94 protein-coding genes, 1 tRNA gene, 1 other RNA gene and 1 pseudogene are annotated in these 102,221 nt (G+C 39.6%); 37 read left to right on the top strand and 60 right to left on the bottom strand.

The features are described from left to right. Positions 1 to 68 precede the first annotated feature (68 nt). The 3 genes from PR800_RS10425 to panE form a co-directional block, all read right to left on the bottom strand. Positions 69 to 212, bottom strand: coding sequence for a Hok/Gef family protein (locus PR800_RS10425; RefSeq protein ID WP_004914564.1), 144 nt, complete (start codon positions 210 to 212; stop codon positions 69 to 71). Positions 213 to 465: 253 nt separating this feature from the next. After that, positions 466 to 1,059 (bottom strand): protein deglycase YajL, encoded by a 594-nt coding sequence (gene yajL / locus PR800_RS10420; RefSeq protein ID WP_272530759.1) that lies wholly within the window; start codon positions 1,057 to 1,059, stop codon positions 466 to 468. Beyond that, entirely contained in the window at positions 1,022 to 1,933 is a 912-nt protein-coding gene (panE, locus tag PR800_RS10415; protein WP_102139035.1) for a 2-dehydropantoate 2-reductase, read from the bottom strand. Before panE ends, yajL begins: the two co-directional genes overlap by 38 nt. A 187-nt stretch (positions 1,934 to 2,120) precedes the next feature. Between panE and PR800_RS10410 the strand changes: the two genes are divergently transcribed. Further along, positions 2,121 to 2,612 (top strand): YajQ family cyclic di-GMP-binding protein, encoded by a 492-nt coding sequence (locus PR800_RS10410; RefSeq protein WP_004914551.1) that lies wholly within the window; start codon positions 2,121 to 2,123, stop codon positions 2,610 to 2,612. 37 nt (positions 2,613 to 2,649) lie between these two features. On the opposite strand, the gene PR800_RS10405 is transcribed toward PR800_RS10410, so the two are convergent. The 9 genes from PR800_RS10405 to PR800_RS10365 all read right to left on the bottom strand — a co-directional run bounded on the left by PR800_RS10405 (position 2,650) and on the right by PR800_RS10365 (position 12,802). Further along, positions 2,650 to 4,011, bottom strand: a complete 1,362-nt coding sequence (locus PR800_RS10405; RefSeq protein ID WP_272530758.1) for an MFS transporter — start codon at positions 4,009 to 4,011, stop codon at positions 2,650 to 2,652. Positions 4,012 to 4,313: 302 nt separating this feature from the next. Then, the gene (gene cyoE, locus PR800_RS10400; RefSeq protein ID WP_004905461.1) at positions 4,314 to 5,201 is read right to left on the bottom strand and encodes a heme o synthase; all 888 of its coding nucleotides are present in this window, start codon (positions 5,199 to 5,201) and stop codon (positions 4,314 to 4,316) included. A gap of 12 nt (positions 5,202 to 5,213) precedes the next feature. After that, on the bottom strand, positions 5,214 to 5,546 hold the full coding sequence (locus tag PR800_RS10395) for a cytochrome o ubiquinol oxidase subunit IV (protein WP_102139037.1): 333 nt from the start codon (positions 5,544 to 5,546) through the stop codon (positions 5,214 to 5,216). Continuing rightward, entirely contained in the window at positions 5,547 to 6,161 is a 615-nt protein-coding gene (locus PR800_RS10390) for a cytochrome o ubiquinol oxidase subunit III (RefSeq protein WP_004905456.1), read from the bottom strand. Further along, a complete protein-coding gene (cyoB, locus tag PR800_RS10385; protein WP_036958554.1) occupies positions 6,151 to 8,142 on the bottom strand; it encodes a cytochrome o ubiquinol oxidase subunit I in 1,992 nt (663 codons plus the stop codon). Before cyoB ends, PR800_RS10390 begins: the two co-directional genes overlap by 11 nt. Positions 8,143 to 8,146: 4 nt before the next feature. Further along, positions 8,147 to 9,118, bottom strand: a complete 972-nt coding sequence (cyoA, locus tag PR800_RS10380; protein WP_272530757.1) for a cytochrome o ubiquinol oxidase subunit II — start codon at positions 9,116 to 9,118, stop codon at positions 8,147 to 8,149. A 427-nt stretch (positions 9,119 to 9,545) separates the two neighbouring features. After that, positions 9,546 to 10,316: a nucleoside-specific channel-forming Tsx family protein gene (locus tag PR800_RS10375; RefSeq protein ID WP_102139038.1), complete on the bottom strand. Its 771-nt coding sequence runs from the start codon at positions 10,314 to 10,316 to the stop codon at positions 9,546 to 9,548. A 272-nt stretch (positions 10,317 to 10,588) separates the two neighbouring features. Next, entirely contained in the window at positions 10,589 to 12,091 is a 1,503-nt protein-coding gene (gene ampG / locus PR800_RS10370; protein WP_102139039.1) for a muropeptide MFS transporter AmpG, read from the bottom strand. Between the two features lie 129 nt (positions 12,092 to 12,220). Further along, entirely contained in the window at positions 12,221 to 12,802 is a 582-nt protein-coding gene (locus PR800_RS10365) for a YajG family lipoprotein (protein WP_036958553.1), read from the bottom strand. A gap of 247 nt (positions 12,803 to 13,049) precedes the next feature. Here PR800_RS10365 and bolA point away from each other — a divergent pair, with 247 nt between their 5' ends. The 9 genes from bolA to PR800_RS10320 all read left to right on the top strand — a co-directional run bounded on the left by bolA (position 13,050) and on the right by PR800_RS10320 (position 23,956). Beyond that, positions 13,050 to 13,388, top strand: coding sequence for a transcriptional regulator BolA (gene bolA / locus PR800_RS10360; protein WP_102139040.1), 339 nt, complete (start codon positions 13,050 to 13,052; stop codon positions 13,386 to 13,388). A gap of 352 nt (positions 13,389 to 13,740) precedes the next feature. Beyond that, complete coding sequence (gene tig, locus PR800_RS10355; protein WP_102139041.1) at positions 13,741 to 15,045, top strand: trigger factor; 1,305 nt, start codon at positions 13,741 to 13,743, stop codon at positions 15,043 to 15,045. Between the two features lie 559 nt (positions 15,046 to 15,604). Then, on the top strand, positions 15,605 to 16,225 hold the full coding sequence (gene clpP, locus PR800_RS10350) for an ATP-dependent Clp endopeptidase proteolytic subunit ClpP (protein ID WP_004905443.1): 621 nt from the start codon (positions 15,605 to 15,607) through the stop codon (positions 16,223 to 16,225). A gap of 113 nt (positions 16,226 to 16,338) precedes the next feature. After that, positions 16,339 to 17,616: an ATP-dependent protease ATP-binding subunit ClpX gene (clpX, locus tag PR800_RS10345; RefSeq protein WP_094962144.1), complete on the top strand. Its 1,278-nt coding sequence runs from the start codon at positions 16,339 to 16,341 to the stop codon at positions 17,614 to 17,616. 206 nt (positions 17,617 to 17,822) lie between these two features. Then, positions 17,823 to 20,261 (top strand): endopeptidase La, encoded by a 2,439-nt coding sequence (lon, locus tag PR800_RS10340; protein WP_166266719.1) that lies wholly within the window; start codon positions 17,823 to 17,825, stop codon positions 20,259 to 20,261. A 235-nt stretch (positions 20,262 to 20,496) separates the two neighbouring features. Continuing rightward, positions 20,497 to 20,772 (top strand): nucleoid-associated protein HU-beta, encoded by a 276-nt coding sequence (gene hupB / locus PR800_RS10335; RefSeq protein ID WP_004914513.1) that lies wholly within the window; start codon positions 20,497 to 20,499, stop codon positions 20,770 to 20,772. A gap of 175 nt (positions 20,773 to 20,947) precedes the next feature. After that, entirely contained in the window at positions 20,948 to 22,819 is a 1,872-nt protein-coding gene (gene ppiD, locus PR800_RS10330; RefSeq protein WP_102139043.1) for a peptidylprolyl isomerase, read from the top strand. A 144-nt stretch (positions 22,820 to 22,963) separates the two neighbouring features. Continuing rightward, a complete protein-coding gene (locus tag PR800_RS10325; RefSeq protein ID WP_102139044.1) occupies positions 22,964 to 23,335 on the top strand; it encodes a ComEA family DNA-binding protein in 372 nt (123 codons plus the stop codon). Positions 23,336 to 23,527: 192 nt separating this feature from the next. Next, positions 23,528 to 23,956, top strand: coding sequence for an acyl-CoA thioesterase (locus PR800_RS10320; protein ID WP_102139045.1), 429 nt, complete (start codon positions 23,528 to 23,530; stop codon positions 23,954 to 23,956). Positions 23,957 to 24,024: 68 nt separating this feature from the next. Here PR800_RS10320 and queC read toward each other — a convergent pair whose 3' ends face one another. After that, entirely contained in the window at positions 24,025 to 24,705 is a 681-nt protein-coding gene (gene queC / locus PR800_RS10315) for a 7-cyano-7-deazaguanine synthase QueC (RefSeq protein WP_102139046.1), read from the bottom strand. Between the two features lie 276 nt (positions 24,706 to 24,981). On the opposite strand from queC, the gene PR800_RS10310 reads away from it, so the two are divergent. The 5 genes from PR800_RS10310 to amtB all read left to right on the top strand — a co-directional run bounded on the left by PR800_RS10310 (position 24,982) and on the right by amtB (position 30,853). After that, positions 24,982 to 25,443: an Lrp/AsnC family transcriptional regulator gene (locus PR800_RS10310; RefSeq protein ID WP_004905429.1), complete on the top strand. Its 462-nt coding sequence runs from the start codon at positions 24,982 to 24,984 to the stop codon at positions 25,441 to 25,443. Between the two features lie 75 nt (positions 25,444 to 25,518). Beyond that, a complete protein-coding gene (locus PR800_RS10305) occupies positions 25,519 to 27,264 on the top strand; it encodes a SmdA family multidrug ABC transporter permease/ATP-binding protein (protein WP_272530755.1) in 1,746 nt (581 codons plus the stop codon). Then, positions 27,261 to 29,045: a SmdB family multidrug efflux ABC transporter permease/ATP-binding protein gene (locus PR800_RS10300; RefSeq protein WP_195698222.1), complete on the top strand. Its 1,785-nt coding sequence runs from the start codon at positions 27,261 to 27,263 to the stop codon at positions 29,043 to 29,045. Before PR800_RS10305 ends, PR800_RS10300 begins: the two co-directional genes overlap by 4 nt. Positions 29,046 to 29,217: 172 nt before the next feature. Then, positions 29,218 to 29,556, top strand: a complete 339-nt coding sequence (gene glnK, locus PR800_RS10295; protein ID WP_004905421.1) for a P-II family nitrogen regulator — start codon at positions 29,218 to 29,220, stop codon at positions 29,554 to 29,556. Between the two features lie 49 nt (positions 29,557 to 29,605). Then, the gene (gene amtB, locus PR800_RS10290; RefSeq protein ID WP_210848912.1) at positions 29,606 to 30,853 is read left to right on the top strand and encodes an ammonium transporter AmtB; all 1,248 of its coding nucleotides are present in this window, start codon (positions 29,606 to 29,608) and stop codon (positions 30,851 to 30,853) included. Between the two features lie 139 nt (positions 30,854 to 30,992). Here amtB and tesB read toward each other — a convergent pair. Next, positions 30,993 to 31,858 (bottom strand): annotated as a pseudogene (tesB, locus tag PR800_RS10285) (acyl-CoA thioesterase II). A gap of 239 nt (positions 31,859 to 32,097) precedes the next feature. Between tesB and PR800_RS10280 the strand changes: the two are divergent. Continuing rightward, positions 32,098 to 32,556 (top strand): YbaY family lipoprotein, encoded by a 459-nt coding sequence (locus tag PR800_RS10280; protein ID WP_210848899.1) that lies wholly within the window; start codon positions 32,098 to 32,100, stop codon positions 32,554 to 32,556. 142 nt (positions 32,557 to 32,698) lie between these two features. Next, positions 32,699 to 32,795, top strand: an RNA gene (ffs, locus tag PR800_RS10275) — signal recognition particle sRNA small type. Between the two features lie 320 nt (positions 32,796 to 33,115). On the opposite strand, the gene PR800_RS10270 is transcribed toward ffs, so the two are convergent. The 4 genes from PR800_RS10270 to gloB all read right to left on the bottom strand — a co-directional run bounded on the left by PR800_RS10270 (position 33,116) and on the right by gloB (position 36,498). Beyond that, on the bottom strand, positions 33,116 to 33,319 hold the full coding sequence (locus tag PR800_RS10270) for an HHA domain-containing protein (protein WP_102139052.1): 204 nt from the start codon (positions 33,317 to 33,319) through the stop codon (positions 33,116 to 33,118). A gap of 74 nt (positions 33,320 to 33,393) precedes the next feature. Continuing rightward, on the bottom strand, positions 33,394 to 33,762 hold the full coding sequence (tomB, locus tag PR800_RS10265) for an Hha toxicity modulator TomB (protein WP_102139053.1): 369 nt from the start codon (positions 33,760 to 33,762) through the stop codon (positions 33,394 to 33,396). A 528-nt stretch (positions 33,763 to 34,290) separates the two neighbouring features. Then, positions 34,291 to 35,661: a murein transglycosylase D gene (mltD, locus tag PR800_RS10260; protein WP_102139054.1), complete on the bottom strand. Its 1,371-nt coding sequence runs from the start codon at positions 35,659 to 35,661 to the stop codon at positions 34,291 to 34,293. A gap of 81 nt (positions 35,662 to 35,742) precedes the next feature. After that, positions 35,743 to 36,498, bottom strand: a complete 756-nt coding sequence (gene gloB / locus PR800_RS10255; RefSeq protein ID WP_210848898.1) for a hydroxyacylglutathione hydrolase — start codon at positions 36,496 to 36,498, stop codon at positions 35,743 to 35,745. A 40-nt stretch (positions 36,499 to 36,538) separates the two neighbouring features. Between gloB and PR800_RS10250 the strand changes: the two genes are divergently transcribed. After that, positions 36,539 to 37,273 (top strand): class I SAM-dependent methyltransferase, encoded by a 735-nt coding sequence (locus PR800_RS10250; RefSeq protein ID WP_102139056.1) that lies wholly within the window; start codon positions 36,539 to 36,541, stop codon positions 37,271 to 37,273. Here the strand turns inward: PR800_RS10250 and rnhA are convergent. Continuing rightward, positions 37,270 to 37,740 (bottom strand): ribonuclease HI, encoded by a 471-nt coding sequence (rnhA, locus tag PR800_RS10245; RefSeq protein WP_102139057.1) that lies wholly within the window; start codon positions 37,738 to 37,740, stop codon positions 37,270 to 37,272. The genes PR800_RS10250 and rnhA overlap by 4 nt on opposite strands. Positions 37,741 to 37,794: 54 nt before the next feature. On the opposite strand from rnhA, the gene dnaQ reads away from it, so the two are divergent. Together dnaQ and PR800_RS10235 are read left to right on the top strand one after the other, a co-directional pair. Further along, positions 37,795 to 38,556: a DNA polymerase III subunit epsilon gene (gene dnaQ / locus PR800_RS10240; protein ID WP_102139069.1), complete on the top strand. Its 762-nt coding sequence runs from the start codon at positions 37,795 to 37,797 to the stop codon at positions 38,554 to 38,556. A 154-nt stretch (positions 38,557 to 38,710) separates the two neighbouring features. Beyond that, positions 38,711 to 38,787 (top strand) — tRNA-Asp (locus PR800_RS10235). Positions 38,788 to 39,068: 281 nt separating this feature from the next. Here the strand turns inward: PR800_RS10235 and PR800_RS10230 are convergent. The 9 genes from PR800_RS10230 to PR800_RS10190 all read right to left on the bottom strand — a co-directional run bounded on the left by PR800_RS10230 (position 39,069) and on the right by PR800_RS10190 (position 48,218). Beyond that, complete coding sequence (locus tag PR800_RS10230) at positions 39,069 to 39,350, bottom strand: helix-turn-helix domain-containing protein (protein WP_181490049.1); 282 nt, start codon at positions 39,348 to 39,350, stop codon at positions 39,069 to 39,071. A gap of 554 nt (positions 39,351 to 39,904) precedes the next feature. Beyond that, positions 39,905 to 40,399 carry a FidL-like protein gene (locus tag PR800_RS10225; protein WP_210844147.1) on the bottom strand — a complete coding sequence of 165 codons (495 nt, stop codon included), beginning with the start codon at positions 40,397 to 40,399 and terminating at the stop codon, positions 39,905 to 39,907. Continuing rightward, positions 40,392 to 41,177: a winged helix-turn-helix domain-containing protein gene (locus tag PR800_RS10220; protein ID WP_272530750.1), complete on the bottom strand. Its 786-nt coding sequence runs from the start codon at positions 41,175 to 41,177 to the stop codon at positions 40,392 to 40,394. Before PR800_RS10220 ends, PR800_RS10225 begins: the two co-directional genes overlap by 8 nt. Before the next feature lie 322 nt (positions 41,178 to 41,499). Beyond that, a complete protein-coding gene (locus tag PR800_RS10215) occupies positions 41,500 to 42,177 on the bottom strand; it encodes a fimbrial protein (RefSeq protein ID WP_272530748.1) in 678 nt (225 codons plus the stop codon). Positions 42,178 to 42,272: 95 nt separating this feature from the next. Continuing rightward, the gene (locus tag PR800_RS10210) at positions 42,273 to 43,889 is read right to left on the bottom strand and encodes a fimbrial protein (RefSeq protein WP_102139061.1); all 1,617 of its coding nucleotides are present in this window, start codon (positions 43,887 to 43,889) and stop codon (positions 42,273 to 42,275) included. Between the two features lie 24 nt (positions 43,890 to 43,913). Beyond that, on the bottom strand, positions 43,914 to 46,409 hold the full coding sequence (locus PR800_RS10205; protein WP_210848926.1) for a CS1-pili formation C-terminal domain-containing protein: 2,496 nt from the start codon (positions 46,407 to 46,409) through the stop codon (positions 43,914 to 43,916). Between the two features lie 19 nt (positions 46,410 to 46,428). Further along, entirely contained in the window at positions 46,429 to 47,112 is a 684-nt protein-coding gene (locus PR800_RS10200) for a hypothetical protein (RefSeq protein WP_166266739.1), read from the bottom strand. Positions 47,113 to 47,206: 94 nt separating this feature from the next. After that, positions 47,207 to 47,815, bottom strand: a complete 609-nt coding sequence (gene ecpA / locus PR800_RS10195) for a common pilus major fimbrillin subunit EcpA (RefSeq protein WP_004905392.1) — start codon at positions 47,813 to 47,815, stop codon at positions 47,207 to 47,209. 97 nt (positions 47,816 to 47,912) lie between these two features. Then, a complete protein-coding gene (locus tag PR800_RS10190) occupies positions 47,913 to 48,218 on the bottom strand; it encodes a helix-turn-helix domain-containing protein (RefSeq protein WP_102139064.1) in 306 nt (101 codons plus the stop codon). 1,534 nt (positions 48,219 to 49,752) lie between these two features. Between PR800_RS10190 and tkt the strand changes: the two genes are divergently transcribed. From tkt to fbaA, 4 genes are all read left to right on the top strand, one after another. Beyond that, positions 49,753 to 51,747, top strand: coding sequence for a transketolase (gene tkt, locus PR800_RS10185; RefSeq protein ID WP_102139065.1), 1,995 nt, complete (start codon positions 49,753 to 49,755; stop codon positions 51,745 to 51,747). Between the two features lie 315 nt (positions 51,748 to 52,062). After that, positions 52,063 to 53,082, top strand: a complete 1,020-nt coding sequence (gene epd / locus PR800_RS10180; protein WP_102139531.1) for an erythrose-4-phosphate dehydrogenase — start codon at positions 52,063 to 52,065, stop codon at positions 53,080 to 53,082. 92 nt (positions 53,083 to 53,174) lie between these two features. Continuing rightward, positions 53,175 to 54,338, top strand: coding sequence for a phosphoglycerate kinase (pgk, locus tag PR800_RS10175; RefSeq protein ID WP_102139530.1), 1,164 nt, complete (start codon positions 53,175 to 53,177; stop codon positions 54,336 to 54,338). Between the two features lie 59 nt (positions 54,339 to 54,397). Continuing rightward, positions 54,398 to 55,474 carry a class II fructose-bisphosphate aldolase gene (gene fbaA / locus PR800_RS10170; RefSeq protein ID WP_102139529.1) on the top strand — a complete coding sequence of 359 codons (1,077 nt, stop codon included), beginning with the start codon at positions 54,398 to 54,400 and terminating at the stop codon, positions 55,472 to 55,474. A gap of 66 nt (positions 55,475 to 55,540) precedes the next feature. Here fbaA and PR800_RS10165 read toward each other — a convergent pair whose 3' ends face one another. Further along, positions 55,541 to 56,422: a LysR family transcriptional regulator gene (locus PR800_RS10165; RefSeq protein WP_102139528.1), complete on the bottom strand. Its 882-nt coding sequence runs from the start codon at positions 56,420 to 56,422 to the stop codon at positions 55,541 to 55,543. A gap of 281 nt (positions 56,423 to 56,703) precedes the next feature. On the opposite strand from PR800_RS10165, the gene PR800_RS10160 reads away from it, so the two are divergent. Next, a complete protein-coding gene (locus PR800_RS10160; protein ID WP_166266749.1) occupies positions 56,704 to 57,924 on the top strand; it encodes a sodium/glutamate symporter in 1,221 nt (406 codons plus the stop codon). 50 nt (positions 57,925 to 57,974) lie between these two features. After that, complete coding sequence (locus PR800_RS10155) at positions 57,975 to 58,940, top strand: agmatinase (RefSeq protein ID WP_102139526.1); 966 nt, start codon at positions 57,975 to 57,977, stop codon at positions 58,938 to 58,940. A 57-nt stretch (positions 58,941 to 58,997) separates the two neighbouring features. On the opposite strand, the gene PR800_RS10150 is transcribed toward PR800_RS10155, so the two are convergent. Next, positions 58,998 to 59,348 carry a nuclear transport factor 2 family protein gene (locus PR800_RS10150; RefSeq protein WP_272530760.1) on the bottom strand — a complete coding sequence of 117 codons (351 nt, stop codon included), beginning with the start codon at positions 59,346 to 59,348 and terminating at the stop codon, positions 58,998 to 59,000. After that, positions 59,348 to 60,205, bottom strand: coding sequence for a LysR substrate-binding domain-containing protein (locus PR800_RS10145; protein ID WP_231068226.1), 858 nt, complete (start codon positions 60,203 to 60,205; stop codon positions 59,348 to 59,350). Before PR800_RS10145 ends, PR800_RS10150 begins: the two co-directional genes overlap by 1 nt. An 84-nt stretch (positions 60,206 to 60,289) precedes the next feature. Between PR800_RS10145 and PR800_RS10140 the strand changes: the two genes are divergently transcribed. The 8 genes from PR800_RS10140 to PR800_RS10105 all read left to right on the top strand — a co-directional run bounded on the left by PR800_RS10140 (position 60,290) and on the right by PR800_RS10105 (position 68,724). After that, positions 60,290 to 60,976 (top strand): ankyrin repeat domain-containing protein, encoded by a 687-nt coding sequence (locus PR800_RS10140; RefSeq protein WP_166266753.1) that lies wholly within the window; start codon positions 60,290 to 60,292, stop codon positions 60,974 to 60,976. Further along, complete coding sequence (locus PR800_RS10135) at positions 60,976 to 61,443, top strand: nucleoside deaminase (protein WP_166266755.1); 468 nt, start codon at positions 60,976 to 60,978, stop codon at positions 61,441 to 61,443. Before PR800_RS10140 ends, PR800_RS10135 begins: the two co-directional genes overlap by 1 nt. Further along, entirely contained in the window at positions 61,440 to 62,621 is a 1,182-nt protein-coding gene (locus tag PR800_RS10130; protein ID WP_272530747.1) for a cyanate transporter, read from the top strand. The genes PR800_RS10135 and PR800_RS10130 overlap by 4 nt, the downstream gene beginning before the upstream one ends. A gap of 98 nt (positions 62,622 to 62,719) precedes the next feature. Beyond that, entirely contained in the window at positions 62,720 to 63,589 is an 870-nt protein-coding gene (locus PR800_RS10125) for a helix-turn-helix transcriptional regulator (RefSeq protein WP_102139521.1), read from the top strand. A gap of 108 nt (positions 63,590 to 63,697) precedes the next feature. Next, entirely contained in the window at positions 63,698 to 65,836 is a 2,139-nt protein-coding gene (locus PR800_RS10120; RefSeq protein ID WP_210848930.1) for a TonB-dependent siderophore receptor, read from the top strand. Beyond that, complete coding sequence (locus PR800_RS10115; protein ID WP_102139519.1) at positions 65,836 to 66,087, top strand: hypothetical protein; 252 nt, start codon at positions 65,836 to 65,838, stop codon at positions 66,085 to 66,087. The genes PR800_RS10120 and PR800_RS10115 overlap by 1 nt, the downstream gene beginning before the upstream one ends. After that, positions 66,084 to 67,523, top strand: coding sequence for a PepSY-associated TM helix domain-containing protein (locus PR800_RS10110; RefSeq protein WP_272530746.1), 1,440 nt, complete (start codon positions 66,084 to 66,086; stop codon positions 67,521 to 67,523). Before PR800_RS10115 ends, PR800_RS10110 begins: the two co-directional genes overlap by 4 nt. Further along, complete coding sequence (locus PR800_RS10105; RefSeq protein WP_272530745.1) at positions 67,501 to 68,724, top strand: RhtX/FptX family siderophore transporter; 1,224 nt, start codon at positions 67,501 to 67,503, stop codon at positions 68,722 to 68,724. Before PR800_RS10110 ends, PR800_RS10105 begins: the two co-directional genes overlap by 23 nt. A gap of 17 nt (positions 68,725 to 68,741) precedes the next feature. On the opposite strand, the gene PR800_RS10100 is transcribed toward PR800_RS10105, so the two are convergent. From PR800_RS10100 to PR800_RS09960, 29 genes are all read right to left on the bottom strand, one after another. Next, positions 68,742 to 69,134, bottom strand: coding sequence for a hypothetical protein (locus PR800_RS10100; protein ID WP_195698233.1), 393 nt, complete (start codon positions 69,132 to 69,134; stop codon positions 68,742 to 68,744). Beyond that, a complete protein-coding gene (locus PR800_RS10095) occupies positions 69,128 to 69,673 on the bottom strand; it encodes a LemA family protein (protein WP_168222823.1) in 546 nt (181 codons plus the stop codon). The genes PR800_RS10100 and PR800_RS10095 overlap by 7 nt, the downstream gene beginning before the upstream one ends. Before the next feature lies 1 nt (position 69,674). Continuing rightward, positions 69,675 to 70,715 carry a hypothetical protein gene (locus PR800_RS10090; RefSeq protein ID WP_239979272.1) on the bottom strand — a complete coding sequence of 347 codons (1,041 nt, stop codon included), beginning with the start codon at positions 70,713 to 70,715 and terminating at the stop codon, positions 69,675 to 69,677. Positions 70,716 to 70,744: 29 nt separating this feature from the next. Beyond that, positions 70,745 to 71,356, bottom strand: coding sequence for a LemA family protein (locus PR800_RS10085; RefSeq protein ID WP_272530743.1), 612 nt, complete (start codon positions 71,354 to 71,356; stop codon positions 70,745 to 70,747). Positions 71,357 to 71,454: 98 nt separating this feature from the next. Beyond that, on the bottom strand, positions 71,455 to 71,718 hold the full coding sequence (locus tag PR800_RS10080) for a helix-turn-helix domain-containing protein (protein WP_195698235.1): 264 nt from the start codon (positions 71,716 to 71,718) through the stop codon (positions 71,455 to 71,457). 59 nt (positions 71,719 to 71,777) lie between these two features. Then, complete coding sequence (locus PR800_RS10075) at positions 71,778 to 73,271, bottom strand: O-antigen ligase domain-containing protein (protein WP_272530741.1); 1,494 nt, start codon at positions 73,269 to 73,271, stop codon at positions 71,778 to 71,780. Then, on the bottom strand, positions 73,247 to 74,305 hold the full coding sequence (locus PR800_RS10070; RefSeq protein WP_244974806.1) for an adhesin: 1,059 nt from the start codon (positions 74,303 to 74,305) through the stop codon (positions 73,247 to 73,249). The genes PR800_RS10075 and PR800_RS10070 overlap by 25 nt, the downstream gene beginning before the upstream one ends. Positions 74,306 to 74,320: 15 nt before the next feature. Next, positions 74,321 to 74,818: a fimbrial protein gene (locus tag PR800_RS10065; protein ID WP_166266802.1), complete on the bottom strand. Its 498-nt coding sequence runs from the start codon at positions 74,816 to 74,818 to the stop codon at positions 74,321 to 74,323. Positions 74,819 to 74,838: 20 nt separating this feature from the next. Beyond that, a complete protein-coding gene (locus PR800_RS10060) occupies positions 74,839 to 75,375 on the bottom strand; it encodes a fimbrial protein (RefSeq protein WP_166266770.1) in 537 nt (178 codons plus the stop codon). Continuing rightward, a complete protein-coding gene (locus PR800_RS10055) occupies positions 75,368 to 75,715 on the bottom strand; it encodes a hypothetical protein (RefSeq protein ID WP_166266772.1) in 348 nt (115 codons plus the stop codon). Before PR800_RS10055 ends, PR800_RS10060 begins: the two co-directional genes overlap by 8 nt. Positions 75,716 to 75,732: 17 nt before the next feature. Beyond that, complete coding sequence (locus PR800_RS10050) at positions 75,733 to 76,461, bottom strand: fimbrial biogenesis chaperone (RefSeq protein ID WP_210848934.1); 729 nt, start codon at positions 76,459 to 76,461, stop codon at positions 75,733 to 75,735. Positions 76,462 to 76,473: 12 nt separating this feature from the next. Further along, entirely contained in the window at positions 76,474 to 78,963 is a 2,490-nt protein-coding gene (locus tag PR800_RS10045) for a fimbria/pilus outer membrane usher protein (protein ID WP_272530739.1), read from the bottom strand. Between the two features lie 35 nt (positions 78,964 to 78,998). Then, positions 78,999 to 79,556, bottom strand: a complete 558-nt coding sequence (locus PR800_RS10040; RefSeq protein WP_242685810.1) for a fimbrial protein — start codon at positions 79,554 to 79,556, stop codon at positions 78,999 to 79,001. A 42-nt stretch (positions 79,557 to 79,598) separates the two neighbouring features. Further along, positions 79,599 to 80,150: a fimbrial protein gene (locus PR800_RS10035; RefSeq protein ID WP_210848936.1), complete on the bottom strand. Its 552-nt coding sequence runs from the start codon at positions 80,148 to 80,150 to the stop codon at positions 79,599 to 79,601. A gap of 404 nt (positions 80,151 to 80,554) precedes the next feature. After that, positions 80,555 to 81,037, bottom strand: a complete 483-nt coding sequence (locus PR800_RS10030; RefSeq protein ID WP_166266780.1) for a hypothetical protein — start codon at positions 81,035 to 81,037, stop codon at positions 80,555 to 80,557. Next, on the bottom strand, positions 81,027 to 81,845 hold the full coding sequence (locus PR800_RS10025) for a winged helix-turn-helix domain-containing protein (RefSeq protein ID WP_272530738.1): 819 nt from the start codon (positions 81,843 to 81,845) through the stop codon (positions 81,027 to 81,029). Before PR800_RS10025 ends, PR800_RS10030 begins: the two co-directional genes overlap by 11 nt. A 353-nt stretch (positions 81,846 to 82,198) precedes the next feature. After that, complete coding sequence (hpaC, locus tag PR800_RS10020; protein ID WP_272530736.1) at positions 82,199 to 82,717, bottom strand: 4-hydroxyphenylacetate 3-monooxygenase, reductase component; 519 nt, start codon at positions 82,715 to 82,717, stop codon at positions 82,199 to 82,201. Positions 82,718 to 82,736: 19 nt separating this feature from the next. Then, on the bottom strand, positions 82,737 to 84,299 hold the full coding sequence (gene hpaB, locus PR800_RS10015; RefSeq protein ID WP_004905326.1) for a 4-hydroxyphenylacetate 3-monooxygenase, oxygenase component: 1,563 nt from the start codon (positions 84,297 to 84,299) through the stop codon (positions 82,737 to 82,739). A 522-nt stretch (positions 84,300 to 84,821) separates the two neighbouring features. Then, positions 84,822 to 85,712: a 4-hydroxyphenylacetate catabolism regulatory protein HpaA gene (hpaA, locus tag PR800_RS10010; protein ID WP_272530735.1), complete on the bottom strand. Its 891-nt coding sequence runs from the start codon at positions 85,710 to 85,712 to the stop codon at positions 84,822 to 84,824. A gap of 276 nt (positions 85,713 to 85,988) precedes the next feature. Beyond that, a complete protein-coding gene (gene hpaX, locus PR800_RS10005; RefSeq protein ID WP_102139501.1) occupies positions 85,989 to 87,356 on the bottom strand; it encodes a 4-hydroxyphenylacetate permease in 1,368 nt (455 codons plus the stop codon). Between the two features lie 163 nt (positions 87,357 to 87,519). Next, complete coding sequence (gene hpaI, locus PR800_RS10000) at positions 87,520 to 88,326, bottom strand: 4-hydroxy-2-oxoheptanedioate aldolase (protein ID WP_272530733.1); 807 nt, start codon at positions 88,324 to 88,326, stop codon at positions 87,520 to 87,522. Between the two features lie 10 nt (positions 88,327 to 88,336). Continuing rightward, positions 88,337 to 89,140: a 2-oxo-hept-4-ene-1,7-dioate hydratase gene (gene hpaH / locus PR800_RS09995; protein WP_102139499.1), complete on the bottom strand. Its 804-nt coding sequence runs from the start codon at positions 89,138 to 89,140 to the stop codon at positions 88,337 to 88,339. Positions 89,141 to 89,260: 120 nt separating this feature from the next. Then, positions 89,261 to 90,724 (bottom strand): NAD-dependent succinate-semialdehyde dehydrogenase, encoded by a 1,464-nt coding sequence (locus tag PR800_RS09990; protein ID WP_102139498.1) that lies wholly within the window; start codon positions 90,722 to 90,724, stop codon positions 89,261 to 89,263. After that, entirely contained in the window at positions 90,721 to 91,947 is a 1,227-nt protein-coding gene (locus tag PR800_RS09985; protein ID WP_102139497.1) for a Bcr/CflA family multidrug efflux MFS transporter, read from the bottom strand. The genes PR800_RS09990 and PR800_RS09985 overlap by 4 nt, the downstream gene beginning before the upstream one ends. Before the next feature lie 55 nt (positions 91,948 to 92,002). After that, the gene (locus tag PR800_RS09980) at positions 92,003 to 92,386 is read right to left on the bottom strand and encodes a 5-carboxymethyl-2-hydroxymuconate Delta-isomerase (RefSeq protein ID WP_166266782.1); all 384 of its coding nucleotides are present in this window, start codon (positions 92,384 to 92,386) and stop codon (positions 92,003 to 92,005) included. Between the two features lie 9 nt (positions 92,387 to 92,395). After that, the gene (hpaD, locus tag PR800_RS09975) at positions 92,396 to 93,277 is read right to left on the bottom strand and encodes a 3,4-dihydroxyphenylacetate 2,3-dioxygenase (protein WP_272530732.1); all 882 of its coding nucleotides are present in this window, start codon (positions 93,275 to 93,277) and stop codon (positions 92,396 to 92,398) included. Between the two features lie 248 nt (positions 93,278 to 93,525). Continuing rightward, positions 93,526 to 94,992 carry a 5-carboxymethyl-2-hydroxymuconate semialdehyde dehydrogenase gene (hpaE, locus tag PR800_RS09970; protein ID WP_004905295.1) on the bottom strand — a complete coding sequence of 489 codons (1,467 nt, stop codon included), beginning with the start codon at positions 94,990 to 94,992 and terminating at the stop codon, positions 93,526 to 93,528. Continuing rightward, positions 94,992 to 95,759: a fumarylacetoacetate hydrolase family protein gene (locus PR800_RS09965; RefSeq protein ID WP_210848943.1), complete on the bottom strand. Its 768-nt coding sequence runs from the start codon at positions 95,757 to 95,759 to the stop codon at positions 94,992 to 94,994. The genes hpaE and PR800_RS09965 overlap by 1 nt, the downstream gene beginning before the upstream one ends. Positions 95,760 to 95,770: 11 nt before the next feature. After that, positions 95,771 to 96,400: a fumarylacetoacetate hydrolase family protein gene (locus PR800_RS09960; protein ID WP_102139494.1), complete on the bottom strand. Its 630-nt coding sequence runs from the start codon at positions 96,398 to 96,400 to the stop codon at positions 95,771 to 95,773. 430 nt (positions 96,401 to 96,830) lie between these two features. On the opposite strand from PR800_RS09960, the gene hpaR reads away from it, so the two are divergent. The 3 genes from hpaR to PR800_RS09945 all read left to right on the top strand — a co-directional run. Beyond that, complete coding sequence (hpaR, locus tag PR800_RS09955) at positions 96,831 to 97,286, top strand: homoprotocatechuate degradation operon regulator HpaR (protein ID WP_102139493.1); 456 nt, start codon at positions 96,831 to 96,833, stop codon at positions 97,284 to 97,286. Between the two features lie 705 nt (positions 97,287 to 97,991). After that, complete coding sequence (locus tag PR800_RS09950; RefSeq protein WP_272530730.1) at positions 97,992 to 99,665, top strand: ShlB/FhaC/HecB family hemolysin secretion/activation protein; 1,674 nt, start codon at positions 97,992 to 97,994, stop codon at positions 99,663 to 99,665. 24 nt (positions 99,666 to 99,689) lie between these two features. Then, positions 99,690 to 102,221, top strand: a 2,532-nt coding sequence (locus PR800_RS09945) for a filamentous hemagglutinin N-terminal domain-containing protein (RefSeq protein WP_272530729.1), incomplete at its 3' end; no start/stop codon positions are given.

Genomic DNA, 102,221 nt, shown 5'->3' with positions numbered 1-102,221 from the left:
AAAAACAGGGTGCTTGTATCACCAACTCATCATCAGAGAGAAATGTGGGGGAAAACTCCCCCACAAGACTAGTTATCGCAGGATAACGTAGCTTGAACCAGTGTGCTTCCGCTACTGATACTGAAAGAGCATAGTCTTTCTTGCATCAACAACGAAAAACACAATACCGTAAGGCACACGGTAACTAGCCCCAGAAGGGCAATTTTGGCCATTCCTCTTGACTCCTTTTCTAAAAGGAGACAGAATCAAATTGTTGAGTGTTTGAGACTGCCTCGGATTAAGATTAACATCTAATTCGGGGCTTTCGTCTTTTTGGCTCTCACAATGCTTGAACCAAAATGATCCAAGCACCCGCCGCAATAGTAGCAAAAAAGTACTCTAAACACAGGTTTTTTTGCTACTTAATTTTTATTATTCAATTGGTTAACTTGTTTTCTAATTCATTTCTTATAATGAGTTTTATGTCTAATCTTCTAAATAATCATTAATACCATTAGGTAAAACGAGTTGAGAGGCAACTTGGGCTGCAGTCTTCCGGCCTACCAATAATTCAATTAACTTTAATGCAAAGTCAAAAGAAGTGGCGGGCCCTTGGCTAGTTAATAGATTGACACGTTCATCAAAGTAAACTCGGCGATCGACCCATTTATGGGCTGGGATTTTATCTTTCATTGATGGAAAACAGGTCATATTACCTAGCTGAAACAATTGGTGGTATTCAAGTACAAGCGCTGGTGCAGCACAAATAGCGGCTACAATTTTACCATCTAGATGCATACGGCGAACTTTTTCAACAACCAGTGGGCTATCGCGGAATGTTTCTGCGCCAGTCATACCACCGGGTAGCACAATAGCATCAAAAGGCTCATCAGCGACTTGAATCAACGGGGTATCGGCAATAATTTTTAGACCTCGTGAAGCGGTAATGGTTAAAGAGCCATCTTCAGTCACACTCGCTAAGGTCACATTAATGCCTGCTCTAACTAATAAATCAGCGGTAATGGTAAATTCGATTTCTTCACTACCATGAGCGATGCAGATTAGAACGGAAGTCGTCATATTGTTGTTCTCTATTTTTGACTAAATGGTATAGGCGATCGTTTTCAGGTGTACTAATCCCATGAGCTCGTGCTTGTTTAATTAAAAAACCGGTTATGTAGTCAATTTCAGTGCGGCGATTATTGCGGATATCTTGTAACATCGATGAATAGTTATCTGCAGTATTATTGATAATGCTATAGATATATTCTGTTAGTTCAGTTTTATCTGTATGTAACCCTTCAGCTGCCATAACATGGCATATTTCATCAATGATCCGAGATATTTGGGTGGAGTGTTGAATTAATTCACCATTCTTACAATTATACTCGACGGTGAGGGGGTTAATGACACAGTTGACGATCAATTTACGCCAACAGGTAGTTAGAATTTGATTATGCCAAGCCACATCAGGTAGAGCTTCATGCAAAATATCCGCAATAGGGTAATAAGCCTGTGCTTGGGAATTAATCGCGCCAATATGTGTGATACCATTGGCAACATGAAAGACTTGGTTATTTTCTTGCCACGCCGCATGTGTTGTCACGCCAGCTAAAATAGGATGACGCAACGGAGTAAGTTCCTCAACCGTACCCATGCCATTATGCAGTAATAAAATGGGGGTATTTTCTGGGATAGTTTTAATCAGAGGCAATAAAGCATCAGAAACTTGCCATGCTTTTAAACAGACAATGATTAACTCGCTACTTTGCAAGTGATTAATATTATTACAAGGAACGAGTTCTCGGAAAGTACGTCCATCGGGTTCATTAACATCGACGAATAAATCAGACTGTGCAACACGTAGCCAACCTTGTACGTCATGCCCTTGCATTGCAAGTGAAGCAAGCCACAGTTTACCTATCGCACCACAACCAATCAGAGTTATTTTCATTGTTTCCCCTTTGAAAATGGGAGTTTAACGTCTTATAAGGTAAGGCGGAAGTGATCTCTTGCCAGTATAACCTTTTACTATACTAAGTTGTAGTTAACGAAACATCATAGGCCCTGATAACTTGAAGTGATGTGAGTAAAAACGTTATCATGCGCACAATCTAAAAATTATCAGTGAGGTTCTGGCTATGCCATCATTTGACATTGTATCTGAAGTGGAAATGAATGAAGTACGTAATGCGGTGGAAAATGCACAGCGTGAGTTAACTAGCCGTTGGGATTTTAAAAATGTCGAAGCCAGTTTTGAGCTAAATGACAAAAATGAATCAGTTAAAATTACTAGCGAATCTGATTTCCAAGTGCTTCAGTTAGTTGATATTTTAAGAGAAAAAATGGCAAAGCGCGGTATTGATGGTGCGGTATTGAATGTGCCTGAAGATATCGTTCATAGTGGAAAAACCTATAGTGTTGAAGTTACGTTCAAGCAAGGTATTGATGCTGCGATTGCTAAAAAAATCGTTAAATTAATCAAAGACAGTAAACTGAAAGTTCAAGCACAAGTTCAAGGCGACCAAGTGCGTGTGACTGGTAAAGCCCGCGATGACTTACAATCGGTTATGGCGCTGGTGCGCGGTGGGAATTTAGGCCAACCTTTCCAATTTAACAACTTTCGCGATTAGTTGTTTATCAAGTAAGCCCGCAATGGCGGGCTAATTTTTACTGATTTATTAATGCTTCGAGTTGATCTCGATTGATGATTTTTCTATCAACTTTAACATAAGCGCTAAATTCCTCATCAACGACAAGCGCTTCCATCACCCCTTCTTGAGCTTGTAATTTTTTCTCAAGAGCTCTTGTATCTCCAATATGGTTGGGTAATTCAATACGAATACTGCTGACATAAGGAGGCTGCTGCATGGTCAGGCTAATGACAAACCAGATAATGGTTAAAATTAAACCGCCAATAAAAACGGTACTAGCCCCTTCAAAACTGTACAACCACCCACCGACAATACCACCAATGGCAACACCTAAAAACTGGCTGGTGGAGTAAACTCCCATGGCCGTTCCTTTATAGCCCGCAGGTGCCTCTTTACTGATTAGTGACGGTAAAATGGCTTCCATAATATTGAAAGCAATAAAAAAGAGTTGAATACCGAGGAAAATCACCCATAAGTGACTACCAGAAAGCCATAAGGTAATTTCAGCTAATGCTAAAACGATAATGCAAAATAAGAAAACCTGTTTCATTTTGCGGTGTTTTTCCGCATAAATAATAAAGGGAAGTACTGTTACAAAGGCGATTAACATCGTAACCAAATAAGCTTTCCAATGGTCTTTCGCTAAGAATCCCGAATCAGTCATGATAAGAGGTAGGGCAACAAAACTGGACATCAATAGGGTATGTAAGCTGAGGATCCCTATATTTAACTTGAGTAACTGTGGGTGCATTAAAACGGCTTTTAAATTACTTTGCACAAATGCAGACTCACGATTTAAGACATGAGTATTAGTATTAGGAACAACAAAAACAGTCACTGCAATAGCACCTACTGCAAGCAGTGCTATTCCCCAAAATAGACCACTTAAACCAATCAAGTTGGTGAGAATTGGACCCAGTACTAGCGCTATAGCAAAAGTTAAACCGAAACTAATACCTAGAAATGCCATGGCTTTAGTCCGATTTTGCTCTCGAGTTAGATCAGAAAGTAGTGCCATGACGGCAGCTGAAATGGCGCCGGCACCTTGTAAAGCACGCCCAATAATAATTCCCCAAATTGAATCGCTTAATGCCGCGACGATACTTCCGATAATGAAAATGAATAACCCAATAATAATTAAAGGCTTTCTACCAATTTTGTCTGACATCAAACCAAAAGGAATTTGGAAAATAGCTTGGCTAAGACCATAGATACCAATAGCGACACCCACTAAGAACTCGCTAGCTCCTTGTAAATGCATTCCATAGCTGGTCAAAATAGGTAATACCATAAACATTCCAAGCATTCGCAAGGAGAAAACAGAACCTAATCCCCAAGTGGATTTAAGCTCTGCGGATGTCATTTTGTTATCATTCATTTTTATTCTTCATATTTCGTGCTGTCGTGGTGTTAGCTCTCTCGGCTACTTAGGTCGCATACGGGTAGCACAACAAATTTGAGTTACGTCGTGGTGACATGTCTGTACTATCAATCTATTAGCATTTTTAATAGTGCATTCAATATCTAGCTTATAAATAGCAAGGGGCTATTTAACCATAAAATAGATTCATAAGGATAGGCAGAATAAGTAAAAGTGAGTTGTAAAAGCAGTTAGAGACAAATAAAAACGGCGGGGAAGGCCCGCCGTTTAGACATTGTCATCATCAGTGAACAGATAAGTTATCTGACGAGAGCTATAACAGTATCGCTTGAAACGATAGGATCAACTGACATCATTACACTCAATGAAGTAATCGCTACGATTGAGAAAATGAACAGTTTTCTAGCCCAGACTCGGTCGTCATTTTCGGTTTTGAAACCCGAAATTGCCATACCTAGCCACCATAAGCTGACTGCTGCACCTACGATGAGGTACTTATAGCCCGCGTATCCACTGATAGCTAACATCAATGTTGCAACCATAAACGCTAGGATATACAGGAAGATATGTGTCTTCGCGACTGAAATTCCTTTAATAACCGGTAACACTGGAATGTTTGCGGCTTTATAATCCTTAAAACGGAAGATAGCAATGGCATAAGAATGAGGCATCTGCCACAAACTGAATATCAACAATAGGATAAGTGCACCCATATCGAATTCATTTGTAACAGCGCAGTAACCGATAACCGGTGGTGCTGCGCCTGAAAGGCTGCCAATCAGCGTGCCATAAACGGATTTACGTTTCATATATAGGCTATAAATACCTACATAAACAATGAAACCGATAACTGCAAGCAGCATTGCCAGCGCATTGGCTGCTACAAGTAGCAGCACCATACCAGCAATACCTAATGCAGCAGCGTAAATCAGGCTAACTTTCGGATCAATCAGCCCTTTAACTAAAGGGCGATTCTTCGTTCTTTCCATGATACGGTCGATATCACGGTCGATGTAGTTGTTAAAAACACAACCAGAAGCCACGACCAGTGATACACCTAGCAAAGTCGCAACGAACAGTGGGTAATCAATTGACCCTTTTGAAGCCAATAAAAAACCACCGATCACAGAAATCAAGTTTCCGAATATAATTCCTGGTTTGGTCACTTGCAGGTATTGCTTAAACATATCGGCAACTCTTTAGTCGAGCATCATATTGATGTTCAGGTTGTACATAATCCACAGTGAGCCTACGACCACAATGCCAACAATAAGCATGGTGAACAGGAAGGCAACTAAATTCCAACGCTCATCTGATGATGTATTCATATGTAAGAAACAAACCAAATGAACCAGAATTTGCACAACCGCCATGCCCACAACAGTCCAAAGGATTGCTGAAGTTGACGCTGTACCTTCCATCACCATCCAGAAAGGGATCACTGTCAGGATAACTGATAGGATAAAGCCAATCAGGTATGTTTTAACGCTACCGTGGCTTGCTCCAGTGTGAGCATCTTTTGCATGACTCATTTAAATAGCCCCCAGAAGATAAACAACGGTAAATACACAAATCCACACAACGTCTAAGAAGTGCCAGAACAAACTTAGGCAGTTTAAACGTGTTTTGTTGACATCAGTCAGGCCACGGCGAGTGACTTGGATCATCATGATAATAATCCAGATCAGGCCCGCAGTTACGTGTAGACCGTGAGTCGCAACGAGTGCGAAGAAGCCAGATAAGAAACCGCTACGGTCAGGACCAAAGCCTTCTGCAATCAATTCATGGAACTCATAGATTTCCATGATGACGAAGCCAAGGCCTAACAGGAACGTTGCAAACAGCCATAAGTTAACAGCAGCTATCTTACCTTTGTGCATCGCTATCATTGCGAAGCCGTAGGTGATACTACTCACTAACAGTAAGAAGGTTTCGCCTAATACGAACTTCAGACTGAAGATATCTTTACCAGCAGGACCGCCGGCAGTTCCATCGGCCAAAACAACATAGGTAGCAAACAAACAAGCAAACAGAATCAAGTCGCTCATAATATAGAGCCAGAAACCGAATACTTTTGTTCCACCTGCATCGTGGTGCCCATGCTCAGCATGGGCGATATTTTGGTTAGTCATTGTATTAGTTGACATCGTTCACACCTGCCTTACGCAATTCTTCAAAGTGCTTATTCTCGATTTCTTCGATTTCAGCCACAGGTACGTAGTAATCAACATCTTCGTCGAAGCTTTTTGCAATCCAAGTTACGATCATTCCACCGAAACCAATGATTGCGAGCCACCAGATGTGCCAGATCATTGCGAAACCTAAAACTAAGCTAAATGCAGCGATAATAACGCCTGCGCCTGTGTTTTTCGGCATATGAATTTCTTCATATGAAGTTGGTTTCTTATGAGCAAGGCCTTTCTCTTTCAGATCCCACCATGCATCGCGGGTTTGAACGTGTGGTTCAATCGCAAAGTTATAGAAAGGTGGTGGAGAAGATGTCGCCCACTCAAGTGTACGTCCACCCCATGGGTCACCGGTTAAATCACGGTTTTCATGACGGTCACGGATACTCACAATGATTTGGATAACTTGGCATGCAATACCGATGGCGATTAACGCAGCACCGCCTGCAGCAACAACTAACATTGTGTGGTAAGTCGGGTCAATATTCTGACTTAAACGACGGGTCATACCCATAAAGCCAAGAATATACAGTGGCATAAAGGCTAAGAAGAAACCGATGATCCAGAACCAGAAGGCACGAACACCCCATTTCTCATTTAGCGTGAAGCCATATGCTTTCGGGAACCAGTAAGTCATACCCGCGAAGCACCCGAATACAACACCACCAATGATAACGTTATGGAAGTGAGCAATCAGGAATAGACTGTTATGCAGAACGAAGTTTGCACCTGGAACAGCAAGCAGAACACCAGTCATACCACCAACAGAGAAGGTGATGATGAAACCGATAGTCCACAGCATAGGTGATTTAAACTCGATACGGCCTTGGTACATGGTAAACAACCAGTTGAAGATCTTAACCCCTGTAGGGATTGCGATAATCATTGTGGCGATACCAAAGAAGGCGTTAACGTTCGCGCCTGAACCCATCGTAAAGAAGTGGTGCAACCAAACGATGAAGGACATAACGGTAATAACGATTGTCGCCCAAACTAATGAGGTATAACCGAATAAACGTTTTTTCGAGAAGGTTGCTGCAACTTCAGAGAACACACCGAATACTGGGAGAACAAGGATATACACCTCAGGGTGACCCCAAGCCCAAATCAGGTTGATGTACATCATCATGTTGCCGCCCATATCATTAGTAAAGAAATGGGTGCCTAAATAACGGTCTAACGTCAGAAGCGTTAATGTGACGGTTAAGATAGGGAAAGCAGCAACAATCAATACGTTAGTACATAACGCAGCCCAGCTGAATACAGGCATTTTCATCATCGACATACCCGGTGTACGCATACGGATAATAGTCGCGATGAAGTTAACCCCTGTTAATAGAGTACCGATACCGGATATCTGGAGACTCCAGAGCCAGTAATCGACCCCGACCCCAGGGTTGTACTCCAAGCCGGATAATGGCGGATAAGCCAACCAACCAGTCTGTGCGAATTCACCTACCCCTAGAGAGATGTTGATTAACACAACACCCACAACAAAGAACCAGAAGCTCAATGAGTTAAGGAATGGGAACGCAACATCACGTGCACCAATTTGCAGAGGTACAACGAGGTTCATCAGGCCAACAACGAATGGAGTTGCCATGAAGAAAATCATGATAACGCCGTGCGCAGTAAAGATTTGGTCATAGTGATGAGGATTTAAGAAACCCTCTTGGCCAGCAGATGCAAGAACTTGCTGCCCACGCATCATGATAGCATCAGCGAAGCCACGGAATAACATGACCATCGCTACAATGATGTACATGACACCAATTTTTTTATGGTCAACAGAGGTTAACCATTCTTTCCACAACCACTTCCATTTACCAAAGTAAGAAATCACACCAACTAAGCCAAGTCCACCTAGGACAATAGCAATCAGGGTGACTACGATAATCGGCTCATGGAGCGGAATTGCATCTAGTGTTAATTTTCCGAACATGCCCTTATTCCTCAGCGCCAGCTGCATGAGCGCTATGGCTCATTTGCATTGAATTACCTGTAGCATCGTTATGGTCAGTCATTGAACGACTTTGATTTTCTACAGGAGCGTGACCTTTATGGTGCTCATGACCAAACTTCAGAACGATATCTTCATAAAGTTTAGGCTTCACGCTAGAGAAGTAGGTAACAGGAACGTTCATGCTTGGCTTAGCGACTTCGTCAAATGCCTGCATGGTGTCCATTGTTTTAGGAGAAGCTTTTACCTTTTGTACCCACTCATCAAAACCTTGACGGTCAGGAGTTGCAATAGCATTGAACTTCATATCAGAGAAGCCGTGGCCACTGTAGCTTGCAGAGAAGCCCTTATAAGTGCCTGGTTCGTTAGCGATTAAGTGAAGTTTTGTTTGCATACCCGCCATCGCGTAGATTTGGCCACCTAAAGATGGAATGAAGAATGAATTCATCACCGAGTCTGACGTGATTTTGAAGTTAACTGGCACACCGGTAGGGAATGCGATTTCATTAACTGTTGCAATGCCTTGCTCTGGATAAATAAATATCCATTTCCAGTCAGCAGAAATAACTTCAATCGTGACGGGTTCCTGATCACTCACTAATGGCTGATACGGGTCCAGCTCATGTGTCGTCTTCCAAGTGATAGCACCCAGAATAATGATAATGATGATAGGAACAGTCCAGCAGACTAACTCAATTTTATTTGAGTGAGCCCAATTAGGACGGTAGGTTGCTGACGTGTTGGATTCACGGTATTTTCTTGCGAAGATAATCGTCATGAAAATAACAGGAATAACAACAAGTAGCATTAAGCCAATTGCAATAAGAATTAGCTCTTTTTGTTTAACGCCAACGGCGCCTTTTGGATCCATCAACACCATATCGCAACCACCTAATAGTAAGGTAGCTACAACGAGTGAGATTGCTCCGATGCTTTTTTTGTAGTTCATAAGTCTCATCCACGACCCCAAATGACAAGAATCTAATTGTCGTTTCATCAGTGCGGGCATTTTACGGTAAGGTTATGCGAGTGTAAATGATTGTAAGGCAAAGAAACGGAATTGTTAGCTCTTTATGTTAATATGATCACATGTAAAGAACTTATAAAGAAAACGTTAAAATTGATGCGATTTATAAGTATGCATTGATAAAACTCAATTAATAGTAAATTATCTTAGTAATTTTTCAAAGAAAAATATATACAAAAGAAATGAAAAAAGAGTGAAACTGATATAAATGATTAGCAATTTGCTAAGGGAAATTACAGTTTTTATTGCCGATAAAGCTATTTTGGTTGCTTTATCGGCTAAATCATAAAGAAAAATTCTTATTTTACTGAAAAAAATAAGAAAATAGTTAACTCCTGATACAATATTCTATAGTGCGCTAAAAGGTATACTTTAATGTGTAAATGATTGCATCTTGATAGAAGGTATCTCCTAATTTATTGTCAGCATAGCGGTATTGTACCCCTGCAGAAACATGGTTTGTCGCATTCCACCAAAAAGCGAGAGCGCCATTTATGCCATTACTCTTGCCGCCGTTATAGCGTTTGTTCCTGGCAAACTCCATTTCATGCCAGTTTGTTATCATGAAATTTTCTTCGAATGCGCTGAAATTATAACCAGCTACCCAACCTGCTACATATCCATTATTACCTGAATAGAATGTCTGGTCGGTGTAATTTAGAGCAATAAAAGGTTTAAACCATAAATCACCGAATGCAGTGTTATAACCAATACCATATAAAGTATTCACATCGTGGAAATTACCACCATACTTGGCTCCCGGTAATGACCAAGTGCCATAAACGTGGCCATATAGATTGAAACCAGTATCACCTAAATAAAAGCGGCCTGTTGTTTTAATGGTATAGCGTTTATTTCGTCCTGAATCGGTGTGTTGGCTATGGAATGGGTTTTCGAGATCAAAAAAGCCATATAACTCACCCCAATTAAAATTGGCACCGCCTTCAAGCTCAATATAGGCAAAATCTTTCTTACGTGTCGTATTTTCTGTTTTGGTTTCAGTACGATGTGACCAATCTAAATAGTTTACATTGACATCAGCAAAGCCATTCTTATAGCCAATAATATCGTCAGAGTATGCCGTACCCGCTAGAGAAATTAAGGTAGCCATGTAAATGATTTTTTTCATAGATAGATTATCTTCGCTTAATAATTAATGAGGTTTAGCAGTTTGCTAGTTATTAACACTTTAATTAACTGATTTGCAACATGTGATATATTAGGCTTATAAATTGCAATTAAGAAATATTTTACACAGGTAAAGTGATCTAAGTCACGATATTTTGACGATATTAATTCGTTTTGCTATTTAGGTCTGGTTTATAGAAAAGATCAAATCCCCTAAACAAATAAACTTTGCTTAGGGAATTATGAAATGAATAAGAAAGAGTATTGAGAGGGTTATTGCTGTACTGTTTTGCGAACGGCGAGGAAATCTAAACTACCACCAATAACTAAGCTGATAGCACCAATGCTAATACCAGTATTAAAAATAAGGTTTTGGTAGTGGGGTAAACTTAGCCAAAATTCAATTTGTGTCGTAAATAGATAAACTTTCATATCACTAAATGAAAATACAAGTAATGAAAGTAACCAAATAGCAAGGCAGCTTACGGCAGTAATAAGTGCATATACGGCAATACGGTAGCCTCTAGCATATAGTTGACGTCGTTGGAATAGCCCTGTTGTTTGAGTGTAAATTAAGGATGTTCGGCAAGCTAATAAAAGTAAAACGCCAGGAACTGCAACCGCGATTGAAATTAGGTAGAAAAGTGGCCAGCCATAGTTACTGACAAAAATACTTGCGACTGGGCCAATGTAAACACGCCCAACAGCAGAAAGAGCAGAAAGAAGGGCAAATTGCGTTGCAGATAACGACTTATTACATAATGTCATTAAGAGGGCGACAAAAGCAGCAGTTCCCATGCCAGAGAAGATATTTTCTAGAAATATAATCGACCCCATGGTTAAGATATTAGGGGGGGTTATCGCTAAGAACCAATATCCGATATTAGAGCCGCCTTGTAGAAGTCCAAAAATAAATAGAGCTTTAAATAAGCTCATGTTTTTCATTAGGTAACCACCAAGTAATGCCCCAACTATGGTTGCCGCCATACCGACAGTTTTATTGACGGTACCCACTTCACTTAAACTAAAACCAAGCGCGTTTAACAGAAAGTTGGTATTGAGCGCCATGACAAAGGCGTCACCGAGTTTGTAAAAAACTAACAGGAGTAAGATTAGCCATGCATTGTTCCTGCTAAAGAATTCAGCGAGTGGCTCGTAAATTGCTTTTTTTAATGAGGTTGGCGCAGCACCGCTTTCTTCAGGTTCTTTGGCGAGTAATGTCGCGATAACACCGATAACCATCAGCCCAGCCATGACTAAGTACAGTTGTTTCCAGGTTAAAAACTTGTCTGCTAACCAAAGTGCAAGGCCACCTGAAACTAGCATGCTGATCCGGTACCCCATAACGGAGGTTGCCGCTCCAATTCCGCGTTCTTCAGCACTCAGTAAATCGGTTTTATAAGCATCAAAAACAATATCTTGTGAGGCTGAACAAAATGCAACAGTAACGGCTAGCGCAGCCAGATACCACAAATGTTCTGAGGGGTTCACAAAGCCCATCGCGGCAATACTGATAATCAACAGAATTTGCGTGGTTAATAGCCATCCTCTTCGGCGGCCAAGAAAGGGCGGGGTGTAGCGATCCATCATTGGGGACCAAAGAAATTTCAGCACATAAGCCTGTCCGACTAATGAAAAGAAACCAATGGTTTTAATATCGACATTTTCAACAGTTAGCCAAGCTTGTAATGTACCTGCAGTCAAAGCTAAAGGTAGACCAGAAACAAAGCCTAAAAGGATTAAAGTGATGTTATTTGGTAGAGTAAAACGAGGCATTATTCCCTCTAAGCCAGTGTGATATTGCTGCAATACATTGCGCTGCAGAGGTATTGGCTGCGCTATGCTACCCAAGCTCAATCAATGAGAGCTTAGGTAGCTTAATACTTAATGATAATGATTGCTCAGTTAATAGCGTGAATTTTGTCTGATAAAATCGGTGATTTCTTGGTCTGTTGCCATATCTGCAATTAAATCAGTGAGTGCGCTATTGATAGCTGTTGCTATCTTGTCATTATTGGCAGCTAATAACTCTTGTGTATTAAAATTGCGGGTAAATGAGCGTGTTTTTGTCGAACCATTTGGAGCCGTTGCAATAATGCTCACACTAGAGTTGACGGTAATATTATGGCGTAGACTGCCTTCACTTACTTTGGTATCGAGTTTATTCAATTGAACGACTAAATTCACATTTGCCGGTGATGTCACCATAAACCCACGTGCTGCCATTTGCTTTTCGACGGCTTCTTGCATCAGATAACGAGGATCGCGTGAAGGGTTCAGTACAACTAAACTACCATTACGATTAACTTCTGCTAAGGATTTATTCGTACGGTTATCGACACTGCTGACACTAATTGAAGTTGCATTCAGTGTAGGGTTTTTCGCAGGTAAAGCTATCTTAGGCTCTAGTGATAATGTATTGCTGCTGGTTGCACAGCCCGCAAGAAGAAATAACCCTAAAAGTGGAAAACACAGTTTTCTTAACATAATTTTTTCCAGTTCATCTTTCCTAATTGAAAATGTTTCGTTATGGTGCGGGTAGCCGTCGTTCAATATAAAGCTTAGCGGCTTATTTATCCTAAACTGTTAGACAACAATTTTTGAAAAAATTCGCATCAACGTGCCGCTATCATAACATTGGCAAGTTATTATCGGATATAGAAGATAGCAATAATCAACGCGTACAATAAAAGATAATTGCCTCTGAGCATAATTTTTAATTAAGGAGCATTTTATGGGCGCTAATGCAGCTCAAAGTATGCAATCTCTTGTGATCCAAAAATTACAAGCTGCTTTTGAACCTACACATTTGGAGGTGATTAATGAAAGCCATCAACACAATGTGTTACCTGGGTCTGAAAGCCATTTCAAAGTTATTTTAGTGAGTGATAAATTTGAAAATAAACGAATGCTTGCCCGTCATCGTGAAATTTATGCTATTTTAGCGGACGAATTATCAGGAGGGATCCATGCCCTTGCTTTGCATACATATACACAACAAGAGTGGAATGAGCTTGCTGATACAGCATTAAAATCACCAGCTTGTCGTGGTGTAGGTGGTGTTAATCGATAATTCTTCGTTTCAGGTAATGCACTGAGACTATTCTTTACATAATCAGCCATGCTTAATAATGAGTTTGGTGAATGTTTTTTCTTCAATTTAGGTGAAAAAACAAAAAATTTAGTCAGAAAAGTCACAAATAAAGAGGAAAAAACGCTTCTTTTCTCAGCTTTTCTCGACTCAGGGCGCATGCATCGGTATAATGCTGCGTCTAATTTTCAGTAAGGTTTCGGGACGCTTCTGATATCAGGGATTGACCGTTACGAAAGTAACGCCCCCGGTTCTGGAAGGGAGACAGCCGTTATGATTTAATGGCATAACTCTGGAGTAGACCGATCACTAAGATTTATTTTGAGGTAAGAAGATGCAAGTTTCTGTTGAAACGACTCAAGGCCTTGGGCGTCGTGTAACAATCACCGTTCCTGCCACTGATATTGAAAAAGCAGTTAATAGCGAATTAGTTAGTGTTGCTAAAAAAGTACGTGTTGATGGTTTCCGTAAAGGAAAAGTACCAATGAACATCGTTAAACAGCGTTACGGTGCGTCTGTTATGCAAGACGTTCTGGGCGATGTAATGCAACGTAACTTCATCAATGCAATTATTGAGCAAAAAATCAATCCAGCGGGTGCACCTAGCTACAAGCCAGAGCAACTCGAAGATGGTAAAGATTTTGTGTATTCAGTTGAATTCGAAGTTTACCCAGAAATCGAATTAGCAGGTTTAGAAACTATCGAAGTTGAAAAACCAGCAGTTTCTGTAAAAGACGAAGATCTGGAAAACATGTTAGAAACTCTGCGTAAGCAACAAGCGCAGTGGAAAGAAGTTGAAGCGGCAGCAGAAGCTGACTCTCGCATCACTATCAACTTTACCGGTTCTATCGATGGTGAAGAATTCGAAGGCGGCAAAGCAGAAGATTTCGCGCTCGTTATGGGCGAAGGTCGTATGATCCCAGGTTTCGAAGAAGGTGTTGTGGGTCATAAAGCGGGTGAAGAATTCGATATCGAAGTTAACTTCCCAGAAGACTACCATGCTGAAAACCTGAAAGGTAAAGCAGCGAAATTTGCTATCGTTCTGAAGAAAGTAGAACAGCGTGAACTGCCTGAGTTCACTGAAGAATTCATCAAGCGTTTTGGTATCGCTGATGGCTCTTTAGATGGCCTGCGTGCAGAAGTACGTAAAAACATGGAGCGTGAGCTGAAAAATGCTGTGCGTAACCGTGTTAAAGCCCAAGTTCTGGATGGCTTAATCAAAGCTAACGACATCGAAGTACCAGCAGCAGTTGTTGATGGTGAAATTGATGTTCTGCGTCGTCAAGCAGCACAACGCTTTGGTGGTGACGAAAAACAAGCGATGGAATTACCTCGTGAACTGTTTGAAGAACAAGCAAAACGTCGCGTAGTGATCGGTCTGCTGTTAGGTGAAGTGATCAACAAAAACGAACTGAAAGCTGATGAAGATCGTGTTAAAGCACTGATCGAAGAAATGGCTTCTGCGTATGAAGATCCATCTGAAGTTATCGAATACTACAGCAAAAACGAAGAGCTGATGAACAGTGTTCGTAACTTAGCTTTAGAAGAACAAGCTGTTGAAACAGTATTAGCTGTTGCTAAAGTGACAGAAAAAGAAACTAACTTCACTGAACTGATGAACCAAGTTCAAGCAGGTTAATTTTTTCTTGCTGTGCAAAATAATGAAACCCGTGGTGTGCTACTACGGGTTTTTTGTCAATTAAAGCCTTTAAATTATCACTTTAGCGAATTTAATTAGGAAACCCTTGAAAAACACATTTAAACCCTAATTATATTATCTATACTTCAGTAGTCTAAGTGGGGTCTTAATTGCGATTTAAACTATTTTGAATAGCTTAATATTGTCTTTTTACCGCTTAATATTGCCGAAAACGATGATATTAACCAATTGAGTTATTTCGTCATCCTTGAAAATCAAGTATGGTTTTCTAATGGTATAATTCCGTGTAACCCAATAGACTTGTGTTAAACTCTTTTAAAGAGCGTCTTGTTTACTGCAGCATACTTAGCTGCATTTTCTTCTTATTTTGTCAGTAATTTGGTTAAATATTAGCTAAACTAGAAAAATAAGAGGATTGAAAGAGCTTGCAGACACAGGAATTTTTTAAAACCGTTGTTTGTGGCATGAACTCTGCTCAAAATAGTAGGCAGACAGCAAATTAGGCGCAAGCACCAGAACGTTTTAATAGGAGATTTCGATGTCACATTTTGGCAGTCAGGAACAATTAGCATCTCAAATGGCCCTTGTGCCTATGGTCATAGAGCAGACTTCTCGTGGTGAGCGCTCGTATGATATTTACTCACGTCTATTAAAAGAACGTATTATCTTCCTGACAGGTCAAGTGGAAGACCATATGGCGAATTTAATCGTCGCTCAGATGTTATTTCTTGAAGCAGAAAACCCTGAAAAAGATATTCATTTGTATATTAATTCACCGGGTGGTGTAATTACCGCAGGTATGTCAATTTACGATACGATGCAGTTTATCAAGCCTGATGTAAGTACTATTTGTATGGGACAAGCTTGTTCCATGGGGGCTTTTTTATTGACAGCGGGTACAAAAGGTAAACGTTTCTGCTTACCAAATTCACGCGTGATGATCCACCAACCGTTAGGGGGTTATCAAGGCCAAGCGTCAGATATCGAAATCCACGCCCAAGAAATTCTTAAAGTGAAATCTCGAATGAACGAGTTAATGGCTCTGCATACTGGTAAATCCATTGAAGAAATTACTCGAGACACAGAGCGTGACCGTTTCTTATCTGCAAATGAAGCAAAAGAATATGGTTTAGTCGACCAAATTTATAGTAGCCGTTAATGGGTTAACTTTTGGTATAATTAGTTCATACCATAAACTATTTTAAAGAAAATCGTTGTTTTGTTTTTAAATGAACGAAAACAAAACAATATGGATAAAAGTGAGGTCAACTGATGACAGATAAACGCAAAGAGGGGACAGGAAAACTGCTTTACTGCTCTTTCTGCGGAAAAAGTCAGCATGAAGTGCGCAAGCTGATTGCCGGTCCGTCAGTCTATATTTGTGATGAATGTGTAGATTTATGTCTCGATATCATCCGCGAAGAAATAAAAGAACTTACGCCGCATCGTGAGCGTAGTGAACTGCCTACGCCACATGAAATTCGACAGCATCTTGACGACTATGTTATTGGTCAGGAAAAAGCGAAGAAAGTTTTAGCTGTTGCGGTATATAACCACTACAAACGCTTACGTAATGGTGATAAAACCAGTGATGGTGTTGAATTAGGCAAAAGTAATATTTTGCTAATTGGCCCAACAGGTAGTGGTAAAACGCTTTTAGCTGAAACGCTAGCGCGTTATTTGGATGTGCCATTTACAATGGCTGATGCAACGACATTAACTGAAGCTGGTTATGTCGGTGAAGACGTTGAAAATATCATTCAAAAATTACTACAAAAATGCGATTACGATGTTGAAAAAGCTCAACGTGGTATCGTATATATTGATGAAATCGATAAAATTTCACGTAAATCAGATAACCCATCAATTACCCGTGACGTTTCTGGGGAAGGTGTGCAACAAGCACTTCTTAAACTTATTGAAGGAACTGTTGCGGCAGTGCCACCACAAGGAGGGCGTAAGCACCCTCAGCAAGAATTTTTGCAGGTTGATACCTCAAAGATCCTCTTCATTTGTGGCGGGGCATTTGCAGGGCTAGACAAAGTTATCGGTCAGCGTTTGAATACCCGCTCAGGTATTGGTTTTGCTGCGGAAGTGAAAGGTGAGTCAGATAAAGCAACAGAAGGCGAATTATTAACTCAGGCAGAGCCAGAAGATCTAATCAAATTTGGTTTAATTCCTGAATTTATTGGCCGTTTACCTGTTGTTGCAACATTAACTGAACTAAGTGAAGAAGCTCTGATTCAGATTCTGCAAGAACCTAAAAATGCATTAACGAAACAATATCAAGCTTTATTTAGTCTTGAAAACACTGAGCTTGAATTCCGTGAGGAAGCATTAAAAGCCATCGCTAAGAAAGCAATGGCACGTAAAACTGGAGCTCGTGGTTTACGTTCTATCGTTGAAGCTGCATTGTTGAATACGATGTATGATCTCCCTTCAATGAGTGATGTTGAAAAAGTTGTCGTTGATGAAAACGTCATTAATGAACAATCAGAACCGCTTTTAATCTATAGCAAACCTGATGCTCAAGCTTCTGGCGATAACTAATCCCATATAAAATGTTCAATAGTTAATCAAACGAAATGAGGGGTTTCCCTCATTTTGTTTTTTATGTTCAACTAACCATTGAATGCTAAAATCTTGTCCCCATATAGTTTATATTCTGAGGTGTGGTTTCCTTGTTTTAGACAGCAATTTTAGAACAAGAGAGAGAAACCCTTAAACTAGCGTGAGCTAAACGAAGAGAGAGCTTTATGAATCCTGAGCGTTCCGAACGCATTGAAATACCAGTATTGCCTCTGCGTGATGTAGTGGTATACCCACATATGGTGATCCCACTGTTTGTTGGACGTGAAAAATCCATTCACAGTCTGGAAGCAGCGATGGATCATGACAAGCAGGTAATGCTGGTTGCGCAAAAAGAAGCCTCGACTGATGAGCCAGGGGTGAATGATTTATTTGCTGTCGGTACAGTCGCGTCTGTTATTCAGATGTTAAAACTGCCTGATGGCACCGTTAAAGTCCTTGTTGAAGGTCTACGACGCGCACGTATTACCAGTTTGACAGATAATGGCGAATATTTCTTAGCGCAAGCGGAATATTTGGCAACAGAACAAAATAATGAGTCTGAACACGCTGCGTATGATGAAGCGACAGCGGGTTCTCAATCATCAGACGCACTTGATGAAAAAGAAAACGAAGTATTGTATCGCACTATCGTTAGTCAGTTTGAAAGCTATATAAAGCTGAATAAAAAGATCCCACCTGAAGTATTAACCGCATTACATGCAATAGAGCAAGATCAGCTAGATAAACTGGCGGATACCATTGCTTCTCATATGCCACTAAAATTAGCGGATAAACAACGCGTTTTAGAAATGGCGAATATCGCTGAGCGTGTTGAGTTTTTGATGGCCATGATGGAGTCAGAAACTGAGTTGCTGCAAGTCGAAAAACGCATCCGTAATCGTGTTAAAAAACAGATGGAAAAAAGCCAGCGCGAGTATTATCTGAATGAGCAAATGAAAGCTATTCAGAAAGAGCTAGGCGAAATGGATGATGCGCCAGATGAATATGAATCGCTAAAACGTAAAATCGAAGAAGCGAAAATGCCAAAAGAGGCACAAGAAAAAGCAGAAGCAGAATTGCAGAAGCTGAAAATGATGTCTCCAATGTCAGCGGAAGCTACCGTAGTCCGTAGTTATATCGATTGGATGGTGCAGGTTCCATGGCATAAACGTAGCAAAGTCAAAAAAGACTTAGTGAAAGCCCAAGAAGTGTTAGATACCGATCACTACGGTTTAGAGCGTGTGAAAGACCGTATTTTAGAGTATCTGGCAGTGCAAAGCCGTGTCAGTAAAATTAAAGGGCCGATTCTTTGTTTAGTTGGGCCTCCAGGTGTGGGTAAAACCTCTTTGGGGCAATCTATTGCTAAGGCTACGGGTCGCCAATATACCCGTATGGCATTAGGTGGGGTACGTGATGAAGCTGAAATTCGTGGTCACCGTCGTACCTATATTGGCTCAATGCCTGGTAAGTTGATCCAGAAAATGGCAAAAGTAGGGGTCAAAAACCCACTATTTTTACTGGATGAAATTGACAAAATGTCATCTGACATGCGTGGTGATCCTGCCTCTGCATTGTTAGAAGTACTTGATCCAGAACAAAATATTGCATTTAACGATCACTACTTAGAAGTGGATTATGATTTATCTGATGTGATGTTTGTTGCAACATCGAACTCGATGAACATTCCTGCGCCATTGTTAGATCGTATGGAAGTTATCCGTCTTTCTGGTTATACAGAAGATGAAAAACTGAATATTGCGAAGAAACATTTGTTATCTAAGCAGATTGAACGTAATGCGTTGAAAAAGAATGAGTTAACTATCGATGATAGTGCTCTAATGAGCATCATTCGTTATTACACTCGCGAGGCTGGCGTCCGTGGTTTAGAGCGTGAAATCTCTAAATTGTGCCGTAAAGCAGTTAAAGCGCTACTGATGGACAAAAAGCTTAAGCACATTGAAATCAACGCTGATAATCTGAAAGATTATCTGGGTGTTCGCCGTTTTGATTATGGCCAAGCAGATACAGAAAATCGTGTTGGGCAAGTTACAGGCCTAGCTTGGACAGAAGTTGGTGGTGACTTACTTACTATTGAAACTGCATGTGTACCTGGTAAAGGTAAACTAACTTACACCGGTTCTTTAGGTGAAGTCATGCAGGAGTCTATCCAAACGGCATTAACGGTTGTTAGAGCTCGAGCAGAAAAACTGGGTATCAATAGCGATTTCTATGAAAAGCGTGATATTCACGTTCACGTACCGGAAGGGGCGACGCCAAAAGATGGCCCGAGTGCGGGTATTGCGATGTCAACTGCTTTAGTTTCTTGCTTAACCGGTAACCCAGTTAGAGCCGACGTGGCAATGACAGGTGAAATTACGTTAAGAGGTTTAGTTTTCCCGATAGGCGGTCTGAAAGAGAAATTATTAGCTGCACATCGTGGTGGGATTAAAACAGTATTAATCCCTAAAGAAAACGAACGTGATTTAGAGGAAATTCCTCAAAATGTGATCGCGGATCTCGAAATTCATCCGGTGAAAACAATTGAAGAAGTTCTTTCTTTGGCTTTAGTTAACCCTCCTTTTGGCGCTGAAGTAGTTAAAAAGAAAGCTAAAAGAGTGAGCTGAATCAAGAAGTTTGTATAAAATTAAGGCTGACAGCTAATTTAGAGCTTGTCAGCCTTTTTTTTCATCGCTAATTTAACGATGATTCTGATAATTGTTTGTATGCAATCTGTTCTCTTGCCATTGGTAATCAGGATTGATATAACGGCTGCATATTAATTAACTATACTAATAACTGCTATAGTTAATTATAGTTAATTAAGAGATTTATAGTCCAACTAATATGGGGATGATAAGAGTGAATAAAGCTCAACTGATTGATCAAATCGCTTCTGATGCGAATATTTCTAAAGCTGCAGCAGGTCGTGTTGTTGACGCGTTCGTTGCTACTGTAACGGGTTCTTTGAGTAAAGGGGACGATGTTGCTCTAGTTGGCTTTGGGACTTTCTCTGTTCGTGAGCGTGCAGCACGTACAGGCCGTAACCCTCAAACGGGTAAAGAAATTAAAATAGCTGCGGCGAAAGTTCCTGCTTTCCGTCCAGGCAAGGGTCTTAAAGACGCTGTAAATAGCTAATTAGGTATTTAAGTTTGTCTTTCTCGTATTTTTGCGAAAACTCAAACTGACGGAATGTCTTTAATCAGCTAATATATAAGCGCACCATTGAAATGGTGCGCTTTTTTTTCTTTCTGAGTTAAGATTAGCGTATTATCAGGAAATTGAATTCAACAAAGCGGAGTTAAGCCTTTTTATGATGGAAAATTTACGCACAAAGGCGAATAGTCCTTTGCTCAAAATAATACTGGCGCTGATTATCCTTTCATTCGTGTTGGGTGGCGTTATGATGGGTGGCCTTGGTGGCAACAGTGCAAATAATGCAGCTGAAGTTAACGGGCAGTCAATAAGCCGAGAACAGCTACAGCAGGCTTTTCAACAAGAGCGCCAATCATTACAAGAGTATCTGGGAGATAAATTTTCAGAAGTCGCTAGTAATGAAGAAAGTATGAATTTACTGCGCCGCCAAGCTCTCGATAACTTGATTAACAATGAACTGATTAATCAGTATGCTAATGAACTACAACTTTCAGCAAGTGATCAGCAAATTGAGCAATATATTTTCTCAATGCCTGTTTTCCAGACAGATGGCCGGTTTGATAGCGAAAAATATCGTGAGATTTTAAGCCGCAACAACATTAACGCGGATAGCCTCGCAGCTCAAATTCGCCAAGACCTTACACGAGCTCAGTTAGGAAAAACCTTTACTGGAACGGATTTCGCTTTACCATCAGAAGTTAAAGCATATGCTGAATTATTTATGCAAGAACGTGAAATTCGTACTGCAATCTTAGATTTAGCAGAAGTTCAAGCGAAGCAAACAGCTTCTGAAGAAGAATTAAAAGCCTACTATGATGCTAACCAAAATAGCTTTATCTCACCTGAGAAAGTACAAGTAAGCTATGTTGAGATGGATGCTGCATCAATGCCTCCAGCCACAGTGTCTGATGAAGAAGTAAAAGCGTATTATGAGCAAAACCTGAAAAATTATACTCAGGCAGAGCAAAAACAGTACAGTATGATTCAGGCGGATTCTGAAAAGGATGCGAATGATATCCTGAATGAATTAAAACAAGGCGCGGACTTTGCAACATTAGCAACTGAAAAATCAACGGATAAATTCAGTGCAGGGCAAAAGGGCCTGATTGGTTGGATGGAAGCGGCATCAACGCCAATCGAAATTGTAGATGCAAAATTAACAGAAAAAGGGCAACTTTCAGCACCTGTTAAATCACAAAATAGCTATGTTATCTTTCGTTTAGATGATATTAAACCTGAATCTATTAAACCGTTTGAGCAAGTTGAAGAAAGTATTAAAACTAGCTTACTTCAAGATAAAAACATTAAACAATTCTATGATTTACAGCAAAAAGTCAGTGAAGCGGCTACGAGTGATATGGAATCATTAGTATCAGTTGAATCTGTATCTGGTTTGAAAGCGGTGACAACGGATTGGTTTGATAGAACAAATCCACCTGCTGCACTTAATTTCCCTAAAGTGGTCAGTGAAGTGTTTAGCGACCGTTTAGTGGATAAAAATGGTTCTAAAGGGATTAACTCTGACGTGATTAACGTGGAAGGTGACCGTGCATTTGTTGTACGTGTAACAGAGTATAAACCTGAAAGTGTTGAACCTTTTGAACAGGTTAAGTCAGAAATTGAAACACTGGTTAAACGTCAAAAAGCCGATGCAGAGTTGAAAACGACGGGCGATAAACTACTTGCTGAGTTAAAAGCAGGTAAAGGGGCTGAAGCTCTAAATGCTGCTGGCGTTAAACTTTCTGAAGTTCAGACTGTTTCTCGATTAATGCCACAAACAGCGGTTATCAATGCGACAATGGAAATGTCACAACCTGTTGATGGTAAACCAAGTTATGCACTTGCGCGTGATGAGTCCGATAACTATGTGGTTATTCAGTTAGATAAAGTCACATTAGGCCAACCAACGGATGAAGAGTTAAAACAACTGACCCGTGAATACCAAGGTGCAATGAGTTCTGCAGTTAACGAAGCTCTGATGCTTAACTTGCGTGAGAATGCAAAAATTGAAGTGCTGAATATTGAATAATTGCGAACAGCTTCGCAAATAAAATTGTAACTTCATGATTAGAAGGCCACCTTTGGGTGGCCTTTCGTATTTCTAATATTATTGAAAAGTGTTCCGTATTTTTCTATGGCATCGTTGTATCTCAACATACACAGGAGAACAAATATGTTATGGAATTCAGTCAATAAATGCAGATTAGGTATTGTTCTGCTCCTTTCTTTATTATGCTCATTCTCTTTTTTTTCTTTGGCTAAGAAAATTGAGCCAGAAAAAGCCACTGCGGCTGTCATTCAAGAGAAACAAGTAAGTAATAACTCACCATCGACGAGCCATGGCCAGTCTGACAAAGTCAATATCAACTTAGCGGGTGAAGAAGAACTCGCAGAAAAACTGACGGGTATCGGTAGGCAAAAAGCGAAAGCAATTGTTGAATATAGGCAAAAATATGGTGCTTTTAATTCCATTGAAAACATTTTAGAGGTTCAGGGGATAGGTCCTGCATTTTTAGAAAAGAATAAAGATAAGTTAACTTTGTAACTAAAATCCCCCATACAAAGTATGGGGGGAATATAGTATGGGTGAATTATATTAAAGGTTAATAATTGAGCAGAAAACTAAACCTCTTATAAATAATTTGAGAGCTAAGTCTTATTATTGATAATCATTCAGCATATTTTCCGTACATTTGTTATTTTTATGTTATCGGAAAATAAACTGGTCGGAGTAGTTATGACAACACATATTAAAGTTCATGGTTATCATATAGATGTTTTTCAACATGTTAATAATGCACGATATTTAGAATTTTACGAAGCGGACCGATGGGAATGGATGAATAAACGTAATTTCATTAACTGGGCTATAAAAAATAATTTAACAATGGCTGCAGTGAACATTAATGTAAATTATATCCAAGGCGTATTACTTGGTGATGAGCTGACGGTAGTGACTCGTATGGATAAAATAGGAAGTAAAAGCGCAGTATGTTATCAACAAATTATTCGTAATAAAGCAGGCGTTCAAGAGGTTGTTTCAGATGCCTATGTGACGTTTGTTTTTATCGATAATATAGAGAATAAAGCGATTGTTATCGATGAACAGCTGCGTGAGAAGTTAGAGTCATTCAAGGTGGGTTCTGAAGATTTCATTCAAAATTAGCCTACCTAGCTTGAATAGTTATGAATAGGGCATGGTAGGCCACGTGTTTGATTAACTTATTAGTGCTTTTATTTTAATGATAGCATGATGGTTTCTTTATCATTTAGATATTCAGCTAAGCCCCTGCTTCTTAAATGACAGGCTGCACATTCACCACAACCGTCACCCTGGATGCCATTATAACAAGTCAGTGTTTGCTGCCTAATGGTCTCAAGGTGACCATAACTGTCGGCAAGAGCCCATGTTTGGGCTTTATTCAGCCACATTAACGGTGTTTCAAAGCGAATATTTTTGGCAAGGCCGAGGTCTACAGCATGGTTGAGTGCTTTGACAAACTCATCACGGCAATCGGGATAGCCTGAAAAATCGGTTTCACATACACCGGTTATCACCGCTTCTGCTTGGACTTGATAGGCGTATATTGCTGCGAGAGTGAGAAATAAAATATTACGTCCAGGTACGAAAGTGCTAGGCAGGCCGCTCGACTCGCTTTCTGTGAAATCAGGGACTGGGATGTTATCTCGAGTTAAGCTGCTGATTGCTAATTCATTGAGTAATGTAACATCTAAGACTTTATGCGCTGTAGCACCTAGAGATACGCTTAACTTCTGTGCGACTTCGATTTCAAAACGGTGGCGCTGGCCATAATCGAAAGTCACACAATGAACTTCATCATAGTTTTGCAAAGCTTGAATAAGACAGGTTGTTGAGTCTTGGCCTCCGCTGAAAACCACAACTGCGCGTTTCATAGGTACTCCTTGGTGATATATCATTTTAAAATGTGATGGGAAGAGAGTGAAGCATGTTAACGATACTAAGGTGTAATTAATAGTTCTATTTTTACAAAGTGAGTTTGATTGAAGTACTATTCATATGCGAATTTGGTTATTCATATAAAAATATTCTATAATCACGACATTTGGTAACATCTTTATTGTTTTTAAATTATTCAATTTTGCATAATATGGTTATGTAGCTAATACAATAACGACAAAAGTACTTACACCTAAGTCAAGAGAGCAATCATGCTAGATAAAATAGACAAAAAGCTGCTTTGTTTATTGCAAAATGACAGTAGCCTATCCCTAAACACCCTTGCTGAAGCTGTTAATTTAACATCTACGCCGTGCTGGAAAAGATTAAAAAGGCTTGAAGATGAGGGCTATATTCGAGGGCGAGTGACTTTACTCGACGGTGAGAAGCTAGGTTTAGGTTTAACGGTAATTGTGACAATTAAAACACAGCATCATAATAGTGAGTGGTATGAGCAATTTGTTTCTTTTGTCAGTCAACTTCCTGAAGTTCTGATGTTTTATCGTATGGCTGGGGAGTATGATTACCTTATGCAAGTAGAAGTGCATGACATGAAATCATATGACTTATTTTATAAAAAACTCGTCAATGGTGTTCATGGTTTAATCGATGTGACTTCAAGTTTTGCAATGGAAAAAATCAAGTATACGACAGTATTGCCTATTCCTGATTAACTCCGTAATAACGTAGATGATTACGGCTTCTCATTTTTAGGCATCATTAAATCAATATATTCAAGGCAGTATTACGTGCGATTATTTTCACAACTAGGTTGGTATTTTTTGAGTGAGTGGCGGCGCTATCTCGGTGCTGTTTGTTTTCTCATTATTATTGCTATCTTACAATTAGTCCCTCCACGCATCGTTGGTGTGGTTGTTGATGGAATAAGTAAAGGGGCAATGCCAACAAAGCAGTTGATTACTTATGTTTCAGTCATGCTGTTGATTGCACTGGTTGTGTATGGTTTGCGGTATGTTTGGCGTTTATGGTTATTTGGTGCTTCTTATAAGTTAGCCGTACAGCTACGACAAAAATTTTATCGGCAATTAAGTCTGCAAAATCAAGAGTTTTACCTTAAGTACCGAACAGGGGATTTAATTGCACGCACGACGAATGATGTTGACCGAGTTGTGTTTGCAGCTGGTGAAGGTGTTTTAACATTAGTTGACTCATTGGTGATGGGGTGTGCGGTGCTCATCATGATGAGTGTTGAAATTAGTTGGCAACTGACTTTACTAGCACTTATTCCAATGCCAATTATGGCACTAGTCATTAAGCGTTATGGTGACCAGCTTCATCAGCGTTTTAAGCATGCTCAAGGGGCATTTTCGTCTTTAAATAATCATGCGCAAGAAAGTTTAACAAGTATCCGTATGATTAAAGCTTTTGGCCTTGAAGATCATCAATCGAATCAATTTGAACAGGTAGCCACTGAGGCTGGACGTCGCAATATGCATGTTGCTAAAGTTGATGCGCGTTTTGATCCCACCATTTTTATGGCGATTGGTATGGCCAATTTACTCGCTATTGCAGGTGGCAGCTGGATGGTGTTAAACGACACATTGACGTTAGGTGAATTAACGAGCTTTGTGATGTATTTAGGATTAATGATTTGGCCAATGCTAGCGCTCGCATGGATGTTTAATATCGTTGAACGAGGTAGTGCAGCTTATAGTCGTATTCTAAGTTTACTCAATGAACCGTTAGTTATTCAGGATGGCTCGCATTCATTACAGCCTGAAAAGGGAAACTTGAATGTGAATATCATCAATTTTAGTTATCCAGAAACCACACGAATAGCATTACATGGTATTCGGTTTGACCTAAAACCTGGGCAATTTTTGGGGATCTGTGGGCCAACAGGGGCTGGGAAATCAACATTGTTGACGTTATTGCAGCGCCAATTTGATGTTACGGAAGGGGAAATCCTCTATCAAGGTTTACCACTATCTGAGGTCCGTTTAAATGAATGGCGTGCTCGGTTATCTATCGTAAATCAATCTCCATTTTTATTTTCAGATACAGTTGCAGGCAATATCGCACTTGGGCGACCTAATGCCACTCAGGAAGAAATTGAGCAGGCAGCGCGTGTCGCTTGTGTACATGATGATATTTTACGTTTACCGGAAGGCTATTCTACTCAGGTTGGTGAACGTGGAGTTATGTTGTCTGGTGGGCAGAAACAACGAATTTCTATTGCAAGGGCAATCTTACAAAATGCAGAAATTTTGGTGTTAGATGATGCACTTTCTGCCGTTGACGGGCAGACCGAGTTTACGATTTTACAAAACTTAAGTCATTGGCGGCAGGGTAGAACCATGATAATTAGCGCTCATCGTCTATCTGCATTGGTAGAAGCAGACAATATTATTGTGCTATCTCAAGGTGCGATTATTAGCCGAGGTAGGCATGAAGCGCTTATTGCGCAGTCGGGTTGGTATAAAGATATGTATCAGTACCAACAGATTGAAGCGGCGTTGGATGGTGAGCTATGAGCCAAAAGAAACCACTATGGCCAGCACTTAAGCGTTTACTTTCTTACGGAAAAGCACACCGAGGCACCATGGGGATTGCTATTGCAATGCTATGGTTGGCCGCTATTGCGGAGGTCAGCGGGCCTCTGCTGATCAGTTATTTTATTGATAACATGATTGCGAAAAAGCAAATCATCATGCCACTGGCTTTATATATGGCCGTTGGTTTTATATTGCTTCAAGTTATTGCTGCATTATTACATTACTATCAAATTATTTTATTTAATAAAGCTTCTGTGGGAGTCGTGCAAACATTACGAACAGATGTGATGAATGCCGCCCTTAGGCAGCCTTTGAGTGCCTTTGATAAACAACCTGTTGGCCAATTGATTTCACGAGTTACAAATGATACTGAAGTGATTAAAGATCTATTTGTGATGGTTGTGCCGACGGTGTTTCGGAGTTTAGCCCTGATTTGTGCCATGTTAGTTGCTATGTTTTCATTGGAATGGCGTATGGCATCAATTGCAGTGATGATTTTTCCTGCTGTATTTGTGGTGATGCTTGTTTATCAGCGCTTAAGTACACCGATTGTACGTCGTGTCAGATCTTATCTTGCGGATATTAACAACGGTTTTAACGAAGTCATTAGTGGAATGACGGTTATTCAGCAATTTATCCAACAGGCTAGGTTTGGCGAAAAAATGCAAAGTATTAGTCAAGACCATTATTTTGCAAGAATGAAAGCATTAAAACTTGATGGCTTACTATTAAGGCCATTACTAAGTTTACTTTCAGCTTCAGTATTGTGTGGCTTGCTATTGCTATTTGGGTTTGAAGGAACGACTACCATTGGTGTTGGTGTCTTATATGCATTTATTAACTATTTAGGTCGTTTGAATGAACCGCTTATCGAATTAACTTCTCAGCAATCGATGCTTCAGCAAGCGGTTGTTTCAGGTGAGCGTGTTTTTGAACTCATGGATAGCCCGCAACAAGGCTATGGGGAAAGTATTGAGCCATTACAAGGTGGCTCAATCTCAATTAACCATTTATCTTTTGCTTACCGTGATAACAAAATGGTACTTAAAGATATTAATTTACACGTACCTGATAATAATTTTGTTGCATTGGTCGGTCATACTGGGAGCGGTAAAAGTACCATTGCAAATTTAATTATGGGGTATTACCCATGGCAGGAAGGGGATATTTTATTAGATGGACGTGACTTGAGTTCACTATCTCACCAAGTTTTACGTCATGGTATTGCGATGGTGCAACAAGACCCTGTTGTCCTTGCGGCTTCTTTTTTTGATAACGTCGCACTAGGGCGTGAGATTAGCCAAGATAAAGTTTGGGAAGTTCTTGAAACTGTTCAGCTTGCTGAGTTAGTTCGTGGGTTACCTGATGGGCTAGATACCGTACTTGGTGAACAAGGAAACACCTTGTCTGTTGGGCAAAGACAATTACTAGCGATGGCTCGAGTACTTGTGGTCACACCTAAAATTTTAATTTTGGATGAAGCAACGGCGAATATTGACTCAGGGACTGAGCAAGCGATACAAAAAGCATTACGAATGATCCGTCAACATACTACGCTCGTCGTGATAGCTCATCGTTTATCGACAATCGTCGATGCTGATCAAGTCGTTGTGTTACATCGTGGTGCAATTGTTGAGCAAGGTAAACATTTGCAGCTTTTACAGCAAAAAGGACGTTATTATCAAATGTACCAGTTGCAACAAGTTGGGGAATCATTGAATGCCCGTTGTGATGCTGAAATTGAGAGTATAACTAGTTAATTATTCTGCACTCTTATAATGCAAGACCTAAAGCCACTCATTCGAGTGGTTTTTTATTTTGTTCTTTCCTATTGAATAATATGGATAAATATATTTTGGCACACGATTTGCTATAACGTTAGTGCTGTTCAAGATATTGAGCGGCTTATTCACCTGACTTATAGGAGTGAGCATGAAATATATCATCGCAATCATTAAGCCATTTAAATTAGATGAAGTCCGAGAAGCACTATCAGATATTGGTGTTCAAGGGCTTACTATTACTGAAGTTCGAGGGTTTGGACGACAGAAAGGACATGCCGAATTATATAGAGGAGCTGAATATACTGTCGATTTTTTACCTAAAGTACGTATGGAAATAGCGGTTTCTGATGAGTTAGTAGAACAGGTAATTGAAACAATCGAAAAAAAAGCTTATACGGGCCAAGTCGGGGATGGAAAAATATTTATTTTGTCATTAGAGCAAGCTGTACGTATTCGTACAGGTGAAAAACAAGACGAAGCACTGTAGGAGAGCAATTATGCGCAAAGGGTTCCAATACTTATGTCTATTGATATCAATGGGGAGTTTTCCAATAACGGTGCTTGCAGCAGAGGAAACTCTAGATAAAGCGGATAACGCATTTATGATGATAGCGACTGCTTTAGTTATTTTCATGATACTTCCAGGTATCGCATTATTCTATGGTGGGCTACTAAGAAGCAAAAATGTTCTTTCTTTAATGGCTCAAACCGCGGTTATTTTCGCTTTAGTGTCTGTTATTTGGATTGTTTATGGGTACAGCTTAGCTTTTAGTGAGGGAAATGATTTTATCGGTGGTTTTAGTCAGATTATGTTAAAAAATATCACTGTTGAAAGCTTATCTGGACCGATCCCTCAATTTATTCACGTTGTTTTTCAAGGGGCATTTGCATGCTTAACGGTTGCATTGGTGGTTGGTGCACTAGGGGAGCGAATTAAATTTTCTGCAATTTTAATTTTTACGATTATTTGGACGACATTTGCTTATTTACCAATGGCACACATGGTATGGGGCGGCGGTATTTTATCGCAAGATGGCGCACTAGATTTTGCTGGGGGTACGGTTGTTCATATTAATGCGGCTGTTGCCGGTTTAGTTGGTGCTTACTTACTTGGGCATCGTACTGGGTTAGGAAAAGAGGCTATTAAACCACATAACTTACCTATGGTGTTTATGGGAACATCCATACTATTCATTGGCTGGTTTGGTTTCAATGCAGGTTCGGCCGGAAGTGCTAATAGTATCGCTGCATTAGCGTTTGTGAACACTATCGCAGCTGCGGCTGGTGCTATTTTATCATGGACTTTAGCTGAGTGGCTTTTCAGGGAAAAACCTTCATTATTAGGTGCTTGCTCTGGTTGCTTAGCTGGGTTAGTTGGGGTTACGCCAGCGGCAGGAACGGTTGGGGTCGGTGGGGCATTAATTATAGGGGTATTGTCTGGGCTGGCGGGTTTATGGGGTGTTGTGATTTTAAAGCGTCGATTAAAAGTTGATGATGTTTGCGATGTTTTTGGGGTTCATGGTGTCTGCGGGATTTTAGGTTGTTTACTAACGGGGGTATTTACTTCAACGGCATTAGGCGGAAGTGGTTTTGCGGAGGGTATTACGATGATGAAACAAGTCGGAATTCAAGCTGTTAGCATACTAGTTTGTGTTGTTTGGACCGCAGTCGTTGCTTATATCGCATTTAAAGTGGCAGCGAAAACTTCAGGTTTACGCATTAATGTTGAAAAAGAAAGGGAAGGTTTAGATATTACTTCTCATGGTGAAAGTGCCTACAATTAATCTTAATGTAATGATAATTACAGGATAATACTGTGCTTTGTGTAAATTGATAATGGCAGCTTATTGCTGGCTGCCATTACCTTTTTAAACCGACTCATCTACCTTTCTAAGTAAGTAATCACTTACTCGAAACTCCGCTTTATTTATGGGGTTGCCTATGCCGAATTACACCTTCTTGGACTGCGGTTGCAACAAGATCACCTTGTAAATTATAGATTTGTCCTTTAACAAAACCCCTTCCACCAGATGCCGAGGGACTTTCTACGGCATACAGTAACCAATCATCAATTTTGAATGGACGATGGAACCACATTGAATGATCAATCGTTGCGACTTGTAGGTCTCGTTCCATAAAGCCTCTACCATGCGGTTGCAATGCGGCTGGAAGGAAATTGTAATCAGATGCATAACCTAACAAATAGTGATGCAGCGAAGGTAGATCGGGTAACTGTCCTTTCGCTTTAAACCAAATATAACGAAACGGCTCTTGAGGTGCGGAATCGAATGGGCTGTAAAACTCAACAGGACGAAATTCAAAGGGAGTTGGCCTAAGAGCATATTTTTTAACTGATTCTGGCAATTTATCAGCCAAACTTTGCACAATATCATCTTGAGAAATTAACGAAGTCGGTGGTGGTACATCCGGCATCAAGTTTTGATGATTATAACCTTCTTCTTGAGATTGAAATGATGCGGTCATAAAGAAGATAGGCTTGCCGTTTTGAATGGCGCTCACTCGACGTGCGCTAAAACTTCCGCCATCGCGTAAAATTTCAACGTCATAAACAATAGGACGTGAGCTATCGCCTGGACGTAAAAAATAACTATGAAAAGAATTAATCGCTCTTCAGGTATGGTTTGTTTCGCTGCATACATGGCTTGTCCAACAACTTGTCCGCCAAAAACTTGAGGCAAACCAAGGTCTTCACTTTGTCCCCGAAAAATACCTTCTTCAATTTTTTCGAGTTCGATTAGGCTAATTAAATTCTGTAATTCTGGGCTCATAGTCATCTTAGTTCTGTTATATGTGAATGAGATACTCGTATTTTCCCATTATTTATCCTGAATAGGTAGGTTAATTGTTATCGAATAAATTCAGGTTACGCATTGTTACATTTGGAAATATAAATGTATTATTCTACCAATATTAGCTATACTTTTTATTATTCACCAATCAGAAAATGATTTGTCTATTCCGATTATTTAAAAATGTTTTAGTAAACATTGTATTATAGGTAATAACTATGAGGTTTTTTCGCTACATTGTTAGCTTATTAGTACTTTTAATGTTGGTTAGTTGTGAAGGGAATAGCACAAAGCCCAACGAAAAAGCACTTAATGCTAAAAATAGTAATAATAATCAGACGGTAGATTCAGGGAAAATCGAGGGCCGTGTTGTCATTTTACAGAATACTGCTTTACCTGAAGGTGCGGTTGTTACAATTACTCTGGCGGATACAACGGTGGCGGACTTGCCAGCCCTAATATTATCTCAAAAATATTATAATTCAGTGAACAATCGCCCGACAATTCCCTTTGAGCTCACTTACCAAAAAAATGAAGTTAGGCAGGAAGGTACACTCGTTGTTAATGCAACCGTGAACGCTGATGGAAAATTATTATATATTAGTGATAGTGTTGTAGAGGTTATCAATAACGGCATCACAAAAAATGTTGAATTATTGATGGTATCTGCAAACTAGCGAATAAGCGATTTCTTAGTTGAGTCGCTATTTTCAAAGGTTCTTTGTGTAATAAATCGTCACTTAATCATGGGTTTCTTGCTATTTCAACGACTATCAAGCATAATGCCCCTGCTTTGAAAGAAGCAATCAATGGGGGCTCTGTTGGTTCTCCCGCAACACTAACTTGTTAACTTGGTCAGGTCTGGAAGGAAGCAGCCATAGCAGGGGTCGTGTGTGCCGGGATGTCGCTGGCAGGGCTCCCACCCAATTCTACGTACTCTTCTCTGCATATCAATCCATATATTCTAATTTGTTATGAATATAATCTTTAATTGTTCTTTTTTTATTTTTATAAATGTAAATTAAGTTCATTAACTTAAATAAATTCAAAAGTTAAAAAAAGAAAGGTTAAGAATACAACCTTAATTATTATGATAAGAAAAAAGTAGATTGAAATGAAAAGCAGTAAAGGTTTTTATTAGCATAATTATAATGCTAACAATAATTACATCGCGTCCAGCCGATAAGTGGGTTTACCGGCCATAATCATTCACTATCTGTGCGTGTTAATGAGGTATTATCTAACAAACTTCCAAACAGAAGCTGGGATTTTATCATAAAGCTTATTCATTGTGAGTTCAGCTAAGCGGTGATCTGCTGCGGAGTAGAATAGCTCTAGCTCATCATCAGATAATTCATACTTGTTTTTTTCAATGACACGCTCAAGAGTTTCAATTGTTGTGCATTTTCTTAAACGCATCAGATAATCAAATTTGGTCATAATACCCTTTCTTTTGTGCAAAATTACTTATTAATATATGGTTTTATAGTTTGAACTAAAGATAAATAATATCTTTAGGTTTTGCTGGTTAGACATTTTAGGTCATCATCCAGCACAGCGACAAGACTCTGGTTCATTGCTTCCCAGTCTATAACTTCACTGAGCGTGATGACCGGGCTACCGAATAAGTCATAGGTCTCATCGAGGTACTCTTCGATAAGTGATATAACAAGATTCTCTTTTGGATATTTGATTTTAAACCGCCATACAAATGCAGCGATATGTTCAATAAGCTCATTCAAGGCTGCGCTTTGAGGGGAGCTTAAGTCATTAATCCAGTGTGTATTTGTTTTTTGTAAGCTTAAAATAGCATCTCTATTGAGGCTATTACATAAGTATTTTAGCTCTGCTATATCATGTTTTTTGGGTGAGTATTCATCCATAATCACCTCCGTAGGCGAATCTGACTTTTGCTGTGTGTATTTTTTATCAATAATAATATCATGTTAACTAATTAAAGCACCTATGTTCAATATAAAAGTTGCTCATTAATATATTGAAAAATATAAGATTATTGCTAGTTCGTTAAACTTTTCGAAGATTATTAATATAATACATAAGCGATGTTCGAATACGGACTGGCAGCTCGGACTAAACTAGCCGCGATATAATAATAGCATTATTATCACATATGTCACCACCAATAAACTACTTTTTTCTAATTTATTAGTGGGTGGTTGAAGTTTGAGTTGTGTATGTTCTGCTTAAACTCAATTTCATGAAGCATTTATATTATAGTTTAACCATCAGTTATTTTAGTGCGGTGAATATGAAGTGTTTATACAAAAGATGTTATAAAAATTATTATCCCATTTAATTCATTCAAATAATTTATTTTTACTAATAACAGAATTAAAAAATAAAAAAGCTTCTGCCTGAAATAGACAAAAGCTTTTTTTGTTAAGCATAACTTAAAGGTAGAGGTTTAAGGTTACCCCGGGTTTCAGGTCGGCCATTTTAACACCGGAATTCCACGTCATTAGGTCATTGAGTTTTATGCCATGACGTTTCGCAATGCTATAGTAGGAATCGCCTTTCCTTACTTTATAAGTTTTTGCCTTACGATTGCTCACCGTAGACGCTGTATTTGAAACTTTTAATACTTGCCCAGGCTTGATAACGCTTGCGGTTTTTAACCCATTTAGCTTTTGAATATTCTTCGCGGTAGTATTGAATTTTTTTGCAATACTTGCGACGGACTCACCTTTGCGCACCTTATATGTGGCTATTTTAGCCCTATTTTGACGCGCACTCGAAATTGCGGTGGGTTGTACTGTTTTTATCTGCTGATTTTGTTGCGCAGCTAAACGGATCGTGTTTAAAACATCTTGGTCTGACAGTGATATTTTGAATTGTTCAGCTTTCGCGGTAGGTAACATAATATAATGAGGGCCATTTGGCGATGTTATGCCACGTGTATAGCCAGAATTATATGTTTTTACCGATTCAACTGTTAGCCCAGCCAGCTCTGCTGCTTGAGATAACGTGATTTGTTGGCCGACATCAATTTGAGTGAGTGCTCTATTTTTATTACTTGTCGGTAAATTAACTTGATACTTTTCAGGGTTTTTCAATACTTGGCTAAGCGCTAAGATTTTAGGTACGTACTGTTTAGTTTCTTTTGGTAAAGAGAGTGACCAAAAATCAGTAGGTAACCCGGCAGCTTCATTTTTCTTGATAGCATTTTGTACGCAACCTTCTCCACAGTTATAGGCCGCAAGAGTGAGCTCCCAATCATGGCCGAACATAACATTTAAGTTTTCGAGAAGGTCAAAGGCTGCTTTAGTTGAAGAAACCACATCTCTGCGTTCATCAACCCATTGTGTCTGTTTTAGGCCATATGAGCGTGCCGTGATAGGAACGATTTGCCATAGACCAGCAGCTTGTGCTGGGGAGGTCGCTTTAGGATTAAATGAGCTTTCAACAATAGGAATTAAAGCTAATTCCATAGGTAAATTTCGCTCATTAATTTCGTCTACGATGAGGTACATGTATGGCTCAGCTCTTAATGCCACATCGTAGACAAAACGTTGTTTATCTAAATAACTGTTTGCGAGTTCCCTAACTTGAGGTTTATCAGGGATATCCATTTTTAGTTCATCGCTAATATAGCCCCATAAGTCATAATCGGCTTTGGGTAATTGTCGACTGGCTGCTTGGTTATGTGGTGCAACAGTTTCAATTGTATGGTTAGTTGGAGTTTTGTTCTGCTTAATTTTTTTCGGGGCAGTTTGGCATCCGGCCAACAGAACAACGGCGATAAGCGTCGCGATTATCTTCATTCTTTTCTATTGTTCTTCATTTTGATGTTTAAAAGTCGAACAATAATACTTATCCCACCCCGATATGACAATCATTAAACTTTAATATTGGTCTTTTAATTGACGCAACAGGGTGAAAACAGCCCTTAAAGGTGGATTTTGTACGTTAATATTGAGTTTTTTCTGTAATTGAACGTTATCGCACTGCAGAAAGATATTAATTTTTTTCTCTGTTTTCAATGAAGTGGGTACTGTTGGTTGATGTTTGTCACGTATTTGCGTTATTTTTTGTAAATATTGAGTGATGGCTTCATTTTCAGGCCATACATGGTGTGCAAATTTAAGATTAGATAAAGTATATTCATGAGCACAGCAAATTAAGGTTTCATCAGGAAGCTCGGCAATTTTTTGGATAGATTCGAACATTTGCTCGGGGGTTCCTTCAAATATCCGTCCGCAACCCGCGGAGAATAGGGTGTCACCACAGAATAGATAAGGTGCTTGGTAAAAGCCGATATGCTCAGAGGTATGGCCTGATAATGAAATAACCTGTAGATTGAACTCGTTAATTATAACCTTATCACCGTTTTCGACTATTTCTGTTGCCCCTTTAGATTGGGTTTCTTGTGGGCCAAAAACCGGAAGTGTTGTAAATTTGCTTAAAATCCCTTTTACACCGCCAGTATGGTCATTATGGTGGTGAGTTAGCAGGATGGCGATAGGAGCTAGTTGCTTGGCTGTCATTATTTCAAGCACGGGCTCTGCCTCTGCTGGGTCAACGATGATACACTGTTGGTGGCTATCGACTAAAACCCAAATGTAGTTATCGTTTAAAGCGGGTACTCGAATTAACTCCATAATGACCTCGATACTTGCTAATAGTTAATAGGGGAATTTCATGAAGCCTGCGCGTATTGATAAAAAAATTCAAATGCCTGTTAGTTGGTCTGATATTCCTTTTGGGGAACAATACCGTCAAGCTATAGAAAATCAACTTAGCCCTTGGTGGCCGAAGATATTCGGCTTTCATTTGCTTAAGTTAGGCCATTTAAGTACGGAAATCCATACCGACGATTGCCTAATTTCCCATCAGTTTAATGTTGGCACTGGTGACCCTCGTTTTAATCTTGTCGCCAAGCCCGAAGCATTGCCATTAACCCAAAAATCTATAGATGCCTGCCTAATGACTCACTGCTTGGCCTATAGCCATGACCCTCATTGGCTTTTACGGGAAGTTGACCGGGTGCTAATTGATGATGGCTGGTTAATCATTTCAGGTTTTAACCCTTTTAGTCTTGTCGGAATGGCGAAACTCGTACCTGTTTTGCGTAAACGGCAGCCTTATTGTAGCCGTTTTTTTCCATCTGTCAGGGTATTTGATTGGCTAAGTTTATTAAACTATGAAGTTTTATATCATCGTAATTGCCAAGTAATCCCTTGGTTGAGCGCACAAAGGCGAGTGAATAAAAGCTGTGGGGGGATTGGTGCTCTAAGTGTGATTGTGGCGCGGAAACGGACTTGTCCATTAACTCCGACACCACTAAAATTCAAACAACCAAAGGTTAAGATTGGAACCGCGCTTGGCGCTGCGAAGGAGATCAGTAAATCAATGAAGATAAACGACCCTTCTTAATTTTGTGCGGGTTGGTAACCGGTATCTTCCTTGGTCGGTGCTGAAGCCGCAGCACGAGCCAGCTCATCACATTTTTCATTTTCAGGGTGACCGGCATGGCCTTTGACCCAGCGCCAATCAATAGTATGTCTTTGAATTGCTTCATCGAGGCGTTTCCATAAATCCACATTCACCACGGGTGATTTATCGGCTTTGCGCCATTGTTTGCGCTTCCAACTGTGGATCCACTGGGTGATCCCTTGGCGTACATATTGGCTATCTGTGGTTAAAATAATATCACAAGGCCGCTTTAGGGATTCAAGAGCGACAATGGCTGCAAGTAGTTCCATACGATTGTTTGTGGTCATAAAATAACCATCGCTTAAGGTTTTTTCGTGTTGTTGATAACGAAGAACCACCCCGTATCCTCCAGGGCCTGGATTGCCCAAACAGGAACCATCCGTGAAAATTTCTACCTGCTTTGTCATTTCTGGTACACTCTATATTATTCATTCACCTCTAGTTTGACACAAAAAAACATTATGAGCACGGTGATAACCAGACAAATTGTCCTTGATACTGAAACCACGGGTATGAATAAGCTTGGGGTTCATTATGAAGGCCACAACATTATTGAGATTGGTGCGGTTGAAGTTATTAACCGTCGTTTAACAGGGCGTAACTTTCACGTCTATATTAAGCCTGATCGCTTAGTTGACCCTGAAGCATTTGAAGTTCATGGGATCAGTGACGAATTTTTACAAGATAAACCCGTTTTTGCAGAAATTGCAGATGAATTCCTTGAATTTATTCGAGGAGCTGAACTTGTTATTCATAATGCTCCCTTTGATATCGGGTTTATGGATTATGAATTCCGTAAACTCAATAAAGGTATTCCGCCTACACAAGAGTTTTGCACTATCACTGATAGCCTAGTATTGGCTCGTAAACTTTTTCCAGGTAAACGGAATAACTTGGATGCGCTATGTGACCGTTATTTAATTGATAACGCTAAACGAACACTGCACGGGGCGTTACTTGATGCCGAGATCCTGTCAGATGTCTATTTGGCAATGACGGGTGGGCAAACTTCATTATCATTTTCGATGGATTCAGAATCTGCTAATAATGAGCAAGAGTATGAAATTCAAAGGATTGAGCGTCCTCAGAGTGGTCTTAGAGTCATTTTTGCTTCTGATGAGGAGCTCATTGCTCATGAAGCTCGGTTGGATATTGTTGATAAGAAGGGCGGAAAACCCTGTCTTTGGCGGCAATCTTCTGATGAAGCTGAAAATTTACATTAATAATTGAATTTATTATTAATGCATGCGAATGGATTTACATTATGAGCCCTTTTAAAGGCTAAAAACTGCTCAACTGCGCGATTTTACAAGAAAAAGTGTTGACGAGTTCTTCAAGTCTTCGTAATATGCATGGCGTTCCCAACAGGGAACATCAGGAGCGGTAGTTCAGTTGGTTAGAATACCTGCCTGTCACGCAGGGGGTCGCGGGTTCGAGTCCCGTCCGTTCCGCCAAATTATAACGCCACGCTAATAAATTAGCGTGGCGTTTTTTTTTAGCATGACAGTATTTAGCTGCATGAGAGTTCCTTTCTTTTTCGTATCACTTTTTTGTTGAATTTATAAACAATACATTTTTTGCTTCTAATGACTTCTTTGAGTTAATTTTTGATATAAGGAGATTTATAATTAATAGATTTATGAGAATAATTTATATTCTTTTTAATCACATTAACTATTTTTAGGTTCTATCACGATTTTATCGAAATTATAAGTTTGAATTCTGTATGACTGTATTAATAATAATTCGCATGAACTCTAACTAAGATAACAGATCTGAAATAATCTAACCAATCTTTACCTAATGCTTTAAGGTATATATGAAGGCTATCAATAGAAATAGCAGATTGGCCATTCTCATACCTTGATATTTGTTGTTGGCTTAAATTTAATAATTTTCCTAATTCTGTTCCTGTTAATGATTTTTCAATACGTGCGGATTTCAAGTATTTTGCGGTAGCCATAACAATATCTAGGTCATTACCTTTATTCAATTCTTTAGTATTGATATATTTCATTTTATACTCTCTCTATTAGGAACTTATTATTTTAAAGTTAGCTATTAAAGATGGCATTACTTTAAATTTTTTGATTTTCTCTATGAGTAATAGATTATATTTTTTAGTTACCAATGTGAAATTGTTTTAATGAATCAAAAATAGTTGATTTGATAGTTTTTGCCTATTGATATTAATGCTAATAATGAGTATAGACTATTAAATCAAAATATAGGTTTTTATAGTTCAATAAAAACAATGCATTACATCAATCTTATAAATTGACTTAAAAGTGAGAATATAATAAACAATAAATGAAAAAAATGGATTTATAGTCATCTAAAAATAATTATTTATATTTTTACATAAAATTACAAAAAAATATTTATAGATTAAGTTGAAAGAGTGATTTATTAGGGATTGATTTGGTACTTATCGGTAGGTAGCATATAAATTTAATTATAGGCAAAGCATAATTAAATCTGCTTAGTTGGATAAAAATGAAAAGGGCAACACGAGTAAGAGATACAATATTGATTATTACCTGAACTACTTTGTAAGTAGAACGCTATGTGTTAAATTTTATTTAATTTATCTTTCCTGTTACAGACAAAATATGGGCCAAATGAACTAGAGAAAAGGTACCAATCAGAAGTTATCTCATCAATTTCTACATATGCAATTGAATTTAGATTGAATACCTTGAAATATTTTTCAAATATATCATCAGGAACATTGTCATTTAAAGATTTTTTATCATAATTTATTGTTAATTTTAAATCCTTCACATACTTTCTTGATGATTGATTGAAATGAACAACTCGATTAACAGTATATGTCTTATCAGTTGTAATTGTTCCTAATAATTTAATATATCCACTGTTATCATTGTTTTTTACTAATTTCATATTTAGTGTATATGATGATTTGTTATTGGCTAATATGAAATTAGAGGAAATAGTTGCTTCACAATATTGTGTTTTACTTTTTTCTAAATTTAAGTAAAATAACAAGGAAACGATAATTAATGAAAAAAGTAGTATCAATGAATATAGTGTTTTATTAGTCATTTTTATCCTGCCAATTCACTCTTGTTGAAATGCAATCTTTGTTTTTTTTGCATTTTACTAATAAGCTATGTTTGTTTTTCCCTAAGTTTTGTATGTTGTTATAATAATAAAAAATATCAGAATCTTCACAGGTTAAGTTAAAATCAATTACTTGTTTGCTTATTGTGTCACTTATGTTTTTTTCATAATTATCTTTGAACCCATAAACAGGGCAATCTCCAATTGTGCTAATTTTGTATGATTGTATTGATGTATATGGAAATTTTACTGCATGAATTTGATTTATAAGGTAAATGATCACCAAAATTAAAAAAATACTAATTATCAATAATGTTTTTTTAACAATATGATTTTTATCACTAAGTAATAGTGATTTGTTAGATTTATTGCTTGAAGTGGGAGGGGGAGCTAGGCTTTTCTCTATTTTATTATTGAATTTGGTAATCGATTCTTCAATTTGAATTTCAGAAGAGATCACAAGGCCTTTTTTTGATATGCTTAGGATCGCATTTTCAACTAAAAGCTGTTGATGTAATACCTTTCTTAATGTACTAATGTATTGGTTAAGGGTGTTTATCGAAACTTTTAAGTCATATTTATTTAGTATTTTTTCTAGTATCTCTTCACGAGTGATAGTCGTTTTATTATTCTGAATTAGTATTATGAAAATATAATTCAACACGGGTGTTAATTTCATTACACTGAGTTCTGTTTCTACCCTAAATATTTCACCTAAGTCAGAGTTATATTTTATTATGTTGTTCAGTATATATATCATACATGACTCTTATTTAGTTATTAAAATATGTGCTTAGTTTGGTCACTTTTAGCTAACATGATAGTCATTGATTTTAAAGTAATTATATCAGTGTAATATACTACTCTCTTCTTGAGAAGAAAATATGAAAATAAATTTTTGTTTATAACGATTGGTTATATATGTAATGGCAAAAATTTCAGTGTATTGTATTAATGAAGCTGATATTTTTGTTTTGATGTCTCGCGCATAGATAAAATACAGTGTTAACCACTATTTTAAATCATAGAGACCTAAATTAATTTGCTATTTTTATTTTTTAATTTATTGATATAATTGAATTTTAGGTGCAATTGCCAATTGGGTAATATTTATCAAATATTACAATATATTTACGACTTTTCTTTTTAAGACGCTCATCTTTAGACTTTTGGCCGGGTAATAAGTAAAATACATAAGGCTCAGAATCATCATTAGCATCACAGCTTTCATGTAAGAGTACTCTAAAATAGGTATTACCCGTATTTTTTAGAGTGTTAGTACTTGGATTAAGCTCATATTTAAAATCTGGTTTTTGAGGTCTCACAACGAAATAGGTTTCTAGGCTAACCGTTGGGTAAAATAAAGGTCGCTTTTTTTGTTCATCATCATTACGCATATCAAGAGGGGTTTCGCTAATGATGATCTTATAATAGCGCTCGGTCTCATCGGCTTCTCCTCGATAAAAAATCTTAAAAAACTCTTGTTCCCCAGGTAATAAAATTTTCTTCAATGGAGTAAAAATAATCTCGCCATTATGGAGAGGTGCCCCATATTCTTGGTTACCTGGTTTATCAATTTTGTAGGCACTAAAACTATATAAATTAGTCTTATCTGTGTCGTTGATGTATGGCTTAGAAAAAAACTCTTGCCCTGACTCCATCGAAGAAATATCTGCATTGATATATAAAGCAATAGCATTATTGTAAAATACTGATAGCACAACTAATAATAGGATTTTAAGTAAATAAAATAGTTTCATATTAAAAAATCCAAACCAAAATTTAAGTGTATATGGGGTTCAATAAAAGGGGGACTTGAATTTTTACAAGTCGCCCTAAAAGTAGCCATTAGATATTATTGAATATCGGGCCCTGTCCAAATAGCTTTGACAGTTATTGTGCCACTTGCAGAAACGGTGCCTAGCCAATCAATACCATCCAATGTAAAAAATGATTCAGAGTCATTCATTGGAAATGATAAATCTAAGTTAGTTCGATAAAAAGACCCTAAATCCTCATTAGGCCTATCCCATGGTGTTTCAGACCATAATGCATTTTTTAATGAAATTTCATTATTATCACAACTTGCACGGTGTGATTCTTTAGTGCCATTTTCATTTTTAAATGAAAGATAAGCGGAAAAAGGAACATTAAGTTTATTATCGCTTGAGGTAAATAAACAGTATGACTGTCCTTTTAATGTTGTGTTTGGTCCTTCAACTTTTGCTGTAATAGAGTCCGCTTGCCTTGGCCCGCTAGTCGTGACGATATAATTAAATTCTATCGGTGGCTCATCATTGCCGACTTTTCCTGTTTTGGATTGGTTTGGGTTAAAATCTGCAGGAATAATACTAATTCCATAATCTCTCGGCTTAATTATTAAGAAATTTGAAGGTGTAAATTCGTAAAATCCAGATTGAGGAAGTGGTGATTGAAAACCAAAAGTATATACACTATCAGCAAGTGTGACTGTTGAATTAGGTGAAGCGTCAACAATTGATTTTAAATATTCATTTGAGAGAAAAACTTCAATATTTTGTGAACCATTATTAAAGATCTCTGACATGTTTGTTGTTGATGACCAATTTGTCCAGCGTGTGCTGTTACTCCCTTTATATTGAATAAGTGCAGCACGGGGATCTCTAGCTAAACCTAACTTTGCACTATCAATATACATACGTACTGTAAATGTACCGCCGATAGATTGTCCTTGGGTTTCTAATTCAACCAACTTACAAATAATTCCAGAAGTATTTCCAACAATCCCTGTCGAGCAAAAATTAGAACCGAGCCCAATAGTTGGATTGCCATTGCTATCCACAAAGACTTCTTGTAAGGCGCCCGTTCCTTTTAGAATAATATTGCCTTTTTTATTGGTTGGAATGTAATGTTGTTGTGTTGTTGTTCTTCCTCCACTCGTCATACAGGTCGAGTTACTTAAATCATAATCGTCGCGGCTTGTGCAGGTTCTTAAATCAAAAGTGTACTCTGTTCCCGGTGGGATTTCGGCTAACCAGCGATAAAAAGATTCAGAAAATATTGGTCTTGAATATCCAGACTCACCCGGTGTTCCTGTTTGTTGGATTTTATATGCACCATTATCTCGTAATTGCTGAGCTGACCAATAAGACGTTGCCGGGCAATTTCGGTTATTTGTCATGCAACGATTCCCGATAAAAGGTTGGCTTACGGGAGAATTTTCTAACCAGATATCACCTGTATTATAAGTTGAGCTAAAAGGTGTTCCTGTATATCCCATATAGCCTAAACTATATTGTCTATTGCGCTGGTATTTTGTGAATACATTTGAGCCCGAGAAGCGTGGGTCAACTCTATTGGCAACAATAAAGAATTCGTTATCAACTTGGTTTTCAACAATGACATACTCTTGTAATGGCGCTGTTGCAGAAAACGAATTCGGTATCAGAACCGAAAATGAAATAAAAAATGCTGTTATCGATAATAATCGCATATTAAATTAGCCTTAAAGTGATAATTAACGTTTAGCCAATGCTTCTTGAGGTTGACATGTCACCTCACCGACCCACAATGCACCACGTGCACCTTGAAGGTTTAAATCTGCTTCGCAAATTGTTTGCTGATCATCTTGTAATAAAGATATCACTGGATATCGGACGTCAACGTCCATGGAAAACTCACCATTTTGGTCCGTTTTTGTGCGACCAATATGATTTCGAATTGAGGCATATTTTATATATTCACCATTTGGTGATTTCAGACGACCAAATACCGTGACTAATTGTCTTACCTCAGGTTGATAAAGAGCAATGTTCCCTGGGTATAATGTGACGGATTTATTTCGCCCTGAAACAATATCAAAACTGTCTTTTGATTTTCCATCATTCATTAATTGAATGTCATAATCCGAATAAGGGGATAATGGAATAAAGGTATTCTTTCCGCTAATTGGGTAATTCTGCCCATTTACTTTTGCGACCATGCTGCCGCTACCTTTTATATCGGAATTGATAATGACGCCCGATTTGCCTTGTTGCCCACTTGGCATGATCATGCCGTTGCTATATGCCACAGAGCCACGAGAGGTTAAATTACCATTAAGCCTGTTATTATCAGGGCGATTAATAGTCACGGTACCTGAGTTATATTTAGTATCATAAGAAGCATAGCCTAATGTTGAAAAATTGGATTCACCATTATCTTTATCTCGGACTAATTTGGAGACAGAAACTCCTGCATTGGTAATCACTGAATTTTCAAAATTCTTATTCGCATAAATATTTGCTTTCACATTACCATTTGTTGAGGAAACACCCGTGCTCAACCATGTTGATAAAGGTAAGGAAAAATCGAGGTTAATATATTTCTCGTTGGTGCTATTTTGATTATCATAATGATAACGCTGTACACCCGCCCTTAACCCCACCGTTCCATAACGGCCAGAGAATAATGTATTCGCATATTCATAGTTAATTGAATCACTGCCAATACGACGATCTTTAGTATTACTAATAGTCAGTGACCCTGTTCTATCAACTATTTTGTCAAAATTAATGGTCCCGCCATAAGAATAACTGTCAGCATCATAAAGTGGTAAGTCACCGCTCACTACAGTTTTTTCTTTAGATGCCCACAAAGAACCGTAACCTTCAGGTATATTGACCGAAAGAGTCGCAATGTTCCGATAACTACCATGGTTTTCTAGCATCCCTTGCCAGTTAACTGAGATATAGTTATTTAAAGCCGCATTGATACTTGTTTCTTGTACAACAAATTTATCAAATCCATAATTTGACATTTGAAAACGCACGCCAGACAACACTGGGAAGTTATAAGCGAAAGAGGCTCCGATTAAATGGCTTTTACCAGGAGTTTGACTCGTTGAGCCTTCATCTCTTACATAATGACGCTTATCAAAGTCAATATAACCACCATAAACTTCCCAATTGAGTTTATCAAAACCGCCTGTTATCGCACCGAAGGATTTATTAATTGTTTGGTGCTGTGTTGTGACAATTTTGCCATCGATAACCGTCTCAATAGTGACGTCGTAAATGCCATAGGGCAGTATACTTGTATCAATTTCAAAATTACCCATGGGAAAATTTTGAATATTTAATAATTTACCTTGTCGATAAATACGTACTTCACCAGGACTATTTAAAAAAGCATAAATCGGCGTGAGTGATTGCTGCTTATTTGTCACCATACTTGAGGAGTTGTTCCCTATTGATGCCGCATAAATTTTACTGCTGCTAAGGGCAGTTAAGCTGGCAATAGATTGCAAATTCCACGTACTCATTAGCCCAAGAGCAAAACGGAATCCGTTGAAGTCACGCTCATACATTGCACGATACAATTCAACATTAGAATTAGATTTTCCAATGCTATATGCTGATGCATTTACATTAAAGTGATGTTCCGCAGCTGCGAATAATGTATCTAAATTGAAATAGCTACTGGATGTATCTTTTGAATCTTTAACACGGCTCTGAAATACCCCTAAATCATAGTTAGCTACTGCTGAAAATGAATTAACTGAAGAATTTCCTAGTACAGATTGCCGCGCATGTTCTTTTGGCGAAAAAGCAGCTTTATCAACATCTAATGATAAATTAAATGAAGAAATATTTAATTGAAGGGTTGCATTATTATCAATAACAATGCCATTACTTTCATTAAAAATGGCATCCTTTTTTTCTTCAAGTTTATCGATTAGTAAATTATTTAGTTTCGCACCGTGCTCATTTTCAATGAGATGAATACTTGATAATTTAATATTACCATGATCGACTACAATAACTGCATCTGCAATTTTGCTTTCGCTCTGATTGGTTACCGTATCATCATTTAGTCGTAAAAAAACAGGTACAGACATTCCTTCTTCCAATGCACTAACAAATGCAGGAGGAATAATATATCCACCGATCTTAACGCTTTTCATTTCATTGGCATTAATCGTATTCGAAAAAATAATACTTAATATTGATAAAGCAATAGAACTTTTACGCATAATTTAAGTCCATTCTTAATTATTTGACAACAATGAACTCTCCTTTGTGCCAAATACCTACGCTTGATTTTTTATTTGTGACATCGACAAATTGTAATTTGACGGCTAAATTTGGCATGAGGTAATAACGCTCGCGGCAAATACCATCCACTCCGTGTTTTTGTTTTTCTGCTAAACAAGGGCCTGAAGCCACTACACGGAAGGTGCTGTTCCCAGTATTCGAAACTTGAGAACTAGTGTATTTATAATTAAATTTTTCAATTCTTGGTGCGACTACGAGAATTGTACTAATTGTTGCTGATGTTGTTGCTGATGCCGATTTTGCACTTTGTGTAACACCACTCTCGCCAATAGGATCATCTTTCCAATTTAATCTATAGTAACGTTCTTTATTATCTTTTGGGCCTTGATAAATTATCTTAAATATATCTTTTGCATTCCCTGGGAGAATTAAGTTGGCGGGCGTTGATAATATTTCATTAGGGTCATTAACTGGAATTACTTTTCCAGTATCAAGTGGTGAATCTATTTTTTCTATCGTTAAATTTACCAATCTTGCGGTATCTACTGTATTTTCAATTTCTTTAGAGAAGGTGTCTTCATTCGATGATATTATTTCAGTAATGTTTCCCACGTTGACAGCAAAACTGTTTTTTAATGGTAACCATGATAATAAAATTAATGCTAATGTTATCTTTTTCATAATCGTAAATTTCAAAAATGAATGACGATAAAGATATTATTTCCCTATAGTATCTTTATCGTAATATTTAATTATCTAATAAGGAGATATTGAATTAAGGAGCTGGTGTGAAATCACCGTCCCAAGTTGCAGTAAATTGAACTTTCACATCACCATCCCATGTACCATCAGTCAGTGCTTTAAAGTCAGTCGCTGCACCATCAGCTTCAGCGCCAGCAATAACAAAGGTGAATTCACCGCGATCTGCTGCACGCTCAGAGCCATTATAGATACCATCAGCCGCTAAATTGTCTAAACCAGAAGTTAAACCGGTTGATGTATCAATTAATACTAAATCATTATTTTTAGTCAGATCTTCGCCATTCCATTTAACCCCAACAGTTAATTTAGAATCGTCAGTTGTTCTTGCTAATGTATTAGCAATAATTTTTGATGCTAATTTAAAATCTGTTGCACCAGCTTGGCCTTGAATAGCGATATCAAATGCTCCATTTTGTTGGTTAAAGCTTTTTTGGCCTTCGGCATAATTAAAAGTTAAACTTCTTAATGGAGTCACAACTAACATACTTGTCGTGTCTTTAATTGCAGTCGCTTGCCATGTTGCTGTTGCTTGAGCGGTGCGTGTATCTGCATTTGCAGCTGTAGCAAAAGAAGCTGCGATAATTGTTGATAACAATACAGAAGCCATTTTTTTATTTAACATACTAATCTCTCTTTTTATATTGATAGAAAACAATAGTAAAATTAGTTATTTAATTTTTACATATTGATATGGTTTTATTGAATTTAAAATGAAATATTTAAATATCTTTCATGCTGTTTATTAATATTTGGATTGTTTTTTTACTTAAAATTATATCGTTTCTTTTATTTTCTTCAGAGAAACAATCAATATAGTAAATCATTTCAATCCATCTTTTATCTAAAACGGTTAAGATTTCATTTAATTGGTCTAGCGATAATGAACTGCTACCAGTTTCATAGCGAGATACCTGTTGTTGGCTAATGTTAATTAATTCTGCCAACTGTTTTCCTGTCATGTTTTTTTCTTTGCGTGATTTTCGTAAATAATTTCCTACATGACTACTAATTATATTAGCTTTCATTTTTTCAGCCTCTAATATTAATAGATCTATTTATATGATATTCGTTAACTCACTCGCTTGCTTAATTGAGTGTTATAATAAATACATTAAAAAAAGAGTAAATGGCTGGATTTCTATTAAAAAGTTATTATTAATAGGTTTTTTCTATTGATATTGTTTTTTTTGGCATTATCTAATTGAAAAATACACTCCCACCAGTTTAATTGGTTAAAAATACACTTAATAGTGTTGAAATCAGGGGATTTAATAAAAAAATACACTAAATAAGTGTAAAATTATTATAATTGTTAACAAATGTATATTTAATTAAGAAGCATAAAGAATCCACATTGAAAGTTACAATTTATTACAATTAAAAGGGGGGATAATTTAGAATAAAGGCGGGATACTAATTATATTAGTAAAATTATAATTTTTGATGTGTTTTTAGCCCTATTATTTATTAATAACTCAACTAACTAGTTTAATGTGTATGATGTTAAAATTCCGCTTCGTTAACTAGATATATGATATAACATCAATGTTTAGTAGATTGATACTATAGTATCAACTTTTTCATATCTTGACCCTATTGTGATACATGGGGTTTAGGTCTAAGATTTCGCCTTACAGGCCAATTTATTTTCTATAACCTCATCAGGTTTTTACCAGTGAAAATAGAATCAGCGATAGGTTACTACGCTCTCTAGTGTCCCTTATTTTAATTTCAGCAATATCGATTATGATGTCTTTATCTGTGGATGCAGCGTGCTATAGAAATAATAATGGGTAAGGCTTTCTCCTTGTAATTAGGTCACTAAATGCATATAGGTTTTGCAGTGCCTAATACTATACACGTTTGTTCTAAAAGCAATTCTTCAGTTAGGGATTCACTAATTATTACTTAATAAGTTAGATATACGGATCCACCTAACCGCTAATTAAGATTGCACTGTTGTCTTTTGAAAGTCACTTTCATTCAAAACTATACATATAAGAACTGTGAACTGTATAGGAATTTCTGTTGTAAAAACGTTGGTTGTTAGAAGTGCACGCACTATCTATTTCTGATCATTAGAAGTGGTGGGTATTTCAGCATAAACAAAAATACTCGGGTATATTGAGTTTTTTTGCCTAAAACTTTGCCAATTATCACTAATGTGGCAGCTAAATGTGCTAGATACATAAATCATCTTGATCCCAGACACCGAACTCAGGTTTAATAAGGTTAGTCACTTGCGCAAAAATGTAAGCCTTAAGGGATATTTTGCGCAATAGAATGGATTCAGCTTTGCGGCAGTTCAATTTATTTGCGATCTGCTGCCATGAACATAGCAAATATTGCGGTATAGGTAGAATTGGGTTACTTTCAATCGCTCTATTCGTGAAATGCTCAGTTTGTTGGCGATGTGTTGTAGTTCCTTAGGGAAAGGAGCATATGGCGATACATCGGTAAATTGACATTTTCATGTTACAGCGAAATTAAAGTAGCACTATCTGTATTGCGTTGAAAAAATTGGTTTAAGTACGTTTTTATCCTACCTGGAGTATACTGATGACGACTCGTAAAACCCTTGCTAATGCTATCCGCTTTCTAAGTATGGATGCGGTTCAAAAAGCAAAATCAGGGCATCCTGGCGCGCCAATGGGCATGGCTGATATTGCTGAAGTACTGTGGCGTGACCATATGAATCATAACCCAGCAAACCCACACTGGGCAGATCGTGACCGTTTTGTTCTATCAAATGGCCATGGTTCTATGTTGATCTATAGCTTGCTGCATCTTGCAGGTTATGACTTACCTATCGAAGAGTTAAAAAACTTCCGCCAACTACACTCTAAAACACCAGGCCACCCAGAATATGGTTATACTCCAGGCGTTGAAACAACAACCGGTCCTTTAGGTCAAGGTATTGCAAACGCAGTGGGCTTTGCGGTTGCAGAACGCACATTAGCAGCGCAATTCAACCGTCCTGGTCATGATGTTGTAGACCACCACACTTATGTGTTCATGGGTGATGGTTGTATGATGGAAGGTATCTCGCATGAAGCGTGTTCTTTAGCGGGTACACTGAAATTAAATAAACTGATCGCATTCTATGATGACAACGGCATCTCTATTGATGGTGAAGTTGAAGGTTGGTTTACTGACGACACAGCAGCACGCTTTGAGTCTTATGGCTGGCATGTTATTCGTGATATCGACGGCCATGATGCATCACAGATCAACGCAGCAATCAATGAAGCGAAGAAACAAGCTGATAAACCAACACTGATTATGTGTAAAACGATCATTGGTTTTGGTTCACCAAATAAAGCCGGTTCTGAATCTGTTCATGGTGCACCTTTAGGTGATGCTGAAATTGCAGCAACTCGTGAAGCTCTAGGTTGGAACTACGGTCCATTTGAAATTCCTAAAGATATCTACGAAGCTTGGGATGCTCGCACCGCAGGTAAAGAAAAAGAAAGCGCATGGGATAAAAAATTCGCCGCTTATGCAGCACAATTCCCTGAATTAGCTGCGGAGTTTACTCGTCGTATGAATGGTGAATTACCGGCTAGTTTTGACGCAGATGCGAAACAATTCGTTGAAAACTTGCAGCAAAACCCAGCGAATATTGCCAGCCGTAAAGCATCACAAAATGCATTAGAAGCGTTCGGTAAAGTTTTACCTGAATTTATGGGCGGTTCTGCAGACTTGGCGCCAAGTAACTTAACTATGTGGTCAGGCTCCAAAGCACTGAATGTTGACCCAGCGGGTAACTACATTCACTACGGTGTTCGCGAATTTGGTATGTCAGCTATCATGAACGGTATCGCGTTACATGGTGGTTTCATTCCTTACGGCGCGACATTCCTGATGTTCGTTGAATACGCACGTAATGCGGTTCGTATGGCTGCACTGATGAAAGTGCGTAGCATCTTTGTTTATACCCACGATTCTATTGGTCTGGGTGAAGATGGCCCGACTCACCAACCAGTTGAGCAACTGGCGAGCCTGCGTGTGACACCAAATCTCAGCACATGGCGTCCTTGTGACCAAGTTGAATCTGCGGTGGCATGGAAATATGCTATTGAACGTAAAGATGGCCCAAGCGCTTTAATCTTCTCTCGTCAGAATTTAGAGCAACAACCTCGTACTGCTGAGCAATTAGCCAATATCGAGAAAGGGGCTTATGTCCTGAAAGATTGTGCAGGTACGCCTGAATTAATCTTTATTGCGACAGGTTCTGAAGTGGAGCTGGCAGTTAAAGCAGCTGACCAACTGACAGCGGAAGGCCGTAAAGTTCGCGTTGTATCAATGCCTTCTACTGATGCATTCGATAAACAAGATGCGGCATACCGTGAAGCAGTATTACCTGCCAATGTGACAGCGCGTGTTGCTATCGAAGCAGGTATTGCAGATTACTGGTTCAAGTACACTGGCTTAAACGGTGCCATCATCGGTATGCATACCTTTGGTGAATCTGCACCAGCGGAAGAACTGTATAAAGAGTTCGGCATCACTGCAGAAAAAGCAGTTGAAGCTGCGAAATCTCTTCTGAAATAAGTGATTGCATTTTGGGGTATCCATGTGCGGATGCCCCTCGTAATCATGTTTTGCTGAACAACGCCTAATGATAAGTTAGGCGTTGTTTTTTTGTGCACCGATTAACGATTTTCTATTGCGTTCTGTAAATATATCCCTTACTCTAACCTTAGATAAGCTGAACCGTTTCAGTTGTATGCTACTGAATGAAAATATTTTTTAAAAATGTCGGTTGAAGCACACTTTTGATGTTTGACAGCTAAAATGAGCAGTAGAGTTGGTGTGAGTCAGTTATCCTTAGCAACCGTGTGATTTTGCTCAGATACAAGGTGTAGAATGGCAATCAGGGTAGCAATAAACGGCTTTGGCCGCATTGGTCGAAGTGTTTTAAGAGCGTTGTATGAATCAGGCCGTCGGGCAGAGATTGTCGTGGTGGCGATTAATGAACTGGCTGAACCTGAAGGTATTGCGCATTTGCTGAAGTATGATTCCAGTCATGGGCGTTTTGCTTGGGATGTGCGGCTTAACGGTACACTTTTGCAAGTTGGTGATGACAATATTCGCTTGTTTCATCAGCCGGCTATTCATGAATTACCTTGGAAAGAGTTAGGCATTGATGTTGTGTTGGATTGCAGTGGGGCCTACGGCTCAAGGGATGACGGTTTACAACATTTAGCCGCAGGTGCTAAAAAAGTGCTATTTTCTCATCCCGGAACCGATGACCTTGATGCGACGATTGTTTATGGGGTTAACCATGAGACTTTAACCGCTCAAGACAAAATTGTTTCCAATGCCTCTTGTACCACCAATTGTATTATTCCAATTATTAAATTACTTGATGAGGCATTTTCGATTGAGTCGGGAACGGTGACGACGATCCATGCGTCAATGAATGACCAGCCTGTTATCGATGCTTATCATAAAGATTTACGCAGAACTCGCGCGGCGAGTCAGTCTATCATTCCTGTTGATACCAAGTTAGCAGCAGGAATTACGCGAATTTTTCCGAAATTTAAAGACCATTTTGAAGCTATTTCTGTTCGTGTACCGACGACGAATGTGACAGCAATTGATTTGAGTGTTACCGTACATGACGATGTCTGTGTTGAAAAAGTCAATCAGCTACTGCGAGGCGCTGCACAAGGGTATTTTCGTGGTATAGTGGACTACACAGAATTACCGCTGGTCTCGATGGATTTCAATCATGATCCACACAGTGCTATTATTGATGGTACACAAACGCGAGTTAGTGGTAAGCATTTAATTAAAACCCTAGTTTGGTGTGATAACGAATGGGGGTTTGCTAACCGGATGCTAGATACAACATTAGCAATGGCAGCGACAGGTTTAAACTAATTGGCGACTGACAGACAGCAGGGCATGATAACATTATTGCTTTGCACAGCCGCTGATGGAAACTTTATAGAGAATCAACGAGAGGATTCACCATGTCTGTAATTAAGATGACCGATTTAGACTTAGCGGGTAAACGCGTATTCATCCGTTCTGACTTAAACGTTCCTGTAAAAGATGGCAAAGTTACTTCTGATGCACGTATCCGTGCTTCATTACCAACAATTGAAGCTGCTCTGAAACAAGGCGCTAAAGTCATGGTCACTTCTCACCTTGGTCGTCCGACCGAAGGCGAGTACAACGAAGAGTTTTCACTGCAACCTGTTGTTGACTATCTGGCCGACAAAATGGATTACCCAGTTCGTTTAGTGAAAGACTACTTGAATGGTGTTGAAATCAACGCTGGCGAGTTAGTTGTGCTAGAAAACGTTCGCTTTAATAAAGGCGAGAAAAAAGACGACGAAACGCTGTCAAAACAATATGCGGCATTATGTGATGTTTACGTCATGGACGCATTTGGTACGGCTCATCGTGCGCAGGCATCTACACATGGTGTTGCTAAATTCTCTCCAGTGGCTTGTGCTGGCCCACTACTGAGTGGTGAGTTAGAAGCATTAGGTAAAGCATTAGATAACCCAGCTCGCCCAATGGTTGCGATTGTTGGTGGTTCTAAAGTGTCAACTAAACTGACTGTATTAGATTCTCTATCTAAAATTGCAGACCAGTTAATTGTTGGTGGCGGTATTGCGAATACCTTTATCGCAGCGGAAGGCAACAATGTTGGTCGCTCATTATATGAAGCAGACTTAATCCCTGAAGCGAAAAAATTACTGGCAAACTGCCAAATTCCAGTACCGACTGATGTTCGCGTTGCAACTGAGTTCTCCGAAACTGCACCTGCAACTCTGAAAGCAAGTACTGAAATTAAAGACGACGAACAAATTCTGGATTTAGGTGACGAATCTGCACAGCGTTTGGCTGAGATCCTGAAAAATGCCAAAACCATTCTTTGGAATGGCCCAGTAGGCGTGTTTGAGTTCCCTAACTTCCGTAAAGGTACTGAGATCGTTGCAAAAGCAATCGCAGACAGCGACGCATTCTCTATTGCTGGTGGTGGTGACACACTAGCAGCTATCGATTTATTCGATATTGCTGACAAAATTTCATATATCTCTACTGGTGGCGGTGCTTTCCTTGAGTTCGTTGAAGGCAAAAAGCTCCCTGCCGTTGTGATGCTAGAAGAACGTGCTAAAGCGTAATTAATTGTTCATACACAACAGGCAGCGTAGGCTGCCTGTTTACCACAGGACCTTTTCACATGTCTAAAATTTTTGATTTTGTTAAACCGGGTGTTCTTACTGGTGATGATGTACAGAAAGTTTTCGCAGTTGCTAAAGAAAATAACTTTGCATTGCCAGCAGTGAACTGTGTTGGTACGGATTCAATTAACGCCGTACTTGAAACGGCTGCTAAAGTGCGTGCGCCAGTTATTGTGCAGTTTTCTAATGGCGGAGCTGCATTTATCGCAGGTAAAGGCCTGAAAGCTGAAGGCCAACAAGCGGCAATTTTAGGTGCTATCTCTGGTGCCCATCATGTACACCAAATGGCTGAGCACTACGGTGTTCCTGTTATTCTGCATACCGACCACTGTGCGAAGAAATTACTGCCATGGATCGACGGTCTGTTAGATGCGGGTGAAAAGCACTACGCGAAAACAGGTAAACCACTGTTCTCTTCTCACATGATTGACCTGTCTGAAGAATCACTGGAAGAAAACATCGAAATCTGTGCTAAATATTTAGCGCGTATGGCTAAAATCGATATGACACTCGAAATCGAATTAGGCTGTACCGGTGGCGAAGAAGACGGTGTTGATAACACGGGTATGGACAGCTCTGAGCTGTACACTCAACCAGAAGACGTTGCATACGCATACGAAAAACTGAATGCAGTAAGCCCTCGTTTCACTATCGCGGCTTCTTTCGGTAACGTTCACGGTGTTTATAAACCAGGTAACGTCCAGCTAACGCCAAAAATTCTGCGTAATTCACAAGACTACGTTTCAGAAAAATATAACCTGCCACACAACAGCTTAGACTTCGTATTCCACGGTGGTTCTGGCTCAAGTGCTGCTGAAATCAAAGAAGCAGTGAGCTACGGTGTTATCAAAATGAACATCGATACTGATACCCAGTGGGCAACTTGGGATGGTATTTTACAGTACTACAAAAAGAACGAAGGCTATCTGCAAGGTCAGTTAGGTAACCCAGAAGGTGCGGATAAACCTAACAAAAAATACTATGACCCACGTGTATGGCTGCGTAAAGCACAAGAGTCAATGGTTGTTCGTTTAGAGCAAGCATTTAAAGAACTGAACTGTGTTGATGTACTGTAATTAACATTCGTTAAGTTTTTACTTTTAAAATCCCCCAGTGAGGTGACTTGCTGGGGGATTTTTTGATCATGTAGATACTGGTGCTTTACTTAATTGTGAAAGTAGTTTTAAAAACAGTGCTTCACTTTGTGTTAGCGGTTTACTAGCCTCGGTGATTGCACATATGCGGTTATGAAAGACAGGGGAGTCGCTCATTTCTATGAGTGAATGGCGGAAATTAATATGTGAGGCATAGTTTTCCGGTAAAATTCCCACATAGTGACCTGAAGCGATAAAGGTGGCTACGGCCTCAAGGCCAGCGGCTTCGGGGCCTCGGTTAAATTCACCCGATGCTAAAATACTTTCAGTGAATGGGTGTGGCCGATAAACCAATGCTAGATTATGTTTGTTGTTGGCCGTATTCGCAGAAACATAAAGCTTATGGTTTTCTATAAATAAGAATTGGTAATTAAAACGGCTATTTTCGTGATATTGCCCGCGAATACCGATTTGAATTGTTCTATCACTAAGCGCTTTATTTAATTGATTATGGTTGAGTATACTTAGCTCTAATTTAACATTAGGTGCCTCTTGGGTAAATTGAGCGATAGTGGCTGATAGATGGCAGAGTGGATCCGTTAATATATGTTCAATAACACCAATAACTAATGTTCCAGATAAAATCCCATGGCGTTCATCAACTTCAGTTTTGATATTATCTAATGCTTTCAAAGCGGTATTGGCTTTTTCGATAACAAATAAGCCTGACTCAGTTAGCTTAAAGCCAGAAGGACCCCTTTCACACAATTGAACCCCGAGTTTTTCTTCAATTTCACGGATATGGCGGCTTATTGACGCTTTTGACATATTTAGTTTTTTTTCTGCAATGGTAAAGCCACCAGCTTCTGCAACGGAAGTAAAAACACGTAATGATTTTAAGTCTTTTTCAGTTAATTTTTTATTATGCATATTTATACCTATTACGTGAAATCAATCACTAAATGCTAATCTATCTTATTTTTTATTGCGATACAAATAGCATAATTAATACTGCTTTATTTTAATTGTTAAAATTGTTTTTATTTATATAAAAGGTTTCATTTTATGAAACCATAGGATCAAAAATATCACTTTTATTCCTAGCGGATACGTATATCTTAAAGTTGTAGTTGTTAATAGATTATTACCAAAGTGGCGCCACAAAATAATAATTAATCCAAATATATATAAATACAAAAGGATTCTAATTTATGGTCACAGATGAATTGTTAACAATAAAATTAGATATGATTACATTTACAGCATTAGGGGCTTTGTTGTTAATCGCTAGCAATGTAATTATAAAGAAATTTCCATTTTTTATGAAATATTCAATTCCTAGTCCGGTTATCGGCGGGTTTATGTTTTCTATTGTAATGTGGATAGCTTATCAATTTAATATTGTAGAGCTTAATTTTGATAACACATTATATGATTTATCAATGTATATATTTTTCGTCACAATAGGTTTAATGACGGGGGTTAAATTATTAGTGAGTGGTGGAAAAATATTACTGATTTATATGGTGATTTGCTGGGGCTTGGCATTTATGCAAAATGGCGTCAGTATTGGTTTATCGTATGTTTTAGATATTGAGCCACTAGTTGCTATGATGGCAGGCCAAGCCTCGATGCAAGGTGGTCATGGTATGGCGGCATCTTTAGCACCGCTGATTGAGTCCTTTGGTCACAACCAAGCCCTGAATGTTGGGTTAGCGGCTTCGACCTTTGGTTTGATTGCAGGGTCAATTCTAGGTGGGCCTGTTGGGAACTGGTTAATCCAAAGAAATAAATTAAAGATTGAAACTGACCATGTTGATTTAGAAAATTTAGCGGAAAGTAACGATACTGAGGATAAAATTACAGCTCAACAATGTATTATTACAGGTGCAGTTATTTTAAGCGTACTCGCTATCGGAATGCCGACAGCAAAATGGATAAGCACAGTAACAGGGTTTACTATTCCTGGCCATATTTTTAGTTTGTTTATCGGCGTTATATTTCATTCAATTAATGAAAGAAAACCGATGATTAAAATATCTCGCAATACAGTTGTATTAATTTCCACTCTATCACTAGAAATGTTTTTAGTGATGGCAATGATGAAGCTAAAACTTTGGGAATTATATGAGTTAGCGTTACCTCTAACTATCATATTAATATCACAAGTCATTACAACAATATTAGTGGCTATATTTGTTGTTTACCGTGCATTAGGTAAAAACTATGATGCCGCTGTTATGTCAGCTGGTTTTATTGGGCATGGTTTAGGTGCAACACCAAATGGCTTAGTGGTAATGGATGCTATTTGTAATAAATACGGTTTATTCTCACGAAAGGCATTCATTATTATACCAATCGCTGGAACGGTATTAACAGATATTGTTGGTGTCCCTCTATTTGTATTCTTAGCTAACACATTTGGTGGCTAAGAAATAAAAAACAAAAGAAAGAAAACTAAATCTAAGAAGGAATAGTTTGTATGAAAAAATTAACGACACCCCCACATGTTGGCCATAAAACATTTTTATATTCAGAATTAGTGACTGAATTGACCAACATTGAAGCGGATATTGCCATACTAGGGATGCCATTTAGTTCAGCTTATAGTGCTCATGCATTTACCAACGATCAATCTCGTGCTCCACAATATTTACGTGATATGAGTGACCGAATTGTTAGGCATCCAGATCATTATGATTTTGATATTGATGGGCCACTACTACAAGGCCGGAAAGATATTAAATTTGTTGACTGTGGTGATGTTATTCCTGATTTATCAAAGCCTTTGGGGGAGCATCATCAGCGTGCAGCCGAGGCAATTCGACAGTTATTAAGAGCTAAAGCACTTCCTATTGTTTTAGGGGGCGACCATGGGATCACAACGCCTATTTTGCAGGGATTTGATGAAGTAGGGCCGATTACACTTGTGCATATTGATGCACATTTAGATTGGCGTGAAGAGGTTAATGGGGTGGATACCGGCCTTTCAAGCCCGATCCGTCGCGCTTCTGAAATGAAGCATATAGGTGAAATTTTCCAAATTGGTTTACGTGCACAAGGTAGCGGACGCCCAGGGGATTACCAAGCGGCTAAAGACCATGGTGCGCATGTTATTCCGGCCTATGAACTACACGAGGTTGGCATGCAAGCCATTTTAGACCGCATTCCAGATAATTCGAACTATTATATTAGTATTGATGCGGATGGTATTGACCCGAGTATCATGCCTGGAGTTGATGGCCCGGCTCCTGGTGGGGTGACTTATTTGCAAGCTCGTAGCCTAATTCACGGTTTAGTGAAAAAAGGTCGCGTTGTTGGTATGGATATCGTTGAAATTACACCCGCAAAAGATATTCCCTCTAAGCTAACTGGGGTGACTGCAGGGCGTTTTGTTGTGAATTTAATTGGAGCATCCATTCGCGCAGGATATTTTGATAAGAAATAACGCAGCCAATTAATGTTGTGCTAACAATAAAGTGGGTGATTCATTTCCACTTTATTGTTAATTTGCGGGTGTCCCTTGATGAAACCTTAATTGCCATTGGTTTGCTGAATTTTTTAGCCAAATAGATGAGCGGTTAGTTAGCTTGGTTTTATCCCCATCTTGCTGTTCAAAACTGATATAAGTCATCAACACCGTATTATCACTCAATTGCGAGCAGTAGAAATTTTCGGCGTAAATCGTTTTAGTTGTTTCACTAGCCAATGACGCTAAGGTATCGAGTTTATCGGTTGAAAAGCCAGAACGACCAAATTCAAAAAAATCCTCATGTAATATCTCGCGAAGAAAATTGCTATTCTGTCGGTTAGTACTGTTATGTAATTTTTTTTCTAATTCAATCAGTTTATTCATCACTCGCGTGCCCCCAATTGTTGTGCCAGTTTCTCGGCGAGTTGAGTCACCGTATCCGAAGTATTTGTTTGGAAATGCATCGCAATTTCCATTTCTTGAGCAGTAGGGAAACCTTCTTCTTCTGTTAAAATTCGATGTTGAGGAAGTTTTGCTCGTAAAGGTAATAAACTAATACCTAACCCGTCTGCGATAGCACTTTGAATACCAGCAAGGCTAGAACAAGTATAAGTTATGTGCCAAGGGCGTTGCTCATTGTCTAATAACTTAAACATGTCATTACGATAAAGGCCGTTTTCAGGAAAAACCACCAAAGGTACTGAATCATTATTGAAACGTTTATATTGGTTGCTCGTTAGCCAACACAAAGGCTCTGGCCAATGGTAATCACTTTTAAATTCACCTTTCTTCTGTTTCACAATAATTAAATCTAATTCACCATGTTGGTAGCGCTGATGGAGCTGGCGGCTTAGGCCACTCGTAACTTCTAGTCGCACATTGGGGTTAGCTTGCATAAATGCGGCCAGTGTCGGGGTGACTTGGCCAGAAGCGAGGTCTTCAGGAAAGCCGAGCCGAATAGTTTGAATGACGGCATTGCCAGTGATTTTCATAAAGAAGGTATCATTTAGCGCCAAAATATTTTTTGCATAGCTTAACAAAACTTCCCCAGTTTCGGTTAAGGTGAGTATGCGGTGCCCTCGGATAAATAAAGGCTGGCCGACTAAAGTTTCTAGTCGTTGGATCTGCTGACTCAATGTTGATTGCGTTGAATTTAAATGTTGTGAAGCTACGGTGAAATTCCCCGTCTCAGCGACAGTAACAAAGGTTTTCAACAAAACTAGATTGAGCAACGAATTCATTTTATAAATACCTATCATTTGGTTATTTAATTTTTAAATAGCATACTTTTTCAGTAGATTAAAGAGTCATAGGGGAGATTAATCATGAAAACATTCTTTTTACGTGCAAAATGGTTGGTTCACTTAGCTAGCATTCTTATGATTTCATTGATATTTATGGGGAAAGGCATGGCAAATTCACAAGCTAACTCTTTGGTATCATTGGCTGAACAAGGTAACTTACAAAGTGTTAAGTCCTTAGTTGAGCAGGGCGTGGACATTGAACAGCGAGATTCACGCCAACGTACTGCGTTGATGGCGGCAACCCATGAAAACCATCTTGAGGTTGCCCGTTTTTTGATTGAGCAAGGCGCGGACGTGAATGCACGGGATAATATGCAAGACTCCCCTTATTTGTACGCAGGGGCGCGTGGTTTGCAAGAGATACTTGTATTGACTCTGCAACATGGTGCTGATTTGAAAAGTACCAATCGCTACGGGGGAACTGCGTTGATCCCCGCAGCAGAGCGCGGCCATGTTGCCACGGTCAAAACCTTGATTGATGCGGGTGTTGATGTCAATCACGTTAATCGGTTGGGTTGGACTGCACTGATTGAAGCGATTATTTTGGGTGATGGTAGCGATAAGTACGCACAAATTGTCACTGAATTAATTAAAGGTGGCGCAGATGTCAATTTAGCGGATGGTTCGGGGATATCACCGTTGACGCTGGCGAAAAGTAAAGGTTACCGTAATTTAATCGAAATTCTTGAGCGTTCAGGAGCGAAATAATGACGGATACGCAATTTTTACAACAAGCTATCAACTTAGCAATGGAGAACGTGCAAGCTGGCGGACGGCCTTTTGGCGCAATAGTTGTCCGTGATGGGCAAGTGGTTGCAAGTGGCGTTAACCAGATGCTTGAGCTCAATGACCCAACCGCCCATGCGGAGCTGATGGCATTGCGTCAAGCAGGGCAAAAATTAAGCCGTGTGAAATTGGATGACTGTGTGGTTTATGCAAGTGGGCAGCCTTGCCCGATGTGCTTGGCCGCGATGCGAATGGCGGGGATCTCTCGGGTCGTCTACGCCTATTCAAATGATGATGCCGCACCTTTTGGGCTCTCTACGGACGCCATAGCAAAAGCGCTGAGGGTCGTTCCTGAGCAGCAATCAGGTTTACGGTTTGAGCAATTAAAACCTAATGATGAAACGCGTAGCACCCTGTACCAACAGTGGTGGGAACGGCAATCTCAATGAGTAAAACAGCACCATCTTCGTTGTCATTGATATTGACCATTGTCTTAGTCGGGCTGAACTTACGACCCTTTATGACGGGGCCTGGGCCTGTCATCGACAATATTATTCAAACGACAGGGATGAGTTATCAAAGTATTTCGCTTTTAACGCTGTTACCCATGTTATTGATGGGGGTTGGGGCATTGGTTGTACCGATGTTAAACCAACGTATAGGCGAACGTGCGGGTATCAGTACGGCAATGTTGTTACTGCTAGTCGGTTCACTCGCTCGTTACTTTGTTGCGGATGGTGCGGCTTTATTATTAACCGCTTTTTTATGTGGAGTGGGCGCGGCTTATATTCAGTCGGTCTTTCCTGGGCTCATTAAAGCGAATTTCTCCCAAAAAATGGCGATGATGACCGGGCTATATTCAGCCACATTGATGGCGGGAGGCGCTATCGGCGCACAGCTTACGCCTTTGGTTGAGGAAATGACAGGCCATTGGCAGAGTGCCTTAGCGTGGCTAGCTTTCCCTGCTTTGTTGGCGCTGTTGGCTATTTGGGCGAATGTACACACGGAGCGGGGCTCAAAAGCAGATCGGGTCTCAGTATTGGTGTTCTTACGCAAGCCGAGAGCATGGTTGTTGATGGCAGGCTTTGGGCTGATTAATGCAGGATATGGCACCGTGGTGACTTGGCTGGCACCTTTTTTCCAAGAGCAGGGAATGAGTGCTGCACAAAGTGGCTCATTTGTTGCCATATTAACGGTTTTTCAGGCGTTATCTGCGCTTATGATACCCGTATTTGCATCGCATAATATTGACCGTCGCTTTTGGTTGATTGTCACGCTCAGTTGCCAAGCTCTTGGTTTTTCTGGGTTGATGCTGTTTGCCAGCGATGCGCCACTTTTATGGGTTGCGTTATTAGGCATGGGGCTAGGTGGCTGCTTTGCATTAAGTATTATTACCGCTTTAGACCACCTACCTCACCCGGTTAGTGCAGGGGCATTGACTTCATTGATGCAGGCTGGGGGATTCATTATTGCAGCTTTTGGGCCACTATGTGCTGCGTGGATACAGCAATTGAGCCAGAGTTTTACATGGGTATGGGCAATGCATGTGGTCTTTGTATTAGTAACATTGATTCTTTATTTGCGTTTGAACCCTAAAAGCTACAGTCAAATCTTCAATTTAAACTGATTAATCTCCTCTTTATTTATTGCGAATGATAATTATTGTTATCTTGGTGTTTTTTTGTCACTATCACTGTTTATTTATTCGTCTAGGTAAGAGCCTTTATGCAGCAGCGCATCGAAGATAAATTCACTCAAGCGCATTCAGCCCGAGAAGAACACTCTGTTGGTGAGTTTATTCGGATCCGTCGCGGTGAGTTTCTGATTAACCGTGATTTAGGTATTGAAGAAGAGCAAGCCGCTGGGCTAAAAATTGTGGCTATCCATCAAGGTGCAATGGGCTGCCGTAGTAGTGCGGGACAAAATGTTGAAGTGAATTCGCCTTCTTTGATTTTATCGGGCAGCCAGAAAAATTATCTATTGAATAATCAATTTTATGGCCAACAAACCATGAAATACACCATGATAGATATTTCCCCTGAATGGTTGGATGCGCAGCAATTAAGTTTGCCAGATACGTGTTATCACCCAAATTCCCCAAAACTATTACAGTTGGTTATTCCTCCCAATATATTAGCAATCACGCATCAACTATTTGCTTGCCCAACCCATTCATCATTACGCCAGCTATATTTAAGCGCTAAAGTGTCTGAAATTACGGCATTATGCTTACATCATTCGTTATCTAGTGCGAATTCGGCGGTTATGGGCACATTACGGCAGCGAGATATTGATAGTCTGCATATGGCAAAAACGATATTGATTCAGGAAATAGAATCTCCGCCCAGTTTAGATGAACTGGCTAAGCGGTTAGGGATCAATACCCGTAAACTTACACAAGGTTTCCGTCAATTATTCGGTAACAGTATTTATGGCTGGTTGCAGGAGTACCGTTTAGAAACGGCTTTTCAACTGCTGAGTATGAATGATGCAAATATCTCAACCGTAGCTTACCAAGTCGGTTATACCCCCGCTCATTTCTCCGTTGCATTTCGCAAGCGCTTTGGTATTTCCCCGAATCAACTCAAAAAATAACAATCGATGTGCCGGATAACGATAGACAAATTCCGGCAGTCGAAAGTAACCCATCACATTAATTGCTAAATTGATAACAATTATCATTTAACTTTTTTAGGGTGGGAAATGCTGTCCGTTTATAACATTAAGTCACGCGGAATATTCCGCTTAACACCTTGTGCCCTTTTGTGTGCAACAGTGAGTTGGTCTGTACAAGCAAACCCAGAGTTAGTACAACCGAAACAGGATGTTATACAAGTGACAGCATCCTCAGAGGTTGATGATGACTATGTTGCACCCGGTGTAACAACGCTTGGGAAAATTGCCCTTAAGCCGCGAGAAGTGGCGCAATCTGTTAGCGTGATTGATAGAGAGCAAATTGAAAAACAAAACCTACAAACCCTTGATGATGTAATGCAACGTGCAACAGGGGTAACCAGCGCGCCTTATGTGAAGTTAACAACCGCTTATTATGTCCGTGGTTTCCAGATTGACTCATTTGAAATTGATGGCGTGCCCGCGTTACTAGGGAATATGGCGAGCTCACCTCAAGATATGGCGGTATACGAGCGGGTCGAAATTCTGCGGGGCTCGAACGGCCTATTGCATGGTATGGGAAACCCAGCGGCAACTGTCAATATGGTGCGAAAACATGCACCAAAAGAAAACATGGCCAAGTTGAGTTTAAGTGCGGGAAGTTGGGATCGTTATCGCGGCGAAGTGGATGTTGGCGGGCTACTGAATGGATCTGGCTCTGTTCGTGGGCGATTTGTTATGGCGTGGGAAGATAAAGATTATTTTTATGATGTTTCTGATCAACAAACCCGTTTGATGTACGGTACGGTCGATATCGATATTACCCCTGACACCTTGCTGCGTATGGGCGCGCAATTCCAAACCATTGATTCTGTCACCAATATGGCAGGGGTGCCTTTTGGTAAAGATGGCAGTGATTTACATCTACCGCGTAAAACCTATTTAGATGTAGATTGGGATCGCTTCAAGTGGGATACATCCCGCTCATTTGCGGGTATTGAACATAAAATCAACGATGATTGGCAATATAAGCTTAACGCAGAATATCAACATGTGAATGCTCGATTACTGTATGCAGGCGCATGGGGAAATATCGACCCAGTTACGGGTGATGGTGCGATGCTGATGGGGGGCGCCTATAAATTTCGTAACGAACAAACCAGCTTAGATACCAGTTTAAACGGCAAAGTGGACGCGTGGGGGTTAACCCATGATGTGGTTGTCGGTGCAAGTTACTCACATGCCAGTGAAAAACAATATAGCGCAGATTTAGACCCCGCCTTAAATGTGCCTGTGAATGTGTATCGTTGGAACCCTCACAGCGTGCCAAAACCGAGTATTGGCGCTTATAGTTCAGCTGGGCCAACCAAAACAACGCAAAAAGGCTTATATGGGATGGGGCGCATCAAAGTGATCGAACCTGTCACGGTTATTGCAGGTGTACGCGATAGCTGGTGGGATGTCAAAACGCCAACAGCAAACTTCACGGAAAATGGCCGTCTTACCCCCTATGGTGGCGTAATTTGGGATTTTACCCCCCAATGGTCATGGTATAGCAGCTATTCAACGGTCTATCAGCCGCAAACAGGAAAAACGTGGAGCGGAAAAATGCTCAAGCCTGTTGAAGGGCAAACTCTTGAAACGGGTGTCAAAGGTGCGCTATTCAATGGCGGATTAAACTTATCCGGTGCTATTTACCAAATCGATATCAAAAATAATCCACAAATTGACCCTGCGCACCCAACGGGGGGCTTTAATAACTATTTCATTAGTGGTGGTAAAGTCCGTAGCCAAGGCTTTGAACTTGAAGGCATTGGTTATCTGACCCCATTTTGGGATGTCTCTGTGGGTTATACCTATACGGATACGAAATACCGTGATGACAGCCAGCGCGAAGGTGAGTCTTACAACACCTTAACTCCGCGACATATGTTGCGCGTCTGGTCTAACTATGACTTACCTTGGGATGAGCGAAAATGGAGTTTGGGCGGTGGCATGCAAGCCCAGAGTGCATACAGTACAAGTAACGGCAATGTGACTTTACGCCAAGGCGGTTATGCCATTTTCAATGCTCGTTTAGGTTATCAAATCGATGAAACATGGACGGCAGCGGTTAACGTGAATAACTTATTTGACCGTCGTTATTACTCAGGGTTGTTCTCTCCTCAATGGAATAACCGCTATGGTGACCCACGTAATGTGATGTTTACATTGAAGGCTGATTTCTAATGAAATTAGTGAGTTGCCTAGCAGTTATTGGCACCTTGTTCAGTGGGATCGTGCTATCGATGTTGATAGCACGTTTTTATCCATCAACAGATCCGCTCGAACGCTTATATGGTGCGATATTTCTAAGTGTTATCACCTCAATGGGATTATTGGTTTATAACCTCAGTGCATCAAATTGGCGGCAAATATTAGTACGCAGCTATAGTTGGTGGCCATTGCCGCTATTTTTAATGATAGGTGGGTGGATATGAAGCATAAACAGCCTCTTTCCCTCACTCGTCGTTTAAACCAATTACATCGCAGTGCGGGGGCGCTATTTGGTGTTTTTCTGTTTGTGATCTTTTTCACCGGGTGCTGGAGCTTAGGCAGTGATGCATTGAGGTTGTGGGGTAACAATGTGCCACTTTCAGGTAAGTTATTACCACTCGAACAGCTCCTTGCGTTGCAACCAAGTGCAACCATGATCCAATTGCCAGAACAGCACAACCCAGTGATTACTTTTTGCCAAAGCATGGGGAAATGCGAACTCAGCTATAGCGCGATTAACGGTGAATTGGTTGTATTAGATAGCCCGACAATGTGGCTAGTGACATTACATAAAAACTTATTTATGGGTTTTCCTGGACGTATTTTTATCAGTTTATTTGGTTTTGCATTAGTTGTCTTATTAATCACAGGGCTAGTGATACAACGTCGCAGAATAGCCACAATGTTGCACTTGCCACGCACCACACACTTAAAAGTATTGCTTCACGATTTACATAGCTGGCTTGGCTTATGGTGTTATCCGTGGCTGGTTTTATTTGCGTTTACCGGCGCATTATCGGGGTTAGGTGCGCTCGGAACCGTCTCCCTTGGGGAAAGGGCGGCACCGGATAATCCACACATTATCATGAAAACCTTGATGGGGGAGTTTGAGCCACTAAAAACACCCGTTTCTGTGGCTGAAAGCTCGATTACTGCGGCAGTCAGCGCATTACAGCAAACGCTCCCTAGCTTTATACCTCAAACCTTGTTCAAACAAGGTGATACGTGGGTGATTGGCGGAGTGCGTGATGGGCAGTTATCCACTTCTAATTTCGAACAATATCAATTTGATAGTAAAAAACGCCAGTTAGTTGCAGTGCGAGATTCTGCACAGCAAGGCTTTTGGACACGTGCTTTTATTGCCATCCAACCCTTGCATTATGGGCAATATCAATGGCTGCCTAAAGTAAGTAATACATTGAGTTACCTGCATTTTATCGCAGGGTTGAGTGGGTTGATATTGGTTTCTGTTGGCCTCGCCATGTGGTGTTGGAAAAGAATGCATAGCCTAGCCGCAAGGTTCATCGTGGGCTGTTGCGGTGGGTTGCTGTTGTCCGCATGTGTGCTGCTAGCCGTAATGCCATGGTTCACTGCTTTGCTGCCAATACACTTTTTTATGGTTTGGGGGATAGCATGTATCGCGAGTTTACTCTGTAAAAATGCCCAGTTTAGCTTGATGATATCCCTTTTTCTCTCTGCCATTTTGTTGCTACTCGCATTTATTGCCTCTTATTTGTTTGGCTCGTTGCCTTTTTCTCGTATCAATCTTGTTTTGCTATGTGGCGGAATAGGGCTGTTACTTATTTTATTCGGTTGTCGAAAATTGTCATGCACAGCAAAACGTGCACGGAGTGGGTATGAAAGATCTATTACAGAATAAACAGTTAGTAGTGACGTTGGGGCTACTTTATCTTGCACAAGGGATACCGATGGGGATCGCAATGGATGCGTTGCCTACTTTTTTACGCCATGATGGTGGGGAACTGAAAGCATTGGCTTTTTTGCCATTAGTCGGCTTGCCGTGGGTGGTAAAGTTTTTATGGGCTTCGTTTGTTGATAACCATTGGGGGAAACATTTAGGCCGTCGTAAAAGCTGGATTATTCCAATGCAAATCATTGTGACGGTAACGATGTTTGCGTTAAGTACCATCGGGCTGTCAGTTGCGAATGCTTTACCCTGCATTGTTTTGTTGTTTGTCGCTTCACTTGCCAGTGCCACCCAAGATATTGCAACAGATGGTATGGCTGCGGAGCAGGTCAGTGGCACAATGTTATCAAAGATTAATGCGGTGCAGATAGCTGGGGTGATGGCGGGCTTTTTTGTTGGTGGCGCAGGTTTGATGATCATGAGTGAAAGTTTAGGCCAGCACCTTGCCTTGGGGGTTTTAGCTTGTGTACCGTTACTCAGTTTAGTGTTTATTAGTCTCTGTCCATTAAAAACACCATCAATCACACAGGAAATGAACGAGAAAGCGAGTCTATTAAAAACGGTTAAACGCCGTGGTGCTCCGCGTTTACTGTTATTAACTTTGCTTTCTGCGGTGACGGCTGTTTCCGGTTTTGGTTTAGCCAAATTATTCTTAAATGATGCAGGTTGGTCATTAGCGCAAATTGGTAAAATGGGCATGGCTGGTGGAATGGTCACATTAGTACTAGGTTGTGGCGGTGGGGCGTGGTTAATCGGTAAAATCGGTGTGTGGCGCGCTTTCTCATTTGGTCTGTTATTTGCTTTACTCTCTTCACTATTGTGGTTGCTACAATCTTTCAGTGGCGTGTCAATGAGCTTAGTTGCACTGTGTATTACATTTGGTTCATTATCTGCGGGGATCACCTCGGTCGCGATAATGACAGCAGGGATGCAATTTGCATCACGTTATCAGCAAGCGGGTACTGACATGACCGCGGTACAAAGCACACGGGACATTGGGGAGTTAGTCAGTTCAATGATGCTTGTTGGTTTAACGGCAGCGGTAGGCTATTCAGGTGGGTTTATATTAGGAGTATTAATTGCTTTTATAGCGTTGCTAGTGACATTTTCACATTACCGTTATGTGCAAAGATTAGAAGCAGAGCAAGTTTAATATAAATAGAGTAAGTGCTATTTTTTACGTTTCTTATTTTGTTTTTTGACTTCTTTATCCGCTTTCTTTTTAATGGAATTGAAGTAGATATCTAAATAATGTCGGTTGCTTAAAAATGAAATTAAGCAACTGGCAACAATCACTACCCAAACAAGTTGCAACTTAATTGAGTTTTCAATACTGAAAAGTAGTAGCAGTGGGATCATGACCATCATGCTTATGAAAATGGAGCACAATAACGCGCCAGCAATATAGAGCGAGTACTTTTTTAACCCGAATATATTGAGGATGGTAAGCACGACAAAAGTTAACAGTAGCGTACCAAATGTCGCAAACATAATGATAAGCCCTGCCTCTTGTTCAATGAGCCAATCCGTGAAACCAAACCAAGAGAAAGGGATACTTACCATGATGAACGCTCCTGTTGGCTAAATAGCAGGGGGATATTTTTAAAACCAAATAACCGGGCAAAAATAAGATTGGGGAAAACATGAATATCCGTATTGTAGAGTGTGACGGTTTGGTTGAAAAACTCACGTCGGTCTGCAATTTGGTCTTCAATATGTTTTACTTGGGTTTGTAATTCCATTAACACCGCTTTACTGATTAGTGTTGGATATTTTTCAGCGACAGCAATCAGTGGCTTTATTTTTGATGGGTACTGGTTTGCGGTATCGACTTTGGTTTCAATCGCGGTGCTCGATAAATAGCGCTGGCGGCTTGCCATTAATTCACTAAATAGCTGCTTTTCATGTGCCATCGCTTTATCTGCAACTTGGGTTAATACAGGAACTAATTCAACTTGCTTCTTTAATAACACATCAATATTCGCGAATGCCTTATGGCAATTATTATTCAAGAATACAATATTATTATAAATATTAATAAAATAGCGTATAAAAACATAGCCAATAACAGCGATAATGATGAAAAAAATAAGCTTTTCCATGTTAGTCATCACCAAATAATGCAATCTGGTCGAAATACATATTGAGCTGCCCATTTTTGTAATCCATCGGGGTAACCAAAATCACACCAATCAGAAAAAGTGCAATCATGGCGGTAATAGCTAAATTTCGACGCAATGGACCCGTTTTGTTCCAACGGACGACATAGTTAGAAGGTGAGACGCCTAATAACATATGAGGTGCCTTACGTATAATAACGGGCTCCCCTTTTTCATTGGCATCTGCAGTGCCAATTAATAAATAGCTGCTGTTTGGTTCAAGTAAATATTCTTTGTAACGGCGATTACCGCTTTCAATATCCATATGCGGTTCTAAGCCAGGGTAAATAAAATAATCAGGGTCACATTCTACTTTAACAGAGCCCGTATCATCCGTTAGGGTAAAGCTGTGCATGTTGTATTTGCTATTTTGTAAGGTATAACTCTTTTTACCATCTTTATCTTTTGATATGGAATATTCAAAATAAAAGGAGCCATAGCAGGATTTATTGCCTAGCTGGCTTTTTATAACTGTCCCGGCAGTAATTTTTCCTTCAATTTCCACAAGCCCCATCGCCATTGAGCGTATCTTTGAAGTGGCTAAGTTTTTCTGAAATTTTAAGAAGCGCTTGGTTGGTGTATTTTCAATCGCTTTAAATACGAAGGCTAAGACAAATGCGATAAAAAATACCCGCATGTCGATAAAGAATCCAGCAAATAGGCAAGTTGCTAGTAGCATTCCCACAAGGACTTTAAGAAACGCACTAAACTTTGATGAGCCTTCATTTTGTAAGCGTTGATAACGTTGATAGCCAGCTTTGCTAGCTCTGACGACATTGCGGGTAATAAAAAAGGTGATGACGAGTACAATGACGTAATAAATGATACTGCCATAGTCGCCTATAGAAGGAGAGAGTGAGTACCACATTCCACAAGCAACACTGATAAAAGGAATAATTCCCCAGTTTACTTTTTTATTCATCGAAAATTTATTATCAATAAATAAAATTAAAGCGCCAATGGCTGCACCAAGTAAAAAATACATATTCACGCATTGATACCTTTACGCTGACATTATTTAAACTGGACGCCGTGATATTTTTTTTCATCTTCAGAAATATCAAGTAATGGCAGTGCTGTAAAACGAAAGGCATTCGCAATCAGGCTATCTGGAAACATTTGTATTGCGGTATTGTATTCTGTTGTTGCATCATTAAAGCCTTCACGTCGCTGCGCGATTTTATTTTCAACCTCACTTAAGGCAATTTGTAACTGCGTGAATTGCTCACCAGAAATGAGAGTCGGGTAGTTTTCTGCAATGGCAACAAGACTGCTGAGTGCACGGTTCATTTCATTTGATGCCGCAATTTTTTCATGCATATTTTGGGCATTAAAGTAGCGTTGGCGTGCATCACTTAATGAAGTAAATAATGTTTTTTCATGTTCCATCGCTTTTTCTGTGATGGTAACAAGTTGCGGGATTTGGTCTGCACGTTGTTTTAAAATAACATCAATATTGGCAAATTGATTGCTGACTTGATTACGAGCGTTGATCAGGCGGTTATAAATAGAGATCCCCCAGCCTATGGCCAATAATAGTAAAACAAATACAACGATAAGTGTGATAGTCATATTGATGCGTTTTAACCCGAGATAAGTGATTTGAGTTAAATGTATAAAAGCCATGCAGCTTATGCAATCAGAAAAGAATGAAATTGAGGTTAGAATAAAGAAAATCTGATCTTATTTTATAACAAAATCAGATTTTACTGTTTAAACAGTGCTTAAAGATTTATATCGACAAGAGAAAGGTTCTCATAGATATTTTGTTCAAGAAAATAATCTAGGTCACACTGCAGTACATTAGCAAATATACATAGTCGATGAATGGTAAAATTCTGCGTACCGCGTTCATAACGGGAAATTTGCTGTTGGCTTAGGCCTGATTTTTTGCCTAAAGTATGTGCGGTCCAGCCCATTTGTAAGCGGCGTTTACGAAGTTGTAGTCCTATATAGTTGTTTGAAATTTCAGTTTGATATATTCTCATAATACTGTCCTGATTAATACAACACTACTTGAGTGAAAATAAGGTTTATTTATGTTTTCTTATACGTTATTTTTCTCTAAGCTAATTGAACTCGATACTCGAATTTCTATGCTTTCGTTATCATAACTACCCAGTGCATAAAAAGATTTTTCTCCATTAAATAGAAATAACCCAATAATAAATACGCCCAATCCAATAATAAATATAATAAAGCTAAATAAATAAGATAGTTGCTTGTTAATATAAAGTAGGGATTGTTTTTCTAATGCGAAAGCGGCATCTGAGAATGATAGAAATAATATGACGATCCCCCAGTGTAATACAGAAAGTAAAAAAGGGTATTCAACATGATTATGTATAATAATAGGGGTTATTGATAGAATGATTGCCAATGGGTAACCATTTCCGTTAATTTTATATTTTATAAAAGATTGAAATACGACATAGATACCTCCGGTTAATAATAAAGATAAAAATATCAAATTAGTGAGTCTTCCAGTCATCAGCCAGAGTAATATTTCATTATGTGGATGAGGAACAATATACATTTTAGGGCTGAAAAAAGGAATTGCTGTTCTTTCATAACTATTTTCAAATAAAAAAGGCTGCTCCCATGCATCATAAGGATTCTCTAAGAATAAAGTAATAGAAAAACGCAACATTTGTTTTAAATGGAATTGATTCATAATGTCAGTTGCAATGTATTGAGGGCATAGCCTTATTAGATAAATTCCAATAAAAATTGCTACAGCAATAATAAAATAACTAGAACTAACACGTAGAGGGTTTTTCTTGTAAAAAAGGCAAATAAAAATAAATGTACAAACAGTAAAACTTAGCCAAGCAATAACAGACTGCAGAACGACTAAAGTTAATGTGAAAAATAAAATACAAGTTCCTAGTAATACAACCCTGATTTTTTCATAGCGTTCAGATAACAACGAAAATTGTGATAATATAAGAGTCATTAGAGATAATAAGCATGCAGCCGCCATGTTAACTGATAATATATTAACTTGTTGTGATAATCCATTTGACCTCATGCCAGAGGCAAGATAAAAAATATCTGCTTCAAATATATATTGATACGCAGTAAGAAATACTTGAATCACACTGATCATAATATAGCAGTAGATACAAAATGACTGTATATACCATTTTTTTCTTACCTGCAGCCCTGCTATATATAATAAAACACCAATAGTACAGCCTGACCAATACCAAAAATCAATACTATTATTTTCTCCCTGATGAGATATTAACCCCATCATTAGAATGGCTAAGGAAAAACAGTAGCAAATAGCAGGTAATGTAATGATTATTTTAATTTTTCGATAGAAAACAGTAAATGCAATAATAGATATTGTCAAGGAAATAGATAACCAACTAATAATGTTTTGTGGTAATGATTGTCTTAGGCTTCCTAGGCTATCGATATAAATAAGACTAGCAAGATGCCAAACAATAAATATAGCAAGAAATATAGCACGAGAAAACGTAATCATATTGGTTTGTTTTTTTGAGTGAACTATAAAAATGTCGCAATAATCCAAGCGTTCCCCGTATATTTACCAGGGGTCATATCAAAACCAGAAATATGACTTTCCACTTGAATATTTTTTACTTTATCAATTGTTGTCTCAAAAGTTTTTCCACGTTGATTGGTGTCTGCATCATATAAGGTGAGGTCAGAGTAAATGGTATTTTTGCCAGACTTTAAAGGAACTCGTTTCTGTGGATCACTATCAGTGACGTAGTCTAAAGCAAATTTCACTCTTACTGATCTATCTAGGTAACATTTATAGCTTACAGTGCGTGTTTCTAAGCTATTAAATTCATAAGCATTCAGTGTCTGATGATTGATATTTAAATTACTGATATTAGAGCTACAATTTGAGGGGTAACTCACTACTGATGAGGTTAAGTCTAGTATTATACTGGCTTTATCTGATGGTACATTGATATTTGGTGCTCCTGAATCGCTAAATATACGGGTATAACCTGCAAGCATAGACTTAGGAATAACAATTTTTCCATCTACAGGGATGTTTTTTACGTAGATACGTACCTCAAAGGGGAAGTGAATAACAAAATGAGAGGCATCTAATGGACCTAATTCAGCATTAGAACATCCGGGAGCAAAAATTCTTTGCCATCCTTGAGTGATTTTATTATTGGAATATAAGGTAAAATAAGTATTTGAGTTGATCTTATATGCATTGAGCCCTTTTATTGTAATACCTGCATCAGGTTTATAAGCAAAAACTCGATGATAAGCTTCATTAGGAAGTAATCCTGGATGATAATATCCAGATAGATAGTTAACCATACAATAAACGAGACCTGATGGTTGAGATGTATGCTGATTAATTTCTATCCCTTCTCTGTTTGGTGGAGCAATTGAATAATATTTATCCCCATCGCTACCTATTATTGGCGTATAAGATAATTGAGCGTTAACTGATACTAAATTCATAGTATAAGTCCCCCCGCTAGGGGCATAACGTGTCAGCCCATAGGATAATTGGCTAAATAGAAATAATGGCAATAAACCGGCCATTAATAAAAAATGAATTATTTTTTTCATTATAGTTACCTAATATTAAAGATAATCAATCATTACGGATAGAGCAGCACTAAATGGACCAGCTTCAAGACTTTGTGGATTTTGGTCTGTTGCTAACTGTGACTGCAATGTGATACGAGCAGTGTCACCAACAATTTTGGGGTAGATTTGTTGCCATTTAAGAAGATCAATTGCACTACTTTTATTTTCTTCTGAAATTCGAATACCTAGGCCTTTTGTCGTCGTAGACAGTACAGTTTCATTATTGATATTCAGAGTAGAACCTTCTTTGGGTGACAGGTATATCTGCAAATTTTTTCTTAAATCACATTGTTTAATCAATATACCAAAAGTGGCTTTCTCTTCGGTTAAACGCTCAATAGCCACATTGGGAAAATTTATATAAAGTTCTTTATCCCCATTTTCATTGGTGATAACACAGGCAGGGCGAACTAACGTAGCTTCTAAGCTAATTAGAATATCGGCCTGCATAGTTGTTGAAACCCAAAATGAGAACAATACTAATATTCGCATTATGCTCACTTTTATTCTCCTTATTGGTAATCCACATTAAAAGTGATTAATGTGGAAAAGCTGCCAGTTTTTAGTGGTTGATTAAATGGTTTTTGTGCATATACACCGAATGACAATGTATTAATCGAACCTTTTCCTGATTCAGTAATTTTGCTGAAATCTAGCAGTTTATTAAACTCCAATGGTTGTCCATTATTGCCATCGGTTAGTACCAATAACACGTTGGATTCACCGGTTGTTTTTAAATAAGTAATACCGCTATGAGTTTCAGTATTTTTCGCATTAAAGGTGATTTTGATGGTTTTATTTAAAGCGAATGACGAACAATCAATGAGATCTAATTTAAAGGGTTGAATAGCAGAACGCCCTTGATTTTCAAGCTCAGAGAAACGCAAACCGGAAAGGTAGACTTTCTTTTTGGTATCATCATCAGACAATTGGCAGCCTAAAGGAATTAAAGTTCCTTCAAAATAAACGACTAAGCTATTAGCGAAGCCCAAGTTAGAAACTAACAGTAAGCTACTGAAAACTAAAATCGATAATAAATACTTAGTCATAATTTAGCTCCAAGCGACGCGCTGAGTTATTTTCTGGTACAGATAAAATAAGCGAGTCTTTTATTAAAGACCTTGATGACGACAACATGGTTTGCCCTAGCGTGATGGAAAATGGTAAGCGTTTGTATCGCTTTGCATTAAGGCAATGTGCAAAACTGATATTAAATTGGTAAATAGGTGTATTAATATGGCTTACACCACGTTGCACTGTGACTTTAGGCTGGCAAAGTGGAGCCACTAAACGGGCATGTACAAACACGGTGCCTGTTGTTTGTGATTGGGCTTGCCCAACAAATATTGGCATTGCAAGCATCCATAGCCCCAAGTGGTGTAATTTCATAATAAGCTCCCTATTTGCTATTCCGTCACACTGCACTGTGATGCTTGGCATTTAAACGCCAGCGAAGGCTTTCCACCATAGTCATTGATATATGTTAAATAAGGTGTCGAGAACTTTGCTGATTTAAAGCTATGCGTTGATTTTGGTGGGATCATGACTGCCTCAAAATCACTTTGCTCAGCTTGCTTTTGGCTATTACCAAGGCCAATAACCGTGAGGTAAAACGGCGTGGGGTTGTTCAGTTGATAACCACTTGCTGTCGGGGTTAGTGTGAGCTGTCTTGTCCATTCTTTTTTACTTTCAGCCACAATGGACTCTGGGCGGTAAAACAGTTTTACACGGCTTTGCAGCGCAATTTGCAACACCCCAGCCTCTGTTGACTTTGGCGGGATTTCACGCAGGTTATAATAGAATAATGTTTCTCTATCTTGAGGTAGTTTAGCTATATCTGGGGCTGTACTTAAGCGAACCAAACTACTTGATTTAGGTTCCATTCGTTGAATTGGTGGTGTTGCAATCACAGGGCCCGCTTCCAGTTTCTTTTCGGCATCATCCTCTAACCATGATTGGGCTAAATAAGGAAGTTCAGGATTATCATTACGAATAGTGATGTTAATTGACTGCTGGCTACCATCAAAAATAATGCGAGTGCGATCCAATGTGACTGCAGAATGTGCTGTCACAGCCGTGCTGATTAAGCTAATAAATGTGCTAGTGCGGATCAAAAAAGGTAAATTCAATTTCATTTTTTTCTCTTATTAACGACAAGTTAAAGTTGGATAGATATCTTGGGTGCGAATAACCTCAGGAAGCTGAGTACGACACTGCAGTTTGTTCGCCCAGTAAATATCAAGGAATTCTGTTGGCATTACCCCGACAATCCATGCAATGCCTTGCTCGCCGACAATGCCCAGTTCAATATTATTTTTATTTCGCACACTGGCACCAAATGGCGGGAAGCTACCATCTGCCAGTTTCAAACGGGCAAAGGTTTTTTCCCCTTGAATCACATTGAGTCGGCGATGACCAATAGCCCCACGAGTCAAGGTGGCATCCGTCATGGTATCGAGGGCTTCAATATTGTCAGGTAACTTACTGGTATTAATGGATGCAGTGGTTTTTCGGTAGCTGCTGATGTTAGGCAATACAGCAAGACCAAAGTGATTAGTCTGGTGAACGCCCTCATTGAGCGGTACGTTTTTAGCGCCAGGGGTCTCGATAACTAAACGCGTCCCTCCATAAGCCGCTTGGTGCATGGCAATACCTTGTTTTATTAAGGTAATCCCTCCATTAATCGACCCGCCAACGCTGTGATATTGGCTTGGTACATAACTCGCATTGGCTGATATTGATGCAGATGGTAGGTTCTGAGTTAAATACCCACTAAAGCTGGTTTGAGAGTCTTGCATCTGTCCCGCTTGATAGCCCACATTTAGGTTGTAGCTCCGTTGGTCGCTATAGTTGCTGTAGCCTACGTTGTGGCTTGAAGAGCGTTTTCCGCTTTGGTTTCTGGAATAGCCTTCCGAGAAACTTAAGCTACTACCAATAGTTAGCGGGATAGAAACATATAAATTAATGGCGTCATCACGATATCCAGCACGTTGAGAGCGTGTTATCGATGTGGTTAGGTTGATGTTTTTTAAGCCGAGTGATGGCAAATTTAAGGCGGTATTTAAATAAGCGCCATATTGTTCCTCCGTTTGGCTATTCCAATAGGTGTTGTATTGGTAGTTTCCACCTAAAGAAAAGGCATCAAAATATTTATTAATATTAACTTGATAGCTTTCTTTTTGAGCTTGGGTTTCAACACCACTACGGCGTTCATCTAAGGTTTGCTGTAATGAACGATATGTTTTATCGGAAAAGCGGTAACCTGCAAATGTAATGTCGGTTCTCGCTTCATCAAATGATTTCGAGTAACTTAAGCGATAACTACGCCCTGTTAAGGTCTTCTCTGGCAATTTTGCGTGAGACTGCGTTACATCGAATGACAAACTTCCAAAGGTGAATAAATCACGACCAAAACCAGCGGAAAGTGCTTGGTAATTTTTTGATAAAATTGACCCACCGTAGACGGACCAAATGTTATTTAAGCCATAAGAAAGCTCGCCTGATGTCGTTAGGTCGCCTTCTAAACTGCGGCCGTCATAGCGTGGCTTACCCACAGCAGACTTATAACGAATTTGCCCAGGGCGTGTTAGATATGGCAGCGCTGCTGTCGTAATACTAAATCTTTGCTCTTCGCCATTTTCTTCGCGTACAGTGACATCAAGTGTCCCACGGATAGAGCTGTCTAAAGTTTGAATCTGAAATGGTCCAGCAGGAACGGTAGTTTCTAATACGATTCGATCACGGCTTTTGACTATTACCGTTGCGTTAGTTTTGGCGATACCAATAATTTCAGGTGCATATCCGGTCAATTTTGGTGGCATCATATTTTCATCAGTTTCTAGTGATAAACCGATATATTGCCAAGAGTCAAAAATTGATGAGTAAAAATAATTTTCTCCAATAGTCAAAAGAGATGCAATATTGGTTAATGAGCGATAGGCAAATATACGGCTAAAAACGGCATCACTATATTGTGTGCTGTAGTTACCTGAGGATTTACGGTAATTTGCTTGGTAGTCAGCACGAAGGCGCCATGAACCAAAATTTAGGCCAGTTGTTCCATTTGCCGATATATAAGATTCTTTGGTACCACTATTTCGACGTGTTAATGCCCCTGTCAAGGTGTAATCAAGTAAAAAACCATTTACCCCGTCTTCCCAGCGTGTTGGTGGAACCCAACTTGGGTCGGAATATTCTAAATAGCTTTGTGGTATGAAAAGGGACAGTGTTAGAGTGGATAAATCCGTATTTAGCGTTGTTCCTTCTAAAGGCGATAGGTTAATACATTGATTGTTATCTCGATATTTAACTAAGCTCAAAGCCTCTTTTTTCAACCCTAATTTTTCGAGGATATCAGAGGGAAGGCAAATAACATCAAATAATGTATTTTCTGCTGATATTGGAGAGCCAACGGTAATATCTTGGGCATTACCTAATCGCTCATTGTTAACTTTTAGTGTTAAGTGGTAAGTGCCAGGCATAATAAAACCTGACTGAGAAAATTGGCTAAAATCAATATTCTTAGTGTCTTCGGTATCTAACATATCGGTATTAAACTCGACGGAGTATGCCACCGTAGAAAAACTAGATAAGCAAGAAACAATAATTAGATTGTGGAAAATATTAAATTTAGCCATGGTGTTTTTATCATTAAATTATTATGAGTATGTTATTAGTCGTAACTGATATTGAATTCAATCGTTACAAAATAATCCCCAGGTTCTATTTCTTTATTGAATGTGTTTATTTCGGTTTCATATTTTAAATAGCTAGTCTTTGTTTTACTGTCAAAATAAATAGAACTATTTGAAATGGAATATGATTTATTTGGCGATAATAAATTATGATTTACATCATAAATATAAAGTAATACCCCTGGTTTTGGTCCAGATAATTTTATTGCATCAGCATAAGTATCTTGTGGTGCATAAAACTGTATTTTTATGCCTTTGCGATTTTCTTGGTCATATTCACTGATGCAATTGTTTAATCTAATAGTAAATGATTTTCTACTCTCTTTTTTTATTTCACTATATTCGATGCTATGAGTTGAAATTGAATCATAATCAATGTATTGATATTGACTGTTCGTTTCGATAGAACACGGAGCGGAAACAATATAACCTTGCATAACCGTTGCCCCACGGATACCACCATCGATAATATATTCTGCTGACACCACATTATAATTAGTAAGTAATATTAACGATAAAAGATATTTTTTATTCATGATGAGCCTTTTATTGGGAGGGATTTCCCCTCCCATAAAAAATTACTCGTAAGTAATTTTAAAATCAGCGATAGAATTAAAGTCACCTTCTGTTACTGGTGTCGCTGCATCAATACGTTTTGCTAATGCAGTGAACTCTAGAACGTTCTCGCCTTGGCGGTTACGAATTTGGCTGAGGATAGATTTAGCTTCATCAAATTTGAAATCTTTAATTTGAATACCAATATTTGAAGCTGTGCCAGAAACGCCTAAGAACTCTTTATTTGCACCAGCGTAGTTTTTACCACCAAAGGTAATTTTAATATCTTTAACAGCAACCCATTTACCATCAACATCTTTGCTAAACTCATCAAAGTTACATTCTTTTAATTTGATAGCGATATTTTTTTCAGCAAAGTTACCTGCTTCTAAAGAAGCACGAGAAAGCTGACCAAATGGTACTTCTTGTTTAGTACTTTCTGACTCGATATTACATGGGGAATTAACTACCTGACCGCTGAAATGTAATTCACCGCTATTACCACTTGCCAGAATAGAAGTAGAGAATGCAGAAGTTGACAGTAATACAGCAATAGAAAGTTTATTCAAATTCATATTGTACGTCCTTAAATTTAAGTAAGATCCCTAGTGTGCCAATAGAGGCACAGTTATAGGATTGAAGTTAAATATCCATTAATGGATTGTTCGATTTCCTAATCAAAAAAACGCTTAACGTATCCTTACGGTTGTTCTTAGCATGGGTCATTTCGACGAAGAAAAGCTTATCCCTATCGCGGGTAAATTGGAACTAAACTCTTAAAAATTAATAAAATTAGATTTTATATGCTTGTTTTAGTATTTTTTTAATGTAAATTAATATTTTTATGCTAATTTTATTGTGGTTGAAATGTTTTGATATTTGTGGGTTTAAGGTGTTTTAAGGTGGAGAGTGTTTGGAAAATAAAAAAATGCATCAAATCATTAATATTTGATGCATTTTTATCAATTATTTTGCTCTGTTATAGTGTACAAATAAAAAGTGGAGAGAAGTTTTCTTCAAAAATATAATTTTTATCGTTTAATCTTTTTATTTTTAAAAAATAAAGTTGGTCAACTTTTGGAATACCTCGGATATTGGGTCTATCTTTACCTTGGTCATTTGGGTCAATAAACTCTTTTTCAACGCGTAGAAAAAAATGGTCGTCTAATGCTTCTGTTTTCATTAAAAATTTTCGTGAGATAGTATAGCTCTTACCATCATCATTAATAGTACCATTCATTACAAAAGTATGTTGGTCAGGCTTGTTTTTGTTAGGAATGACACTTAATAGATAAAAACCTTTTAAATCTGATTTATTATCTGAAATATTTATTTTAACGGTTGCGCGGCAGTTAGGAATGATAGGGGTATTAATTATATGGTATGCGTAAACAGTAATGGAAACCAGTATTGCTGATATGATAAATAAATAAAGTATTCTTGCAGAGCGTTTATTTGACATAAAAATTCTCACAGCTCACAGTTGCGCTCTCTTTCGGTACCGTTGGGCAATAGGACAAAAATAGGAAATTGTCATATAAATTTTTATCATTCGCGACGATACCAACATTATAATAAAAAACAGTTGCTGGCTTTTTACAATCAAGGTTTAATTTCGTGAGTTCATTTTGAATTGTCGCAAAGCTGATGGTTGTTGTATCGGGTTTATGGTAACTATTAATGTAGCGGATACTGCATTGATCAATACGACCAACTTCAGGATATTCTGTTCGGCTTGCAAAGAAATAACTTTTAAATAGGTATAATAAGCAAAAAATAATGATAGCTATAAGTGAAATTTCAACATACCGGTTATTCAGCATGTAATTTTTTTTATTTTCGCTTGCTTGGGGGGAAGCTCCTTCAGGTGCCTTTGATGAAGAGCCTAGTTCAACCCCAGTAGTGAGCAATTCTTTGTCATTATTATCCTTTATTTCCTCACGCCCATTCTCAATTTTCAGGTCAGCAGAAAATTTAATCCCAACTTTAGGAATAGTTGTAATAATTTCACCATCAGAAAAAGAAGACAGGTGACGACGTAGTACAGATACACTGCTATTAAGGTTATTATCAGAGACGACTTGGTTATGTTCCTCCCAAACCCTGCGTAATATTGTTTCTCGGTCAACGATGTCATGATTATTTTGCACTAAGACTAGCAACAAACGGTTTAAAGTTGTTGTTAGTTTTAAGGCGTTATTAATATCGTCGGTATATAACAGCCCCTGATGACTATCATAAGTAATATGATCATTAATCAAATAGTTCATTTTAAAATTTTTTATTTATCGTTAAAATATTTGTATTATTTTAGTGTATACCTGTTATTTATAATATGTCAATTAAGCATAATTCGAGTTAAATTAAAATTTGTTTTAAATCAATTGGTTGTGTTTTTGTTTACACTTGTTATGTTTAAAATTCGGTTTTTTGATGTTATTTCTATAATCGTTCAAAACTAGCTAGTTACTTAGAAAATAAGAAGAAAGGAAACATTAATCTGTCAGTATTAAAAAATTTTAATGCTAAACGAAGTATTAAGATGTGGTTTTATCTAAGAAAAAGTATGGATAAAAAAATAGCCTCTTAAAGTCGAGGCTATTTAATCGATATCTGTGAGTCATTAAGCGGTTGGCTCAAGGATTTGGTGCATAATAGGGTGGAATCTACGTTTGAAATAGACTAAGCCATGCCCTTCATCACGGACAATGATTTGTTTCATTTCAACCATATAGACAGAGTGCGTACCCATGTCCTGCACTTGAGTGATTTCGCCTTCAAGGTTGGCAAGGGCATTTTTTAGTAAAGGTTGCTGTAAAATACCGTTATCCCACACATTCCAGCTAAAACGTTCTTCCATCGTGGAACCTTTCATTCCAGCAAAATGGCACGCTAACTCTTCTTGGTCATGACTCAGCACGTTCACGCACAGGCGGCCATTCTTTTGAAATACCGCATTCATAGCGCTATTGCGGTTAATACAGACCATCAAAGTGGGTGGCGTATCTGTAACTGAACAGACTGCGGTGGCTGTAATTCCACAGCGACCCTCAGTCCCATCCGTGGTGACGATATTGACTGCTGCACCAAGACTTGCCATCGCATCTCTGAAACGCAGGCGATGTTCATTTTCTAAAGACATTTTGACCTCCTGCTGCCGATTATTTCAGCAGCGAATCTAACTGATTAATATCATTGTTGTTATGCAGGTGTGGACGTTTCCATCCGTGTTGATCGTAGTCTGATAAACAGCGATCAACCATATCTGTCATGGCTTTCATATTGCCAGAACCGTATGCATGACGCAGACATTGCAGACGAATTTCATCTTGGCTTCCTGCGTAGTTAATTTCATACAGTTCGTGGCGGCCACCAAATTCACTACCGATTGCATCCCACATGAGTTTAAGGATCTTAATACGTTCAACGTGATCCATACCATTAGAGCCGCGAACATATTTAGCTAAATACTTATCAATTTCTGGATTATTCATATCACGAACGCTTGATGGTAGGTAAATCAGGCCACTTGTCACGTTACTTTCAATGATATTCTTGATTTTGGTGTAAGCCATTGGTGCCATAACACGGTAAGTTTGGATGGCTTGAGTATCTGGTAGATAAGCACCGCCTTCCCATGCTTGCGCTTCAGAGGTCATTGCATCGGTTAATGACCAGAACAGATTACGCCATGCGACCACTTCACCGAGATCGGCTTGTACACCACGGAAATCAATAACACCTGTACATTCTAAACTTTTTTGTAACAATCCGGTAATGAAGTCTAATTTAACCGCTAAGCGGACACAAGCTTGTAATGGGAATAAACGCGCAAACCCACCTTGTACGGCCCAATTACGAGCGCGGTCAAAGTCACGGTAGATCAGGACGTTTTCCCATGGAATTAACACATGATCCATCACCAAGATGGCATCATTTTCATCGAAACGGCTTGAAAGCGGGTAATCAAATGGTGCGCCTGTTGCGCCAGCCACTAATTCATAAGATGCACGTGAGATTAATTTCACACCGTCGGCATCCATTGGTGCAACAAACATCAGTGCAAAATCTGGGTTATCACCCATCACTTGTGCAGAACCAAAACCGATAAAGTTATAGTGTGTTAATGCGGAGTTGGTCGCAACGACTTTTGCACCACTGACGATAATACCCGCATCCGTTTCTTTTTCGAGTTTGATATAAACATCTTTGACTTCATCAGCTGGCTTATGGCGGTCGATTGGCGGGTTAACAATCGCATGGTTAAAGTAAAGGCCGCTCTCTTGAATGCGTTTATACCAGTGACGCGCGTTGTCTGCAAATTGACCATAGTATTCTGGGTTAGCACCTAAACAGCTGGCGAATGCCGCCTTATAGTCTGGAGTGCGTCCCATCCATCCGTAGCTCTGGCGTGACCAATCTGCGATAGCGTCACGTTGTTGGCGCAGTTCATCGGCACTTTTAGCGAAGCGGAAGAATTTGTGAGTGTATCCACCGTTGCCTGTGTCGGTGTTCCAGCAAAGTTGGTCATGAGTCGTTTTATCATGAAGCGCATCATATAATTGTCCTATAGAAGCGGCTGAATTACGAAAAGCAGGGTGAGTGGTGACGTCTTTTACGCGCTCGCCATAAATATAGATTTCGCGGCCATCTTGTAAGCTTTTTAAATATTCTTGGCCATTAAAAGGGCGTTTAGCATCGGAACGAAAATCTTCTGGTTTCATGTCTACCTCGTTATCTCACAATGAGGGCTTGCATTGATAGGGCACAAAGGCTGCAAGCTAAATATGTTAATTTTATGTTTGTTTTGTGTTTCTTAATTGAATCGCTTTACGAGGGAGTTTTAAAGAGACATTCTAAAGGTTTACTGGTACTTTTCGTTGAAAGTTGTTTTTTGTGAAAGAAATGTGATCATCTCGATGTTTTGATATTAACGTAATGCTTTTGTTGTATCGTAATCTATTGATTATCATTTAATAATTAACTTATTTTTATATTAATGTTAATTATTATTCTAGTATATTATTGTTCTTTTTTTAATCTTCTTGTTCACTTTTAGTTAAGCGTTATCGGCATTTTTACAAAGTTAAAACAAAATTTATAAAACATCAAAATGTTTTTAAAATGTAAAATAATTTGAAGGTGTAATAGTTTGTAGAGATAAGGGAGAAGATGGTTTGATATGCAGATAGAGAAGCTTAATGATTTTTACCTAAAAAATAAGGATAAAATCACTAAGCCTCTCTTTAATGAATGTTTTGTTCTCTCCATAGGCTAGGAGAGCATCCTACTAACCGGTTAAAAAAACGCGCAAAATAGGCGGGGTCTTTGAAACCGAGCTGGTAGGCAATCTCAGAAACGGGGCTATCGGAAAATAACAACATTCGTTTAGCTTCACGCAATATTCTGTCAAAAATTAACCTTTTCGGTGGCCGGTTAGCGGACCGCCGGCACATATCCTTAAGGCGTGATTCTGTGACATCAAGTTTCTTGGCATATTCAGGCACTGCAAGGTGTTCATGATAATGCAAGTCAATGAGCTGATTAAACCGCTGGAATAGACGATGTTCGCCTCTAACCCCTGTTGTTGGGTGTTCATCAAGTGGAATCGAGCGCAGCAGAAACGTAAATAATGCTTGGGCTAAAGAAGCGAGGGCTTGGTCTTTACCTATATAGTTATTAGCCGATTCACGCGCCATCAATGCCCAGTAATGGTTAAAGGTATCGATATCATCAGGTTTATCAGCAACAGACAAACATATAGCCGGAATATCCACTAAATCAGGATTTGCTGGGTATAACGACCCCAGTAATGGCGTAATTAAATCCTGTCGTACGGTGAGTACGTGGCCGTCAGTGTCTTCTTGAGTGAAAAATGCATGCGCAACCGAAGGGGGCGTAAGAATAAATAATGGGGCTTGAACGGAATAGCGGGACTCATCGAGCTGCAAAGTAATATGGCCCGTAACCAAATAGTGCAACTGGAAGAAACCGTCATGGCGATGCGCTTGCATATCGCGACCAAAGAAGGCAGCCATGTTGCCAAAGGTTTGGTAGTGGACGTCGTCAGTGCCTTGGGTTTCGTCGTAGTCTGTACTGATGTCAATATTCGTAATTAAAGTTGAGTTACCCTTCATTCTTCGGCTCGCAGCGTTGTTGGCCTCACAAGCCAACCCTAGTCACATACTTCAGTATGCTCCTAGGGATTAGCTTGCTTGCCGCTTAGCTGCAACTCGAATTGCTCTTCATTCTTTGGCCCGCAGCGTTGTTGGCTTCACACGCTAACCCTAGTCACATACTCGTGTATGCTCCTAGGGATTAGCTTGCTTGCCGCCTAGCTGCAAGCCAAATTATTTTGAGCAATATCCATGGTTATTGAGTTACAGCACTCTAATTTATTAAACCTTACATTTTTAAGGTGTTGCCCTTGGTCTTGAGTTTTTCATTGGAATAACCATGACTAACAGCGCACCGACCACCAGCAGGCCTGCCACAAAATAGAGGCCGGAGTTAAAGCTACCGGTTTGGTCTTTTAACCAACCAATCAACAGTGGGCTGACGGCAGAACCTATATTACCCGTTGCGTTAATAACAGCAATACCGATGGCGCGAGCACGTAAACTGATTGATTGGTCTGGGGTTGTCCAGAACACGGCCATCGCAGTAAATGAACCTGTTGATGCCATGATAATACCAATTAATTGGATGACGGGATGGCTTGTCATCGCAGCGAGGATCCAGCCCGCTGCCGCAAATAAGTAGGGAAGTGCAGTGTGCATTTTCCGTTCTTGTAATCTATCAGAGCGACGACTCCAATAGATCATCCCTAGAATAGTACAAAACTGTGGGATAGCGGTTAATAGCCCAATCATGGCATTACTACTGCCTTCATTGAAGCTTTGCATGATCTGCGGTGTCCAAATATTAATCGCACTTAACGTATTGGTTAAGCAAAAATAAGCGACGGTATACATTAAGATCACAGGGGTAAAAATTTCTTTCCATAAACTTTTGTTTTGTAATGCGGTATGGCTTTTTGACCCCTGTGGCTGGACAAGCTCTAGTTGGTCTTGGTCCATCATTTCTTGTAATGTATCTTTGTCTTCTTGGGTCAACCATTTTGCTTTCTTTGGTGAATCATCAAGGTAGAACCAAACCAACACACCGAGGATCACCGATGGGAAACCTTCTAACAGGAACAGCCATTGCCAGCCTTTTAGGTTTAAAATGCCATCCATGCCTAAAATGTAGCCCGATGCCAGGGAACCGAATGCCATGGTGACTGGCATTGCAATCATAAATAAGGCATTAGCACGAGCGCGGAAATAGGCCGGGAACCAGTAAGTCAGATAAACTAAAATCCCAGGTAAGAAGCCCGCCTCAGCGATACCCACTAACATCCGTAGGACGTATAAGCTCGTAGGCCCTGTGGCAAACATGGTGGCTGTAGAAGCGATACCCCAAAGCACCATGATGGTGGCTATCCAGCGGCGAGCCCCAACAATCCCCAACATGATGTTACTTGGAATACCAAAAATCACGTAAGTGGCATAGAACAAGGTAGCCGCTAGGCCAAACATGGTGGACGTTAGGCCGATGTCTTTCCCCATGGTTAAGCCCGCAAAGCCAATATTAATACGGTCTAAGAAGGAAAAAACAAATAGCACAAATAAAAATACAATCAGACGTTTAAATAATTTATTAATCACCCGCTGCTGCGGTTCGGTTAAATTTTTATGTTGTTCAGCAGGGTTAGTGCTTGCAAGTTGTTGATTACTCATATTGTAGGGCCCTCAATTCTTTCTTTTGCAGATTATTATAGGTACAAGGGACGAGTAGGCAGCCATGGTGCTGTCTGCCCAATGTTGCGATATTGATTTCTTATTTATCTAATTAAGTTATTTGTCTGTAGGGTTAAAATTAACTTATTTAGAGATAGTTTAATTAATAAACGCTTGGTGTACTTGAAGTCACCTCAGAGACGGTTTTACCAAATTTTGCTGCTAGCGCTTCTGCGGTACGAGCCAGTAGCGTGGTATCAACCCCGACGGCAACAAATAGTGCGCCGAGTTTCAGATAATGTTCAGCAACATCTGGGGCTGCCATCAAAATACCGGGTGCCAAGCCGGCTTCACGAATTTGTACAATCGCTTTTTCTATCGCGGCTTTGACTTCAGGGTGGTTAGGGTTCCCTGAAAAGCCCATATCCGCACTAAGATCCGCAGGGCCGATAAACACACCATCGACGCCTTCAACCTTTAAGATCTCAGGAAGATTATTCATGGCTTCTCGGGTTTCAACCTGCACTATCACGCACATTTCATCATTGGCACGGGTTAAATAATTAGGTACTCGGTTCCAACGAGAAGCACGAGCTAAAGCACTGCCGACACCACGGATCCCGGCTGGCGGGTAACGCGTTGCACGTACTGCTTGTTTGGCTTGCTCTGCATTTTGTACCATCGGTAGCAAAAGGGTTTGTGCACCAATATCCAGTAATTGCTTAATGATCACCGGATCATTCCACGGTGGGCGTACCACGGGTTGTGACGGATAAGGGGCGATCGCTTGTAATTGAGATAATGTCGTTTGCACATTATTTGGAGCATGTTCACCATCAATCAATAACCAGTCAAAGCCTGCACCGGCAAGTAATTCAGCACTATATGGGCTGCATAAGCCAAGCCATAAACCAATTTGCGGTTGCCCACTTTTTAGCGCTTTTTTAAATTTATTATCTAAAATATCCATATCATTTTCCTTACACGAAGCGGCAGCTAATTGAACCCATATTGCCGTAATCAACGTGGAACACATCACCTTTACGAGCAGGAACAGGGCGTGTAAATGAGCCACCTAAGATAATTTGGCCTGGCTCAAGTTGTACATTATGCGGTGCTAATTTATTTGCTAACCATGCTACGCCATTCGCTGGGTGATTGAGCACAGCAGCGGCTACGCCCGATTCTTCAATGACGCCATTACGATAGAGTAGGGCGCTAATCCAACGCATATCCAAATCGCGAGGTTTAATTGGGCGACCACCTAAGATTACCGCGCCATTTGCTGCGTTATCTGAAATGGTATCGAACACTTTACGTGGGCGATTGGTTTCAGGGTCAACGTTGTGACAGCGTGCATCAATCAGCTCAAGCGCTGGGATCACATAGTCAGTTGCGTTATAGACATCAAAGATGGTGCAATTTGGCCCACTTAATGGCTTTGCGAGTACGAAGGCTAATTCAACTTCAATACGTGGCACGATAAAGCGGTCTGTTGGAATATCACAGCCATCATCAAAAAACATATCGTCAAGAAGCGCACCGTAATCAGGTTCATCAATTTGTGAACTTGCCTGCATGGCTTTGGATGTTAGCCCAATTTTATGGCCTTTTAGCACACGTCCTTCAGCAATTTTCACGCCAACCCACTCTTTTTGGATAGCGTAAGCATCGTCGATCGTCATTTCTGGGTGATCGAGTGAGATCTGACGGATTTGCTCACGTGATTTTTCAGCCTGATTTAGGCGTTGCGCGATTTGCGAGATTACATCTTTTTGTAACATGCTGTTAATACTCCTATTCACCTATTCTATTTCGAGAGCAGCGCTGCACTAAAGCGCTTTGCTGCCACTCGAACTATTCAAGGTGTAAATTGAATGCGTACCCAGCGGTACTCAATTTAACTAATTAGAAAGACCACCAAAGCAGAGGTATTTCACTTCCAAGTAATCTTCGATTCCGTAGCGTGAACCTTCACGCCCCAGACCAGACTGCTTAATGCCACCAAATGGGGCCACTTCATTTGAGATAATGCCTTCGTTAATACCGACCATGCCGCTTTCTAGAGCTTCTGCGACGCGGTAGATACGACCGATATCTTTTGAATAGAAATAGGATGCCAAGCCAAATTCAGTGTCATTGGCAAGATCAATTGCTTCTTGCTCATCACGGAATTTAAATAATGGCGCGAGTGGGCCGAATGTTTCTTCTTTGGCCACTTTCATAGCCTCAGTGACGCCAGTGATAACGGTCGGTTCAAAGAACAAGCCGCCTAAGTGCGCAGGTTTACCACCTGCAATCACTTTTGCACCATGGGAAACAGCATCAGCAATATGTTCAGTGACTTTATCCACTGCAGCTTGGTTAATCAGAGGGCCTTGCTGGGAGTCTGCTTGTGTGGCAGGGCCGATTTTCAGTTCATTCACGGCTTTTGCTAAACGAGCCGCAAATTCATCGTAAACGCCTTCTTGGACTAAGATACGGTTAGCACACACACAGGTTTGCCCACTATTGCGGAATTTAGCCGTTAACGCACCTTGTACAGCGGCATCTAAATCGGCATCATCAAACACGATAAATGGCGCGTTACCACCGAGTTCCAGAGACATCTTTTTCACTGTATTGGCGCACTGTTCCATCAGCAACTTACCGACTCGAGTTGAACCCGTAAAGGTGAGTTTGCGTACCACAGGGCTGGAGGTCATTACGCCACCAATGGCCTGTGCATCTGTACCCGGAACGATATTGAACACACCCGCAGGAATACCCGCTTCTTCTCCTAACACTGCTAATGCTAATGCGGATAATGGTGTCTCTGCTGCGGGTTTTAACACCATGGTACAGCCGGCAGCAAGGGCTGGGCCGACTTTGCGGGTGATCATGGCATTTGGAAAGTTCCATGGCGTGATAGCCGCAACCACACCGACAGGTTGTTTAATGGTGACAAGGCGACGTCCCGGCAGAGGTGATGGGATGGTTTCCCCATATATACGTTTACCTTCTTCAGCAAACCACTCAATAAAGCTGGCACCATAGGCAATTTCGCCCATCGATTCAGTGATCGACTTACCTTGTTCAGCACTGAGTAACTCAGCCAATTCTTTTTGGTTGTCCATCATTAAACGGAACCACTTGTTTAAAATTTGGCTGCGCTCTTTGGCGGTTTTAGCACGCCATGCTGGGAGCGCTTTTTCTGCGGCCTCAATAGCTTGTTGAGTTTCTAACGCACCAACGTTGCTGACGTTAGCGATAACCTCGTTATTTGCTGGGTTAGTGACCTCAAACACACTTTTATTTTGGGCATCAACCCATTGGCCGTTGATATAAGCTTGTTGGCGAAATAATGTAGAATTGGTATTTATGCTCATTTTTCGTTGTTCTCCGAAGACACTGATTGGACTTGTGGACGGATATTTTTAGCTGATAGCTGTTGGCTAGCAAAACTTAACCCGGCACAAAGCGCCATAACAAGTGCCATAGCGAATGGGGATTCATCTTGTAATACAGAAACTGCAACGCTGGCGATAGCCGCTAAGGCAAACTGAATAGAAATCGCAAGTGCACTGGCACTTCCTGCAATTTTCCCGCGATGTTGCAGTAATAGTGACAAACTGTTGGTGCCGATAGCATTGACCATCGATAAGAACAGCACGACTAGAATAACAATTATGGGCAAACTTTGTTGGTAAAATATGAGTAACAGCAGACCAAATGCCAATTGAAACCCACTTTGCATAGTCAGTATGCGCGTTAAACTATAGGTTTTTAGCAGTTTAACGTTCAACAACAGCATGACGATCATCCCCAAGATGTTACAACCGAACAGCAAACCATAATGTTGTTCAGAAACACCGAAATAATTGATATACACAAACGGTGAACCACTGATAAAGGCAAACATACCGGCAAAAGAGAATGCCATGGTGCCAATAATACTCAGTGCTTCTCGGTCTGTGAGCACCTGCGCATAATTCTTGAAGGCGACACAAAGGATATTTTCAGAACCACGCTGGTGGGTTAGCGTTTCAGGGAGCAAGAAAAAAATCGCACACACCGAAGCTAAGCCAATCAACGCTAATAAGTAAAAAATCACTTGCCACTGAAAATGAACAAGTAAAAAACCACCTAAAAGTGGTGCCAGTAGCGGGGCTATCATGGTCACAAGTGTCATTAATGACAGTACTTTAGGTAGTTCATGGGCAGGATAAACATCCCTTGCAATCGCCCTAGCCATAACAATGGCAGCACCACTCCCAAATGCTTGCAATGCTCTAAAAATAATTAAGGTATTTGCATCAGTGGCTTGAGCGCATAGCAGGCTTGCCACCGTAAAGATGACTAGGCCACTTAACAGCATCTTACGACGGCCGAGTAAATCACTTAATGGCCCGTAAAATAGCATTCCCACACAGAAACCGGCAAAAAAAGCGCCAAGGGTGTACTGCATTTGCCCTTGAGTGGCGTGTAATGCAGTTCCCATTTGAGGAAGGGCAGGAAGGTACATATCGATAGACAATGGACCGAATGCCACTAATGACCCCAGTAATGGGATCAAGTAGTGCGGTATGTGTTTATCGAAATTTTTAACCATCTTGCCCTCTCAATAAAACGTTAAATAAAGATTTAAACTATTAACCTTTAAGCTATTAACCTTTAAACAAGGCATGAACATTGTTTTGCTTATAATTTAATACGGGATCAAGCTCTTCCATGGTAAAAGACAGCGCCAGATAGCGTTTTGCCATTAAATCGGCAAAGTGGGCTTTGATCAGGTCGAAGATCATCTCCCCCGTTTTTTGCCTATCTTCAAGAGAGCGTCCGGCACCAATTTTTAGCGTCATATGCACAAATGCATAATCGTGTTTGCCATCAGCCATTTGCCAAGTATCTAGCCAAATAGCACGGCTACGAATACCGCCTAATGGAAAAATACCAGTAGCAGCAAGGGATTCATTCACTTGTGCAAACAGCTCTGGAAGTTTCGCTTCTTCACGGATATTCTCTGTACATTCTGCATAAAAATGAGGCATAACAGTTCCTTATGCGTTGGCAGCTTGTTTATCAGTGATATAGTTTGGAAGTGGGAACACGGCATTAATTTGCCCTGTGCCTGAGCTGGCAAACAAGTCAGTTAAAACTTCCACTTTCTCAGCGTATTTATCCCAACCTAACATGCCTAACAGCATCACTGTGTCGTGCATATGGCCTTCGCCATAGCAGTAGTCGGCATATTCAGGTAGCATTTTGCAGAACTCTTCAAAGCGGCCTTCACGCCAAAGTTTGACGACGCGTTTATCCATCTGCTCATCAAATTCACGTGTGTAGCTATTCATACCGTCTTCGGCTTTTTGGTCATCAATAAAGCGGTGTGATAATGAACCACTCGCTAATACAGCGACTGTGCCATCGTATTTTTCAATCGCACTCAGTACGGCTTCACCTAATTTGCGGCTGTCTTCAAAACTGTGAGACGTACAGAATGCTGAAATTGAGATAACTTTAAAGTGACGGTCGCTATTCATATAGCGCATAGGGACTAACGTGGCGTATTCGAGGGTTAAGCTTGGAATTTCATGGGCTTGAGCACGAACGCCTAATTTACGTGCTTCTTCCCCAATCATTTGGCCTAATACGGAGTTCCCATCATATTCATATTCCATATCACGAATAAAATGTGGGAGTTCATTACTGGTGTAAATACCTTTGAAGTGGTCAGCACAATTAATGTGATAAGCACTATTAACTAACCAGTGTGTATCAAAAACAATAATGGTATCAACGCCTAATTCACGGCAACGACGGCTGATTTCTTTGTGTCCATCGATAGCGGCTTGGCGACATCCATGGTTTTTACCTGGTAGTTCTGATAGGTACATGGATGGGACGTGTGTTATTTTTGCAGCGAGTGCCAACTTACCCATTTCATCCTCTCTTACCCGTTATATTTTGAGCTGTAGCGGTGTTGGCCGCACAAAACCACCCTAATCACATACTCATGTATGCTCATAGGGATGATTTCGCTTGCCGCCTAGCTACAACTCAAACTATTTAGGGTAAGGAACGAGTTTACCTATAATTTGTTGTAGCTATTATTTATCATGAATCATTTACAGTTCAAATTTTTATGGGTATCTAATTGATAAATAAAATAAAATAAAAAATTGATGAATCATACACCCCAGCGAGGGATGTTGTGGTCTCCGTAGGAGATACACACGTTTTTCATTTCTGCAAACACTTCGAAGCTGTATTCACCACCTTCACGGCCAACACCCGAAGCTTTCACGCCACCGAATGGTTGACGTAGGTCACGCACGTTTTGGGTGTTAACAAACACCATTCCTGCTTCGATACTGCGAGAAAGGCGTAAGATCTTGCTGACATCTTGCGTCCAAATATACGAAGCAAGACCGTATTCAATATCATTTGCCATGCGTAAACCGTCTTCTTCAGATTTAAACGGAATTAAACAAGCTACAGGCCCAAAGATCTCTTCTTGGGCGACACGCATACGGTTATCGACATCAGCCAGTACGGTAGGGCGTAAGAAATTACCACCTTTCAGGTGATCAGGTAGATCGGTCGGTTTGTCTGGTCCACCCGCTAACAAGGTTGCGCCTTCTTCCATACCTAAGCGAATGTAACCCGAAACTTTGTTCCAGTGCTGTTGGCTGATCAATGCACCCACTTGGGTTTTTGGATCGTTCGGGTCACCGACGATCAAGCGGTTTGCACGTTCCGCAAAGCGTTTAACAAACTCAGGGTAAATGCTTTCTTGAATGAAAATACGTGAGCCCGCAGTACAGCGTTCGCCATTAATGGAGAAAATAGTGAACAGAGCGGCATCGAGTGCACGTTCAATGTCCGCATCTTCAAAGACTAATACAGGTGATTTACCCCCTAATTCCATGGAGTATTTTTTCAAGCCTGCATTTTGCATAATGGTGCGGCCAGTGGCCGTGCCCCCAGTAAAGGAAACCGCACGGACATCATGGTGTTTGACTAAAGCATCCCCAGCAGTGCTACCATAGCCTTGAACCACGTTCAAAACGCCCGCAGGAATACCGGCTTCTAGAGCCAGTTCACCAAGGCGATTCGCTGATAATGGTGATAACTCAGACATTTTCAGCACCGCAGTATTACCCAGAGCTAAACAAGGGGCGGTTTTCCATGTTGCGGTCATAAATGGCACGTTCCATGGGGAAATCAGCGCACAGACACCCACAGGTTGAACCAAGGTGTAGTTCATCATCTTGTCATCAACAGGGTAAGTGCGGCCATTCATTTGCTGGCAAATTTCGGCAAAGAATTCAAAGTTATGTGAAGCACGTGGGATCAACACATTTTTAGTTTGGTGAATAGGCAAACCGGTGTCTTTGGTTTCCATTTCTGCAATTTGCGGGACATTTTCGTCGATCAATTCACCAAGGCGACGCATTAAGCGAGCACGCTCTTTCATTGGGGTATTGGCCCACTTTGGAAATGCGTCCTTTGCTGCGGCAACAGCTTGGTTGATTTCGTCTTGTCCACCCGCTGCGACTTCAGCTAATACTTCGCCAGTTGCAGGGTTGGTGGTTTCAAAATAGTCTTTGCTAGCAACGTTTTTACCGTTGATCCAATGATTAATCTTAGTCATTACACACGTTCCTCATAGTCTTTTTCGCTGATAATGGTGTTGACCAATCTGCCAACGCCTTCAACTTCAACAATGACTTCGTCACCCGGCACGACATCAGACAACCCTTTTGGTGTCCCTGTTGCAATCATGTCTCCCGGTTGCAGTGTCATAAAGTCACTGAGGTAAGCAATTAAAAATGGAATATCAAAAATGAGATCGGCAGTGGTGCCTTTTTGACGTAATTCACCATTAACATAGGTGTATAAAGCCAAATTATGGGGATCTTTAACGGCGTCTTTATCGATAATCCAAGGGCCAATCGGTGTTAAGGTATCGCGGCTCTTAACACGTAAATTTGGGCGATAATAGTTCTCTAAATAGTCACGGATCGCATAGTCATTACACACGGTGTAGCCTGCGACATAATCCATGGCATCTTCTCTTGAGACCTTATGAGCCGTTTTTCCAATCACCACGACTAATTCAGACTCATAATGCATATATTCAACATTATCAGGGCGAACAGAAACTTGGCGGTGACCCGTTAAGCTGCTTTCCGCTTTTAAGAAAATCAGCGGTTCTTCAGGTGGCTTAAATTCTAACTCTGCGGCGTGGTCGGCATAGTTCAAACCAAGGGCAAATAACGTCCCTTGAGCAGGAGGCAGCCATGTAACATCAGGAGAATCACCCGCGATCACATCCCCATTAGGTAATGTAATGGCTTCGTTATCACCAACAGTGACGGAATATTCAGTGCCTTTAAAAAGGATTTTGGCGCGTTTTATTATCGTAGACATTATTTTCCTCCTGCTGCCACAACGGTATTTTTCAGGCTAGGAAAGCCTTCCGCTTGGATAACCACTTCATCACCGGGTTTGATGGTGACACGTTGCTGTGGTGTGCCGAGTAGGATCACATCCCCTTGCTTTAAGGTGGCAAAGTCACTTAATGCAGCCACTAACTCGCTAGCATCGCGGATCAGATCTTTTGTTGACCAGCGATCCGCTTCTTTGCCATTCACTAGAGTGATGATATCAACAGGAGTATTCAGTGAAGTTGCTACCATTTCACCGATTGGGCAGAAAGTATCACGGCATTTGGCTTTAATCGCAGGACGATAAAATGTGTCTTCTGGCAAGCTCACTTCATTTGCCAATGCAAACCCAGCAATAAATTGATGTGCATCTTCTTTGCTGACTTTACGTGCATTTTTGCCGATTACCAAAGCAAGCGTAGCGCCACTTTGCACTTCTTCACCTGCGGGATGCAAAATTTGCTCGCCTGAATTGATACGCGTATTACGCGGCTTAATAAACCACACTGGGGTTTTCGGCGGGGTTTTATAAGGGGCTTGCTGGAATGCCTCGAGCCAATGGCTAAGCTGGCTTTGATGATTGAGGGCAACGGCAAATACAGTGCCTTTCATTGACAACTCCTTAATGAAAAGAATTCAACTTTCGAGTAATTATTAACATATTAATAAAGTATATTTTTTAAATTAGCAATAGGTTTATGGAAATGTTAATTTTAATTGTGATCTCATTAACACAATTAAGTTATCTTTCTGTAAGATGCTGTTATAAAAGAATTTATTATTTTTTCAATTTTTTTTGATTTACAAAAAATTAACTTTAAAGTTGGATTTTAAATTATTTACTCATTAATATTTTAGGGTTTTTCTTTGAGATTGTTATTTGGGCGTGCTACTCTTAATTAAGGCAAATTGGTGATGTGGAAATTCATGGTGATAACCAAAGGTTTCACTAAAGCATTGGGCCAATAAAGCAATGTGGCAGCCGCCATAAAATACCTAAATTGGGCTAAATAACGTTAATTAAGTGGTGAGTTTTAAGCTTATGCATGAATCATTGACAATTGCATTATTGCAGGCAAGGGAAACCGCAATGGGCTTTTTCCGGCCGATATTAAAGTCGTATAATTTGACTGAACAGCAATGGCGTATCATTCGCGTTTTAGCTGATAAGCGTTCAATTGATTTTCATGAATTATCAGTCCAAACCTGTATTCTGCGCCCAAGTTTAACGGGGATCTTAACCCGTATGGAGCGCGAAGGTTTAATTTTCCGCTTAAAACCGTTGAATGATCAGCGAAAATTATATGTCTCTTTGACACCTGCGGGGCAAGAGTTGTATGACAAAGCACGGCAGGAAGTGGAAGAAGGTTATCAAAAAATCGAGCAGGCTTTTTCGCCAGAGAAAATGCAGCAATTGACCGCACTGTTGGATGAGTTAATCGCTTTAGAGAGCCCAGATTATAGTAATATCGCTGCTGATAAGAGAAAGAGCGCCTAAATTTTCGTCATATTTCGAGCTCTAGCTGTGTTGGCTTCTTTCGGCTATTTGGGTCACATACTTGTGTATGCTCCCCAAACTATCCTCAATTGCCGCCTTGCTAGAGTTCGAACTATTTAGAAATTTAATTATTGGTCATATTTCGGTTATTTGGGTCACATACTGATGTATGCTCCCCAAACTATCCTCAATTGCCGCCTTGCTAGAGTTCGAGCTATTTAGAAATTTAATTATTGGTCATATTTCGGTTATTTGGATTACATACGAGTGTATGCTCATCTGGCTATCTTCAATTGCCACCTTCCTACAATTCGAATTATTTTAAATATAGTTATTACTTAAATAATTCACTTTTCCGTTTAGATTCACTGAAGTTGAACTTCACTTATATTTATTAGTTGAGTAGTCAATCCCTCACTGTCATATCTTATTTGTAATTGTGAAATTATTTATAGGTTGCTTGTGACAAATTCTTCAGAAAAATCATTCCCAATAAAATCAAATGATTGATTTTCAGTGCATAGAGCCAATGATTTTTATCAATTGCAGTTTTGTCGAATTAATAAACTTAAAAAATACAAAAAAACACATTAAAAATGAAAGTATTAATTTTTAGTCATGGTGGATTTTTTTTATCTAAAAACAGTTAATGAGAATAAGTTACATTACGGTAAATTTACTGTTCGTAACGAAAATTTAGATAACATGACAAAATATCAAATTATGTGGCGTTTATTATACTTATCGTTGTTTATGATTTCGCCCTATGGCTACACAGAAAATCAACTACTCCCCTCTGCACAGGAAAGTGTTCAATTTGAACAAAAACAACGGTTAGAGTCAGAGTTAATCCAACGTAATCGATTGGAAAAACAAAGCACTATTTCCATTGAAGATGCATTGCCATCTCCTTCCCAAAATGAAATATGTTTCCTTATCAGTGAGATCCAATTTGTCGGCGCCACACAGCTCACGACTAAAACTCAAACTCAGTTAACCTCATCTTATTTAAAACGCTGCCTCACACTGAGTGAAATACAAAAGCTCACCAAGCATGTAACTAATTACTATATGGAACAAGGGTTTATTACCTCTCAAGCCATCATTCCTGAGCAAGATTTATCCTCACATCAATTGTTATTACAAGTGATTGAAGGGCATGTTGAAACTATCGAGATTGAAAATTCCCCTGAGCGTTTAGTTCATCAAATATTTCCTTATCAACAAGGCAAAATATTAAATCTACGGCATATTGAACAAGGGTTGGAGCAACTCAACCGGTTATCGTCCGCTAAGTACACTATCGATATCCAACCAGGAAGCCAAAATGGCTACTCTCGGGTTATTATTCATCAACAAGGGAAAAAATGGCCTATCACGAGCCAGTTGAGTCTCGATAACTCGGGTATGGAGGCAACGGGAAAACAGCTGCTTACCGGCAGTTTAACGGTAGATTCCCCATTAGGGTTTGGTGAGCAGTGGTCAGCCTCGGCCAATACCGATATGGATGGAAGTGTATCCCACCATAACCGTTATATTGTTGCGAATGTGAATGTCCCTTATGGTTATTGGTCTTACCGTTACCAATTTTACCGTAACAGTACGTTACAACCGTTTTATGCATCGGGTCAGCAGTACCGTTATGAAGGCAAAAATACCAACCAACAATTTGATGTCAGCCGCTTAATTTATCGCGATGGGAAGCAACGGCTTACACTGCAAAGTAGCTTAAAACATAAAAATGCCAACACCCAGTTAGCTTCCCAAACCTTGAGTATCAGCAGCCCAACTTTAACCTCGCTCTCATTTACCCCGCAGTACAGCACCACGCTTGGACAAGGTTACTTTACGTTTAACCCTGCCGCTGAATGGGGAATATCCGCCTTTGGCGCCTCACCGGATACCCTCGCGAAAGATTCACCGCGCAGCCATTACCGCAAATTCAGTCTAAGCAGCAGCTATCAGTATTTTTTCTCTAATGGTTTGACCTATTTAACCTCATTTTACGGCCAATACTCGCCCGATAATTTATACGGTATTGAACGCATAAGTATTGGAGGCCAGTACTCTGTCCGTGGCTACCACGAGCAGTCTTTAAGTGGTAACCGAGGCGGATATTGGCGTAATGAAATTAATAAAGACATCGCCAATACGGCAATTGGGCAACTGCGTTTTATCGGGGCTTTAGATTACGGGTTTATTGCCTCAGATAAATACCACGTTGAACATGACACCCTAGCGGGGGGAGCCGTTGGTCTCTCTTTTACAGGCAATAGCCTAATTTATTCTCAGTTTCTACTCAGTAAGCCTTTGCATTATCCCTCACAACTTAAACCAGACAATTGGTCGGCTTATTGGTCGGTCTCATTTTCTCTGTAACTTTACGTTTTTAAAGGATTATTTATGCTAAATGAACAATTACCTTCTCGCTCAAAGCGGATATTAAGTTACACCATTATTTTCTTAACTGCAGTCTACCCCTTACATCCCGCTTGGGGAGCCGCCATGATGGCAGCAGATAAAAACACCCAAATCAGCCAACAAAATAACGTCCCGATTATTAATATCGCCACACCGAATGGGGCGGGAATATCCCACAATAAATTTCAACAATTTAATGTTGATAAACAAGGTGCGGTACTCAACAACGCCACCACTAATGTGAATTCCCAAATTGCAGGGCAAATCAAAGCCAATGCGAATTTAAAGGGAAATGCCGCCAATCTGATTATCAACGAAGTTACCAGCAGTAACCGCTCAGAATTACAAGGTAAGTTGGAAGTAGCAGGCAAAGGGGCGAATGTCTTAATTGCTAACCCGAATGGGATTACCTGCAATGGCTGTAGCTTTGTGAATACCCCAGCGATTACCTTGACCACGGGAAAACCCATTCTGGATAACAAGGGGGCATTGTCTGCGGTTGAGGTGAAAAAAGGCAGTGTGGTTATTGGCGCCAATGGCCTGAATGCCGAAGCACAAACCTATGCCGATATTATCAGCCGCGCCACCGAACTAAATGGGCAAATCAAAACCAAAAACTTGACCTTGATGCAAGGCACCAACCGTGTCGATTTTCAAAAAGGCACCGTAACACCGATTGCGGGTGAAGGGGCAAAACCCAGTATTTCGGTAGATACCAAAGCACTGGGTGGGATGTATGCCAATCAAGTGAAATTGGTGAGTACTGAATCAGGGGTGGGGATTAACCTAAGCAATGTGCAAGCCAACCAACATGACCTGACGTTAACCGTCGATGGAAAAATTACTCTTGCGGGTAATATCCAAGGGAAAAAAGACATTAATGTCAGCACCAAAAACCTGCAAATTAACGCCAATGCCAACGTGAATGCCGCCAAAGACATCACATTAGCCACCAACACCCTCACCAATAACGGGAAAGTTATCGCTGGTAAGGACATGCGAGTCTTTGCTGATAACGTCAGTAACACAGGAAATAGCGCACTTATTCAGGCACAAGATAATCTGTGGATACAAAAAAATGCCAAGGGGGATTTGAGTACGCTGATTGAGAATAAGTCAGGGACGATAAAGACCAATGCAGGGGACTTGGTTGTTAGGACAAAAAAACTGACAAATACGGCGAATGCATCTCCAATAGAAATTTCCAATATCAATGCGACTACCAGTGATAAAAATGGCACTTATGTATCTTCTTTTTTTGGTACTAGGCAAGGAGTTGTATCAATTATTTCACTCTACCCTCGATTAGAAAATTTTCCCTATAAAAAATGGTTTGGGGAGATGGATTTGATCAGCAATGACAGCATTAATGTTGAAAGAAAACAGTATTTGAATCTGGGAAATATTGGGACTATCGCATCAGGAAAGAATGCCTATATTAATGCAAATGATTTAGTTAGCGATTTTGGAAAAATTGCAGCAAAAAACAATGTGATATTGACAGGACAAAATGCATCAATATCCTCTTTTAACTCAGGCAAGTTAGATCTTTGGTATAAATATGATACATCTAATGTAGATTTAGGAAAATTTGCAGATGAAAGTGATGATGATGGAACTTATGATATTTTTTATGTTGGTGAGCCGGTAGACTTTAAATTAATCGATAAACTTTATTCTTGGGCTCCCGAAGCCTTAAATTATAAAACGGTATCTGCTGGAAATAATGTTGTTCTTGATTTTAAAAACGACATTAATCTTGAAAGTAAACTTCCTAATACTGAAAAACCCATAGCAAAAATAGTACAAGTAGGTAATCCATCTTTTGCCATTACTGCAAAAAACATTGTCTTAAATTCCAATAATATAAATATTTCTACCAACTTACAGTCTGAAAATGATCTGTCTATTATCGCTGGTCAAAACATCAATATTCATGATGCACAACTGGTTGCAAAACAATCACAAAGCCTAATTGCCAACAACGACCTTAATCTCAAACAGGTTAATTTAACGGCTAAAGACAGCACCTTAATTGCGAAAAATGGCGATCTTCAATACAGTCTAAACCCCGTTTCTGCCTTTAAAGACAATGACTTATCGCCCCCGGTTCTCAATGCCACAAATTCGTTACATATCCAAGCGGGTAAAAATATCACTTTTGATAATGCGCAGTTAGCCAAAACGAATAAACTTACCCTTAGTGCTAATGACAGTATCCTTATTCGTCGCGATGAACTCAACTTAATGAAATTCGCGGCTTCAGAGCCTGTCGCCAATATCAATGCGTTACTCACAAAAACAGGAAATTGGGCAAGTTCAGGGGAAATAAACCTCACCGCTGGTAAAAATATTGAAGCGCATGGCATTGCCTTCAACAGTGGAAAATCACTGACGTTCAATGCAGGCCAAGATATTTTGTTAGACTCAAAAGCGATTAAAGATGTCGATAATGTATTCAAGACCAATCGCTACCCAGAGCTACGCTCACAACTCATCGCAAATGGCAATATT

The organism is Providencia sp. PROV205 (assembly GCF_028479505.1).
In the GTDB taxonomy this organism is placed as follows: Bacteria; Pseudomonadota; Gammaproteobacteria; order Enterobacterales; family Enterobacteriaceae; genus Providencia; species Providencia huaxiensis.
The sequence above is the reverse complement of the archived record's forward strand: the minus strand, read 5'-3'. Positions and strand labels throughout refer to the sequence as shown.

Bases quoted from the DNA above. Each gene is read 5' to 3' on its own strand.
- PR800_RS10410 (WP_004914551.1), top strand. From the start codon at position 2,121: ATGCCATCATTTGACATTGTATCTGAAGTGGAAATGAATGAAGTACGT.
- ampG (WP_102139039.1), bottom strand. From the start codon at position 12,091: ATGCCTCGTTTTACTCTACCAAATAACATCACTTTAATCCTTTTAGGC.
- PR800_RS10120 (WP_210848930.1), top strand. From the start codon at position 63,698: ATGCTGTCCGTTTATAACATTAAGTCACGCGGAATATTCCGCTTAACA.
- PR800_RS10320 (WP_102139045.1), top strand. From the start codon at position 23,528: ATGACAACACATATTAAAGTTCATGGTTATCATATAGATGTTTTTCAA.
- PR800_RS10025 (WP_272530738.1), bottom strand. From the start codon at position 81,845: ATGAACTATTTGATTAATGATCATATTACTTATGATAGTCATCAGGGG.
- PR800_RS09980 (WP_166266782.1), bottom strand. From the start codon at position 92,386: ATGCCTCATTTTTATGCAGAATGTACAGAGAATATCCGTGAAGAAGCG.
- PR800_RS10135 (WP_166266755.1), top strand. From the start codon at position 60,976: ATGACGGATACGCAATTTTTACAACAAGCTATCAACTTAGCAATGGAG.
- lon (WP_166266719.1), top strand. From the start codon at position 17,823: ATGAATCCTGAGCGTTCCGAACGCATTGAAATACCAGTATTGCCTCTG.
- tkt (WP_102139065.1), top strand. From the start codon at position 49,753: ATGACGACTCGTAAAACCCTTGCTAATGCTATCCGCTTTCTAAGTATG.
- PR800_RS10395 (WP_102139037.1), bottom strand. From the start codon at position 5,546: ATGAGTCATGCAAAAGATGCTCACACTGGAGCAAGCCACGGTAGCGTT.
- PR800_RS10030 (WP_166266780.1), bottom strand. From the start codon at position 81,037: ATGTCAAATAAACGCTCTGCAAGAATACTTTATTTATTTATCATATCA.
- PR800_RS10300 (WP_195698222.1), top strand. From the start codon at position 27,261: ATGAGCCAAAAGAAACCACTATGGCCAGCACTTAAGCGTTTACTTTCT.
- PR800_RS10230 (WP_181490049.1), bottom strand. From the start codon at position 39,350: ATGAAATATATCAATACTAAAGAATTGAATAAAGGTAATGACCTAGAT.
- epd (WP_102139531.1), top strand. From the start codon at position 52,063: ATGGCAATCAGGGTAGCAATAAACGGCTTTGGCCGCATTGGTCGAAGT.
- panE (WP_102139035.1), bottom strand. From the start codon at position 1,933: ATGAAAATAACTCTGATTGGTTGTGGTGCGATAGGTAAACTGTGGCTT.
- PR800_RS10160 (WP_166266749.1), top strand. From the start codon at position 56,704: ATGGTCACAGATGAATTGTTAACAATAAAATTAGATATGATTACATTT.
- PR800_RS10115 (WP_102139519.1), top strand. From the start codon at position 65,836: ATGAAATTAGTGAGTTGCCTAGCAGTTATTGGCACCTTGTTCAGTGGG.
- PR800_RS10045 (WP_272530739.1), bottom strand. From the start codon at position 78,963: ATGGCTAAATTTAATATTTTCCACAATCTAATTATTGTTTCTTGCTTA.
- PR800_RS10270 (WP_102139052.1), bottom strand. From the start codon at position 33,319: ATGACCAAATTTGATTATCTGATGCGTTTAAGAAAATGCACAACAATT.
- glnK (WP_004905421.1), top strand. From the start codon at position 29,218: ATGAAATATATCATCGCAATCATTAAGCCATTTAAATTAGATGAAGTC.
- queC (WP_102139046.1), bottom strand. From the start codon at position 24,705: ATGAAACGCGCAGTTGTGGTTTTCAGCGGAGGCCAAGACTCAACAACC.
- hpaE (WP_004905295.1), bottom strand. From the start codon at position 94,992: ATGACTAAGATTAATCATTGGATCAACGGTAAAAACGTTGCTAGCAAA.
- PR800_RS10165 (WP_102139528.1), bottom strand. From the start codon at position 56,422: ATGCATAATAAAAAATTAACTGAAAAAGACTTAAAATCATTACGTGTT.
- PR800_RS10215 (WP_272530748.1), bottom strand. From the start codon at position 42,177: ATGAAACTATTTTATTTACTTAAAATCCTATTATTAGTTGTGCTATCA.
- hpaD (WP_272530732.1), bottom strand. From the start codon at position 93,277: ATGGGTAAGTTGGCACTCGCTGCAAAAATAACACACGTCCCATCCATG.
- hpaB (WP_004905326.1), bottom strand. From the start codon at position 84,299: ATGAAACCAGAAGATTTTCGTTCCGATGCTAAACGCCCTTTTAATGGC.
- PR800_RS10055 (WP_166266772.1), bottom strand. From the start codon at position 75,715: ATGAAATTACACCACTTGGGGCTATGGATGCTTGCAATGCCAATATTT.
- PR800_RS10390 (WP_004905456.1), bottom strand. From the start codon at position 6,161: ATGTCAACTAATACAATGACTAACCAAAATATCGCCCATGCTGAGCAT.
- hpaR (WP_102139493.1), top strand. From the start codon at position 96,831: ATGCATGAATCATTGACAATTGCATTATTGCAGGCAAGGGAAACCGCA.
- ppiD (WP_102139043.1), top strand. From the start codon at position 20,948: ATGATGGAAAATTTACGCACAAAGGCGAATAGTCCTTTGCTCAAAATA.
- PR800_RS10200 (WP_166266739.1), bottom strand. From the start codon at position 47,112: ATGAAAAAGATAACATTAGCATTAATTTTATTATCATGGTTACCATTA.
- fbaA (WP_102139529.1), top strand. From the start codon at position 54,398: ATGTCTAAAATTTTTGATTTTGTTAAACCGGGTGTTCTTACTGGTGAT.
- PR800_RS09990 (WP_102139498.1), bottom strand. From the start codon at position 90,724: ATGAGCATAAATACCAATTCTACATTATTTCGCCAACAAGCTTATATC.
- cyoB (WP_036958554.1), bottom strand. From the start codon at position 8,142: ATGTTCGGAAAATTAACACTAGATGCAATTCCGCTCCATGAGCCGATT.
- PR800_RS10080 (WP_195698235.1), bottom strand. From the start codon at position 71,718: ATGAGAATATATCAAACTGAAATTTCAAACAACTATATAGGACTACAA.
- tomB (WP_102139053.1), bottom strand. From the start codon at position 33,762: ATGGATGAATACTCACCCAAAAAACATGATATAGCAGAGCTAAAATAC.
- tig (WP_102139041.1), top strand. From the start codon at position 13,741: ATGCAAGTTTCTGTTGAAACGACTCAAGGCCTTGGGCGTCGTGTAACA.
- PR800_RS09985 (WP_102139497.1), bottom strand. From the start codon at position 91,947: ATGGTTAAAAATTTCGATAAACACATACCGCACTACTTGATCCCATTA.
- mltD (WP_102139054.1), bottom strand. From the start codon at position 35,661: ATGAAGATAATCGCGACGCTTATCGCCGTTGTTCTGTTGGCCGGATGC.
- PR800_RS10325 (WP_102139044.1), top strand. From the start codon at position 22,964: ATGTTATGGAATTCAGTCAATAAATGCAGATTAGGTATTGTTCTGCTC.
- PR800_RS10140 (WP_166266753.1), top strand. From the start codon at position 60,290: ATGAAAACATTCTTTTTACGTGCAAAATGGTTGGTTCACTTAGCTAGC.
- clpP (WP_004905443.1), top strand. From the start codon at position 15,605: ATGTCACATTTTGGCAGTCAGGAACAATTAGCATCTCAAATGGCCCTT.
- PR800_RS10060 (WP_166266770.1), bottom strand. From the start codon at position 75,375: ATGACTAAGTATTTATTATCGATTTTAGTTTTCAGTAGCTTACTGTTA.
- PR800_RS10205 (WP_210848926.1), bottom strand. From the start codon at position 46,409: ATGCGTAAAAGTTCTATTGCTTTATCAATATTAAGTATTATTTTTTCG.
- PR800_RS10365 (WP_036958553.1), bottom strand. From the start codon at position 12,802: ATGTTAAGAAAACTGTGTTTTCCACTTTTAGGGTTATTTCTTCTTGCG.
- PR800_RS10105 (WP_272530745.1), top strand. From the start codon at position 67,501: ATGAAAGATCTATTACAGAATAAACAGTTAGTAGTGACGTTGGGGCTA.
- pgk (WP_102139530.1), top strand. From the start codon at position 53,175: ATGTCTGTAATTAAGATGACCGATTTAGACTTAGCGGGTAAACGCGTA.
- PR800_RS10405 (WP_272530758.1), bottom strand. From the start codon at position 4,011: ATGAATGATAACAAAATGACATCCGCAGAGCTTAAATCCACTTGGGGA.
- PR800_RS10100 (WP_195698233.1), bottom strand. From the start codon at position 69,134: ATGGTAAGTATCCCTTTCTCTTGGTTTGGTTTCACGGATTGGCTCATT.
- PR800_RS10310 (WP_004905429.1), top strand. From the start codon at position 24,982: ATGCTAGATAAAATAGACAAAAAGCTGCTTTGTTTATTGCAAAATGAC.
- PR800_RS10065 (WP_166266802.1), bottom strand. From the start codon at position 74,818: ATGCGAATATTAGTATTGTTCTCATTTTGGGTTTCAACAACTATGCAG.
- hpaI (WP_272530733.1), bottom strand. From the start codon at position 88,326: ATGGATATTTTAGATAATAAATTTAAAAAAGCGCTAAAAAGTGGGCAA.
- hpaH (WP_102139499.1), bottom strand. From the start codon at position 89,140: ATGTTACAAAAAGATGTAATCTCGCAAATCGCGCAACGCCTAAATCAG.
- PR800_RS10070 (WP_244974806.1), bottom strand. From the start codon at position 74,305: ATGAAAAAAATAATTCATTTTTTATTAATGGCCGGTTTATTGCCATTA.
- hpaC (WP_272530736.1), bottom strand. From the start codon at position 82,717: ATGTCTTTAGAAAATGAACATCGCCTGCGTTTCAGAGATGCGATGGCA.
- PR800_RS09950 (WP_272530730.1), top strand. From the start codon at position 97,992: ATGACAAAATATCAAATTATGTGGCGTTTATTATACTTATCGTTGTTT.
- cyoE (WP_004905461.1), bottom strand. From the start codon at position 5,201: ATGTTTAAGCAATACCTGCAAGTGACCAAACCAGGAATTATATTCGGA.
- hpaA (WP_272530735.1), bottom strand. From the start codon at position 85,712: ATGAAGGGTAACTCAACTTTAATTACGAATATTGACATCAGTACAGAC.
- PR800_RS10375 (WP_102139038.1), bottom strand. From the start codon at position 10,316: ATGAAAAAAATCATTTACATGGCTACCTTAATTTCTCTAGCGGGTACG.
- PR800_RS10050 (WP_210848934.1), bottom strand. From the start codon at position 76,461: ATGAAATTGAATTTACCTTTTTTGATCCGCACTAGCACATTTATTAGC.
- clpX (WP_094962144.1), top strand. From the start codon at position 16,339: ATGACAGATAAACGCAAAGAGGGGACAGGAAAACTGCTTTACTGCTCT.
- PR800_RS09960 (WP_102139494.1), bottom strand. From the start codon at position 96,400: ATGAAAGGCACTGTATTTGCCGTTGCCCTCAATCATCAAAGCCAGCTT.
- bolA (WP_102139040.1), top strand. From the start codon at position 13,050: ATGGGCGCTAATGCAGCTCAAAGTATGCAATCTCTTGTGATCCAAAAA.
- PR800_RS10190 (WP_102139064.1), bottom strand. From the start codon at position 48,218: ATGAAAGCTAATATAATTAGTAGTCATGTAGGAAATTATTTACGAAAA.
- PR800_RS10425 (WP_004914564.1), bottom strand. From the start codon at position 212: ATGGCCAAAATTGCCCTTCTGGGGCTAGTTACCGTGTGCCTTACGGTA.
- PR800_RS10130 (WP_272530747.1), top strand. From the start codon at position 61,440: ATGAGTAAAACAGCACCATCTTCGTTGTCATTGATATTGACCATTGTC.
- PR800_RS10090 (WP_239979272.1), bottom strand. From the start codon at position 70,715: ATGTATTTTTTACTTGGTGCAGCCATTGGCGCTTTAATTTTATTTATT.
- hpaX (WP_102139501.1), bottom strand. From the start codon at position 87,356: ATGAGTAATCAACAACTTGCAAGCACTAACCCTGCTGAACAACATAAA.
- amtB (WP_210848912.1), top strand. From the start codon at position 29,606: ATGGGGAGTTTTCCAATAACGGTGCTTGCAGCAGAGGAAACTCTAGAT.
- rnhA (WP_102139057.1), bottom strand. From the start codon at position 37,740: ATGACAAAGCAGGTAGAAATTTTCACGGATGGTTCCTGTTTGGGCAAT.
- PR800_RS10035 (WP_210848936.1), bottom strand. From the start codon at position 80,150: ATGAATTTGAATAAACTTTCTATTGCTGTATTACTGTCAACTTCTGCA.
- PR800_RS10225 (WP_210844147.1), bottom strand. From the start codon at position 40,399: ATGACTAATAAAACACTATATTCATTGATACTACTTTTTTCATTAATT.
- PR800_RS10250 (WP_102139056.1), top strand. From the start codon at position 36,539: ATGAAGCCTGCGCGTATTGATAAAAAAATTCAAATGCCTGTTAGTTGG.
- yajL (WP_272530759.1), bottom strand. From the start codon at position 1,059: ATGACGACTTCCGTTCTAATCTGCATCGCTCATGGTAGTGAAGAAATC.
- PR800_RS10125 (WP_102139521.1), top strand. From the start codon at position 62,720: ATGCAGCAGCGCATCGAAGATAAATTCACTCAAGCGCATTCAGCCCGA.
- PR800_RS10110 (WP_272530746.1), top strand. From the start codon at position 66,084: ATGAAGCATAAACAGCCTCTTTCCCTCACTCGTCGTTTAAACCAATTA.
- PR800_RS10085 (WP_272530743.1), bottom strand. From the start codon at position 71,356: ATGGCTTTTATACATTTAACTCAAATCACTTATCTCGGGTTAAAACGC.
- PR800_RS10150 (WP_272530760.1), bottom strand. From the start codon at position 59,348: ATGAATAAACTGATTGAATTAGAAAAAAAATTACATAACAGTACTAAC.
- PR800_RS10280 (WP_210848899.1), top strand. From the start codon at position 32,098: ATGAGGTTTTTTCGCTACATTGTTAGCTTATTAGTACTTTTAATGTTG.
- gloB (WP_210848898.1), bottom strand. From the start codon at position 36,498: ATGGAGTTAATTCGAGTACCCGCTTTAAACGATAACTACATTTGGGTT.
- PR800_RS10210 (WP_102139061.1), bottom strand. From the start codon at position 43,889: ATGCGATTATTATCGATAACAGCATTTTTTATTTCATTTTCGGTTCTG.
- cyoA (WP_272530757.1), bottom strand. From the start codon at position 9,118: ATGAGACTTATGAACTACAAAAAAAGCATCGGAGCAATCTCACTCGTT.
- ecpA (WP_004905392.1), bottom strand. From the start codon at position 47,815: ATGTTAAATAAAAAAATGGCTTCTGTATTGTTATCAACAATTATCGCA.
- PR800_RS10145 (WP_231068226.1), bottom strand. From the start codon at position 60,205: ATGAATTCGTTGCTCAATCTAGTTTTGTTGAAAACCTTTGTTACTGTC.
- PR800_RS10220 (WP_272530750.1), bottom strand. From the start codon at position 41,177: ATGATATATATACTGAACAACATAATAAAATATAACTCTGACTTAGGT.
- PR800_RS10040 (WP_242685810.1), bottom strand. From the start codon at position 79,556: ATGAATAAAAAATATCTTTTATCGTTAATATTACTTACTAATTATAAT.
- PR800_RS10155 (WP_102139526.1), top strand. From the start codon at position 57,975: ATGAAAAAATTAACGACACCCCCACATGTTGGCCATAAAACATTTTTA.
- dnaQ (WP_102139069.1), top strand. From the start codon at position 37,795: ATGAGCACGGTGATAACCAGACAAATTGTCCTTGATACTGAAACCACG.
- PR800_RS10095 (WP_168222823.1), bottom strand. From the start codon at position 69,673: ATGGAAAAGCTTATTTTTTTCATCATTATCGCTGTTATTGGCTATGTT.